At 43.1% G+C, this 83,112-nt stretch carries 61 protein-coding genes and 1 riboswitch; of the genes, 34 read left to right on the top strand and 27 right to left on the bottom strand.

Features of this window, described 5'->3' with window-relative positions; genetic code table 11:
* On the bottom strand, positions 1 to 157 hold a 157-nt coding region (locus K245_RS23385; protein WP_035276638.1), incomplete at its 3' end, for a transposase.
* A gap of 697 nt (positions 158 to 854) precedes the next feature.
* On the opposite strand from K245_RS23385, the gene creD reads away from it, so the two are divergent.
* From creD to K245_RS23380, 7 genes are all read left to right on the top strand, one after another.
* Positions 855 to 2,180 carry a cell envelope integrity protein CreD gene (creD, locus tag K245_RS0106575; protein ID WP_027358654.1) on the top strand — a complete coding sequence of 442 codons (1,326 nt, stop codon included), beginning with the start codon at positions 855 to 857 and terminating at the stop codon, positions 2,178 to 2,180.
* Positions 2,181 to 2,265: 85 nt separating this feature from the next.
* Positions 2,266 to 2,946 carry a two-component system response regulator CreB gene (creB, locus tag K245_RS0106570; RefSeq protein WP_027358653.1) on the top strand — a complete coding sequence of 227 codons (681 nt, stop codon included), beginning with the start codon at positions 2,266 to 2,268 and terminating at the stop codon, positions 2,944 to 2,946.
* Complete coding sequence (creC, locus tag K245_RS0106565; RefSeq protein ID WP_027358652.1) at positions 2,943 to 4,370, top strand: two-component system sensor histidine kinase CreC; 1,428 nt, start codon at positions 2,943 to 2,945, stop codon at positions 4,368 to 4,370. The genes creB and creC overlap by 4 nt, the downstream gene beginning before the upstream one ends.
* A 203-nt stretch (positions 4,371 to 4,573) precedes the next feature.
* Positions 4,574 to 5,503 (top strand): ABC transporter ATP-binding protein, encoded by a 930-nt coding sequence (locus K245_RS0106560; RefSeq protein WP_027358651.1) that lies wholly within the window; start codon positions 4,574 to 4,576, stop codon positions 5,501 to 5,503.
* On the top strand, positions 5,500 to 6,837 hold the full coding sequence (locus K245_RS0106555) for a hypothetical protein (protein WP_027358650.1): 1,338 nt from the start codon (positions 5,500 to 5,502) through the stop codon (positions 6,835 to 6,837). Before K245_RS0106560 ends, K245_RS0106555 begins: the two co-directional genes overlap by 4 nt.
* Before the next feature lie 127 nt (positions 6,838 to 6,964).
* Positions 6,965 to 7,111: a hypothetical protein gene (locus K245_RS27640; RefSeq protein WP_156906717.1), complete on the top strand. Its 147-nt coding sequence runs from the start codon at positions 6,965 to 6,967 to the stop codon at positions 7,109 to 7,111.
* Positions 7,086 to 7,367, top strand: a complete 282-nt coding sequence (locus K245_RS23380; protein WP_051283931.1) for a hemerythrin domain-containing protein — start codon at positions 7,086 to 7,088, stop codon at positions 7,365 to 7,367. Before K245_RS27640 ends, K245_RS23380 begins: the two co-directional genes overlap by 26 nt.
* A 60-nt stretch (positions 7,368 to 7,427) precedes the next feature.
* Here the strand turns inward: K245_RS23380 and K245_RS0106545 are convergent, their stop codons facing one another.
* The 5 genes from K245_RS0106545 to K245_RS23375 form a co-directional block, all read right to left on the bottom strand.
* Positions 7,428 to 11,420, bottom strand: coding sequence for a PAS domain-containing hybrid sensor histidine kinase/response regulator (locus K245_RS0106545; RefSeq protein ID WP_027358649.1), 3,993 nt, complete (start codon positions 11,418 to 11,420; stop codon positions 7,428 to 7,430).
* A gap of 266 nt (positions 11,421 to 11,686) precedes the next feature.
* Positions 11,687 to 11,824 (bottom strand): hypothetical protein, encoded by a 138-nt coding sequence (locus K245_RS27635; protein WP_156906716.1) that lies wholly within the window; start codon positions 11,822 to 11,824, stop codon positions 11,687 to 11,689.
* A 47-nt stretch (positions 11,825 to 11,871) separates the two neighbouring features.
* Complete coding sequence (locus K245_RS0106535; RefSeq protein ID WP_198013840.1) at positions 11,872 to 12,552, bottom strand: TIGR02117 family protein; 681 nt, start codon at positions 12,550 to 12,552, stop codon at positions 11,872 to 11,874.
* Entirely contained in the window at positions 12,552 to 13,301 is a 750-nt protein-coding gene (locus K245_RS0106530; protein ID WP_027358646.1) for a DUF3592 domain-containing protein, read from the bottom strand. The genes K245_RS0106535 and K245_RS0106530 overlap by 1 nt, the downstream gene beginning before the upstream one ends.
* Positions 13,298 to 15,058, bottom strand: a complete 1,761-nt coding sequence (locus K245_RS23375) for a bifunctional metallophosphatase/5'-nucleotidase (RefSeq protein WP_051283930.1) — start codon at positions 15,056 to 15,058, stop codon at positions 13,298 to 13,300. Before K245_RS23375 ends, K245_RS0106530 begins: the two co-directional genes overlap by 4 nt.
* Positions 15,059 to 15,460: 402 nt before the next feature.
* Positions 15,461 to 15,614: riboswitch (FMN riboswitch) on the top strand.
* Between the two features lie 109 nt (positions 15,615 to 15,723).
* On the opposite strand from K245_RS23375, the gene ribB reads away from it, so the two are divergent.
* A complete protein-coding gene (gene ribB, locus K245_RS0106520; RefSeq protein ID WP_027358645.1) occupies positions 15,724 to 16,368 on the top strand; it encodes a 3,4-dihydroxy-2-butanone-4-phosphate synthase in 645 nt (214 codons plus the stop codon).
* A 119-nt stretch (positions 16,369 to 16,487) separates the two neighbouring features.
* On the opposite strand, the gene K245_RS23370 is transcribed toward ribB, so the two are convergent.
* The 11 genes from K245_RS23370 to K245_RS26420 all read right to left on the bottom strand — a co-directional run bounded on the left by K245_RS23370 (position 16,488) and on the right by K245_RS26420 (position 30,643).
* Entirely contained in the window at positions 16,488 to 18,275 is a 1,788-nt protein-coding gene (locus K245_RS23370) for a cation:proton antiporter (RefSeq protein ID WP_035276636.1), read from the bottom strand.
* Complete coding sequence (gene nhaA, locus K245_RS0106510; RefSeq protein ID WP_027358644.1) at positions 18,272 to 19,573, bottom strand: Na+/H+ antiporter NhaA; 1,302 nt, start codon at positions 19,571 to 19,573, stop codon at positions 18,272 to 18,274. Before nhaA ends, K245_RS23370 begins: the two co-directional genes overlap by 4 nt.
* A gap of 295 nt (positions 19,574 to 19,868) precedes the next feature.
* Positions 19,869 to 20,747: a YitT family protein gene (locus K245_RS0106505; protein ID WP_027358643.1), complete on the bottom strand. Its 879-nt coding sequence runs from the start codon at positions 20,745 to 20,747 to the stop codon at positions 19,869 to 19,871.
* A 61-nt stretch (positions 20,748 to 20,808) separates the two neighbouring features.
* Positions 20,809 to 22,134, bottom strand: coding sequence for a glutamine synthetase family protein (locus tag K245_RS0106500; protein ID WP_027358642.1), 1,326 nt, complete (start codon positions 22,132 to 22,134; stop codon positions 20,809 to 20,811).
* Between the two features lie 220 nt (positions 22,135 to 22,354).
* Complete coding sequence (locus K245_RS0106495) at positions 22,355 to 24,142, bottom strand: KamA family radical SAM protein (protein ID WP_027358641.1); 1,788 nt, start codon at positions 24,140 to 24,142, stop codon at positions 22,355 to 22,357.
* 599 nt (positions 24,143 to 24,741) lie between these two features.
* A complete protein-coding gene (locus K245_RS0106490; protein WP_027358640.1) occupies positions 24,742 to 26,484 on the bottom strand; it encodes a chloride channel protein in 1,743 nt (580 codons plus the stop codon).
* Positions 26,481 to 27,182 carry a PTS sugar transporter subunit IIA gene (locus K245_RS0106485; RefSeq protein WP_027358639.1) on the bottom strand — a complete coding sequence of 234 codons (702 nt, stop codon included), beginning with the start codon at positions 27,180 to 27,182 and terminating at the stop codon, positions 26,481 to 26,483. The genes K245_RS0106490 and K245_RS0106485 overlap by 4 nt, the downstream gene beginning before the upstream one ends.
* A 493-nt stretch (positions 27,183 to 27,675) precedes the next feature.
* Entirely contained in the window at positions 27,676 to 28,374 is a 699-nt protein-coding gene (mtgA, locus tag K245_RS0106470; RefSeq protein ID WP_027358638.1) for a monofunctional biosynthetic peptidoglycan transglycosylase, read from the bottom strand.
* Between the two features lie 48 nt (positions 28,375 to 28,422).
* A complete protein-coding gene (locus K245_RS0106465) occupies positions 28,423 to 29,121 on the bottom strand; it encodes a GAF and ANTAR domain-containing protein (protein ID WP_027358637.1) in 699 nt (232 codons plus the stop codon).
* A gap of 346 nt (positions 29,122 to 29,467) precedes the next feature.
* Positions 29,468 to 29,839 carry a hypothetical protein gene (locus K245_RS0106460; protein ID WP_027358636.1) on the bottom strand — a complete coding sequence of 124 codons (372 nt, stop codon included), beginning with the start codon at positions 29,837 to 29,839 and terminating at the stop codon, positions 29,468 to 29,470.
* A 12-nt stretch (positions 29,840 to 29,851) separates the two neighbouring features.
* On the bottom strand, positions 29,852 to 30,643 hold the full coding sequence (locus tag K245_RS26420; protein ID WP_027358635.1) for an SEL1-like repeat protein: 792 nt from the start codon (positions 30,641 to 30,643) through the stop codon (positions 29,852 to 29,854).
* A 172-nt stretch (positions 30,644 to 30,815) separates the two neighbouring features.
* On the opposite strand from K245_RS26420, the gene K245_RS27630 reads away from it, so the two are divergent.
* From K245_RS27630 to K245_RS26415, 11 genes are all read left to right on the top strand, one after another.
* Positions 30,816 to 30,959: a hypothetical protein gene (locus tag K245_RS27630; protein WP_156906715.1), complete on the top strand. Its 144-nt coding sequence runs from the start codon at positions 30,816 to 30,818 to the stop codon at positions 30,957 to 30,959.
* Between the two features lie 9 nt (positions 30,960 to 30,968).
* Entirely contained in the window at positions 30,969 to 33,884 is a 2,916-nt protein-coding gene (gene glnE / locus K245_RS23360) for a bifunctional [glutamate--ammonia ligase]-adenylyl-L-tyrosine phosphorylase/[glutamate--ammonia-ligase] adenylyltransferase (protein WP_156906714.1), read from the top strand.
* A gap of 626 nt (positions 33,885 to 34,510) precedes the next feature.
* Positions 34,511 to 37,138, top strand: coding sequence for a [protein-PII] uridylyltransferase (gene glnD / locus K245_RS23355; protein ID WP_051283928.1), 2,628 nt, complete (start codon positions 34,511 to 34,513; stop codon positions 37,136 to 37,138).
* Between the two features lie 48 nt (positions 37,139 to 37,186).
* On the top strand, positions 37,187 to 38,401 hold the full coding sequence (locus tag K245_RS0106435) for an ammonium transporter (protein WP_232223802.1): 1,215 nt from the start codon (positions 37,187 to 37,189) through the stop codon (positions 38,399 to 38,401).
* A 56-nt stretch (positions 38,402 to 38,457) separates the two neighbouring features.
* On the top strand, positions 38,458 to 38,796 hold the full coding sequence (locus K245_RS0106430) for a P-II family nitrogen regulator (RefSeq protein ID WP_027358633.1): 339 nt from the start codon (positions 38,458 to 38,460) through the stop codon (positions 38,794 to 38,796).
* A 227-nt stretch (positions 38,797 to 39,023) separates the two neighbouring features.
* Positions 39,024 to 40,436 (top strand): type I glutamate--ammonia ligase, encoded by a 1,413-nt coding sequence (gene glnA, locus K245_RS0106425; protein ID WP_027358632.1) that lies wholly within the window; start codon positions 39,024 to 39,026, stop codon positions 40,434 to 40,436.
* A gap of 201 nt (positions 40,437 to 40,637) precedes the next feature.
* On the top strand, positions 40,638 to 41,684 hold the full coding sequence (locus K245_RS0106420; RefSeq protein ID WP_027358631.1) for a hypothetical protein: 1,047 nt from the start codon (positions 40,638 to 40,640) through the stop codon (positions 41,682 to 41,684).
* Between the two features lie 170 nt (positions 41,685 to 41,854).
* Positions 41,855 to 42,526 carry a TetR/AcrR family transcriptional regulator gene (locus tag K245_RS0106415; protein WP_027358630.1) on the top strand — a complete coding sequence of 224 codons (672 nt, stop codon included), beginning with the start codon at positions 41,855 to 41,857 and terminating at the stop codon, positions 42,524 to 42,526.
* 73 nt (positions 42,527 to 42,599) lie between these two features.
* Positions 42,600 to 45,575 (top strand): pyruvate formate lyase family protein, encoded by a 2,976-nt coding sequence (locus tag K245_RS0106410; RefSeq protein ID WP_035276632.1) that lies wholly within the window; start codon positions 42,600 to 42,602, stop codon positions 45,573 to 45,575.
* A gap of 232 nt (positions 45,576 to 45,807) precedes the next feature.
* Positions 45,808 to 46,743 carry a glycyl-radical enzyme activating protein gene (locus K245_RS0106400; protein ID WP_027358628.1) on the top strand — a complete coding sequence of 312 codons (936 nt, stop codon included), beginning with the start codon at positions 45,808 to 45,810 and terminating at the stop codon, positions 46,741 to 46,743.
* Between the two features lie 115 nt (positions 46,744 to 46,858).
* Complete coding sequence (locus K245_RS26415; RefSeq protein ID WP_051283927.1) at positions 46,859 to 48,733, top strand: SDR family NAD(P)-dependent oxidoreductase; 1,875 nt, start codon at positions 46,859 to 46,861, stop codon at positions 48,731 to 48,733.
* A 94-nt stretch (positions 48,734 to 48,827) separates the two neighbouring features.
* On the opposite strand, the gene K245_RS27625 is transcribed toward K245_RS26415, so the two are convergent.
* Positions 48,828 to 48,995: a hypothetical protein gene (locus K245_RS27625; RefSeq protein WP_156906713.1), complete on the bottom strand. Its 168-nt coding sequence runs from the start codon at positions 48,993 to 48,995 to the stop codon at positions 48,828 to 48,830.
* A 167-nt stretch (positions 48,996 to 49,162) separates the two neighbouring features.
* Here K245_RS27625 and K245_RS0106385 point away from each other — a divergent pair, with 167 nt between their 5' ends.
* From K245_RS0106385 to K245_RS0106365, 5 genes are all read left to right on the top strand, one after another.
* On the top strand, positions 49,163 to 50,524 hold the full coding sequence (locus K245_RS0106385; protein WP_027358627.1) for a sigma-54 interaction domain-containing protein: 1,362 nt from the start codon (positions 49,163 to 49,165) through the stop codon (positions 50,522 to 50,524).
* A gap of 247 nt (positions 50,525 to 50,771) precedes the next feature.
* Positions 50,772 to 51,401 carry a nitroreductase family protein gene (locus K245_RS0106380; RefSeq protein WP_027358626.1) on the top strand — a complete coding sequence of 210 codons (630 nt, stop codon included), beginning with the start codon at positions 50,772 to 50,774 and terminating at the stop codon, positions 51,399 to 51,401.
* Positions 51,402 to 51,468: 67 nt separating this feature from the next.
* Positions 51,469 to 51,858, top strand: coding sequence for a glutaredoxin family protein (locus tag K245_RS0106375; RefSeq protein WP_332248656.1), 390 nt, complete (start codon positions 51,469 to 51,471; stop codon positions 51,856 to 51,858).
* Positions 51,858 to 52,190, top strand: a complete 333-nt coding sequence (locus K245_RS0106370) for a ferredoxin-thioredoxin reductase catalytic domain-containing protein (protein WP_027358624.1) — start codon at positions 51,858 to 51,860, stop codon at positions 52,188 to 52,190. The genes K245_RS0106375 and K245_RS0106370 overlap by 1 nt, the downstream gene beginning before the upstream one ends.
* A gap of 389 nt (positions 52,191 to 52,579) precedes the next feature.
* A complete protein-coding gene (locus tag K245_RS0106365) occupies positions 52,580 to 56,692 on the top strand; it encodes an acyl-CoA dehydratase activase (RefSeq protein ID WP_027358623.1) in 4,113 nt (1,370 codons plus the stop codon).
* 236 nt (positions 56,693 to 56,928) lie between these two features.
* Here K245_RS0106365 and K245_RS0106360 read toward each other — a convergent pair whose 3' ends face one another.
* A complete protein-coding gene (locus K245_RS0106360) occupies positions 56,929 to 57,471 on the bottom strand; it encodes a DUF2087 domain-containing protein (protein ID WP_027358622.1) in 543 nt (180 codons plus the stop codon).
* Positions 57,472 to 57,964: 493 nt separating this feature from the next.
* Here K245_RS0106360 and K245_RS0106355 point away from each other — a divergent pair, with 493 nt between their 5' ends.
* The 6 genes from K245_RS0106355 to K245_RS0106330 all read left to right on the top strand — a co-directional run bounded on the left by K245_RS0106355 (position 57,965) and on the right by K245_RS0106330 (position 64,301).
* The gene (locus tag K245_RS0106355) at positions 57,965 to 58,735 is read left to right on the top strand and encodes a hypothetical protein (RefSeq protein WP_027358621.1); all 771 of its coding nucleotides are present in this window, start codon (positions 57,965 to 57,967) and stop codon (positions 58,733 to 58,735) included.
* A 137-nt stretch (positions 58,736 to 58,872) separates the two neighbouring features.
* Positions 58,873 to 59,202 carry a cupin domain-containing protein gene (locus K245_RS0106350; protein ID WP_027358620.1) on the top strand — a complete coding sequence of 110 codons (330 nt, stop codon included), beginning with the start codon at positions 58,873 to 58,875 and terminating at the stop codon, positions 59,200 to 59,202.
* Positions 59,203 to 59,466: 264 nt separating this feature from the next.
* Positions 59,467 to 61,140: a DUF6311 domain-containing protein gene (locus tag K245_RS0106345; protein ID WP_332248655.1), complete on the top strand. Its 1,674-nt coding sequence runs from the start codon at positions 59,467 to 59,469 to the stop codon at positions 61,138 to 61,140.
* A 5-nt stretch (positions 61,141 to 61,145) separates the two neighbouring features.
* Positions 61,146 to 61,955 carry a class I SAM-dependent methyltransferase gene (locus K245_RS0106340; RefSeq protein WP_027358618.1) on the top strand — a complete coding sequence of 270 codons (810 nt, stop codon included), beginning with the start codon at positions 61,146 to 61,148 and terminating at the stop codon, positions 61,953 to 61,955.
* The gene (locus K245_RS0106335; RefSeq protein ID WP_051283926.1) at positions 61,907 to 62,662 is read left to right on the top strand and encodes a glycosyltransferase; all 756 of its coding nucleotides are present in this window, start codon (positions 61,907 to 61,909) and stop codon (positions 62,660 to 62,662) included. Before K245_RS0106340 ends, K245_RS0106335 begins: the two co-directional genes overlap by 49 nt.
* 316 nt (positions 62,663 to 62,978) lie before the next feature.
* On the top strand, positions 62,979 to 64,301 hold the full coding sequence (locus K245_RS0106330; RefSeq protein WP_051283925.1) for an HD-GYP domain-containing protein: 1,323 nt from the start codon (positions 62,979 to 62,981) through the stop codon (positions 64,299 to 64,301).
* 237 nt (positions 64,302 to 64,538) lie between these two features.
* On the opposite strand, the gene K245_RS0106325 is transcribed toward K245_RS0106330, so the two are convergent.
* The 5 genes from K245_RS0106325 to K245_RS0106305 all read right to left on the bottom strand — a co-directional run bounded on the left by K245_RS0106325 (position 64,539) and on the right by K245_RS0106305 (position 71,301).
* The gene (locus K245_RS0106325) at positions 64,539 to 65,144 is read right to left on the bottom strand and encodes a superoxide dismutase (protein WP_027358615.1); all 606 of its coding nucleotides are present in this window, start codon (positions 65,142 to 65,144) and stop codon (positions 64,539 to 64,541) included.
* A 354-nt stretch (positions 65,145 to 65,498) separates the two neighbouring features.
* Positions 65,499 to 66,473, bottom strand: coding sequence for a glycyl-radical enzyme activating protein (locus K245_RS23345; protein ID WP_051283924.1), 975 nt, complete (start codon positions 66,471 to 66,473; stop codon positions 65,499 to 65,501).
* Entirely contained in the window at positions 66,463 to 68,904 is a 2,442-nt protein-coding gene (locus tag K245_RS26410; RefSeq protein WP_051283923.1) for a pyruvate formate lyase family protein, read from the bottom strand. The genes K245_RS23345 and K245_RS26410 overlap by 11 nt, the downstream gene beginning before the upstream one ends.
* 257 nt (positions 68,905 to 69,161) lie before the next feature.
* Positions 69,162 to 70,499 (bottom strand): hemolysin family protein, encoded by a 1,338-nt coding sequence (locus K245_RS0106310; RefSeq protein WP_027358614.1) that lies wholly within the window; start codon positions 70,497 to 70,499, stop codon positions 69,162 to 69,164.
* A 226-nt stretch (positions 70,500 to 70,725) separates the two neighbouring features.
* On the bottom strand, positions 70,726 to 71,301 hold the full coding sequence (locus K245_RS0106305; protein WP_027358613.1) for a hypothetical protein: 576 nt from the start codon (positions 71,299 to 71,301) through the stop codon (positions 70,726 to 70,728).
* A 433-nt stretch (positions 71,302 to 71,734) separates the two neighbouring features.
* On the opposite strand from K245_RS0106305, the gene K245_RS0106300 reads away from it, so the two are divergent.
* Genes K245_RS0106300 through K245_RS0106290 form a run of 3 tightly spaced genes read left to right on the top strand, consistent with a single transcriptional unit; the run spans position 71,735 to position 79,324 of the window.
* Positions 71,735 to 73,057 carry a radical SAM protein gene (locus K245_RS0106300; protein WP_027358612.1) on the top strand — a complete coding sequence of 441 codons (1,323 nt, stop codon included), beginning with the start codon at positions 71,735 to 71,737 and terminating at the stop codon, positions 73,055 to 73,057.
* 52 nt (positions 73,058 to 73,109) lie between these two features.
* On the top strand, positions 73,110 to 73,676 hold the full coding sequence (locus K245_RS0106295; RefSeq protein ID WP_027358611.1) for a plasmid pRiA4b ORF-3 family protein: 567 nt from the start codon (positions 73,110 to 73,112) through the stop codon (positions 73,674 to 73,676).
* Between the two features lie 20 nt (positions 73,677 to 73,696).
* Positions 73,697 to 79,324: a vWA domain-containing protein gene (locus K245_RS0106290; protein ID WP_027358610.1), complete on the top strand. Its 5,628-nt coding sequence runs from the start codon at positions 73,697 to 73,699 to the stop codon at positions 79,322 to 79,324.
* Between the two features lie 187 nt (positions 79,325 to 79,511).
* Here K245_RS0106290 and K245_RS0106285 read toward each other — a convergent pair whose 3' ends face one another.
* From K245_RS0106285 to K245_RS0106275, 3 genes are read right to left on the bottom strand one after another with little or no spacing between them, the layout of a single operon-like run.
* Entirely contained in the window at positions 79,512 to 80,108 is a 597-nt protein-coding gene (locus tag K245_RS0106285) for a DUF2284 domain-containing protein (protein WP_027358609.1), read from the bottom strand.
* A gap of 1 nt (position 80,109) precedes the next feature.
* Positions 80,110 to 81,741 carry a hypothetical protein gene (locus K245_RS0106280; protein WP_027358608.1) on the bottom strand — a complete coding sequence of 544 codons (1,632 nt, stop codon included), beginning with the start codon at positions 81,739 to 81,741 and terminating at the stop codon, positions 80,110 to 80,112.
* Between the two features lie 7 nt (positions 81,742 to 81,748).
* Positions 81,749 to 82,702 carry a radical SAM protein gene (locus tag K245_RS0106275; protein ID WP_027358607.1) on the bottom strand — a complete coding sequence of 318 codons (954 nt, stop codon included), beginning with the start codon at positions 82,700 to 82,702 and terminating at the stop codon, positions 81,749 to 81,751.
* A 219-nt stretch (positions 82,703 to 82,921) separates the two neighbouring features.
* Here K245_RS0106275 and K245_RS0106270 point away from each other — a divergent pair.
* Positions 82,922 to 83,112, top strand: a 191-nt coding sequence (locus K245_RS0106270; RefSeq protein ID WP_027358655.1) for a helix-turn-helix domain-containing protein, incomplete at its 3' end; no start/stop codon positions are given.

Here is an 83,112-nt window from a genome sequence, read left to right as displayed (position 1 = left end):
ATATTGCACTTTCTTTTTGTCTGGCCAAATCTCGAAATACATCTCCCAAATATTTCCTCAATTCTACATAAATAGTCTTTTTTCTATACTTTGGAATCCATACTACATGATACTTGCATTCCCAGGTACTATGGCTTAGGCTTTGTCTCTCGCTCATTGAAGTCTCCTTTAACTTGAACTTTAGGCGGTTCAGTTATTGGAGACTTCTTCTTATTCCAGGATCTGTCAAACTCTGTGAGTCCACCGGCAGAGCCGGGGGTTTACTTATGATTAATTAATGCGAAATATCACAAAGAACATGCATGTCAACAAGAATCACTAAGTAATCAAGGGTGATATACTGTCATACAAAAGGAAACAGAGTTTAAAAAAGAACCGGACAATGCTGCACAGCACTTGATTGATTTCTATTAAAATGGAGATAATGTCTGTTAAAGAAACTTTGGACAAGAGCTATACGATATCACTGCAATATTAAACTCTTCAGATACCGCTTTGTCATAAAACAAGTCTGAGCAAGAATGACCGAAATAGATTTTTTGGAGTCCTTATCTATCATTGATGGTCTAGCAAAAAGTCAGAAAAGGGTTTTAGAGTCACACCGGCATTGATCCGGCATCTTTGTATTATCAGATATTTCTGGATCCCGGCCTGCGCGGGAATGACATAAAGAGGAAAAGGCAGGCAATCGAAGCATTTCTTTCTGGAGACTCGAAGCCGGACTTTAGTCATCCTTATCAATAATTTTTTCACACTTTCTTCATATTCATTTCAAACTGTTTTCATTTCTCCTTTCTATTCTTTGATCATGAATCAAGAACAATTCATTTCAAACCATAGCAAAGGAGAAAATTATGAGTGAAAAAACCGGTTTTATAAATTCTGTGTCACTGAAACTTATTGTCATTGGCTTTCTTGTTCTTGCGCTGCTTGTTCCAAAAAGCATGATTTCATCCCTTATTTCCGAGAGGTCAGCCAGAAAAGCCGAAGTCATAAGGGAGCTGAGCGACAAATGGGGAGGAGACCAGACTGTTTCCGGCCCTGTGCTTACAATTCCTTACAAGAAAGCCTATGAGAATAAGGACGGAGAGCTGAGGTATACGGTTGAAATAATGAATTTTCTTCCTGAAAAACTTGCAATAAAGGGGAAAATCATTCCTGAAGTCAGATACAGAAGCATTTACAAGGCTGTTCTGTACAATGCTGATCTCGAGATAAACGGAGAGTTTTCCAAACCTGACTTCGCAGATTCAGGCATAGCTCCTGAAAACATTATCTGGTCAGGAGCTGCCGTGAGTCTTGGAATATCGGATATGAAAGGAATAAAGGAAAGCATAGAGGCAAAGATCGGAAATGCTGAAACAGTAATGAACCCAGGCGTTTTAAGCACAAAAATCATAAATTCAGGTGTCGGCTCCAGAATAAATCTTGATGGCGGTGAAACCCTGATTCCCTTCAGTTTCAAGCTGAATCTTAACGGAAGTCAGAATCTTGACTTCATGCCTCTTGGTAAAACGACCACCGTGGCGCTTGAATCAAGCTGGGCCAATCCAAGCTTCACAGGCGCATTTCTGCCGGAAAAAAGAACGATTACAGACAATGGCTTTTCAGCTGAATGGAAGGTGTTTCATCTGAACAGAAACTATCCCCAGAAATGGTCAGGAGAGCTTCATAAAATCTGCGGTTCTGCCTTTGGTCTTGATCTTATAATAACTGCTGATGTTTATCAGAAATCTGAAAGAACCATCAAATACGGCCTGATGTTCATAGTGATGACTTTTTCAGTGTTCTTTTTTGCGGAAATCCTCATGTCCAGAAGGGTTCATCCTGTCCAGTATCTCATGATAGGGTTTGCCCTCACAATGTTTTACGTACTTCTTACCGCCCTTGCTGAGCATATCGGGTTTGACATCTCTTATTTCATATCAGCAACTGCAATTGTTGCTCTAATAACAGGATATTCAAAGGCGATAATGGGAGGCAAGGCATTCACTCTATCGGTTTTTTCAGCTCTTTCATTGCTTTATGCCTACCTGTATGTAATTCTTCAGCTTGAGGATTATGCCCTGATCATGGGCAGCTTAGGACTTTTTGCGGTTCTTGGCTTATCAATGTATCTTACAAGAAATATCGACTGGTATTCCCTTAATTTTGGAAGAAATCCTAAGGAACAGGAATAGTTCAATGTCGGGTTACGGGCAAAGAACGCTCTAACCCGACAAATAGCATTATTGGCGGTAAATTAACCATACAAGGCTGAAAAATATGAAACACAGGGTTCTGATTGTTGAAAATGAACCGGCCATAGCTGACACGATTCAATACGCCCTGGAAACCGATGGTTTTGAAACCACATGTCTTTATTCAGGCCTTCCGGTTCTGGGGCTTCTTGCCATAGAAAACATGGATCTGATAATACTTGATATTGGCCTTCCGGACATAAACGGATTTGAGCTTTGCAAGGAAATCAGAAAAAACAGGGAGATTCCCATTATTTTTCTGACAGCCAGGTCTGATGAGATTGACAAGGTTGTGGGGCTTGAAATCGGCGGAGATGATTATGTCACAAAGCCTTTCAGCCCAAGGGAGCTTTCAGCGCGGGTCAAGGCCCTTTTAAGAAGAACCCATCAGCAATCATCTTCAAAGGATACGCTGAAGCAGTTTCAGGTGGACGAGTCCCGCAGGCAGATTCTTTATTTCGGGCAGTCTCTTGATTTGTCCAGATACGAATTCGCCATCCTGAAAACTTTCATAAGAAGGCCTGGTCATGTTTATTCCCGTGACCAGCTCATGGAACTCTGCTGGGATGAGCCTGAATGCAGCATGGACAGAACCATAGATGCGCACATCAAGAATATCAGAAACAAGATGAAAGCCATAAAACCGGATTATGATTCAATAATCACCCACAGGGGCCAGGGATATTCGCTCAAAGAGGATTCATGAGACTCGGAACCCGTATCTTTTTATGCTATGTTACCATTTTTTCCATCTGCTTTGCTTATCCCATCAAATGGACCCTCGATAATCTGAGAACGAGATATCTCGAAGGAGTTGAAGATCCTCTGGCTGATCAGGCCAATATTCTTGCCGAATGGACAGGAGCACAGATAGCAGCGGGAAATTTCAGCCCTGAAAATCTTTCCGAAATTTTCAAATCCGTCAAAGGCCGAGTTCTTTCAGCTCCCATATATGACATAGTAAAAGAGCGGGTTGACATGAATATCTATATTACAGACAAATCAGGCAGGATAATATTTGACTCAGAAGATCCAGGCCGGACAGGTCAGGATTACAGCCAGTGGAGGGATGTTTTTCTGGCCCAGGAAGGTAAATATGGGGCAAGAACAACTCGCAGAAATCCTCGTGATCCGGGAAGCACGGTTCTGCATGTAGCAGCGCCTATAATTGCCAATGGAGAGATTGCAGGTGTCCTGACCGTCGCAAAACCGACAACTACAATCAACAGTCTCATGAAAAACGCGAGGCCGGATGTTCTGGCGGTTTTCGGTGTTTCGGCAGTTGCGACCATTTTTCTTAGCTTCATCGTTTCTATCCTGATGACAAGGCCCATAAAGAGGCTTACTTCCTATGCGAATGATATCAGGGCTGGCAAAAGGGTTTCACTACCCAGGCTTGATAAAAGCGAGATTGGAGAAATGGGCAATGCCTTCGAAAAGATGAAAGAGGCTCTGGAAGGCAAAAAATATGTTGAGGAATATGTCCAGGCCCTGACCCACGAGATCAAGAGTCCTGTTTCTGCCATAAGGGGCGCTGCCGAGCTTCTGGACGAAGAAATGAAACCCGAACAAAAGGCGCGTTTTCTGGCAAATATCAGAAACGAGGCAAACCGCATACAGGACATTGTCGACAGAATGCTTGAGCTTGCAGGTCTTGAAAATCTCAAGATACTTGAAAAACGGGAACGAATTTCCTCTTCCCTGCTTGTTGAAAATGTTCTTGAAAGCAAGAATGCGATTCTTTCAAAAAAAAGCCTGACCATTAACTCAAAAATAAATACGAAAATTGATATTTATGGAGAGCCATTTCTTCTTCAGCAGGCCTTTGCCAATATTCTCCAAAATGCCATTGATTTCAGTCCCGCAGGAGCATGTATAGATATTTGTGCAAGAATTGAAGACGACATGCTGATTTTGACGGTGGAGGATCAGGGGCCGGGAATCCCTGAATATGCTGAAAAAAAGATTTTCGACAAGTTTTTTTCCCTTCAAAGACCAGACTCAGGAAAAAAGAGCACAGGCCTCGGCCTCAATTTTGTCAGGGAAGTGGCATCACTTCACAAGGGCAGCATTGTTCTTGAGAATATGCCTGAAGGCGGGGTAAGAGCTTTGTTGAAAATTCCATGCTGAAATTGGGGGCGGGGCGCTTTTTTGAAAAAAAAGCTCGGCAAAAAACTTTGGATTATTCCAAAAATCATCGAATAGTTTGCATTTTTGATGTGCTGTCATACACTTGAAGAGCGGCAGCCAGATATATTTATCTGGTAAATATTTTGATCAATGCAAACAAATCAGCCTATTGAATAAGCACACATAATGTAACCGGAGACAAGATGATAGAAGCAAGAAACATAATATTTGACTATCCAGGCACAAGGGCTCTGGATGATGTGTCCTTCAGCATACGCGAAGGAAGCATTACCGCTCTTGTCGGGCCTAACGGAGCAGGAAAGACGACATTGCTGCGCTGTCTCGCTGCCCTTGATGAGCCGGTTTCAGGAAACATCTTGATCGGCGGAGTAAGTGTGTTGTCCGACCCAAGGCAAACCCACCGGCTTCTCGGCTATCTTTCGGATTCCTTCGGGCTTTACGAGGAGCTTTCCGTTCGTCAATGCCTTTTGTATTCGGCAATGTCCCACGCCATCCCCAAAAATAGGCATCATGACATGATTGAACTCTGCGCCGAGCGGCTTGGAATCACAGACCGTCTGAACATGAAGGCAGGAAGTCTGTCCCGCGGGCAGAGGCAGAGGCTTGCCATAGCCCAGGCAATAATCCATGATCCAAAGATTCTGCTTCTTGATGAACCTGCTTCAGGGCTCGATCCTGAGGCAAGGCACAGTTTGGCTGATCTTTTCCGCAAGCTCAGGGACAGTGGCATGACCCTGATGGTTTCGTCCCACATCCTTGCCGAACTCGATGAATATTCGACTGACATGCTGGTTCTGAGAAAAGGCAAAATAATAGAGCATTCATCCCTTTCTTCTGCAAAGGACATTGTGATGATGGAGATAAAGATCTCATCACCGCTTCAGGATTTACAAAAAATCATTGAAGATGAAGATGGAACTTCAGATGTGGTGGCATCGGAAAGCAGCGTTTGTTTCAGTTTCAGCCCTGATCCTGACGAACAGCACCGTCTTCTGGAAGGTCTCCTGAAAAAAGGGCTGAAAATCTGTTCGTTCACAGAGCAGCAGCAGAACATGCATGAAGCATATCTGAAAACTGTAAGGAATGATTCGGCCAAGGAGAATCGCATATGATAAGAAGCCCCGAATTTCAAAGAAATATCTGGCTGGAAATGACTCCATCCCGCCTCATCATCATGCCGGTTATTCTTATGGCGTCTTTTTTTCTTTCATATATCTCGGATGATTATCATCTGGGAGCATCCACGGCTGCGATTGCCAAGACCCTGTTCATCGTAATATCCATGATCTGGGGAACAAAACTCGCTTCTGAGTCAGTCATGAACGAAGTCAGGGATCATACATGGGACTGGCAGAGGATGTCTGTTCTCAGCCCCTGGGAGCTGACACTTGGCAAGCTGTTCGGCAGTACTGTTTATTCCTGGTATGGAGCGGCCATCTGTCTTTTTGTTTTTCTGATTTCATCGATGGGCGAAGATACTATTTTGACTGTCAGGACTTCACTTGCACTTTTGGCTGCGGGCATATTCGCTCAATCCACAAGCATGCTTGCAAGCATGACAGCTCTTCAGAAGGATCGTGTATATTACAAAGGGCAGACATCAGCCTTTCTTGTGCTTGGAATAATGGCAGCAGGTCCTTTCCTGAGCTTTGCAATGACAATAAAGGATGAAAAACTGGAATGGTTCGTCCAGAGCTTCAATAGCGCAGATTTCATGCTCTGCACGCTCATCTGTTACACTGCATGGTCAGTTCTTGGAATCAACAGGCTCATGAGAAGCGAGCTTCAGATGAAAAACATGCCGTGGATCTGGTTTGGCTTCGTTTTTTTCAATATGGTATATGCCGCAGGTTTTTTAAATGAACCCATGACTGACATCAAACTGACAGATGCAGTTACGCCCCGGCTGTTTGCCGCCTTTTTTGTTGCGGCCTCAGCAGTATATTTCATGGTTTTCAGTGAAAAAAAGGATTTTCTGACCCTGCGCGGGCTGACTGAAATGGCCAGGGAATCAAAGTGGAAGAGCTTTCTTGAACATTCTCCCCGCTGGCTGCTTACACTTCCGATTGCTGTGGTAACAGGAATTTCTCTTGTTCCCGTTGCCCTTTTATCTGGAAGCTCGGAAAACACGGGAAATATGATGTTGTTTGTAATAACGGCATTATTTTTCATGATGCGGGATATCTGCATTATTCTGTTCTGCAACCTCGATGATTCGAACAAAAAACCGGATATCATGGCTATTGTCTGCCTTGGCATGCTTTACGGATTGTTTCCGGCCATTCTTCTGGCAATGAAATCAGAGACTCTGACCCTTCTTTTCTGGCCGAGACTCGACCTAAATCCTGTTTTGGGCGGGATTTTTGCACTGCTGGAGTTCATTGCAGCTGCCATTCTTGTTGCAAGGCGTTGGCAGAAAAAGAAAACAGGTTCCAGGTCTGCATAAAAAAGATGTGGGGCTTATTAAAAGTCCCACATTCCAAAAAGCTATGGCACATTTATGGCTTTTTTCAGTTTAATTTCCCTTACTCAACCGACCCATGATGAAGAACCTTAAAGAAAGGATTGCTCAAATGGCTTTGCTAGAATGGAATGATAAACTCGTCATCGGCATTAGCAGAATTGACAATCAGCACAAGGAGCTCATAAGAATTGTAAATGAGCTGCATGAGGCTATGAAATCAGGAAAGGGCAATGAAGACAATTCACTTTCTGGTTGAATACACTGTAGATCATTTTGTGGCAGAAGAAGCCATGATGAAACACTATGGGTATCCAGATTATGGCGTCCACAAAATCCAGCACGACAACCTTGTCATGGACGTTGCAGAACTTATAAGACAGATCGAAAGCGGCCAGACCCTGCTCACAGTCAAAATTGCCAATTTCATGGCTGACTGGGTGAAAGAACACATCATTGCAAACGATCTCAAATTAGGCGCTTTCTTGAAGGCCAAGGCCGGAAATATTGGATGACAGAATATGTGGGAACTGTTTATACAGTTGTAAAGAGACCGAATTCCTGAAGCACTAAGATCACAGGCATTCAAGATTCAGGGTGCAGATAATTGCAGACTTTAGAGCCTCAGGATCAACAGGCTTAGCTATATATCCGTTCATACCTGAGGCGAGACAGCGTTCCTTGTCACCTTTCATTGCATGGGCGGTGAGGGCAAGAATTGGAATATGTCGTTTTTTGTCATCCAGAAGCCTGATTCTTCTTGTTGCTTCAAGTCCGTCCATTTCAGGCATCTGAACGTCCATTATAATAAGATCGTAATCGTTTTTCTGAAATATTTCGACTGCTTCAAGCCCGTTTGTGACCACATCAACAATGCATCCGAGTTTTTCAAGAAGCTTGAGACCAAGTTTTCTATTAACAAGATTGTCTTCGGCCATCAGCACTTTCAGACCATGAAGATTGTCAGCATCCATATATCGGCATTCCTTTGCCCGGCATGTCCTATCCATGCCTGGGAGCGTGGAAATAGCCTTGACAAGCCTTGAAAATCTTATAGGCCTTTGTATCAGCTGTTCATTGGATCTTTCTGCCTCGATACCCTTACCGAAAGGAGCGATCCAGACACAAGCTGTTTCAGTTGGAATATGATTTAAAGCAGAGTCTCTTTTTTCAATATCCGAGACAAAAATTGAAATCTCATCCCCGGGCAAGGGATATGAGCTGCACATTACCGGAATTCCTTCAAGATGGGTAATATGAGCCGTAAGATTTTCCGCGTCAATAGGATCATCGACCATAATTCCGATCTTTCTGCATGACAGAAGATGATGGTCTTTTTCATATGAATGGTTTTCAAACACAGCCGTAAAATAGAAACTGCTGCCTTCGCCAACGGTATCTTCATGCCATATCTCGCCTTGCATGAGAAGCGCAAGCTGCCTGCATATGGCAAGTCCCAGGCCTGTGCCTCCATGCCTTCTTGCAAGAGTTGAGTCAATCTGTGAAAATGGCTTGAAAAGGAGATTCCTGTTTTCTGGCTTTACGCCCACGCCAGTATCAGTAACTGAAAATCTCGCCTTGAATATTTTATCAGCCTTGTACTCTGATTCAATTTTTACTGTAATTTTCCCTGAATCAGTAAATTTAATTGCATTATTAACAAGATTTATGAGTATCTGCTTGATCCTGTAGGCGTCGCCTGTAACCCTGCAAGGCACATCAGATGCAACTGATACATATAATAACAGTTTTTTTTCTTCAGCCTGAACCGTCATGATTTCAGCAATTTCATCAAGGGTTTTTCTAAGACTGAAACTGTTTGTCTCAAGACTGAGCTGGCCAGCCTCCATTTTTGAAAAATCGAGAATATCATTGACCACAAAAAGAAGTGTTGATGCCGAAAGATTGATGGTTTCGGCAAAATCCTTCTGCTCCTTTGTAAGCTCTGTGCCAAGCAATAGCCTTGTCATGCCAAGAACGCCATTCATCGGGGTTCTCATCTCATGGCTCATGTTTGCAAGGAATCTGCTTTTTGCCTCGTTGGCAGCGACAGCTTCTTCCTTGGCAAGAAACATCTCTATCTCAGCCATTTTTCTGTCTGTGATATCCCTTACAATCCCCCTGAATCCTTTTTTCTCTCCTTTGGAATCGATAATAAGAGACACAGATGTTTCAACGTGGATTTTTTCACCATCTTTTCTTATTACAGCCCAGTCAAAGCCTTTCTGTGGAATTCCGGTAAGATAGACTTGATTGTAATGTTGCAAAACCCTTTTTGCATCATCCGGAGACATGTAAGTCTTGTAATGCAGACCCATTATTTCTTCTTCAGAATATCCGATAATTCTGGAGTAGCCGGGATTAAATGCCGTTATCCTGCCCCTGGTATCAACCTCGTAGTATCCGTCTTCAATGGTTTCGAGTATTTTCGCAGACCTTTCCTCAGCATCCTTCAATGCCTGGGCAGCTGATTTGTAATGAGTAACATCCCTTGCTATGCTCTGGACAGCCTCAAGTTTCCCATTGTTTTTAATGAATCTGCTGCTTGTTTCCAGCCAGATATCTTCCCCGTTTTTCTTTTTCCACACAAGCTCGTAAAATGAATCCGCAGGAGTCTCGCCAGTCAGTCTCCTGCATATTTCTGATTCCGGAGTTGTCGGACATGAAGGACTTGCAAGATCGGAAATATTCATTCCGACAAGCTCGTCGCTGGAATAACCAAGAAAAAAGGTGGCTGCCTGATTGACGAAAAGAAGATGGCCGTCCTTATCATGTATAAAAATGATGTCGCTGGCATTATCAACAATGAGCCTGTATCTTTCTTCGCTTTTTTTAAGGGCCTTGATGGCGTTGTCCCTTTCGGCGAAAAGACTCTCCACGTCTGCCCTGAGGAGTCTTAGTGCGTCAAACACCTGGGCAAATGGATGGGCAGAGGCCACTGCTTGGCTTTCTTCGGAAAATACGCTGTCTGCTTCCCAGTTTATTTTTGAAATATGCTCAAGCAGTTCGGACGAGAATTTTTCAAGCTCGATATCTCTTCTCCTGAAAAAATCAGGCATTGAAAAAAATGACCTCGCAGGTTCTTTTGTTTTTGAACTGAAGATTGAATTGAGCGCCTCTCCGATATTTCTGACTGAATTAATCTTAAATTTTACCCTCGGCCTCAGCAGATTCACGGCGGCTATCCCCATTCTGCTGCCACCGATAAAATAGCATGCGGGGAATGGATTAATCAGCCAGAATGAATTTAAAGCGTCAAAAAATCTGCGCCTTGCGCCTATCTCGGATTGCTGAAGATCTTCAATATCTATAAGAAAATACAAGGGAGAGTTATCAGATGAGATAGAAGCCAGCATGTTTTCAATAATTTTTATACCGGACGGCAGATGCTCTCTTTTAAAACTCCCGTAATTTTTTATGAAAATCATATGTCCATTAAGTACGGAACATGACGCAGCATATCCCTCATCCGAAATATTCCATTCCGGCTTTGAAAGGATATCTCCGCATATGTCCTTATAATTGGCTCTGCCGGACGTGCATAGGCATTCAACCGCCTTACGGACTCCTGATTCATAAGAGCTTTCTATAAAAAGATCGGACTTGAGCCTGTACAGGTTCCATCCGACCCTGAGATTGCATGAGACCATGAAAGGTACATTGTAGCCGATAAGGGCTGACATTCTGTCTTCTTCATTTTTCAATGATCTGAACATTCTCCTTCGGATTTCCAGGGAATGTTTTGGCAAATATTGATCCGAAAAATTTATCAGCTTGACATATGTACTGCCCGCCGGAACGATTTCTGATATGGCCTCTTTCTGTAGTTCATAATATTTGTATATGGCATCATAGGAACATTCTTTTTCATTTCCTGGCCCAACTTCGGCATGAACGATTCTTTTTCCTATAAATCTGAATTTTGCGATAATTCCGCTTGCGATATGAATATTTTCCCATTCAGGGCGCGAGGTGATCTCAAGGCCAGTTATTTTGCAGACCTGCTTTTTTGTCCCGTCATCTTTAATGGCTGTGTGACCTGACAGATCAAATCCAGGAACGCGGCCAAGAATTTCAAGCGCGGCTGAAACGGCTTCCTCAGGACTGTCAGTGATTTTTACGGCTTTTGAAAGGGCAAAACGTCTGCCGATATTGATACTGAGTCTGTTCAGGGGCGAAACTCCGCAGAATACTATACCTGCGAGGTTGTCCTGCCTGCCTGAGTAGTTGATATAGGTTCGGCGTGCATCAGAGGACATGCGTTTAATATCGCCGATGTCTTCAATTTTGACATAGGAGGTTTTCCCGAAAACCGAATATGCTATTTTATCGATGATCTCAAGGCCATTCATCATGCTTTCGTTAGTAATTGTGCCGGATGTTTTTATATAGACTATTGCAGGTTCAATGGGAACGGCAGAAATTATGTGATCTTCACCAGGGGTCATGAATATCCAGTCGTCTTCAAAATAAACCTTCAGGCCAAGGCGAGCGGCTTTCTTTTCCACAAGAGCTGGAATCGATCGCTTGTCGTTTATGTTTTCCTGAGATGGGCCATTTTTAATCATTCATGTTCTCCAGATATTTATCCCAAACACTCATATTGCCAGCTAAAATCCTTAATTCATCTGATACCTTTCTAAAAAAAACTCAGATGGACTTGAATTTTGGAACTCCGGTCTCTCTTAATCAAGAAAAGACAGGAAAGATTTGAAGGAGCTGATCTCCAATTAAGACAGGATTCCTTTTCAGAATTTATGCTGAATTTCAAAAGGAACGAATTATGGTGCCATAAAGTTGACAACGTCGCACAAAGTCAAAAATGCCCTCGGCGTCATGCCGGACTTGATCCTGCATCCAGCGCTTTCAGATACTTCTGGATTCCGGCCTGCGCCGGAATGACTGGAATCCTATTTTTTGCGGTTACATCTGTTTTGATAATACATACAAAATCATCAAAAGGCAATTTCATGAATCACCCTAATGATTAAAACATATGAAAATCAGGAAAGGTTGCGGTTATTCTGTTTGGGACTGCTTTTCTAAATATCCCATAACACTCGAAGATGTGAGCTTTAAACCAAAATTGATATCAAAACCCGCACTTGCAAGGGCTTTGGCTGTCCAGGTGTTGCATGTGTTGAAAGCATGGTATCTTCCTGAGCCTTGATAAAACTGGCTGTCTCCGTAAATTCCGGTTTTAAGACTTATAGGATTGCCTGATTTGTCTGTTGAAAAACTCGCTTTTATGAAATCAAGCATTCCTTCATAACTCTTTCTGTCCAGACTGATTCTGATTATTTCGCTTTCTGAAAAAAATTCTTCCGGGCTGTTTCTAAATCCAACAACATGAACAACAGCGCCAGTGGATGAGAACAGAGCCTGAAAGGTTAGTTTTGTGGTTATTTCCTCGGCCTGATAAAAACCTGCGTCACCCCAGCCTATTTCATAATAAGTGGCTGCTTTAAATCTCTTGGGCAGACCAGGCATTTTTTTGTTCAGATCTTCGGCAGGAAGAGCAATTCCAGTGTGCCAACCGTGGCTGAGAATATGGACGAAATGAATTTCTTCGGCTTCGTTGGCTTTATTATTCTTGCTATGGTTTATTTTTATTACTTCGGGAGAACTTGAACAGCCTGAAATACAAAAACAAAGAACCATGAGCATTAACAGGTGGATTTTCATTTTTTGACTGCCCATCAGCCTCTTGGCCCAGAAGAATTAAGGTTGCCGCTAATTTTATCCTTCCATTCGGGAAGACCTATAGTGGGATCAATAATCCTTCTTATGAATGACCAGATACTGCATGCAAGAATGAATGAAAAGAAAATCAGAACCACCCAGGGGCCAAGGGTGAAGGTGCCTGGATCAAAAAGAATGGGATAAACAACCGGCAGTCCGTGGATTATTCCGAATATAGGAATCATGAATCTTTCAAAAAATTTAAGCCCGATTTTGTCTGATATGAAGTTTATCATCCCCAGCATGCAGGCTGTGCCTACTCCGCATGGGAAAAACAGAAAAAATATGGCAAACGCTACCTGTGGGCCGGGGAGACTTCTGTCAAAAACACTTTCAGAAGGATTGAGCGGATTCACGTAGACCGAAACTTCTCCGGATTGGAGCAGATTCATCTGTCTGCTTATTCTGGTTTCACTGAAGTTATCTGCGCCTCTCCCGAAATCGGCTCTATCCCCTGAATACTGAACACCGTTAAAGCTGTATTCATATGATACTTTCAGTTTTCTGTGCACCGTTGATTTTGATCCTGAGCCAGATCTTGAAGACTCGACCCCAAAATCAAGGATTTTTGCATCAACAGCAACCCAGTTTCTGGCTCTGTAATGCTTCAGGTATGTATCTGAAATAAACCAGATTATACCGCATGCAACAATGCTGAAAATAGTACCAAATATGATGGCAAAAACCGTAACGGCTTTATCGTTCATCTCATGGTTACTTCTGTGTCAATTGGTCGATGTATTGTATCTGCCTGTTTTGCGTATTCCATGAATGCCTCTGCGTCCGAGAAACCTGTATCATAGCGATATCCCTTTGAATTTTTGAAAACGTCATATCCGTTTCCACCGCCGGAAAGATATGAATTGGTTATAATCCTGTATTTTGCGGAATCATTCAAAAGAATCCATTTGCCGGAATCATTTTTATATTCTGCCTTAACGAGTCTCTGCCAGGCCGGTTTTGAAGAATCCGCCGAATACCTCATTCCTGCCACATATGTAAAACCACCGCCTGAGCCGTCCGCGTCTGCAAGGCCTGTCTCTATGGCTGTTTTGACTTCTTTGCCTGTAAGCTCAAGAAGAATCAGTTTATTCTGGAAAGGAAGAAGTTCATTTACACCTGCTACTGTCAGATCTCCTTCAGGAATGTCCATCCTGATTCCGCCGCCATTCAGAATTGCAATCTGTGCTTTGAGGCTCGATTTATTTGCCTTCCAGAGCATGCTTTCGCATATGACAGGCGCTACCTGGCTGCCTCCTGGCAGATCTGCTCCTGATGAATGTTTCCCCGGCTTTCTTATATGGAGAAGAGGTTCTGCAATTTTTACAACCACAAGTTTCTGCATTGCCTCAACTCCGGCTTTGTACGGAGCAAGTTTTGCGACTGCTTCTGGATCATCGGCAAGAATTTCGATTGAAGGATTTTCTTCGATCTGTTTCAGGATAGAGGCTTTTGTTTCTGGTGAAACATCTACTTTTTTCCCGTCCTTGTCCTTTTGTTTGAAATTGTCTGCCAAAATAATATTGGCGCTTCCGCTGGCTTTTACAGCATGGCCTGAATCGTCAAACTCAACGTCCACGACACCAACAGCCTTTGCCCACTCCCAGGACTGGACTATAAATACTTTTTCACCAGCCTTGTTAGTTATTGCTGTCGGGTATGCGCCTTCAGAATTAAGCCCGACAGCAGAAAAATCTCCAAGAAGGGTATGGGAATGTCCTCCGACTATCACGTCTATTCCGCTTACAGCCTTTGCAAGTTCTATATCTTGATTATATCCGAGGTGGGTAATTGCTACTATCTTGTTAACGCCTGCTTTTTCAAGCTCTTTTACTGTTCTTTCGGCAGCCTGTTTTTCATCCCCGAATTTAAGAATTTTTCCAGGATTAGAATTTACAGCGGTTTCAGGGGTTATAAGTCCGAAAATTCCGATTTTCTGGCCAGCCACTTCCTTGATCACATATGGTTTGATGATTTTTTTTAGTTTTTCATCTCCTGAAGCATCTATATTTGAGGATACGATCGAAAAATCAATGTATTTGGAAACATCCGCAAGAAACCCCGGGCCTCTGTCGAATTCATGATTGCCCGGCTCCATGGCGTCCACTTTAAGCATGCTCAGCATTTCATATTCAGGCTGGCCACTGTATTTAGTAAAATAAAACGACCCCTGAACAGCATCGCCTGCATGCAGAAGAAGGCTGTCTGGCCTTGATTTTCTTACTTCCTTTATTTTTGATGCAACTTTGGCAAAGCCTCCGAGGTCGGCATATGTCTGAACGCCTTCGAATTTAAGGGTCGTATTTGTAGGTTCAAGATGGGAGTGGGTGTCGTTCATGTGCATAATTGTCAGTTTGAAATTCTGGGGCTGGCTTTTTGACTGAAAAAAAGCGCATCCCGAGAAAAAAAGACTCGAGATCGTGAAAACAACAAGCAATATATTGGCTGTTTTTTTTCTTTGCATGAAGATTCCTCTAAAATTACCCAAATAATATTTACAACGTCGCAAAAAATCCGCTTTCAGTCATTCCGGCGAAGGCCGGAATCCAGAAGTATTTGATAATACTGGATGCCGAATCGAGTCAGTATAAAAAAAATCAGAATACCCCGATTCAGATAAGTTTTCCAGTGATCTTTTTGTCATTTTGATGAGTCACTGTTGGCGTCATATTCCCGTCATTCCGGCGCAGGCCTTAATCCAGAAGCATTTGAAAATATTTGATGCAGGGTCAAGTCCGGCAGACGCGGAAGCACTTATAGACAAAAGTCATCAGGTTATCAGTGACTAAAACCTGTAATTGTCTTTCAGAAGCTGAAAAAACTGTTTGACATTAGCATCTGATATGATTTGTAGCCTAACTAGGTTACTTATTCTCAGGGCGGGGCGAAATTCCCCACCGGCGGTATCCCGGATTTCCGGGGAGCCCGCGAGCGCTCCTTGCTGTCACAAGCCAGGAGGTCAAGCAGATCTGGTGAAAAACCAGAGCCGACGGTTACAGTCCGGATGGAAGAGGATATGCGGTCTTTGCGTACAAGCTGTGTAACAGACACTACAGGTACGCAAAGTGACCAAGGTCTATTCCTGCGCCCTGATTCTGGTAAATTATTAATAATTTCAAGGAGATTACCATGAATCAGACTTATCTTGCAAACTTCGGAACACCCCATGAAAGAGTGGAAAAAGCACTGGTGGCACTAAAAAAAGGCTCTGGTGTTCTTGTCACTGATGATGAAAAGAGAGAAAATGAAGGAGATCTGATCTTTGCAGCAGAATCTCTGACAGACGCCCAGATGGCACTCCTGATCAGGGAATGCAGCGGAATCGTATGCCTGTGTCTGCCCGGCGAAAAGGTTGAGAAACTATCTCTTCAGATGATGGTTGATAAAAATTCAAGTCATTTTGAAACTGCATTCACAGTATCAATCGAAGCAGCTGAAGGAGTTACCACCGGGGTCTCCGCGTCTGATCGAGTAAAAACGATAAAAACCGCCATTGCGGATAATGCAAAACCCGAAGACCTTAGAAAACCGGGCCATGTTTTTCCATTAAAAGCCCGTCCCGGGGGTGTTCTTGAGCGCATGGGACATACCGAGGCGACGGTTGATCTCATGAAGCTATCAGGCCTCAAACCTTGCGGCGTTCTATGCGAACTCACAAATCCTGACGGAACCATGGCCAGAATGCCGGAAATCGTTTCTTTTGCCAAAGCACATGATTTTCCTGTTCTGACAGTTGAAGATATTGCTCAATACCGACTATCCAAAGACAGATAGCAACCAGAGCAAGGTCGTATGAAAGGGATTTAAACTCTTTCATACGACTTCCGAAAAGTGATTTTGCAAATCATAAGAGGCGAGAAATCGGATTTGATAGCCTCATTTTATGGTTTCTGCTATCCATTATTCGTTAAAATAGACAAACTTATTATTTTATCTTTAGGCATAGGCTTCAAAACTTCATCAACTGTAAAGACGTCGAGATGTCCATTTTTTCTGGATATAAAGAGAGGCACAACAGCCTTTTGGTTTAATTTAATAAAGTCATCATAATTAAAGTCTTCTGAAAGCCCGGTTACTTTGACCTGGGGCTTGTCTCCACATAATCTTGAAAAGTTTTCCGCAGTCATATCCTTTCTGAAAAGAATGCGCCCTCTGTGCTCGGCTGCAATAGCCTCGAACCTGGTTCCTTCAACGTAAGCAAGCTGATAGGTTTCGCGGCTTCCAAAACTCTGTCTGAATTTCTGGCATGCGAGGGCATTCATCTCGTCATTGGGCGTTAGGCAGATAATTCTTTTGACATTACCAAGCTCGATCAGCTCCATGAAATGATCAGAAAGAATACTGCCTACACTTGCCGAAAGTCCGTCCATTTTTGCAGCCGTCACATTGCTCATATTGGTGTCCACCAGAATAGTGTCAAAACCCTCTTTTGTTAGCGCAGACGCTATTGCTCTTGAAAAAGGCCCTGCACCTGCTATCAGAACGCCCTGGGGATCAGGATTAACAAGCCCAAGCTTTTTTGCTAAAAATGGTGAGAAGAATCCGTAAAAAAGAACTGTGGATATAATGACCATAAATACAATGGCTGTTATATGGGCTGCTCCAGGGTACGAAACGGCCGCAAGTTCCAACCCGAATACAGAAGCAACAGAAGCCGCCACAATTCCCCTTGGGGCGATGAAGGCAAGAAAAATCTTTTCTTTCCTGGACAGACCGGACTTCATGGTTGAAAAATATACAGATAAAGGCCTTATTATAAAAATGACAGATAAGACAAAAACAAAGGCTCCTGGGCCCAATTGGCTAAAATCTTCTAGTTCAAGCCTTGCGGAAAGGAGAATAAATAGCAGTGAGACAAGAATTAGAGTCAGATTTTCTTTGAACTCAATAATATGCTTCATAGATACTTTTTTCTGATTCGCGAGGATAATGCCCATTATGGTTACGCCAAGAAGTCCTGATTCATGCTGGAAATGGTTGGATATCACAAAAACACCAAAAACGATCATAAGCGTAAAAACGCCCTGAAGAAAATCAGGTACCCAATATTTCTTCATTGCATGTATAATGAATCCTCCGGCAAGGGCTCCTGAAATTCCTCCAGCCGCAATTGTCATAAAAATAGCATATATTATTTCCGTATAGGAAAAGCCTGCCCCTCCTGCTCTTATCACCTCAAAAACAAGGACGGAAAGAGACGCGCCAACAGGATCAATGGTGATGCCCTCCCATTTAAGGATAGCCCCTACCTTGCCTGTGAGTCTAATATGTTTTAAGAGAGGAATAATAACGGTCGGCCCTGTAACTGTGAGGATTGCGCCGACAAGAAAGGCAATGGGCCAGTCAATACCAGTAAAAATAGCCGCAGAAACAGCGACAAGTATCCATGTCAATAAAACGCCGGTTGTAAGAAGATTTATCAGAACAGGCCGCTCTGATTTTATATCCCTGTATTTGAGACTCAGGCCACCTTCAAACATTATGAGGCCAACAGAAAGGGATACAAACGGCTGAAAGAGATCTCCCATAATCGCATCAGGATTAATGACTCCTGTGAGCGGCCCAGCAATAAATCCGAAACCAAGAAGGATTATGATGGCCGGGATTTTCAGAATCCACGCCAGCCATAGAGCTGAGATCCCCATTGCAACAACTGCAGCAAGCGTTGTGGCTGTATTCATTTTTTACCGCCCCAAAAATACAGAACCAGCAGCCCTATTATTGCAGAAATAAAAGAGGCTCCAAGTATTCCGATCTTGGATATCATGATCAATTCGCCATCCCCAAATGCAAGGGAAGCAATAAAAAGAGACATGGTGAATCCGATGCCTGCAAGCCATGATGCTCCATAGATATGTTTCCACTTCATATCGTCTGACAAGCCAGCAAGACCAGTTTTGACGGCCAGCCACGCAAAAAGGGTGACCCCAATCTGCTTGCCGAATACAAGTCCGAGTATAATCCCTGTGCTAACTGGTCTCGAAAGCGTCTCAATCGATACTCCCTTGAGGTTTACTCCTGCATTGGCGAGTGCAAAAACAGGCATAATAAAGAAACTGACATAAGGATGAAGAAGATGTTCGAGGCGCTGTAATGGAGAAATGAACTTCTTGCTTGCATATTCAACCTGCCTGAAAACGCCCTGAACCTCCTCGCCAGACTCATCTCCTGCGGATTCACGCATTCCGGACTCAAGCCTCTGCATAATATCCCTGCGCATTTTTTTGAACTGCTCCTGACTGACAGCAGGGGTCGCAGGTATTGTTATTGCTGTCAGAACACCTGCGATGGTTGCATGAACGCCTGATTTTAACATCGCAAACCAGAGCAGAATACCAAGGACAATATAAGGACCGGATAATCTGACATCCCTTACAGACAGAATCAACATGATTATGAAAAACAAAGCAGCCATACCAAGAGCTGGCGTTGCAATTTCTTTGGTATAAAAGGCGGCAATTACAAGAACAGCTCCTAAGTCATCCACTATTGCAAGGGCAGTAAGAAATATTTTTACTGATAAAGGAACCCTGTTTCCGAGAAGGGCAAGTATTCCTATGGCAAAAGCAATATCTGTTGCCATGGGTATTCCCCATCCTGACTGCCCGACTCCGCCCTTATTAAGAGATAAATAGATAACGGCAGGGACAATCATACCTCCAATGGCCGCTGCTATTGGAAGCATGGCTTTTTTGGGCGAAGAAAGCTCTCCTGTGACAATCTCCCTTTTGATTTCAAGCCCGACAACAAAAAAGAAAATTGCCATAAGGCCGTCGTTAACCCAATGCAGAAGAGATTTTGAAAGAGCAAATGATCCTATCTGAAACCCTGCATAGGTGTGCCATAGTTTGTCGTATGTATGGGCAATCGGAGAATTTGCCCAAAGCAGGGCTAAAAAAGTAAAAAAAAGAAGTATTATCCCGCCGGATGTCTCATTATGAAAAAAATCCTGAAAACTTTTACCTGTTTTTTTAACCATATTAACCTCAAATTTTTTTAATTTACAGCCAGGGCTGAATGACCAAAAAGTCCCACGGCTGTTTTTCGACCAACTTTGGCCCCAATATCACAAAATATTATTTTTTACGGTTTCATATTTTTGAAAAGGTCGCAAAAAATTTTATTTCGGTCATTCAGTCGGGGCCTGCCCGGTGAAAAACCGGGGTAGCGAAATCCATAAGTATCTGAAAATACAAATATTAAGAATCAAATTCGGCATAACGCCAAAGCCCTTTTTTGACTATTTGCAAGTGTGCTAAACCCACACGAACAGCTCACCAGTGTGGCTGGTTTCCTATGCGATAATTCATCACTTCAAGGGTATTGCTTATAACAACAAAAGCTTCAGGGTCGATTTTTCTTATCAGTTTTTTAAGTTCCCCGATTTCAGGAAATGTTATTACAGTATAGACGATACTCTCCTGCTTACCTTTATAGCCACCTCTGCCGTCTATGATTGTTACGCCTCTCCTGATATCACTGAGAATTTCTTCTGAAATTTCTTTCCACTTAGGAGATATGATAAAGACGGCCTTCCTCTGACTGAGTCCTGTAACTATTAGATTAACAACTTTGGAGGTAACGTATATAACTATCAAAGTGTAAAGAGATGATTCAATGGAATAAAAATAAGCAACAAGAACCAGCACAATCGAATTTACGAAAAGAATTGTGTTTCCGAGGCTTATGGAAAATCTTTTAAGGAGCATGACAGCAAGAATATCGAGCCCTCCCTGGGAACCAGACGATCTGAGGGTTATACCCACAGCAGAGCCCAGAATAATACCTGCTAGCAGAGCGTTAAGAATCTTGTCATTCAGATCTATATGTACATTAACAAAAGCTATTGAAAGACTCAGACTGATAGCTCCAATAACACTGAAAAAGAAAAACCGTCGCCCAACCGCCATCCATGCAGCAGCGAAAAGAGGTATATTAAGAACAATATATATCCATTCAACCCTCAATGAAGAAAAGCCTGAATGAATGATAAGTGCAAGTCCTGTTATTCCTCCAGCAACAAAACTATGTGGTACAAGAATTCCATTTATTGCAATTGCAGAAACTACAGAACCCGCTGCAATAAGAAATAGATTCTTTAAAAAATGTTCTGAAGAAACAAATATAATCTGAGGATTTTTTTCACTGGACATCAGTCCCTCCATTCCAGTATTTTTTGTCCCGCCGGAAGCTTGCCGCAGACAGAATTCTCATTTAAAGGTCAAGATATTTTTTGTGCTCGCGCGGAGTTATATGGGTTCTGTGCTCTTCCCACTCCTCTGTCTTGAGGCGTATATAATTATCATAGATTGTCTTCCCAAGGAAATCCTTGAGAAAATCACTTTTTTCAGCCTCGACAAGAGCCTCGTAAAGGCTCTTGGGCAAAAATCTTTCATCCCATATTTTTCTCGAGTTTCGGTATTTGTCATATGCACTCCCGCTATCAGGGTTGCCGCAATCTGTTTTTTCCTCTATCCCCTTTAACCCCATCCCTATAAAGGCTGCAAGCTGAAGGTATACATTTCCTGAAGGATCCGGACTTCTAAGTTCTATTCGTGTGTTTTGTGGACTAACTGTGTATGGAATCCTTATCATGGAACTTCTATTCCTGAACCCCCAGCTTCTAAGGACAGGAGCTTCCTTTTCAGCGATATATGCCTTGTAGGAATTATAGGTAGAAGCCATTATCACAGAGGTTTCTCTTGCATATTTGAGTATTCCTCCCATGAAATATTTTGCTTCATCGCTCAGGTTGTATTCAGCACCCTGTCTGTGAAAAAGGTTATTCCCTTCGCTATCCATCATTGACAGATGAATATGGAGTGCGCTTCTGTTTAGACTGTCAAAGGGTTTTGGCATGAATGTGGCGTAGAATCCGTTTTTCATGGCAACTTTTTTGGCAATATATGAAAAAAGGACTGTCCTGTCTCCTGCCTCGAGAGGATCGCAACATTCGAGGTTAATTTCATGCTGGGAAGGAGTCACCTCATGATGTGTTTTTTCGTAGTTTACTCCACAGCCTTGCAGAATTTTGGTTATCCGATGCCTTATTTGTCCCCCCCTGTCATGGGGCTGGGAATGACAGTATCCGGCCATGTCAGAATGGGCCTTTTTATTTACCGGCTCTCCTGTCAGCTCAAATTCATTACCTTTTAGCAAAAAGAATTCATGCTCAGGACCTGCAAGAAAACTAAATCCATAATTATTTCTTGCTTTTTCAAGAATTTTTTCAAGAATTGCTCTCGCATCTATATCTGATCTTTTACCTTGTTCATCGCAGATTTTGCCTATGAAAAATTTAATGGATTCTCCCTTGAATTCGATCTTCTTAAAACTTTCTTTCAAGGGAAAAAGAAGCCGGTCGCTATTTTCGACACTTGCAAAGCCTGCAATTGAACTTCCGTCAAATCCTATTCCATTTTTTTCTATGTTATCTAATCCCATACCATTTACTGAAAGGTTCATTGTCCTTCCGTTGAGATCACAGAAGAAAATTTTGGTGAGTTCCATGTCATGGTCTGTCATTTCAGAATAATTCATGATAGTCCTCTGTCGTCTAATTGTCAGATGGGTTTAATCTTTTATGTCCATGTCAGCGTTGATCATAAGCCAAGCTTGGTGGTCTCGCAAAAAGTCAAAAAAAGGCATCGGCGTCATGCTGGGCTTGGCCCGGCATCCAGTATATTCAGATACTTCTGGATTCCGGCCTGCGCCGAAATGACGAGAAGCGAACTTTTTGCGACCTTGCCAAGCTTAAATCTCAGAAATAATACCAGATACTTGAATAGTCATCTGGGTTTTCGCCAATTGACCTGAGTCTTGAAAGATATGTGAGAATTGGAATATCTGAACCTAAATATGAATCTCTTTTTATGATATTTTTTTCCCATGGATGGAATTCATAAACCCTTGAGCCATCTGGAAGGATAGAAATCAAATCCCTGTGCTGAAGAGCCCTTAAATAATTCTTGCCGAGTCCTGGAACATTATATACAGGCTCATCGGTTCGTCTTGTGCCTGGCATAAGACGAGACTCTTCCTTTTGCTCCTGAAGGATTCTTGCAAGCGGAACCCTGTATTCATCGGTTTCTTCCTTAGCCTTTGGAGCGAATGTATAATAAGGATCTATTCCGCATTTACGCAAAAGCCTACGAAGGGCCGAAGCCTCGAATCGCCTTGAAACATGGAAAGTAAAGACATGCTGGTTATAAACTCCTATTCCTTGTCTTTTAAGGAGTTCAACCGCTGTGACTAGTTCCGGGGTGACTTCATAAACATGCTCTATATGGGTGACGACGCAGATATCTCTTATCCCTGGTTTGCGAAATTTTCCAAGCATCTCAGCAAATTTTGCCGTAATACGCATTGGCAATGTGACAGGAGTCCTTGAGCCGATTCGGATCATTTCCACATGACGGATCAAGGATAGTCTTTCAAGGATGGACTCAATAGCCCGATCAGACATTGCAAGTGGATCTCCGCCAGTAACAAGAACCTCCTTAATTGAAGGATGATCTTCAATCCATTTGCAGGCTTCTTCTATTTTTTTCTTACCTGCCATTGAGCCGGGAGCCATTGCCTGATCTATTTCCCAGTTTCTCTGACAGTAAACACAAATCTGAGGACAGGTATTAAAAGGCTTCAAAATAACAATCGCAGGATATCTTCTTGTGACAAGATCAACCGGAGATGTATCTGCCTCAAGCATAAAATCAAATGCTGCGGCCCTGTTATCTCCGTGCGCCGCCATTTTTTCAACATAGTAAGGAGTCGGGATTACTTGTGCCCTTATTGCCATGTCCCTGCCTTTTTCAGGATCATTGTCCATAAGTGATGCGTAATAGGGAGTGACTCCAAATGGGAGACGGGCTGCAACAGCCTTTTTTACTGCTTCAAACTCAGATTCATTCAGATTCACCATTGATGAAAGCCTGTCAGAGTCTGTTATTATATTTTTGACCTGCCAGTGCCAGTTGTTCCAGTCATTTTCAGAACCTCGGGTTTTTTCAAGGATATGCCCGCGCCTTTCGTTTCTTCTGCTAACTGCATCCTCAGAAAAACCATCGTGATATCTTGACATAACATGCTCAATTTTGCCCCATATTCTGTCGAGTTCGTTGGATCTTGCAACAGCAGCTTCGCGGCCTTTCAGCCCTGTCATGGTAGACTCGTCTGGCTCAGAAGAATTGGCTAGCCCCTTTAGCCCCCTGAAAAGGTGAATGATTTCAGCATAAAAAGCTTCTGATAAATCACTTCGATCTATGCCTCTTGACAGATCCCACAGCACCTGGGTAACACTAAAACCAACCAAGCTGTCTGATCTTCTGGATAGCAGAGCCCTGAAAGCCCTGGAACAATCGCGAATTATAATTTTTTGATGATCGGTGCACCTGTTTCTGTTCTGTCCGAAACTTTCATACTGGATACCTGTTACTGAGGCATAAAGGATTGATCTTACCGACTCAAGGTCAATGCAGTCTTTGATATTACTAAGTATTGTTCTACCTTCTCTAAGGCATTCCTCCATATTGAATATGTTTAAGGTCATTTTTTACTCCTTTTCCCAGGATTTCCAATAAGGCTCATGCTTATAATATAAGGTCACAAGCTAAAAAATACCGGTTGCCACGTAAACGCGCCTGGGTCTGTACGCCACCGGTTTCTAAAATATCCACTGCACGCAAATTATATGTATAAAAAATATACAACTGGTTATAAAAGACCCACAATAATTCACATCTTCTTTATTTACAATATGTTACACTCTAAAAACAGAGATAACAGATTGATAAAATAATAAAGAGTAACTCCTTGGCAGGAATTCTTCATCTTGTTTTCACCGACAGCATTGATGGGATTTATCTATAATTTTTGTTTGAGAACCAGATAATAGGCAAGGTTCAACAATATTTATAATAGAGGGATAATCCGTTAAAAGGATTATTAATATAGCAAATATGATATTTCAGTTATTGAGCAATGCTGATTCTTATATTGATCCTGTCAAAGCATCTCCGCCACCTCCTTTTATATATATGATTTATTTAGTTTGGGCTACAGGCCAATGTCATGCATTTGCAACGCACTAATATTTTTTTAAAAAATATAATTTTATCAGTAAAAGCAATATTAATACCAACAATAGAATCAGAAGGCTGTCTGAACCCTGAGTTCCTTTCTGTATCTGTCAAGAAGAGTAGCTTTTGAGATCATTCCTTCAAAATATCCGTCTACAACGACAGGGATACTGAACAGCCCATGGTAGTCCATTAGTTCAAGTACCTTTGTGAGATCCTCATCTAAGCCGATGGTCTGAACATCTGTATGCATTATCTGATAAACAAAGACATTATCATATATAAGATCATCCATAAGATACGGTCTTATATCATTCAAATGAACCATCCCCACAAATTTTCCCGAAACCTCATCTTTTACAGAAAAATAATTTCTTCTTGTTTCTTTGAGCATTAAGACAAGCTCTCTTAGAATCATATGCTGGCCAATAACCTGACAGTCTTTTTCGATAAGTTCCATGACAGTTAGATCTGATAAGACTCTTTCATCTGTACCTGGCCTTAATAGTTTACCATTTTCCACCAAAGACCTTAGGTAAATTGATGCTGGCTCAAAAAATCGGCAAAAATGGGATGATATTGCTGAAACCAGAATAAGAGGTACTATAATTCCGTAGCCACCCGTTATTTCAACGACAAGAAAAATACCTGTTAATGGGGCCTGCATGATACCTGCAATAAGCCCCGTCATTCCTATCAGCGCATACCAGCCTTCTCCGGCCCAAATATAGCCAGGCAGTAAAAAAGAAAGAACGCGATAATAAAAAACTCCGGTAAAAGCTCCTATGACGAGGCTTGGAGCAAATATTCCTCCGCTGCCTCCCCATTCAATTGTAAGGGACGTAGCAATTGATTTAAGAAGAATATAAAAAGCAGGAAGAAACAAAAACCATATAATATAGTCTGGTCTGTCAAAATTGCCCTCGATCATCATTTGAATGCCTTCATATCCTTCACCCAGAATATAAGGATATAAGAGACCTATAACTCCGACCATCAGGCCGCCTATGGGAGCCTTGCACCATACAGGCAGCTTTATTCGAGAAGTTAATCGGCTCATTCCCCTCATTAGTCTGGTCAACAGAATTGAGGCAAGACCTGTAAAAATTGCGAGGCCAATGCAGGATACAATGTCATGAAGTTCAAAATTGAAGGCATTTTCAATGATAAAAACCGATTTTTTGCCCTTTAAAAACCATCCGGTCTGGGCTCCTGTCACAGCTGCTACGGCTATGGGGATTATATTTCTTGAGTGCCATTCTCCTATTATGATCTCAAGCGTGAAAATCATACCTGAAATAGGGGCATTAAATATGGCTGATATGGCCCCTGCCGTTCCACATCCAACAAGAATGATTCTTTGTCTGCTGTTTAATTTGAAGAGTTTCGCAATATTTGAGCCTATGGACGCGCCGCTCATTACCACGGGCGCTTCAGGCCCTGCCGATCCTCCGCTTCCAATTGTCAATGCACTTGAAATAAGTCTTGAAAGACTGCTGCGGAGCTTTAATGCGCCTCCAAACTTTGATACGCTGTAAATGACATCGGGAACTCCATGAGCGCCTTCATCCTTGAATACTTTGTACAAAACAAGAGCAGAAAGAAATGCTCCGCAAGCTGGAAAAAGAACAGAGTACCAGCCAAATGTTCCCCCATAAAGAAGCTCGGTTATGAAATGAATGGATTTGGCAAGAAAGACCGCGGCAATACCACTGCAAATTCCTGTGAAAGCACCGGCTATTATGAGAATCAGACGGTCATCATATCGCGGAAATAAAAAAAAACGTAAAAATGACTTGAATATTTTATTCATGATGATTTTTTTTGATTGGTTAACTGAAGTTCCAGGGAAGTTAGTACCGAGATGAATTCTTCGACATTTGGGCATTTTGCTATTAAATCCATGAAGTCCTTGTTTTTAAGGCAAAATGACAATCTTGACAAAAGCTGTAAATGCTTCTGGGGTGAGGAAGCAACCAGAAGAAAAATTACAGTTACTAGTTTGCCGTCTGTAGCTAAAAAATCTATGGGATTTTTTAAAAAGCATACAGTTACAAATGACTGAGGGAATATATCAGGCATTGGTTTTTGTATGTGTGGAATAGCAATTCCCATCCCCACACCCGTTGATCGAATCATCTCTCTTTCCATGATCGACTGTGCAAGTATATCTCTGGCCTCGATTCCTGAAACAGGAGCCAGACCAGATATTTTTTTAAGAACTGACTCAAGGCTGTCTGCTTCAACATTATAAAAAATCCCGCCTATCCTTACGGAATCGGAAAGGAAACGGTCTTGTTTATTCTGCAAATCATTGGCAAAAGGTGATTTATAATGATCTAATTTGAAATTTATTTTTCTGCTGGCTGCCCACTTTTGAAGAATTCTTAGATCAAATTCACAGGAGTTGTCCCTTAGAGAAACCGGGATTTTTCCCTGATAAATCCATCGTTCAAGGGTAGCCCTAGAAATTTCAAGATAATCAGCTATTTCAGAAAGATCTTTAATCATAGTGTATGACTTTCAAACTAAAGGGCACTTCTAAACTTAGTGAGTTTTGAATAACAACCTGATAAAGCTCAAAAAGTCCGATTTCAGTTATTCCAGAGAAAGCCGATTCAGCATTAACTGGAAAGAATTGATGCCGGATCAAGTCCTGCATCAAATGACACCATTTTTGCGAGTCCATACTATTTACTGGTCATTCATTTTTTTATTAGCACCTTAAACGCCTAAAAGTACAGATTGATCTGTAAAGATAAATTTGTCTGGCATCGGCTTTGATTTGTTTTCCTTATCATCCTAAGCCTGCAGAATCGTTTTCCCTCATTTCATTTTTGAAAACGTCTCAAATGCTGGACCACAAAAAAAGACGGTGGTATCTGGATCTTCTGATGGCTGAAGAAGGTCAATGTTTGGCCGAAGATAAGCCAAGGTGCATTCTGCGACTCCATCAAATATTGGGATACAGAAATAAACAGAGCTAAATGATTTCCCATGTTCATTATTCAGGCGGTCTGGCAGATTTCATCCTGAACAAGAGAATGCCTGTTTTTCTCTTGATCCTTGTGGAGTTGATCCTGCTCTGAAAATATACTGGGTTGGGTATGATTGCCGCAAGGGTCGCAGCCTGGAACGCATCTATATTTGATGACGACTGTCTGAAATAATACTGGGATGCTGCCTCAATCCCGAAAATCCCTTCTCCCCATTCTATAATATTAAGGTAAATTTCGAGGATCCTTCTTTTAGCCATCATTTTTTCTATCATGAATGTGATGATTGCTTCCTCAATTTTGCGAAGCGGATTTCTGCTTTTTGAAAGGAAAAGATTCTTTGCAAGCTGCTGGGAGATTGTGGAGCCCCCAGCGACTATTCTGCCTTTTTTCAGGTTTTTTTCGAAAGCCGTCTGAATTGCATCCCAGTCAAACCCTTCATGGGAAAGGAATTTGGCGTCTTCGGCGGCAATCACGGCCTTTTTGATGTTCTGAGATATTTTTTCGTAGGAAATCCAGGTGTGTTTCAATTCAGCCCGGGTATTTTTCTCCTGCATTTCATCAAGACTGTTTTCCATAAATGCGCTTGATTTGGGATTAAATTTGATGAACCACAGAACCTTGGAAAAAATCCAGAAATGATATGAGAAAACGAGGAAAACCAGTAATAGAAAAAAACGAAACTTTTTGTTTTTTGTCAGGCGCACTTATTAAACCCCGGGCCTTTGATAGCAATTACAAAAACCTGCAAACGATTAATAAAGCTTTTCCGAAAGAACTATGGCTTCAGCCACTTCCCTTATGGGCTTTCTCGTGTTCATGCTGTGTTTCTGAATGGATCTGTAAGCATCCTGGCCTGAAATGTTTTTTCTCATCATGATGATTTCCTTGGCCTTTTCCACTAGCTTTCTCGTCTCAAGCTCTTCCTGTATGACCCTTGTCTTGACGATCAGTTCCTGGTTGTATATTGCCACAGCCGCCTGGTTGGCGACCGCAGTGATCATGTATATCTCATTTTCCGAAAAGTCATGCGGTTGTTCCGTGAAACAGTTGAGTACGCCAACCACATGATCATTTTTTACTGTTAGCGGAATGCCCAGCATAGAAATGAGATTCAGCTTTCTGGCCATTTCCTTTTCTTTGAATAAAGGCTCGTTCAGGACATCTTTTATGACCATGGGCTTTTTTGTGGAGGCGACATGGCCCACAACACCTTCATTCATGAATATCGCCCTGTCTTTGACGTATTCCTGATCAATGGCCTGGGTCGCCTTGAGCCTTATTACGGGATAATTTTCCGACTCATCCACTATCCACAGGGAGCAGATTTTAAGACCTGCAACCTGGGCGGTAACCATAACAATAAGCTTCAACAGATCCTCAAGGTAGAGATCAGAGTTTATGGCTCTGCTTATATCCATCAATGCCTTAATGTATTTGTCTCTGGTTTCCATGGCATACCTTTATGATGAGCTGTTTTTTAAGTATCTGAGTAATGACAAGACCGCAAAAAGCCGGAGAATATAAACAGAATCATGCCGGACTTGAACCAGCACCCGGTATTTGAGTGTATCCTGATTCCGGCAATATTGCTGAAATAAGGCAATCGTAGGGAGCGTGGCGCTTTTCCACGCACCGTCTGCGTCAAGCAAATGGTGCGTGCAAGGACGGCACACACCCTACAGAAAATCGCTAATTCATTAACATTGCCGTCATTCAGGCTTTCTGCCTTGCCTTTTTCGCTGAGCCATCATGCTTGAGGGGCTTTGCAAAAATGAACTCCATTTTTATCAGAAACTACTATTTCGTTTTTTTTCTTGGGAGCATTCCTTCATTCATATTGACCTGATCAGCATAATAACCTGTTTTATCGATGGAAATAAAGAATTCTTCAGCACCGGTCGAAGGTTTAAGAGCCTCAAGCTTCACGCCGGAAGGGCTTGTCTGGTCAATTATGTCGCTTGACATGCCCATTAGCATCTTTCCTGCCGCCACATTCCTCTGCTTGTAAAATGTTAGCTGCTTTTTGTTTTCTTCCAGGGATCTGTTAAAATCGGCCTGATTCTTTTTTTTATCAGACTGGCTGCCTTTTTCTTCAAGACATATGCCAGATGTCGAAACAAGCAGAACCGACAACATGGAAATAACGATTATCCTGTGTGATATCTTCATAAATACAGCCTCTTATCTTTTCTTTCTCAATTCATATTGAATTTTTTCGAGCAGCGAGTGTGTAATTCTTCCATTCACCGGCATATTGGCCTTGGCCTGGAATTTTTTTACTGCCTGTATCGTTTTTTTACTGATCTTTCCATCCGCCTTTCCAGGATCGTATCCAAGCTGAAGCAGACCTGATTGAACGCTTCTAACAAGGGTGCTGTTACCTGTGGGTATCTTGAAAGATTTTGAAGATGTTGACTTCGGATACATTATATTTACTTCATAAAGCATATCATCCGGAACTGCATATCCGGCAGTCTTTGCATCATTAAACCATTTTGTCGCAAGATTGGCGTCCTTTTCAACACCCAGCCCCTTTGCGTAAAGGCATCCGAGGGAAAACATGGCAGCCGGATTTTTCTGTTCGGCCTCTTTTGAAAGATATTCAAAAGCCTTTTTTTCGTCCTTTGGAATACCTCTTTTTCCTGAAAGATACCATGCAGCGGCAGTCATTCTGGCCGGGCCGAAATCATGATCCGCAGACTGAAGAATGTACTTGGCGGCTTCCTTGTCATTTTTGGCTATGCCCTGGCCTTCGGCAAGCATCTGGCCCAGCCTGTATTGGGCGGCGGCATCTCCGCCATCGGCAGCGGATCTATATTTTTCGGCCGCATCCTTGTAATTTTTAGCCGCAAAGGCCCTGTCTCCTGCCTCCCTGTCCGCGCTTGTATTCAGACCATGCACAGATGCGCAGCCTGACATGCAGATGATTAATAAAATGAACAGTGCATGTTCCCACGTAAAACCAGTTTTCATCTTTTTCTCCTTGCTGTTTATGCCTTGCAGATTCCGGAGAGGTTTTATCTTTTTTCCTGTTCAATATCAATGCCGGACTCGCAAAAAAATCAGAAAAGGGCTTCAGCGTCATACCGTACTTGATCCTGCACCGAGTATTTTCAAATATTTATGAATTCCGGCCTGCACCGAAATGACAGAAAACGGACTTTTTTACGATCTTGTTATCAATGAAATTCCTGAAAATTTTGTCACAACCATTAAACACTGCCAGTTTCAGCAAAAATCTGATATTTCTGAGCTTTGTTTCGGATGGGCAGGCTTCATGAAAAAATAGGATCCTGCCGTGAAAAATACAATCATCAGGAGATTAGTACCCGTGCCTGTTCCTAAATATTTTTTTAAAGATGACTGTGCAATAATGGATTTTTTCGAGGGCGAGCTTTCAATAAGAATCCATAATTTTGAGGACTCCGCAAAAACATCAGATGCACTTTATCCTGATTCTCCTGATTTCAGAAAAAGAATGGCTGCGGCTTTTACATCAAGCGGATTCATAGCAAGAACCCTGGCAAGACATCCTTCCATAATCTCTGACCTTGTCGAAAGCAGAGATCTTGATCAAAGCTACGAAACTGACAGACTTTTTGAGACGGTCAAAAAGATCAGACTCTGCTCAAAAAACCAGGATGATCTTGGTTCAAATCTCAGAAAACTAAGGGCAAGGGAATATGTTCGGATAGCATGGCGGGACATAAACGGTCTTGCGGATCTTGACGAGACCCTAAGGGACCTGTCTCTTCTTGCCGAAGCCTGCGTGGATCAAGTCTGCGAATTCATATTCGGTGAGCTTGCCCTAAGATATGGATATCCCAAAAGATCAGACGGAAGAATTCAGAAACTGCTTGTTCTTGGAATGGGCAAACTTGGTGCAAGGGAGCTTAATTTTTCTTCGGATATTGACCTGATTTTTGCTTATCCTGAAAATACATGGGTGAATGAAGACATCACCTCTGACGAATTTTTCACAAAGCTGGCCAGATCATTCCTCAAGGTTTTTGCTGAAAACAGCCCGGAAGGTCTTCTTTTCAGGGTTGACATGAGACTCCGGCCATATGGCGACGCAGGCCCCATAGTAATGAGCTTTTCATCCATGGAAGATTATTATCAAACCCAGGGACGGGAATGGGAAAGATACGCACTCATAAAGGCAAGGGTAGTTGCTGGCCAGCCCGATGATGGTGAAGAGCTGACGGACATGCTCAGGCCTTTTGTCTACAGACGATATTTTGACTACAGTACCTTCGAGGCCATCCGTGATTTAAAGAAAAGCATTGCTTCAGAGGTTCAGAGAAAGCAATTGAGCAGAAATATCAAATTAGGCGCTGGCGGAATCAGGGAGATCGAATTTTTCGGACAGGTATTCCAGCTTTTAAGGGGTGGTGTGGAATCCGAGCTTCAGGAAAGAAGCATATTAAAAATCCTGAAAATTCTTTCTTTAAGAAACTATATTCCTGATTCAGTACGACAGGAACTTGAGTCAGCGTATTATTTTTTCAGAAACCTTGAACACAGGATCCAGCAGGTGGAAGACCGTCAGACCCATGATCTTCCTGAAAACGAGCTTGAAAAGCTGAGAATATGCATTGGCATGGGCTTTTCAGATTACGGGGATTTTTCCGAAGTTCTCGAAATTCATCAGGCAAAGGTACACAATCATTTCAGATGCCTTCTCGGCGGAGAAAACGGGGAAGAATCAGACATCTGCGCTAAAACAGAAATATTCGAAGGCATATGGCAGCATCCCGAAAACAGGGACGCAACCATGGAAATCCTCGGAAATACAGGCTTTAAAGACCCTGAAAATTCATTCTCCAACATCATATATATAAGGGAACTTTCATTAAAGCAGGCCGGGGAAAAGGGGAAGCTCAAACTTGACAGGCTCATGCCGACTCTTTTGAAAAAAATATCAGAATCAGATTTCCCTGATACGGCTCTTTCACGAATAGCGGATCTGCTAAAGGCCATCATGCAGAGAACCTGTTATATTGCCCTTCTTCAGGAAAACCTGGTCTCTGTGGACAACCTCATCAAGCTGGCCAGTGCAAGCCCCTGGATTGTAAATTTCCTGAGCAGGCATCCAGTTCTTCTTGATGAACTGCTTGATCCGAGAACTCTTTATTCTCCGCCGTCAAAAGAAGAGCTCAGGGAAGATCTTGGCTACAGACTCGGTCAGATAGATGACGAGAATATGGAACTTCAAATGGAGACATTATGTGTTTTCAAGCAGTCCAGAATACTCAGAGTGGCAGCGGCAGATATAACAGCGTCCTATCCCCTGATGAGGGTCAGTGACCATCTGACTGAAATTGCTGAAACCCTTCTTGAAACGGTTTTAGAACTGTCTTTCAGGCAGATTGCAAAAAGGCTCGCTGCTCCTGAATCTCTTGCCATTGTCGAACCTGCCATAAATTCCTTTGCCATAATTGGATACGGAAAGCTCGGAGGATTAGAGCTCGGATATGGTTCGGATCTTGATATCGTTTTTCTGCATCAAGGCGAAGGAGAGTACTCCAAGGGATTCGACGGAATAGACACCTCTTATTTTTTCACCCGCGTTGCCCAGATAATGATTCATTTTCTTACGACTCACTCCAATGCAGGCACCCTGTACGAAGTTGACACAAGGCTCAGGCCAAGCGGAAGTGCGGGCGTGCTCGTAAGTCATATCAACGGCTTTGAGGACTATCTTCTGAACCAGGCATGGACGTGGGAACATCAGGCCATTGTCAGGGCGAGGGTTATTGTCGGAGGAAAAGACATTTCCGAAAGATTCAATGACATAAGAAAACGAATTCTCTGCATAAAAAGAGATGTTCCAAGCCTTAAAAAAGAAATTACGGAAATGAGTGAAAAAATCAGAACCCATAACAGAAAAAAGCCGGTCTCTGGTTTTCATCTTAAATATGATAAAGGAGGGATAGTGGACATAGAATTCTTTGTTCAGTATCTCGTTCTCGCATATTCAAACGCCTATCCTGAAATGTCTATCTGGACGGACAATGTAAGAATTCTCGAAACAGCTGCAAAAACAGGCATCATATCAGAAGAAACTTCCCTCTGTCTCAAGAAGGCTTACCTTTCTTACAGAATTGAAGTGCATAAAAGAGACCTGCTCGGTCTTGATCACGAAGTCGAGGAAGACATTTTCTCGGAACATAGAGCATTTGTCATTAAAACCTGGAATGAATATTTGTAGCTTCACAATAAGAAAAGTAGCGGCTGTGCTTTTTCCGGCCTTTTTATAATGATGGTCTCGCAAAAAAAGGTTTCAGAGTCATGCCGGACTTGATCCTGCATCCAGTACTTTCATTTGCTTCCTGTTCCCTGGATTTCGGCACAAGCCGAAATCCAGGTTTCACGTTGGCAATCTCTCATGGTAAAGCCCCCTGACTTACACAAGAGGATAAAAACAGGTCTAAAAACAACAAAAATGTAACTGTATTTTTCAAGACTCTTACCCCCCACAAAACATAACAGTCAAAATCATTTAAATTCAGTATATTATAAAAAAGATTAAAGACTGGCACATTGCATGGTTGTTTATTGGATTTATGAATAATAGCTTCTGAAAATTTTTTTTATGTTTTTGAGAACGCTTTTATGCCCAGGACTCCCATATTTGTATTTTTTTAAATTAATTTATTACAAATTTGTTGATGACACACTCGAAGCACCGGCATAATTCATATTTATCACAGATAATAAAGTCGACTTTAAAAATTTTATTTTTTATTAATTAAGCATGTTACATATTAAATATCATAATACCAAAGCAAAGGGCACGCTAATTGCTTTTAAGATATACAGAAAAAGGACGGGGCTATGGACGTAAAAGTAAACATACATGCAAAAGCAGCGGGCAGACTCAAGGAAGACCGGGAAAAGCTGATTTCCCGTTTCAGCAGAATTCCTTCCTCAGAGTTTCTCATGAAGCACACAGAGCTGATAGACAGCTACTTCATGGAATGCTTCGAAAAAAGCCTGGCTGGCATGAACATGGGCATAAGCAAAAGGCCCTACGCCATAATAGCCCTTGGTGGTTACGGCCGCGCAGAGCAATGCGTCCGTTCGGATGTTGATGTCCTTTTTCTTTTCAGAAATGAAGTGCCAAAGGAAGCTGTAGAGCTGATCAGGGAAATGATTTATCCGCTCTGGGACATGGGAATGGAAGTCGGCCATTCCACAAGATCCATAAAAGAAAGCATCAATATGGCCCAGCAGGATCTTGAATTTCTTACATCAATATTGGACGCCAGATTCATATGCGGCATGTCCCCTCTCTTTACGGAGGTGATGGAAAAAATTCATGAGAAATGCGTGAGGCCTCAGCAGAAGACGTATCTCACAAGACTAATAGACTCTGCTGCTGCAAGACATCTTCAGGCGGGGGATTCGGAAGGAGTGCTTGAGCCAAATCTCAAGAACGGTGTAGGCGGACTCAGGGATTATCACTCCATAATGTGGCTTGGGAAAATCAGATTCGGACTCAAGCTTCAGAGAGATCTCGAATATTACGGACATCTTTCGAATGAAGAATTTGAAAGACTCGGTGCAGTCCTGGAATTCATATGGAAGGTCAGAAACAATCTTCACATAATTACAGGCCGGAAATGTGACCAGCTTTATTTTGAGCACCAGGAAAGACTGGCCGAAGCCATGGGCTTTAAGCCAAAAGCGGGAGAAAAGGCGGTGGAGAGATTTCTTGGTGAGCTCCACTCTGCGATGGACACAGTAAAGCAACTTTACCTGATGATTGTTTCGGAATCTGTTCCTTCAAAACGCTTAAGCCTTAGAAGGACTTTTCCAAAGAAATGCAAATGCCCTGATCTTGTTATAAACAGGGAAACCTTAGGATTTGCGTCTTCTGAGGATGTACTCAGAAACAAGGAGCTTCTGATCCAGATTTTTCATGAAAGCGCTGTTTCAAAGATCCAGATAGGAACAGAAGCCAAAAGAATCATCAGGGAGTTCGGATATCTGGCTGATCAGTTTTACCTTGCCGATCCTGTAAGAATGAAGATGTTCGAGAAAATATTATCTGTTCCGGCAAAAGGATTCAGCGTGCTGAATGATATGCTCAGCACAGGTTTTCTTGAAAGGATAGTACCAGAGCTGAAAACCATAAGACACAGGATTCAATACAATCAGTATCACATACATCCTGTGGACAGACATTCGGTAAATACGGTTAATATCCTGGCATCCTTTGGTGAAGACAAGGAAAGCAACCTGAAATCAGATATTTTCAAGACCCTCAAAAGTAGGCCTGCTCTTTTCTGGGCAGCTTTCCTGCACGACATAGGAAAAGGAGTGGCGTCTCCGACCCATTGTGTGGAGGGGGCTGAAATTGCAAAAAAGATTCTGACAAGAATCGGATACAGAACATCCTTTATAGAAACAGTTACCTTTCTCATTGAAATGCATCTGTTTCTTATACAGGCCGCCACCAGAAGAGACATAAACGATGAGGAAACGGCTGTGTTCTGCGCCATGAAGATAAGAGACCCGGAGAGACTCAAGATGCTCTACCTTCTGTCTGTAGCAGATTCCATGGCGACCGGGCCGAAGGCATGGAACACCTGGACGGCAAGCCTTCTCAGGGAGCTTTTCTTCAAGGTCATGAACACAATAAAAACGGGCGAAGTGATCTCTGCAAGGGCGATCAAGAACCTGGATGCAAAAAAGCTGACAATACTCGAGGCGTGGCAAAATCTCGGAGGACCGGACATAAATCCGGAATCTTTCATAAATCAGATATCCACAAGATACCTGATCAGCACGCCTGTCGAAAATATAATGAAACACCTGAATCTTTATTCCGAAAGGCCCCAGGGGGATTTTCTCTGGGATGTTGATATTAAGGAAGGATCTGAAGTCAGAACGGTTACAATAATGGCAGAAGACCGTCCGGGCCATCTTTCAAGTGTTTCAGGTGTTTTCACTCTTAACGGAATAGACATTCTCGATGCCCAGGCCTATCCCTGGCCTAAAAACACAGGTCTGAGCATCTTTACGGTAAAGGCCCCGCCGGACATAATTTTTGAGTCCGAAAGATGGGACAAGGCCAGGGAAAATCTAAGAGCCGTTCTTGCCGGAGAAAAAAATATTGAGGAGGAGCTTGCAAAGCGTAAAAAGCCCGCCCTCAAAATCAACGGCTCTTCAGGAAAAAACTGGAGCGTAAGAATTGACAGCGAGTGGTCCAGTTTTTTCACAATTATTGAAGTAACTGCCCATGATGCTCCTGGGCTTCTATTCTGCATCACGCGTGCGCTTCATATTTGCGGACTCGATGTTGCGGTAGCCAAAATTGCCACCAGGGTCGACCAGGTAATGGACATTTTTTATGTTCGTGAACCTTCCGGAGGAAAAGTGGCTGATTCAGAAACCCAGGAGAAGATACGCAGTGAAATAGGCCTTGCGCTTGATAATTTTTTTGAAATCGGGAGTTAGGGCTACAATGTGTTTCATTTTTAAAACCTATTATTTGGGGGTGCAATCATGATCAATTCCGGAGATACCGCGTTCATGCTTATTTCGGCTGCCCTTGTCATGTTCATGACACCGGGTCTGGCTTTATTTTACGGTGGACTTGTAAGATCAAAAAATGTTCTTTCAACCATTCTCCAGAGCTTCATATGCCTTGGACTGGTTTCAATTATCTGGCTCGTTTATGGATATACACTTGCATTCGGGCCGGATGTGTCGGGTTTCATAGGAAAGCTTGACTACCTGTTTCTTAAAGGAGTGAGTATGACGGCTCCCATGGTTGATACACAGACTATCCCACATATTCTGTTTTGCGCGTTTCAGCTCATGTTCGCCATCATAACTCCAGCTCTTATCACAGGAGCATTTGCAGAGCGAATAAAATTTTCTGGATATCTGCTTTTTACAGGACTTTGGGTGACATTCGTTTACCTGCCCGTATGCCACTGGGTATGGGGCGGAGGCTGGATCGGAGCAATGGGCGCTCTTGACTTTGCGGGTGGCACAGTAATCCATATCAACTCTGCATGCGCGGCGCTTGTGTCGGCGATTGTAATTGGAAAGCGCAAGGGCTGGGGAACAGAACCTATTATTCCACATAATATAGGAATGAGTGTTCTTGGTGCGGGAATTCTCTGGGTTGGCTGGTTCGGATTCAACGCAGGAAGCGCCTTAGCTGCCAACGGAGCGGCTTCCATGGCTCTCATGACAACACATCTTGCGGCAGGATGCGCGGCCTTCTCGTGGATAGTCATTGAATGGTTAAAGCATGGCAAGCCAACCACCCTCGGCGCAGCTTCAGGCGCGGTTGCAGGCCTTGTTGCCATAACTCCCGGAGCCGGCTTTGTCGACCCCATGGGTGCAGCCATAATAGGCATAGTGGCAGGTGTAATTTGCTGCCTTGCAATAGGACTTAAGACCAAGTTCGGATACGACGATGCTCTGGATGTAGTTGCGGTTCATGGAGTAGGTGGATTCTGGGGATCTCTTGCGACAGGTATCTTTGCGGTCGAGGCTGTTGGCGGCAAAAATGGCCTTTTATACGGAAATCCAGAGCAGCTGTGGATCCAGTTTATATCAAATGTTGCGGTTATTGCCTTTTCTCTGATAGTGTCCTGGATACTGCTTAAAATTGTAAGCGTCACAACAGGACTCCGTGTAAGCGAAGAAGACGAGGTTCAAGGTCTGGACTTATCCCAGCACAGCGAAGTCGGGTATATCATTTAATATGACTTGGCAGAGTCTGTAGGTTGATAACGGATTTCCACGAAAGGAGAATACAAATGAAAAAAATTGAAGCGATTATCAAGCCATTCAAGCTTGATGACGTAAAGGAAGCGCTCAACAAGATAGGCGTTCAGGGAATGACCATTACCGAAGTAAAAGGTTATGGACGCCAGAAAGGACACAAGGAAATCTACCGTGGTGCTGAGTATGTAGTAGATTTTATCCCTAAGGTCAAAATAGAGCTTGTTGTTGATGATGAACAGTCTGAAAAAGTTGCGGACGCAATTATCAATGCGGCACGAACAGGCCAGATTGGGGATGGAAAAATTTTCATACTTAATGTAGAAGAGGCGGTTCGTATCCGTACCGGAGAAAAAGGCACAAGCGCAGTTTAATTTTAACTGACTGTAAAATTTCTAAAGTCAGGACTATAGAACAGTTTATCTGAAGTGGTCATGAAGAGGTATCCGCTCATACTTATGAATGATCGAAAGAAGTCTGAATAAATCCTGGCCCAGAAACAGCTATCGAAGACAGATCTGTTTGTAACGCCCTTCTGCCCGGACCCGGGCTCCGGGCAGAAGGGTTTTTGAAATAAAACCAGTAAAAAGGAGTTAGTCACGTGACACCACAAGAAGTAATCAAATTTGCTAAGGACAATGACGTTAAGGTAGTTGATGTCCGCTTTACAGACTTCATGGGTACCTGGCAGCATTTCACTGTTCCTGCCAGCGATCTTACAGAAGATTTCTTTGAAGCAGGTCGTGGTTTTGACGGATCCAGTATTCGTGGATGGCAGAATATCGAAGCCAGTGACATGATAATCATTCCGGATGCAAAGACCGCGAAGATCGACCCATTCTTCAAAGACAAAACCCTTGTAGTTCTTGCTGACGTTGCAGATCCTATCACCGGCGGAAAGTACAACAAGGATCCACGCTACATTGCAATGAAGGCTGAAGCTTATCTCAAGAGCACCGGCATCGGCGACACCTCTTTCTTTGGCCCAGAACCGGAATTCTTCATTTTTGATGACGTTCGCTTCAACTCAGGCCCTAACTTTGCATTCTATCAGCTTGATTCTTGTGAAGCGGCTTGGAACAGCGGAAGAGAAGAAAATCCGAACCTCGGATACAAGATCCGTCATAAAGAAGGCTACTTCCCGCTTCCTCCTGCGGACAAGTTCCAGGATATCCGTAACGAAATGATGATGACCCTCGAAAGTCTCGGCATAGTTATGGAATGCCAGCATCATGAAGTTGCTACTGCGGGTCAGTGCGAAATCGACATGCAGTTCAACACCCTTCTCGAAATGGCTGATCAGCTCTGCTGGTACAAATATGTTCTCAAAAATGTTGCATACAAGCACGGTTACAGCGTAACCTTCATGCCTAAGCCGCTTTTCGGCGATAACGGCAGCGGTATGCACGTTCATGCAAGTATTTGGAAAGACGGCAAGCCTCTCTTTGCCGGCGACAAATACGCAGGCATGTCAGAAATGGGTCTTTACGCAATCGGTGGTATTCTTAAGCACGCCAGAGCGATCTGTGCTTTCACCAACCCTATCACCAACTCTTACAAGCGCCTTGTACCTGGCTATGAAGCACCAATCAACCTTGCTTATTCAAGCCGTAACCGCAGTGCTTCAATTCGTATTCCAATGTATAACTCTTCTCCAAAGGCAAAACGTCTTGAGTTCAGAACTCCTGACCCTTCTTGCAACGGATATCTCGCATTCTCTGCGATCCTTATGGCCATGCTTGACGGTATCCAGAACAAGATTGATCCTGGTCAGCCAATGGACAAGAACATCTATGATCTTCCACCAGAAGAGCTTGCGCTTATTCCTTCGGCTCCGGGCGATCTTGAGGAAGCTCTTAATGCTCTTAAGGCAGATCATGAATTCCTTCTCAAGGGTGATGTTTTCACAAAAGAAGTTATTGACACCTGGATTTCCTACAAGATGGAAAAAGAAGTTTCGGCTGTCAGAAGCCGTCCTCATCCGCACGAATTCTTCCTGTACTATGACATCTAATCTGTCATACGCAGAATAAACTGGAAAACCGGCTCCGAAAGGGGCCGGTTTTTTTGTTTTACGCCCAGTTAATCACCCAGCAGTTCGCATCGCCTATAGATAAAACTATAAAAGGCTACAGAAGTTCTCAAACATCTCGAGAATTAAAGATTTTATGTTAATTAATGTTTTTCTGCGGTAATCAAACTTGAGGGCAAGACAATGACAGATATCATTAAATCGATCAGGGCTATTATGATAAGGACCTTATTCTTTTTATTGTGCGGATGTGCAACAACAAATATCCGACCGATAGGAGAGAAAAGTATCACCAGAGTTGATCTGCCCGAAAAAAACCGTTTCGCAGGCATAACATTCATGCTCAAGAAAGTACCAAACCAGGAAATTGTCTTCCTGCTTTCTCAATCATACCCCGAAGCTTATATAGTTATTTCTGCATATGATGCCGATGCAGCCACAGTGTTTTATGACTCAGACACAGCATTCATGAGCAAGCCTAAATCATGTTATATTGCAAAAAAACATACGCTTGCCCCTTATCTGATCTTTCACAAAAAGAAGATGATTGCCTACCACAGACTTCCTGAGGAATTTATAGATGAATCTGTTGTTAACCTTGAATGGGAAAAAATTTCTGGGTCTGAAGAAAAAAACATTGATACAGAAGTTTCAAGCTCCTACGGACTTGTTTATAATATCTTTTCCAGACTTACTTTAATTGATTTTACTGGTCTAATCGGTCCCATACCACCTTTGCCAAGAATGGATTATTGGGCTAAAGATGCGGTTAAGATTGATTCTCAGAGCTTTTCCCAAAGATATATTCCATCTGTAAATGCGTCCCATTTTTTGTTTTCCGGAGCATTTGTTGGTCTTTGCGCCTTACCTATTACTGATGTTGGACAAGGAGCTATTATAAACAGCCCGACTTTAGGAAGTTCAGCATATGCTAATACAATTTCGAGGGCATTTAATGATCTGCAAAATCTTTCTCCTTGTCCCGAAAGCGCCAAAACAATCAGACAGAAGAGCTTTGATTCGATGTATGCACGGGAAGGATTTAATGTTTCCAGATACAATCCCAAAGTTAAAACAGCGTGTTTAATATCCGGTGCTAACGAACTGACTCTTTATTTTTGGGAAAGCACATCACACACCGAAGATTGTAAAGACACAATATATGAGAACACATTCAGAGAAATATTCATTAAAGGAGAAAGGGTGGAAACCCCAAAAGTACCCGATTGATTTCTAACTATTTTATGTTCACTATGAGAATGCATTCATAATTAAAATAGAACCGCCCTGCCTGAAAATCAAAAAATATTATCAATCAAACAAAATACACGCTCATAAAAAACCTTGATTTTAAATATAACGCTGTTATTTTAACATCGTTATTTTAACCGGAGATCAAAATGCCAAAAGCGCCGATGGCCCAGGAAGAGGTCGAACAGATAAGGGCCAGGATCCTGGATACTGCCCTGGAAATTATTATAGAAGAAGGATTCAAGAGCCTGAGCGTAAGGAAAATAGCCTCAAGACTCGGAATCACGGCCACAACAATATATAATTATTACAAGAACAAAGATGAGCTTAACCTGATGATCAGGATGAGGGGATTTGAAAAACTTCATGATCTTCTTACCTCAAGGGCAGGTCAGTTTGAAGATCACTTGGATCGTCTCAAGGCCATGGTAAAGGCTTATGTCGAGTTTGGGCGCAATTTCCCGAGCTATTACGACATAATGTTCAATCTCCATACGCCCAAATATCTTGATTATGTGGGAACAGACATAGAGCCAGTGGCTTTTCGGGAAAAAGAAAACGCCCTCAAATGTCTGGCTCTTTTCATAGAGCCTGTTAACGCATGGCTGCCAGGTGACGGGGAATCGAAAGACCGCTTTGTTCTTCATCAGATTGTGAGAATTTGGCCGGAACTTCATGGGATAGTCACTCTTTACAACAGCAGGCTTTTCCATGAAGTCATGGATGATGTTGATGCTTTTGTTGAAACAAGGACAGACGAGCTGATCGAACGTGTGATGGTCATGAAGAAGCGTATTGATATGGGTGAGTTGAGTTATTGAGGCTCAACGTCGGATTACGAGCAAAGGGCGCTCTAATCTGACCTACGAATCAAAAATTTCCCCGAGGTGAATCATGCCTGTAGTAAGCCAGCCAGGAAAAAAGAGTTTTACGGACAAAATGGCTCATCTGTTTTTCAGATTCATAGCCATGAACTTCAATGCCAGAAAGTCTTTGAAGAGATATCTGAAATCTGAAGACGGATGGCTGAACTTCACATTTGCTATAAAAACAGAAAATGGCAGCGTGGAGCAGAGCATCTTTTTTAAGAACGGGCGAGTGCATGTGATCGCCGGAATTTCTGAAAAGCCGGACGCCATGCTGGTATTCGTTGATGAAGAGGCTGTCAAGGAGGCTGCTGTAAATCCTCCGAACAAGCTGATGATGGCCCTCATGGAAAACAGGATGCACACCGTCGGAAACATTGGCTATCTCCAGCTTATGAATTTTTATCTTTCTCTTGTTTTAAAGCCTGTTCAGATCTCAAAGCTTAAAAAAGAAGCTTCTATCGGAAAAAGAAATTTTGATCAGCAAAAGGCTTCGGAATTGAGTCTTGAAAGACGAAAAACTCCGCAGCTCAAGGCTGGGTCACAAGATATAGGAGTCCTTTTTCTCAAGGATTCATATCTTTCTGAATACAGTCTCGATGATTTTCCAAGACTTAAGGAATTTCTTGCAATCCATCTTAAGACAAGACCCTCCATCTGCCATGAACGTCCTGAGATTCTGACAAGATGGTACAGGGAGAACGGATTCGAAAAAGACCGAAGCGGAGCAGCCATTGTTCCTGAACTCCGTCAGGCCATGGGGTTACGTTATCTCATGGAAAACAGAAAACCCATTATCAGAAAAAATGACCTCATCGCAGGCACGACCACAACAAAGGAAATTGGTGTCGTGCTTTATCCAGATGCCCACGGAACCATGATCTGGGGGGAGCTTCTGACAACTCCTCACCGTCCTTTAAATCCCTATGATGTCGATCCTGAAACCATAAATATTCTTCACGACAAGGTTTTTCCTTTCTGGGTGAAACGTAATTTCAGGGAATGGGTGAGGGAGAAAAAGGGATATCCTGTGTGCCAGAAGCTGGACGAGAGGTTCGCTGCCTGCTTCCTCTGGAAGACAGTGGCACTTTCCCACACGATAATAGATTTTCCAAAAATACTGAAACTTGGCACAAGGGGCATAATCTCAGAGATCGAAAAGGAGATGGTTGAAACCAATGAATCCAATAAACAGAAAAGAGACAGCCTGCTCGCCATGGAAATCTGCCTTGAAGGGCTTGTAAGCTACGCAAGAAATCTTTCGAAAGAAGCAAAAAAGCTTGCTGATTCCGAAGGCAACAAAGAACGCAGACAAGAGCTTACGCTTATTTCGGATATCTGCTCAAAGGTTCCTGAAAATCCATGCACAACTCTTGATGAAGCAGTTAATGCCATGTGGATAATATGGGTTGGTATTCACATGGAAAACACAAACGCCGGTTTTTCCCTCGGACGTCTGGATCAGTGGCTTCAACCCTATTTTGTATCTGACTTGGAGAAAATCACGAATCAAACTGAACGCGAAGCATACGTGAAGCACGCCATAGAGCTGATCGGATGCTTTTATATGCGCTGTACCGACCATCTTCCGCTCATACCTGACATTGGCAATTACCTGTTCGGAGGAAGCTCGTCAGATCAGGCCATAACCCTTGGAGGCTTAACACCTGAAGGAAAGGATGCGGTCAATGACATGACCTATGTCTTTCTAAAAGTTACAGAGATGCTCAGTATCCGAGATCCAAATGTAAATGCCAGATACAGCAGGGAAAAGAACAGCATGACCTACCTGAAACGGCTGTGCGAGGTGAATGTCAATACAGCTGCCACTCCTTCGATTCATACGGACGAGGTTGTCATGTCCTCTCTTGAATCAAAAGGATACAAGCTTGAGCATATGCGGGACTGGGCCGCCACAGGATGCGTCGAGGCAACTATTTGCGGAAAACACATGGGACACACCAACTGCATGATGTTCAATATGGTGGCAGCATTTGAAATGGCTCTCAATAACGGGCTTCATCCCCTGATGCGCTGGAATCTTGGCCCAAAAACCGGAGATATAAGCAAAGGCGATTTCAAAGACTATGAATCATTCTTTGACGCATTTGCAACCCAGCTCCGTTTTCTCGCAAGCCTCACATGCCAGTATAATAATTATCTCGGAGAGGCTCATCAGGCTTTAAGGCCTACTCCTTATATATCATCCATGATCGGAGGCTCCATCAAGAGCGGCATGGATGTCACAAAAGGCGGAGCTCTATACAATTCTTCGGGAACGGCATGCATAGGCCTTGCAGACATTACAGATTCTCTCATGGCCATCAAAAAGCTGGTTTTTGATGAAAAAAAGGTGACTTTTCCTGAAATGCTCGAAGCTGTAAACACCAATTTTCAAAATCACTCAGCCCTTCTTGCTATGATAAAAACAAAGGTTCCTCTTTTCGGTTCCGGAGACGCAGAAGCCCTTGCCACCGCAAACAGGGTAACAAAGCTCGCCCACGACTGTTTTGAAAGCCACACCAATTACAGGGGCGGGAAATATGCTGCCGGATTCTGGTCAATGTCCAATCATGTGGCCTTCGGAACCCTCACAGGTGCGCTTCCCTCTGGCAGGCTAGCGGGAAAGGCCTTTACTCCCGGACTCACACCTGAAGCCCATGCATCGAGGAGCATGCTCGCAAACATACGCGACGTTGCAGGGCTTGATCCGAAAAACATGAGCAACAACATAGCCTTTAATTTAAAGGTCGTGCCATCTTCAAACGACAGCCACCAGAAGACCGTGGACAATGTAGCTGCTTACGTAAAGGCATACAGCGATCTCGGAGGCATGCAGATGCAGCTCAATGTGGTTTCCTCGGAAACTTTGCGGGACGCGATGGAGAATCCCGAAAATTACCAGAATCTGCTTGTTAGAATTTCAGGATACAATGCCTATTTCGTGACCCTGAACAGGGATATGCAGATGGAGCTTATTGAGAGGGCTGAATTTGGCCTGTAGCTCTATTCATCGAATAATATTAAAAATGATAAATGATCCGCTTTTTTGAAAAAGCTTGGCAAAAAACTTATGGTTTTGAAGCTCGTTTATTGAAAGTTCATCAACATCAAGACCTGAAAGTTTTTGGGAAAGGTTTGGAAAACACTTTTTACAAAAAGGGTTTTCCAAGAAAAAATCCATGTTTCATTTGCAGAGCGCTCTTAAGAAATATGCTCTGCCGAGACCGAAATTAATGAGTGAAAATAATGATAAATTGCCACTGATCCTCGACATTAAGGCCAACTCTCTCGACGACGGCCCAGGAATCCGCTCTGTTGTTTTCTTTAAAGGCTGCCCGCTTTCCTGCGTCTGGTGCCACAATCCCGAGAGCAGAAAAGCCTCTCCTGAAATCGCTTTTGATACTGAGAAGTGCATTGACTGCGGATCATGCAGGGATCTTTGCACTGAAAAGGCTCTTTCCCAAAAGAATGCTTTTTACGTTGACCGGAAAGCATGCAAGCTCTGCTTCAAATGTGCGGATTCCTGCCCTTCGGCAGCCCTTGAGATGGTCGGAAAGCCCATGAATATTGATGAAATCCTCGCAAAAATCCTTCCTGACAAGCCGTTTTTTGATGTTTCGAGTGGCGGGGTGACTCTCTCAGGAGGTGAGGCGACCCTTCACATGGAATTTCTTTCCGAACTCCTGAAATCTTTGAAGAAAAATGGAATCCACAGCCTGCTCGAAACCTGCGGATTCTTTGATCATGAAAGGTTCATGGAACTTGTTTATCCATATACAGACTCGATCTTTTTTGATGTGAAAATTATGGACAGCATGGATCACAAAAAATTCTGCGGACTGCCCAATGAAAGGATTCTGGATAATTTCAGACAGATTGCAAGAACTGCCAGACTCGATGGAAAGGCTTTTTTGCCAAGAACTCCCCTTGTCCCGGATATCACGGACACGGAAGCAAATATCAAAGCTGTGGCCGCATTTTATAATGAAACAGGAATAACCGAGGCTGCCCTTCTTTCCTATAATCCTCTCTGGCACGACAAAAGCCGGAAGATGGGTGCGGAAAATCCTTACGTGAACAACACTGCCATGACTTCATTTTCGGATAAGACGGTCATGGAGAGATGCAGACGAATTTTTGAAAACAAGGGGATAAAAGTATTTGAGTAGAATTTTTGTTTTTGTAGGGTGCTCAGGCTCTAAGGCCTGCGCACCATTTTGCTGGTGCGCAAACCTTCCGGTTTGAGCACCCTACGAATAAAAAACAGGTGGCAAGGAGAAAAAAATGAATGGAATGACACAAATCGCACAACCTGTTCTTGTCACAGGTGCCAATGGATTCATAGGAAGGCGCGTCGTGGAAAAGCTTATTAATGAAGGAGTAAAGGTTCGGGCGCTGGTGCTTCAGGGCGAGCAAATTCCTTCATCATGGACAGATTCCGTCGAAGTGGTTTGCGGCAATCTTTCTGATACCGCTTCTGTGGAAAAGGCTACTGAAGGCGCTGCCACAATTATTCATCTTGCAGCGGTTGTGTCTGACTGGGGCGATGAAAAGCTTTTCTGGGAATTCACTGTGGAAGGCAGCCGCAGGGTTTTTGATCAGGCCGTGAAAACAGGAGCGCGGGTAGTGCTGGTGTCGAGCATTGTTTATTACGGGGACAAAATTTACAGTCAGTCCTGCCCTGAAGAAACAGAACGAGGAAAAAGCCTCGGGCCATACAGCAGAACCAAACAGGCCCAGGAAGATCTGGCGTGGGAATATCACAGAAACCAAGGTATGAAGCTTAGCGTGGTGAGACCTGCCAATGTATTTGGGCCAGGATCAGGCCCCTGGCTTCATGATGTAGTTGGCGTACTTCAAAGCGGTTCGCCTGGTCTTGTATCAGGAGGCAAAATGAACGCGGGGCTCGTTTATGTGGATAATGTCGCTGATATCATAATTCTTGCGGCATCGAAAGACGAAGCCCTCGGACGGGCCTTTAACGCCTGCGACGGTCTTTCTGTCACATGGAAGGAATATTTTTCTGACATAGCATTTATGATAGGCGCAAAAAATCCGGGATCTGTTCCAAGACCTCTGGCCCTTGGAAGTGCTTATGTCTGCGAATGGATCTGGAAGAAACTAGGAATAAAGAAAAGACCTCCGGCAACGATAGAAGCGCTCAATCTTGTGGCGTCTGAAAACAGGATACCGAATGACAGGGTAAAAATCGAGCTTGGATATGAGCCTCAGATTTCATATTCAGAAGGCCTGAAACGGACGAGGGAATATATTGAAAACGAATTTACCGGTTTAAAGAAAAAATCAGATCCTTTTTTTAACGGAAAACTGGCCTTTATCACAGGAGGCTCCAGCGGAATAGGTCTTGCCACCGCTTTCCGTCTTGCTTCAAAAGGATGCGGAGTTGTTCTTTTTGCAAGGGGTCATGAAAAGCTTAATAGGGCCTGCCATGATATCATGGTTCGCACGGGAGCTTCGATTCCTGTTCATTCGATATCAATGGATGCCTCTGATAATGATGACGTGCAAAAGAAGATAGATTTGGCCGTAAGTCAGTACGGAGTGCCTGATTTCCTGATAAACGCCGCAGGAATAGGCTGCGGGGATCTTTTCGAGAACATTTCCTTTGAGCAGTTTGACCGTGTAATGAAAACCAATGTTTATGGAGTCAGGAACACCACAAGCGCAATCCTTCCGTATATGAAGGAAAAAAAGGGCGGACACATTGTAAATCTCTCGTCAGTGGCCGGACTGATCGGAATGTACGGTTACAGCATTTACAGCAGCTCGAAATATGCGCTGATTGGCATGAGCGAAGGCTTAAGAAGCGAACTGAAGCGCTTCGATATTGGCGTTACCCTTATCTGTCCGCCTGAGGTAAATACGCCTTTTCTCGAAGAGGAGGCCGGCTCTCTTCCGGCTGAAAGCCGCATGGTCAAGAATCTGGCCGGACTTCTTGAACCTGAGACAGTTGCAGATGCAATCGTCAATGGAATCAAAAAGAAGAAATTCATGGTCATTCCAGGCATTGAGGCAAATTTTCTGTATTTCTGGCACAGAATCAGCAACGGACTTCTCACGAGACTTCCTTCGGACTGGATCGTATCCTTTGCGGCCTGGGAAAATGGTAAAACTGAAGAAATGGAAGCAAAATCTTAAAAGAATCGTTCGGTCATTCAAGTATTCAGCAAAATCAAAAGAAAATTTTAACCGTCGGCCACTCGGCCAGTCAATGATCATGGCCGGCGGTTAATCATATTGATGATATTTCCTTGAAGGAAATCATGCGGGTTGCGGTCTTGTCATCCCTCACAAGATCTGCGTGGGCTTCGTCGGTCTCGCTTCTCATAACTGTCTTGCCTTGTTTTACAAAACATGTGATGCTTTCAACCTTCCAGTGAATTTTTCCGTATGTTTTCATGGCAAGTCCTCCTTTTTTTTAAGAATCAATGCGCTATTTGTTTTATTATCGGCCCCATTGTCATTCCCTTTAGAAAAATCTCACGGTTTGACATTAACCTCTTATCAATTTATACAAACCATCTGTAAAGACTTGTTCATTAACCTGAATTCACCGGACACCAGAAAATGGAAAAGCTGAGCCTCGAAAATCTGATAGCTGTTAAAGGTAATCTTGAAAGGGTTCTGGATAATCTTAGCGAAGGCATAATGGCGCATGATCTGGACAGAAGAATTTTCGCATTCAACCGTGAAGCAGAGAGAATCACAGGTTTTTCAAGATCAGAAGTGATCGGAAAAGACTGCCATGAGATAATGGGCGGACCATTCTGCGGGGAAAACTGTTCTTTCTGCAATGACAGGGACGCTTTTGGCATTTTCCCAAAAAAATACTATGTCAATCTATCTGCAAGAAACGGTGATGTGATACGCCTTGAAATGACGGTTACACCCATGACAAACGAAAACGGGGAGGTCGTGGGCGTTCTTGGGTCTTTCAGGGACATAACCGAAATACTCAGACTACAGATAAAGGTGGGCGAGCTTTTCAGCTTCAGCAACATAATCGGCTCAGATTCGAGGATGCTCCAGGTTTTTCAGCAGATAAGGGATGTCGCAGCATTTGATTACCCTGTTCATGTATTCGGAGAAACCGGGACAGGAAAAGAACTCGTTGCCGCAGCCATCCATAACGAAAGCAACAGAAAGCCGGCGCCTTTTGTTCCCATAAACTGCGGGGCTCTGCCAGAAGGTCTTATTGAAAGTGAGCTCTTCGGACATGTAAAGGGTTCTTTTTCAGGAGCCATAAAAGACAAAAAGGGAAGATTCGAACTTGCGGACGGAGGCACTATTTTTCTGGACGAGGTCGCTGAACTTTCAAAGTACATGCAGGTGAAACTTCTCCGTTTTCTTCAGGAAAGCACATTTGAAAGGGTTGGCGGAGAAAAAACCTTAAAAGTCAATGTAAGGATAATAAGCGCCACCAACAAAGACCTTAAGCAGGAGGTGGCCAGCGGAAATTTCAGGGAAGATCTTTACTACCGCCTTAATGTTGTACCGGTTGTACTTCCGCCTCTAAGACAGAGAAAAACAGATATCCCGCTTCTTGTTCAGCATTTTCTCAGACAGGCTTCCGAGAGATACGGATCGCCCGTCAAAAAAATTTCTGACCAGACAATATCCCTAATGATGGACTATGCCTGGCCCGGAAATGTAAGGGAACTCCAGAACGCTGTACAGTATTCCATAGTAAAATGCGGCGGACATATCATAAGGCCAGAGCACCTTCCAATGGAGCTGAAAAAGGACATGGATCTCAGGCTTTCAAAATCTACCCAGGGATTAAAGCTTGATCTTAAACTCGTAAAAGAAGCCCTTGCAAGAAGCGGAGGCAATAAGTCAAAGGCTGCAAAGGCCATGGGCGTTGGAAGGGCGACTCTTTACAGGTTCATGGAGTCAAATCCGGAGGTCATGGATCAGGAAAACACCTGAAAAACTAATAATCAAAATCTCCTCCAAAGGAGCTGGCTGCAAAGCCAGGGATGTCCACAATATATCAGAAATTAAAATCACAATCGCACCGGCTACGCACCGCATCATAAAATCTATTTTCAGGTTGATTATAAAACCACAAATGCTTATTTATTAACTCAACAAGCATTTGATTTATTTTTTTGCATTAACACAAAAAAAAGCGGCCGATTATATATTCCCCAATATCATATCCAGGAGGCTTACCATGGAATTCAGTGAATTAGTCAAACAAAGAAGATCAGTCAATTTTTTTGACCCTGACAAGGATGTTTCTCCCGAACTTCTCAAGCAGGCAGTCGAGCTTGCTGCGAATTCTCCTTCAAGTTTCAATCTCCAGCCCTGGAGTATTATTGAAATCAGGGATGCTTCTAAAAAGGAAAAGCTCAGAAAACTCGCCTGGGATCAGCCCAAAATTACAGACGCTCCTGTTGTTCTTATTTTTCTTGCTGACATGGAAGGATGGAATGCAAGCAGCCATGTCTTTGAAAAGAATTTCGAGGAATTCAAAAAAGCAGGGATAATGAAGGAAGAGCAGAGGGAATGGCTGGCTGGTTCATGCAGAAATCTGTATGGAATTTCTGATGCGAGATCTCTTGCGTTTGCCTGCAAAAACACAGGTTTTTTTACAGGAATATTCATGCTCGCGGCAAAAAGTCTCGGCCTTGATACACATCCAATGGACGGTTTTGATCTGGACGGAGTCATAAAGGAATTCAAAATACCTGAAAACTACTGGGTTCCCCTGATAATGTCTGTGGGATATTTCAAGGAAGGTTCACCAATGCCTCCTTACAAATGGAGAAAAAAGTACGAAGATATAATGGTTCGTTTCTGATAAAAGAGCGGCATCTCAAAAATACATCAAAAACCGGCCTGTTTTGACATTTATGGGAGTATGGGTTATGAGAATATCAAATATTAAAAATATGATTCACGGCTTCTTTTCCAGCAAAACAGGCGGGGGAAAACCAGATCCTAAAAATCATGGAATCGCGGCCAGCCCCTTGAAAAAGGAAGAAAATATTATGGGCGAAGAAAACAAAAATTCAGATGTAACCATATACTCCCTCAGCACTTGCAGCCATTGCAAGGCAGCCAAAAAATTCATCGGAGATTGTGCCGTAAAATATGAATTCATAGATGTTGACATGCTTGACCGTGAAGAGCGCATGGCAATTCTTGAGGACGTAAGAAAAGTCAATCCTCGCTGCTCCTTCCCCACCATTGTAATTGGCGACAAGGTGGTGGTTGGTTTCAGGGAAGATCAGATAAAGGAGGCACTGGGACTCTGATGGACATAAATCAGCTTTATGAAAACCTGAAAAAAATTCAGGAACCCAAAGGTTATTTTTTTAACTCTGACAGGGAAAAGGTCAATGATCTTCTTGAGTCCCTTCTTCTGAACAAGGAAAGATACGGTTACATGGCCTGTCCTTGTCGGCTGGCATCAGGAGACCGGGAACACGACAAAGACATTTTCTGTCCGTGTGTATACCGCGAACCTGATGTCGCAGAATTTGGAAGCTGCTATTGCGCCCTTTATGTTTCTGAAGACTGGAACACCGGAAAAGTTGAAAACGCTTATGTCCCGGAGAGAAGACCACCTGAAAAATTATTCTTTTAGATTTTTGGCTCTCCCCGATTAAACAGGGGAGAGTCTGTTTATCAGCCAACGAAAATAACAAAGTTCAATAATAAGATTGCTTTTCACACATATTGAACAAATCCCTTCTTTTCTGACAAAGATCTATCCATAAAACTTTATTTATTTGATTTGATTGAAAAAAAACACCTCCAAAGCTTGACATCAAGAAACAAAATTCAGATATTCAAAACCTGCTTCCGGGAAAGCGCGGAAATTGCAGATCAAATTATTCAATAATGATTAATCTGAACAACAACCATAAGGTTTGTTGTCAAGCTTTTTTGTAAAAAACCGACCTGCCGGAGGCATTGGAAAAACAACAAGTTTCCGGTTTTTCAAATAATAGAATCTTCGGACGGATTTAATATATGATTTACAATATCGGCGTGGACATAGGCTCCCAGAACATTTATTCCGTAATTCTCAGAAACGGAAAATTTTCAGGTTATTTTTCAATGCAGCATCAGGGGAATATTCCCGAAACTGTAAAACAGCTCATCCATCATATTTCCGGAAAAATTCCAAACCCAGAGTTTGTCAAAACCGGCATCACAGGCAGCATTGGGCGGGATGACATTCCCCTTATCGACTCCGTGCTCGCAAATATAGAAGCTGCAAGAATCACAGGAAACATCCACAGACACATTCTCTCTGTGGGCTGCGAACGAAGCTTTCTTATAAATATGGATGAAAAAGGCAATTATACCGGACATTCTGCCCAGAGCGACTGCGCCGCCGGAACCGGAGGTTTCATTGACCAGCAGGCTTACAGACTCGGAGTCGATCCGGAAGGCTTGGCTGAAATGGCTGAAAAATATGACGGCCCTGTTCCGACCATTGCCACAAGATGCGCGGTATTTGCAAAATCAGACATTATTCATGCCCAGGCAGCAGGATATTCTCCTTCAGGAATCGCTGCCGGGCTCTGCAAAGGCATGGCCAGAAGCATTGTAGCAAGCACAACCCAGGGCAGAGAGCTGGACGGAAGCCTTGTCTTTGTCGGAGGAGTCGCTAAAAACAGGGCGATTGTTCAGGCTTTGTCAGATCTTTTTGAACAGGAAATAGATGTTCCTGAAAACGGTGTGTTCTGGAATGCCATGGGTGCTGCGATCATGGCGGATCGGCCTTTCAGCGATCTTTCGTCCCTTACTGATAATTCAGCCACAAAAAGAAATACGCGCGCGCCGCTTTCCGCCGCAGACATTGACTATCCTGATTTTTCCGCAGACAGGACTGAAATAATTAATGATGTTGAAGTTACAACATACGCTCCATCTGAATCATTCAACGGAGAAGATATCTATCTTGGCATAGATGTTGGCTCCACAAGCACAAAGGCCGTCGTGACAGATAAAACCGGCATGGTCTTGCTCGGGGTTTATACCAGAACTCGTGGAAATCCTGTAAAAGCCGTGTCAGAAATCCTTGCAAGAATTCACGCCATATTTTCGAAAACCGGCTCCGCCATAGCAGGGGTTGCGACAACTGGCTCGGGCAGAGAACTCATAAAATCAGTTTTTGGCGCAGACATGGCCATAAACGAGATAACGGCCCACGCAAAAGGCGCCACATTCATAGATTCAGACGTTGACACCATTATTGAAATAGGCGGCCAGGATTCCAAATTTACAAGACTCAAGAACGGAGCCGTAACCCTTGCCACCATGAATTATGTATGTGCTGCCGGAACAGGTTCCTTCATAGAAGAACAGGCCATGCGCCTTGACATCACACTTGATGAGATTCCGGCTTTGACTCTTGGGAAAACCGCGCCATTCACGTCTGACAGATGCACAGTCTACATGGAAAGAGACCTGAATACCCTTCTATCGGAGGGCTGGGACAAGGCAGGAACAATGGCAGCAGTTCTTTTCAGCGTGAGAGACAATTATCTCTCCAAGGTTGTGGGAAAGACTCCTTTTGGCAAATGCATTTATTTTCAGGGCGCCACAGCCAGAAACAAGGCTCTTGTGGCGGCATTCGCTGCGGAACTCGGCACAAACGTGAAGGTCTCCAGATTCTGCCATTTAACTGGAGCGCTTGGTTGTGCTGTTGCTCTGCGGGAGGCAGGCCTGAGCGCTTCCGATTTTGCCGGAACAGACATTACATACACCGTAAATATGGAGGTCTGCGAGCTATGTGCCAATAAATGCGATCTTTCGGTTTACGATATAAACGGAAGAAAGACAGCATGGGGAATGAAATGCGGAAGAGATTTTAGCGATACCGGAAGAGGCAAGCAAAAGACATTCTCTGATCTTGAAGCCGCTTTCAGACAAATCATGAGGCCTGATGCTGAAAAAGAAGCGGGAGGCCCTGCTGTCGCCCTTCCTCAAGTGGTTTACATGTCCGAGTACGGCCCATTGTTTGAGTCTTTTCTGATGAATATTGGATTCAGGGTCAAAATGATTTCAGGATCAGACAAGGCTCTTAAAGATGGAAGCAGACGCATCCAGGCCGATTTCTGCGCGCCCATGGCAATGGTTCATGGTGTGATTCTGAATGCTCTCCAGAGTGATTGTGAATACGTTTTCTTCCCGACAGTCATAAACGCACCGCACGAGTCTGAAAATCTGATTCATCCTAAACCCTTGTCTGAAAAAACCGAAGACCGCTATTTCTGCTATTATTCTGCTTATGCTCCGACAATTCTTGCATCAGCTGCTCCTTCGGAACAAAGAGACAGGCTGATATCTCCGAAGATCAGTTTTTTCAGAATGTCCATAAATGAAGTGGCGGAACGTCTTGCTAAAGATCTGAGAGACTCCATGAAACTTGATCCTGATCATGTGAAAGAAGCTTTCGTGGATGCATGGAAGGGTTTTGAGACAAGAAAACATATCTGGCAGCATCTTGGAAAAGAAAAGCTTAATGCTTCTCCTGATAAAATTTCCATAATGTTAATGGCAAGACCTTATGTTCTTTTCGACCGCAGGCTTAATCAGGGAATTCCTGCAAAGCTCGAATCCATGGGTTTTGATCTCATGATTCAAAGCATGACCCATGCGCCGGAAGACCAGGATAATCTTATGCACTGGCATTACGGCCAGCAGATGATGTCGGCTCTTGAGGCAGTTCGGACAAATCCGCATATTTATCCTGTTTTTATTTCATGTTTCAGATGCAGCCCTGACGCCTATCTTATGACAGAATTCAAGGCTCAGATGGATAAAATGGGCAAGCCCTATCTCATACTCCAGCTCGACGAGCATGGAAGCGATGTCGGCTACCAGACAAGAATTGAAGCTGCGATCGAAACCTTTGCCACCCATTTTGGAACAGGCGGAAAAATAGTTTCAGAAAAATCTCTTCCAAGATCCGTGAAAGGCGAATTGAAAGAAGGAGACACCCTTCTCATTCCATATACAGATGGCAGAATAAACAGGCTGCAACAGGCGATTTTCAGAAATGCAGGATATGACGCGAGGGTTATGCCCCTTACCTCTGACCAGATTCATCTTGGTTACAGATATGCGTCCGGAGGCGAATGCCTGCCCAATGTGGCTATTCTCGGTTCAATGATAGACTTCATAAAAAAGGAAAATCTTGATCCTTCAAAAACCATGCTTTATCTGCCGTCAATCTGCTTTGCCTGCAATTTTCCCCAGTATGGAGCAATGATCATGAACGGACTGGAGCATGCGGGTCTTGGCGGAGCAGGAATTATTTCTCCAAGCGGACTCGAATCAGTCCCTGGGCTTTCCATGAGGGCAAACGCCAATCTTCTGGCTGCTACAAATATCGGCTCAATTCTCCATAAGCTGACATTCAGATACAGGCCTTACGAAACAGAGCCTGGAGCCACAGATAAGGCCCTTGCCGAAGCTGAAGAAGCTGTCATAGATCACATCATGAATGGCAAATCCATGCTGAACGCGGCAAAAGCGGTTCGTGAAATTGTGGAAAAACTTCCGCTTCCAACCGAACGAAAACCCCGCATTGCTGTTCTTGGGGATCTTTATGCCAAATATAATGATGTGCTCAACGAAAGAGTATGGGATCTTGCTGAAAGTCTGGGAGGTGAAATTTTTGTGCCTTCCTACAATGAAATGCTGATCCACGGAATTTATGCAGACGCCCTTGAAAAAGGAGCAGACACAAAATCCGTGTCCACAATGGTAAAATTCGAGCAAAGATTCGAGGCTGTTTTCAAAGGCCTGCTCGATGACCAGTTCGAACCCACACCTGAAGAATGCCACGAACTGTTACAAAAATATGGAATGGATCAGCCCATACCAGGCGAGACAGCCATAAGCGTCGGCAGAACCCTGTATTATGCTGAAAAAGGCCTGGTCAGCGCAATCATCCATGTCAATCCTGTTTTCTGCTGCCCAGGAGTCGTATCTTCCGCGATATTCAAGCGCCTTCAGGAGGAGACAAGAATTCCTGTCATAGATCTGTTTTATGACGGAACAAACAAACCGAATACGAGAATCATTCCCCATCTTTATTATCTGACGAAACAGGCCAGGGGCATCTAAATATATTTGCGAGATCATTAATCCTGATGGACTCGCAAAAAGTCAAAAAAAGGCATCTACGTCATGCCGGACTTGATCCGGCATTTTTGTATTTTCAGATACTTCTGGATTCCGGCCTACGCCTGAATGACGAAAATCAGACTTTTTGCGGCGTTGACAATAATGAATTTAAAAACGCATATAAGTCGGGAGACGGGGAATTACTTCCACGCCCCCCTCTTTTTGTATGGGGCTTGTCAGAATCTGGCAGACTCAATACGGCGAATCAACTCAAGCGCCTCGGTAGGCGGCCGTTTTTCAACCCGCCTGTATTCCCGGCAGTCCGCTGTCCTGTTCATCATGCCGTAGTCGCAAAGCCATCTGCGAAGAAGCGTATGATCTCCGAAAAGATGATTGTCTTTCAGAAGCTGGTCAACCTCTTTCTCAGTGAGAACCTGTCTGGCTGGCAGCCTGGACCAAATGACCCACAGACAGATTTCCTGCTGGCTGCGCTTTGATGGCCAGCGCATAAGCCGTCCTCCGGAGTCGAAAAACCGCAACAAACGCTTTATTCTATCAAAAGAGTCAGGCTCTGGTGTGATCGGTAGTTTTTCCAACTGATTCTGTGCTGTGATTTGAGCCCTGTAATGCTGAAAATTGCGGTAACCGTTGGCGCGCACCAGCATGTTTAAAAGTTCGAGATGACTCGGCTTGGGTTCGCAGTTGGTGAGCTGGCCTTTTAACGAACGGGCCAGGGCGGAAATATCTTCCGAATGGAAATGTAATAACATTCTGGACATCACTTATCCTCTCAAAGTGTGCCTATCCTGACTGGATGAGTCGGTGGTCGCCGTCTTCCGACGCGGCACAAAATAAGTTGTCCGGTCGAATTGAGAATTTAGGCAGGTTTAGCTCCCCTAACGGGGCGGCGACGCCTGGGTGAACTGCCGACCGGAAGGGAATATACTGTACGCCCGGCATTATTGTCAATGTCTTAAAATGAAATGTAACGAGCAAGTTAATATCCGCACCTGTAAGTATACATGCAAAAAAAATTCACTTATTCTTGAAAACATATTGCTTGCGATAAAAAACAATTTGATCAAACATACGATTTTTATTAGGCATTGTTTAATAATCAATTATTTTGTGCGATCAATTTATCTTTATTGGCAGAGAGGGGTGCTCAGGATGAGAAAGTCTTTATTTTGTTTGTTTCTGTTTATTTTGCTTGGATCATTTTCATATGCATTGGCAGCGACCAAAACAGTCTGGAGTACGAACTGGAACGTAATGACATTATGGCAGGATGGCAACTCTGTTTCTGGCGAGTATATTTATGACGACGGAGTAATTTCAGGAACCATGGATGGCAAAAATTTCAGGGGATACTGGAGAGAAGCCAATAACGCTAAACAATGCGGCCCTAGCAATGAATGGAGCGGCCCTGTGGTTCTCCGCTTTTCTGACGATGGTAAATCCTTTACAGGATCATGGGGATATTGCTCGACTGACATAAATTCTCTTGACCCCAATGGAAGCGGATGGACAGGAACCTTAAAGGAAGGTGCGACAGGATATACCCAGACAGAATGCGAAGCAGCAGGAAGATACTGGTGCAACGGTGACTGCCAGATAAATCCCTGTGGTACTGATATAACCCAGACGCAGTGCGAAGCAGCAGGTAAATTCTGGTGCAATGGTGCGTGCCAGATAACAAGCTGCACCCAGACACCGGCAAACTGCAACATAAAAATTGATGGGCTTACAGTTACCGGAACACGCGCCGTCAACCAGGATGTTACTTTCTCTGTAAGCGCCTCTACAGCATGTAATGACACCCTCTATTACAGGTTTTCTGTTCATCCTGATTACGGCTCTGCCGGTTATGACGGAACCCACTGGTCGAGCATGACTTCAACGGAATACGTTTCATCAAACTCCCTTGCCTACAAATTCTCCCAGGCAGGTGATTATATTGTAGTAGTATGGGTCGTGAAAGATACTGCAAACAGCAATCCAACCGGGGTTCCTATAATTGGATGGTCGGTTCAAATCGACTGATGATTTAAACCAAGGCACCCTGCTATTACGCCTATCTTTATGATTAAAGCGCTCAAACTCTGCGCGCTTTAATCATACAAACCGTTTCCCTTTGCAAAAATTGTTTTATTAGTCTCTTTTTAATCAAGGAAATTCGTATGTTCGGCAAAAAAGATGAAAAAAACTATAAAAACGTCCTCGATAAAATCCGTCAGAAAACCCTGATTTATGGTGAAAAGACACTTATGGCGGAATTCAGGCTTGAAAAAGGCGCAAAACTTCCAGCACACAGCCATCCCCATGAACAGACCGGCTATATGGTTTCGGGATGCATGGATTTGACCATAGGTGGCAACACCTGTAGAATTGAACCAGGAGACAGCTGGTGCATCTCTGGCGATGTCGAACACTATGCAGAGGCTCTCGAAGACTCGGTTGCAATAGAGGTTTTTTCTCCTGTCAGGAAGGATTATATAGAAAACAAATAAAGTCGCGCATGAAGATAATAGAGACATATGACATCAATGCCGACACGCCCACCCTTAATTTAAAAGACTGGAGATGAGCTCCATGGCAACCTATCACAAACCGCCGCAATAGCTTTATCCGTTGCTAAAATACAGAAGCTTATATATTGATGGAGTCGCAAAAAATCAAAAAAGGCGGTGGTATTATGCAGGACGTGATCCGGCATCCTTGCATTTTCAGACACCTCTGGATTCCGGCGGGGTCTGTCCGGTGAAAAGCAGATTTTGAATCATCCATTTTCAGGAGTTTTTTTGAAGATCATCTTTAATATTATATCAAGATCCTACCTGTTATTTCTGGCCGGTTTTATCAGCGTTTTATTTTTTGCATCGGTCAACGGCGTTCAAATGCTTTTTCCTACAAATATTAGCTGGCTGATGCACGGAGATATTGGCACCCATTTCATGGGGTGGCATTTTTTCCGTGACGAACCGTGGCGCTTTCCCATCGGAAAGTTTCTGAATTATGGCTGGCCTGCTGGCTCATCCATTGCTTTCACAGATTCGATTCCTGTTTTTGCCATATTGTTCAAGCTTTTTTCGGGGCTTCTGCCAGAAACATTTCAATACATCGGGATCTGGCTTTATGTATGCTTCTTTCTCCAGGGCGTTTTCAGCATTCTCCTTGTGAGAACAGTTACCGATGATTTTTTTACCAGACTGATTTCTGCGGCCTTTTTCATTACGAGCCCTATTCTTCTCATAAGAACCGGACATCCTGCATTGTGCTCGCACTGGATTATAATAGCCGCCTTGTGGCTCTATTTTCGAAAAGAGCCCTACAGCCTAAAGTCCTTGCGAAACTGGACTATTTTGGCTGCCATAAGCGCGGCCATCCACCCTTACATAACAGCCATGTCAATGGGCATTGCCGCCGCATTCTATCTGAGGGTGTGGTTGGTTGACAAAAAAATATCCCTGAAAATGATGATAATGAATTTTTCATTAATTTTGTGCGCTGTTTTTGTAATGTGGTGGATTATCGGATATTTTGAATTCGGCCAGATTCATAATTACGGAGCAGAAGGATACGGAGACTGGTCAATGAACCTTGCTGCGCCCATAAACCCTGAAGTCGGAATTGATCTCTGGCCGGTTTCATGGTCTGGTATCATCAAGGGAATGGGAATGGTTTCATGGACCCAGTGCGACGGGTTCGCCTATCTTGGAATAGGCGTGATAATCCTATCTGTTTTAGCTTTTTGCCTTCTTGCAGTTTCACCTCCGGAGCTGAAATCCATCGCCTTTTTTCTGCCGCTCGGAGTTATATGTCTGTTTTTAATAATTTTTGCGGCAAGCAATAAAATCACCTTCGGCAGACATATTTTATTTGAAATCCCTCTGCCACAAAAGCTATACAATATTTTTTCAATATTTCACTCGTCAGGAAGATTTTTCTGGCCGGTTTATTACACGATATTCTTTATTGTGCTTAAGTCTGTCATTAAAAATTTTAATAGAAACACGGCCATTGCCATACTTTCAGTATGTCTTTTTTTTCAAATAGCTGATTCTATGGCACAATACCGTTACATTCATCAGTCAATAAAATCGATTAACTGGGAAAATCCGCTGAAAAATGAATTCTGGGGGACGTTGCACGGCAAATATAAACATCTTGTGCTTGTGCCTCCTGATCATAACAAATGGCAATATTTAGCTTTCTCCTATATTGCCGCATCCCAGGGAATGACAGTAAACACAAGCTACACGGCAAGGCACGATGTTGTCATGGACAATTTATATACGAAAAAACTTCTTGGTGAAATTTCAAGCGGTAGACTATCCTCTGATTCGGTTTATGTGATCGATGACGAGCATATTAATCTTTTAAACGGATTTGACTCGGTTTTAATCAGAAAGATTGACGGATTCTCTGTGGCAACCCTGAAAAATTAATTTATATGGACATAATCGAACAAAATGCGGCCGGGCAGATAATAAACCGGCATCCCTGGGAACTTGCCAGGCTGGATATTGTGATGAATCTGATCAATCTGATCAAGCCCGGCTTAAATGGCCGCTTCTCCGAAGAAGGCGTTATTCTTGATATCGGATGCGGCGATGGCTTTGTAGCCAGGGAGGTTGCGCTTAGATTTCCAAGTTACAGGGTGATTGGAATCGATACCAAATACGATAAAAAAAATGGCTGCAAAGACGATCAGAAAATCCCTAACCTTGAATTCCACAAATCGGTCAAACAGATAGATTCAACCATAAAACAGGCTGATCTCGTAATGATGCTTGATGTTCTCGAGCATATTGAAGACGATGAGTCTTTCCTTGGGGATATTATGTCAGGCAATATCTTTAATGCTGACACTTTATTCTTTTTGACAGTCCCTGCACATCAGGCTCTTTTTTCCAGGCACGATACTCAGCTTTGCCATTACCGCAGATACAGTCTCGATGAATTAAAAAATCTTTCAGGAAAAGCCGGGATTTCGATCATAAGCGCGGGCAATTTTTTTTTCCTGCCGATACTTCAGAGGATATTTGAAATCTTCATTGACAAGACAAATTTAGCTTCGAATACAAAAAAAATTGGGGTGGCGGGCTGGGAACACGGGCTTTTTTTTACATCCATTGTGAAAAAAATCCTGATTTCTGATTTCAAATTTTCAGAAAGACTCAAAAAATCAAAAATACTTTTACCAGGATTATCATGCTATCTGATCGGAAAAAAACAGAACGGCCAAAAACAGGAATCGTGATTCCTTGCTTTAATGAAGAACTTCGTCTTTCGGGTGATTCCATACTGTCTTTTCTGGAAAAATCGCCTGATATTCATTTCTGTCTTGTTAATGACGGCAGTTATGATGATACAGCAAATCTTATTGAACAGATAGCAGCAAAACATGATCATATATCAACGGTTCATCTCTCCCGGAATATGGGCAAGGCAGAAGCTGTCAGAAGAGGAATATTGAATCTTTGCGAAGATAAAACATTTGGCTTTGTGGGATACTGGGATGCTGATGAAGCAACTTCCTTTGATGAAATCCATGATTTTCTTGGAGTTTTTTTGAATAATGAGGATTTGAAAATTGTTTTAGGCTCAAGAATAAGACGCCTGGGTGCAGATATTCAAAGAAAATGGTATCGTCATTATCTAGGCAGGGTTTTTGCGACCATCTCAAGCATTATGCTCAAAATGCCTGTTTACGATACCCAGTGCGGAGCCAAGATGTTTAAGGCTGAACTTGCAGAGGAATTATTTCGGAATCCTTTTTTGACAAAATGGATATTTGATGTTGAAATCCTGGCAAGAGCAGCCGGTTTTTTGAAAGAAGGGATATGTAAGTCAGTATATGAGCATCCTCTGAAGAAATGGGAAGACAAGGCTTTTTCCCATTTAAGGCTGAATCATTATATTTTGGCGCCAAAAGAGCTTTATAAAATATACAAGACCTATAAATAATTCCGAACAATAAGGCAGATATTAGACATACACTAAAAAAACCTTGAAATTTATATGCCTTAACGGCAAACATTCATCCACAGACTAAGAATGACAAAGTAGCAAAAAATCCGATTCCCGTCATTCCGGCTAAGACCTGTATAGGTGAAAACCGGGAGCCGGAATCCAGAAGTACATGAAAATACAAAGATGCCGGATCAAGTCCGGCATGACGCTGAAGCCATTTTCTGGCTTTTTGCGAGTCCATAAAGCGTTACTCACTGACACGCCCATAACGTATTCAAAATTTTTTCTAAAACACCCGTTGAGGTAAAAAGTGAAAAAGAAATATCCTCTGCATAATTTTATTCATCGCACCCTTATCTTAAGGCTTGGCTTTTTTGGGGCTATATTGGCCCTTGTAATTGGTATTTCAGCCATTTTTCTGGAAAGGGACAGAATCGCAAAATCAGTTGAATCACAGGCGTATTTTTATCTCGAGCTATTCAACAGACAAAATACCGCTCTTTTTGATGTTCCCGGTCTTAAGAATACTGACGCCATTTCAAACCAGCTTGACGCCTTTGCAGCCCAGAAAAAATATCCTTATAAAACAGGTCAATTCGTTGTTACAAAGCTGTACCGCCCGGACGGATCTGTCATAACAGAGCGATCTGCTCCAGCGTCCGCAAGGATTGAAGAATTTAAAAAAATACTCAATGACAAGATCAGTGAAAACAGGACCGGGGTTTTCTCAGAAATATTCAGGTATGATAACAGGCCGTATATCTATATTACAGGAAGCCTTAATGCTTCTGACGGAAATAAAGTCGGAATGGTAGCAGCTATTTTTGAGATTTCAGACGCTACGGTTTCTGAAATGAGATGGAGGGGAATCAGGACAATGCTGATAGCCGCCGCCATTATTCTTTTCGCAACAGCTCTTCTCTATCCTGTCATACTCAATCTCACCAGAAGGCTTTCAGAATTTTCAGGGAAACTTCTTGAGGCAAATATAGAAACGCTGATGACGCTGGGCAACGCCATCGCTTTAAGGGACAGCGACACCAATGCTCACAATTACAGGGTTACTATCTATGCAGTCAGAACAGCGGAAGCCCTTGCTCTTGGAGCATCCACCATAAGGACTCTAATAAAGGGAGCTTTTCTCCACGATGTCGGCAAAATAGGCATACCTGACAATATTCTTCTCAAGCCGGGAAAACTCGATGAAGATGAATTCTCGGTCATGAAAACCCATGTTAATCAGGGCGCACAGATTGTTCTTCGCTCTGCCTGGCTTAGGGATGCCCTTGAAGTTGTGACCGGCCATCACGAAAAAGTTAATGGCAAGGGCTATCCCAACGAAGCATGGGGGGACAGCATACCCATTACAGCGAGAATATTTGCCATTGCAGACGTATTTGACGCCCTTACATCGGAACGCCCATACAAAAAACCTTTTACCTTTGAAAAGACAATGAGCATTCTTGAAGAAGACTCGGGAACACATTTTGACCCTGATGTTATAAAAGCTTTCAAAAGAATTGCTGCTTCCCTGTATGAAAAATTTGCCGGGCGTGAAGAAGAGGCAGTGAAAGAGGTTGAAGGCATTGTTAATAAATATTTTGTGGAAAATATGGATGATCTTGAATACTGACAAGGTCGCAAAAGTCCGATTTATGGCATTCCGGCTAAGGCCTGCCCCTGTGAAAAAACGGGAGCCGGAATCCGTAAATGTCTGAAAATCAAGGATACCGGATCAATTCAGGCATGACGCCGATGCATTTTTTGACTTTTTGCGAGTCCACCCTTCCTGATTCTATTTAATTTATTCATTATCTACATAAAGGGAGAGGCCGAAAACGCCTCTCCTTTTTATATTTTCAAGTTGATGTCACTTCAATCCAAGCTCATATAGTTCATTAACCCTTTCCCAGTTTATTACCTTGAAAAAGGCATCAATATATTCGGGCCTGCGGTTCTGGTATTTGAGATAATAAGCGTGTTCCCAAACGTCTATGCCGAGAATAGGAATTTTGCCTGATGTCAGGGGATTATCCTGATTCGGGGTCGGAACAATTTCAAGCTTGCCTTCTTTAAGTGTCAGCCATGTCCATCCGCTTCCAAAAACTCCGGCAGCAACGGCCGCGAATTTTTCCCTGAACACTTCGATCCCGCCGAATTCCCTGATTATGGCCTCAACCGCAGGGCCTTTTACAGGCGCTTCTTTTTTCAGAAGCTTCCAGAAAATGCTGTGATTTAAATGTCCTCCGCCATGATTTCTTACTATCCCCCTTATGGCCTCAGGTATTTTGTCAAGGTCACGGACAAGTTCTTCCACAGGCTTTCCATGAAGTTCGGGATATCCGTCAATCCCTGCATTCAGCTTATCCACGTAAGTCTGATGATGTTTAGTGTGATGAATCCTCATTGTTGTTTCGTCAATAAAAGGTTCCAGGCTGTTATATTCATAGGGCAGTTCAGGTAGTATATGTTTCATGATTCTGCTCCTTTTTTGCAAATTCATTGATTATCAGAAGCTTTTCACAAGCCCCTGTTTCAACTGAAATTAAGCATTTAGTGTATCAGCGCAAGAGTTTTCACAACTTTTTTAGGCGCACCAAGAAAACTTAACAACTTTAGAATTACTTTAAAGTTGATAAACTCGCAAAAAGACCTATTTCCGTCATTCCGGCGCAGGCCGGAATCCAGAAGCAGATGAAAAGACAAAGATGCCGGATCAGGTTCGGCATGACGACACCCCCCTTTTTTGATTTTTAGCGAGACCATCAAAGTTAAAGGATGAATTTTTTTGCCAAATTTTTTTTACAAAAAAGCGTCCCGACAATAAATTTTAAGCAGCGAATTCCTCTTCAAAAACCTCGAATCCGGGAAGATATGCTTCGATGCCTGAGGATTCGAAAAGATCCTTTACCCGTTCAATATTCTCTTCAGTTACTTCGGTAAAAACCGGAGCTTCAGTGGAAGCTGAAGACTCAGGATTCATCCATTTTCTCTTGGAATTTCCAAGTTCATGATAGGGCACAATGGAAATTCTGTTTATGCCGCACGCCTCGAGAAATCCTGCCCAGCCCGCAATATTGGCGCAGGAATCTGTAACTCCGGGAATAAGAGGCAACCTGGGCCAGAGCATCGGGCCATCTCCTTTATTTTCGAGATCAGACAAAAGGATAAATCTGTCCTTAATTGAAATGTTTGAAGATCCGCAGTATTTCCTGTGTGCCTCGTCATCAAAAAGCTTGATGTCGAAAAGAATCATATCAAGATTTGAAACCATTCCATTGAAAATATCAGAGCCATTCTTGCATGCCCAAAGTCCGCAGGTTTCCATTGCTGTATGAATTCCTTGAGATTTCAGAAGAGAAGCAGTTTCTGCTATGAATTCGGAATATAGTCCGGCCTCACCTCCTGAAAAAGTAACGCCTCCGCCTGTTCTCCTGAAATATGGAAATTCCGGAGCAAGTTTTGCAACAAGTTCCTTTGGAGACAAATATTCGCCGAATTTCACAATTGCGCCTGAGGGACAGACGTCCGAACAGATACCGCATCCTGAGCATTTTTCATTAGTCTTTTGTCCTGGCTTTGAAATCGATCCTGAAGGGCATAGTTTCACGCATTGTCCGCATCCCAGGCATTTGTCCGCCTTGAAACCGATTTCAGGTTCAGACATCCACGATTCAGGGTTTTGGCACCACTGGCAGCGCAAAGGACATCCTTTTACAAACACGATGGATCTGAGACCTGGCCCGTCCTGGGTGCAACAATGCTGGATATTGAAAATAGCAGGTGTTTTTAAATTATTTTGCATGGGCAGTCCTCTGGATTATCTCGTCCTGGGCAGATGGTTCAAGATCATTGAAATATGCACAATAACCGGCCACACGAACAAGAAGTCCCGGGTAGGCTTCAGGATTCCTTTTCGCAGCCATCAGAGTTTCAACATCAACTACATTGACCTGTACCTGCATGCCTTTCTGATCAACCAGATATGAGGACAAAAGACCTGCCGCCAGCCTTTTCCCCAGCGGCCCGTCCATGAAGGAGGTGTCAAATCTGATATTTAGTGCAACGCAGTTTGCAAAATTCGAATTGTCTATGGAGGCTGCGGATCTGAAAACTGCGGTCGGGCCATTCACATCAGCTCCTGTGGCTGGGGAAAGCCCATTTGAAAGCATTGCGCCTCTTCTTCTGCCACTTGCCATTGCGCCTGTAACTCTGCCAAAAGCGGTGTGACAGGTCATGGAATACACTCCGCTCAGATATTTTCCGTCCCGTGTGTTTCTGCGGCCTTTAACAGCGTCTGTAAAGGCATCCGCAGCAAGCTGGGTCATGGAGTCCACCTCTGAATCGCCGTTTCCAAATTTTGAGAATTTCCGCTTTAGTTCTGTTGAAAGAATCTCATTATCCTTGAAATCATTTTTCAGGATGCAGACCAGCTCAGGAAGGGTCATTCTTTTTTTATCAAAAACAAGCTTCTTTATCGCATAAAGGGCATCACCAGTATCTGCAAGCCCGACTATCTGAATAGAGGTATAATCATATTCTCCGCCACCCCACGTGACGTCATACCCTTGAGCAAGAGTTCCGTTTGTAAGCATGGAATTAACCGGAGTTGTCCTATGAACTGCATAAGCTTTTTCAAGCCAGCCGATTACCCGCACCACATCATCAGTCATTGCTCTGACCTGTTTTCTGTAAGCGGATAGAACATCTTCAAAGCATTTCATATTTTCAGGAGCCGGAGTTTTTGCGCCTTCCCGCTTAATCGAACCGAAAGAACGCCCCTGATTCAATGCCATTTCAAGACAAAGAGGAAGATTGCAAAGAGCTGCGTCAGATGAATGATAGGTTCGACCCTGGCTTCCAAGTTCCACGCAACCGATTACGGCGTAATTCCTGGCGTGCTTTTCAGTCATTCCTGCTTTTTGAAGTGCGTTTATGATTGCAGGATCACCGAAAAATGCTGGAGATCCGCAGCCATCCTGGAGCATTTCCACGCATTTTTCCATGAACCAGGATGGCGTGTTTTCGTGGATTCTGACATGCAGATTCGGCTCCCTTGTTTTTATCTGCCTGAAAGCATCCAGAAACAGACCTGAAAGTTCATTCGTGCAGTCATTGCCGTTTTCATCGACACCGCCGAGGGTTATTCCCTGACCAACAGTGTTTCCGCTAAAATAAGCGTCAAGACGCCTTGAGAAGAGAGGGACGGTCTCGCAAGCCTTGAGCTGGAATGACGCAATAAGTTCTGCTGCGGTTTTATGATCAATCTTTCCGGAATCAATATCAGCCCTGAAAAGAGGATACAGAATCTGGTCAAGCCTGCCGAATGAAATACCCTGTTCAAAATCCTCAAGATTAAGACATACATGTAGAAGCCAGCATGCCTGCAATCCTTCCTGAAAGCTTCTGGCAGGCTCGTAAGGAACACGAGCAAGACCTTCTGCCATTATTTTAAGTTCGTTTTTTCTTTCGGCAGAAGTTGAGGACAGATTTGAAATGTTGAGGGCTTCCATAGCAAGATTCCTCGCCATCTCCCTTATTCCCTGAATCACAATTCTAACGCTTCTGTAAAATGCGGTCTGATTTTCATTCAGAGGACTTCCTGTTGGAGTAATGCCAGATTCAATGGCAATAAGAGCTGTCTGATCAGCCTTTTTCAGGCCATGATTAACCACTGTCTCGTAATCAGGAATCTGGTGGGAAACCCCGGCAGCCTCGGTTACAATGAATCTTTTTGCGTCGAAAACATATTTCCACAGGGAGAGAATTCTGTCAGGGCGTCCAAAAGCATGCCAGCCGATGGATTCAAAATAATGCCTCGCGCCTGTGTAAATCAGGGATGCTTTTTCCAGCAAAGAGAGTTTGATGGGAACGGTTTTTCTGCTGCCAAGACAGAAAATGTCCTCCAGAATCTGGGACGAACCACCTTCAGGATAATAATTTGCGGCTATTCTTTTTGAAGTCATGTTGCCTGCTATTAATTCACCATCATAGATTACAGGCTTTCGGTTTGCCATGACAAAGGCGAGGGTGATGGCCCTTTTAACTGAAAGGTTCGTTTCCCTGATATATTCCATGGCGCATCTGCTTTTTCTCATGAGCCTTGGCCGCTCAAGACAGATACTCACAGCTTCCTTTACAAGAAGAGCCCTGATACCCGAGATTCTAAGAGTTGGAATAATTGTTTCAGACTGATCGTTATTATTTGAGGATTCTTTTAGCGCGGTTTTTTTCACGGACTCCTCCTAAAACTGTGGCCGAAAAAGCAAACTGGTCATATCTCATCTGGTATTACCAGTTATATTTCCACGCATAAATTTAGTCAAGAAAGAAAAATAATCAGGATTGGGTTTAAAAAATATCATGAAAAAGGGATTTGATGTTGATTCGTTTGGATGGGTAGTGGCGGAAGTTTTTTATGCCCGAACTTTAAAATAATCCGTTCGGGCATGGGGCTTATGAAATACCGATTGATGGATGCAATTCCAATTAATTATGCGGTTTTGTCATTGACCTTTGTGTCTTCAGAGGCAGAAGATACGAGGGATACGAGTACCTTGTCAACACGTCGTGAATCCATATCAACCACTTCGATCCTGAGCCCGTTCCATATGAAATGATCACCGCTGGACGGGATGCATCCCATATAAGTGACAATAAACCCGCCAAGAGTCTGATATCCGCCGACGTCTTCTCCGGGCAGCTTGTCGAGCTGGAAAAGATCTTTGAAATCATCGATTATGAGACGTCCGTCAAGCAGCCACGATCCGTCTTCCCTGACGATGATGTCAGCCTCTCCTTCTTCGTCGAGAAGAGGAATGTCACCCACTATGGCCTCAAGAAAATCATTAAGGGTTACAAGGCCATGGAAGCCACCGTATTCGTCAATAACTATGGCAATATGGGATCTCGCTGCCTTTAGTTTTTCCAGCACAATCATTGCCGGCATGCTTTCAGGAACAAAAAGCGGGGGCTGCATCACAGTCGTGATGTCAAACTTCATGCGCCCGAGGCTCTGGGCAAGAAGGTCCTTGGCATAAACAACTCCTGCGACATTATCCAGATTACTTTTTGACACAGGAAAACAAAAATGTCTGCTCTCTGAAAGAGTATTAAAAATCGCCTCTTCGGGCTGATCCAGATCAAGCCACACGACTTCCGGCCTTGGGGTCATCAAAGCAGTTACAATCAGATCATCAAGCCTGAAAACCCTTGCTATCATGTCCTGCTCAGACTGCTGAAAAACGCCGCCCTGGGTTCCCTGCTCTATGAGAAGTTTTATTTCTTCTTCTGTCACCGGAGATTCCGAAGAATGCCTGATTCGAAGCAGACTCAAAAGAATGTCTGTTGAAAAACCAAGAAGCCGGACAGCAGGTCTGCCGATTTTTGCAAGGAGTTTCATCATCGGTGCCACAAAGGCGGCAATCCTTTCAGGATTGCTTAGAGCTACCCTTTTCGGTACCAGCTCTCCGATAACAAGGGTAAGAAATGTTATGGCAATAACCACAGCGGCAATGGCTGCTGCATCGCTGTACGGTGAAACCCACGGAACCATTTTCAGCCACCCTGACAGCCTTTCCTGTATGCCGGCACCGCCGTAAACACCTGTAAGAATTCCAATCAGCGTAATTCCTGTCTGGACTGTTGACAGAAAGGCCGTGGGTTCTGTGGCAAGTTCAAGCGCTATTTTAGAGCCTTCGTCACCGTCATCGGCTTTTTGCTGAAGACGGGCTTTGCGGGAAGAGACAATCGCCATCTCAGACATGGAAAAAAAGCCGTTTGCAAGAATAAGCAAAAAGATTATGGTCAATTCAGAAGTTAAATCGCTCATTTAAAATATTTCCAGGAAAAATCCGTTTGCATTCAAGATTAATGAAGTCGCAAAAAGTCTAAAAATGGTTTAATCGTAATGCCTGATTTGATCCGGCATCTTTGTAATTTCAGCCATTTCTGGATTCCGGGCTGCGCCGGAATGACTGTAACAGGACCTTTTAAGACCTTGTCAAGATTACGGCTAATACCAACACGGCTCAGACGCTTATTGAAAAAGAACCTGATCAGATTATCATGACAATAATATCAATAATACTGAGTCCTATCATTACAGGAATCATAATTATATTAATGATCTGGCCGGTCCATCCGAGGCATTGCATATAAAGTCCTGCGACGATTCCCACAAAATAGCCTAAAGCAAGACCAATTATTCCACAAAAAAGTTTTGCTATATACGAATTCCAGATCAGCATTCCTGTATAAAGCCCAATGCTAAGTCCTGCAAGTATGAAAAACATGAAAGTGGTAATCATGAATCTTCGCCAGAGTATTTCCCTGTCAGATTTTGATCTTATGCTGAAAACAATTAGAGCCGCAAATCCGGCTGAAGCTATCAGTCCGGTAATTCCACCGAAAACCGAGCCTTCTGAAAGATAAGCATATATGCCTGTTATAACTGCGGTCATTGTAATAATAAAAAGAACAACATACTCGAATGGGAAATGATCCGCAAAATGAGTGCTGGTCTCTGTTTTCCGTGTGTTATAGGCATTGATTATAAATGGAAGAAAAAAATCCCTGTGAAAAGCGAGGGTAAAAAAACCTGGGATTTTATTTTCTGATTGATCAGATTGCATGGGATATGTCCGAAATATTCATGTGGATTTATTTGTTCTGAATTAATCTCATATTGCATCCAAAATGGCAATAATGGCCAATCTGTGACGATATTTATTACATTTACGGGCCAGAAATAAAAAAACAGCCGTTGATTGAATGCTTACAGGAATAAAATTTCAGGCTATTCTATTGCAGTTGCCCCAAACATGGAAACAAAAATAATATTTTTTATGGATTTTATCCTGTTTTTTTCGTTTATGAATTAAAGACTTAAAAATGCTGATCCCGCAAAAAGTCAAAAAAGGCGGCGGCATCTTGCCGAACTTGATCCGGGATCCAGTATTTCAAGTTATTTCTGGATCCCGGCCTTCACCGGAATGACGAGAATCAGACTTTTTGCGACCTTGCCCAAATTGCTAAATTATAAAATGAAGAATCTGGTGGAATATAATGAATAAAAAATTTGTGACCGCCCTTGTTGCTGATGCCGATGGCAATGTTTTCGATCTTGAGGGCTACGCCGCTGTCGGATGGCGGGGTGGAATCATGAGCGTGCTCGAAGAAAAGGACATGATAAAAACACCCTTTGGTAGCGAAGTCATGTTCCTGCCTGACAGGAAACCCGTCCTTTATAATGTCTTAGATAACAGAATAGAAACCCTTGATGAAAACCCTTTCGCGCCTGGCGAACCTATTTATCCGGTCGCTGTTTTCAATTCTCCCGGTTTTGTGAATACTTACACATCTGCCTATGAAGAAAAAAAAGACGCTGGATTCCTTCCTCTTTTTCCATATGGAGCGGTTGGATGGGCCGGAGATTTCTATGTTTCGGCAGCGTTTCAGGTGGATGACGAACCTCGCCAGGATCTGCGCCTCATGCCCATAGAAAAGGTTCAGAAAGGCGTCACGAATCTTAAAAAGAAATTCCCGAAAAACCGTCTCTTCAAACATATAACAAACTGCGCCCTTGTATACGGATGCCCTGCGGCAAAGAATTTTTTCCTTGCCAGATACGAGGCTCCGCTACCCACATCAACAACGTGCAATGCAAGGTGTCTCGGATGCATATCTCTCCAGTCAGGAGCGGAAATAAGAAGCTGCCAGAACCGAATCACCTTTGTCCCGACTGCCCAGGAAATATCTGAAATAGCCCTTCACCACATTGCAAAAGTCAAAAAAGCTGTGGTCAGTTTTGGGCAGGGCTGCGAGGGAGATCCTCTTTTTGCCGCCAAAGTAATAATCCCGGCCGTCAAATTCATAAAAAAGGAAACCGACTTAGGCACTGTCAACATGAATACCAACGCCAGTTTGCCCGATGTTATTGAAAAGCTTTCAGAAGCAGGACTCGACAGCATAAGGGTCAGCATGAACAGCGCCAGGGAGAAATGTTATGATGCTTATTTCAGACCTGTTTCATACACCTTCGATGATGTTAAAAAATCCATTGATATATTCGGCGGAAACGGCGGCTTCATATCCCTTAACTATCTTAACTGTCCAGGGGTGACTGATTCTGAAAAAGAGGCTGAAGCTTTAATGAGTTTTCTTTCCAATCATCCGGTCAACTTTATTCAGTGGAGAAATCTCAATTTTGATCCCCAGAGATATTATAAAATGATGAAAAATATCGATGACGGTGGGCTGCCCATAGGCATGGACAAAGTTGTTGCAATGGTGAGGGCAAAATTTCCGCATGTGGGCCACGGGTATTTCAATCCTCCGAAGGAGAGGTTCAAGGCCATAGCTGAACATGGGGAAAAAATAAAAATGTAGGGTGCGCAAGCCGCAAGGCTTGCGCACCATCAGAAAGTTCAGGAGAAAAATCATGGCAAAGCCTAAAGAAAAAATACTCCAGCTCAAGATTCAGCTTAGAGGGTCAAAACCTCCAATATGGAGAAGGATTTTTGTAAAGGAGTCCACAACACTTGGAAGTCTGCATGAAATCATTCAGATAGCAATGGGTTGGACAGATTCACATCTGCATTCTTTCATATATAGAGGCGAGGAATACGGTACTCCTGATCCTGAATTTGATTTTGGAGATGAGATGAAAAATGAAAATCGTTACAAGATCGGCAGCCTTCTGAAAAAACCCAAGGACAAGATGACTTATACCTATGATTTCGGAGACAACTGGGAGCATGTGGTAACCTTTGAAGATATTGAAACCGACTGCAAGGAAACGTTTCTGCCAGTTTGTATCGCAGGGAAAAAAGCCTGTCCTCCTGAAAATTGCGGAGGCGTGGATGGCTATTACGGCATGCTCGATGAGCTTAAGGACGGAGCCAACGAAAATATTGAGGAAATCAGGGAATGGCTCGGAGAAGATTTCAATCCTGATTTTTTTGACATAAATGAGATCAACAAAGCTTTGAAAGCCATGTTCACTTAAAAACTTCAAAGGATAAAACCATGCGCCGCCTGCCCATTTTTGTTTTTTGTCTTTTATTTGCGGTTTCTGTTTTTTCAGGTCTGTCATTTTCAGCAGATTTACCTGCCACCATAGAACCTGGCAAACCTGCAAGCTTCACAGTCGATAAACCTGGGGTCTCATTTTCCATAAATCAGAATATCAGGAATTATACGGCCCTCAAGATTGATCTCCCTGAGACAGGAAATATAAGGCTTGAAGGAATTTACGAGGCAAAATGGGGTGAATACAAAGCCTTTAAAAAATATGAAAAGAATTTGTCCGGATTGATCAGCAGATCATGGCTTCTGGATGACATTCCCCAGATTGAGGGAAACATAAAATGGACTTTAAGGACAAACGGCCAGTCAGCACCGGCTGAGATCACAGTCGAGCTCAAGGAAATGGGAGCTTTGCCTGAAATAAACATGGGCGAGAAAACCGGAGGCATGAAGATAAAAAATGCGGGAGGCGGAAGCATAAGCCTGATTCCCGACGCTAATCTTCAGTTAAAGCATCCTGATTATGACACATCACCCGAGGCAGACATGACACCTGAAGGCGACGGCCTTGCATGGGCACCTCCGGGCCTCTGGACAGTCAGAATTACGGGTAGCGGCCAGAAAGGCGTAAAATTCGTCCAGTCAAATCTCGTTCCTGTGAGCCAGAGTAAAATTACAGAAATAGAATGGCCAGTGATGGAGGTCGCGGCTGCCGATGAAAAGGAAATATCCGCTAACATAAGAATAAGAAAGGCGAGCGCAGATGCTAAAGCCGGGACTTTAAGGGTGGCTGCCAAAAACGGCATAGATGTAAGAAGCATAACAAAGGAAAGCACGGAAATATTCGAATCAGGCAGAAAAGGCGAAGTCACTGCCATAAAAATCCCCGAAGAACCGCTCGATGTGGTTATTCTCCTTGATTCATCCGGTTCCATGAAAAAAGACATGAAGGCCGTTGCAGACGCTGCTTCAAAATTCATAAAAAATCTTCCTGAAAACGCAAATATAAGACTCATAGATTTCGATACAAAATCTGTTCCTGTTGAAGCAAAAAACAGGGCCGAGCTTCTTTCTAAACTTGCCTTGATCAAGCCAAACGGCGCCACAGCCTTGAATGATTCTATCATTATGGGCCTTTCCCTCGAACCAAAAACATCGAGGAGGGCAATTGTTCTTTTCACAGACGGGAAAGACGCCAACAACAACGACACTGGCCCTGGAAGCAAGGCAACTGGCGATGAAATGCTCGCAAAGGCCGCATCTTCCACGGTTCCTGTCTTTTCCATTGGATACGGACAGACGCCGGACGAAGTAACGCTTTCAAGAATATCATCTTCGACAGGAGGCGCATATTATCCTGCTGACGAAAAATCTATTGATGAAGTCTTTGGCAAGATCAGCTCTATTCTATCCCAGGAGCTTGAAATAGATTATGCTCGTCCTGAGGTAAAAGGCATGGGAGACGCGCCTGCGATCTCAATTATAATTGATACAAGCGGATCAATGGAAACAGCGCCAAAGGAATGCAAGGAATGCGGCTACAAGATGCAGAAGGCCAAGGATCTTGTCAGAAATTTCATACTTGGCCTTCCTCCTGAAATCCCTGTCCAGCTTGCGGGTTTTTCGAGCGACGTTTATGTCACACAGATAATGACGACTGACAGACAGGCTCTTTTAAGGGGCGTGTCAGAGCTGTATTCCCAGGGCGGAACCGAAATTCTTGAAGCCTCTGAATACGGATTCTCAAGCCTTGAAAATGTTCCGACATCCAAGAAAATCATGCTTTTCATAACCGATGCAGCTCTTCGTGTTGATGAAAAAAGAAACGAAAAATTTGCCGCCCTTCTCGGAAGAATAAAGGACAAAGGCATTTTTTCTGTCTGGACAGGCATGGTGGACATAAGCCAGGAAAAGCCATTTGCCGAAGCTGCAAGGCTCTCGGATGGAATCCATGTGGTTTCCCCTGATACCGCTGCGATTGAAAAGGCAATGGCTGAAATTACAACCAAGATCAAGTCCATGCCAGCTTCGGACAAGATGCCTGTAAGGGCAGTGATAAGGGCAAGGAACATAAGCGGGGAAGCGGCCGCGGCATCGGACACCATACTTGCCAAGCTTCCGCCAGCTCCTGTTTCTGATAAAAAAGAGGAAATGAAAAAGCTGGAGTATTCTTTCTCTGACATGCCCAACAAGTACACTCCTGAGGCTGCGACATGGATTTACGGAAACGCAGCGCCTTTCAGGGATGTCCAGATAACAAAGCATATTCCGCTTAATGCAGAGGCAGAAAACAAGGCCGCAAAAATAAAGATCCAGGATGTTTTTCTCATGAAGAAGATGGCGGGCATCCAGGCTCCAAGGGGCAGGCAGTTTGCCGTGCTTAGGCTTACACTTGAAAATATTCTTCCTGAGCAGGATGTGGTCGTAAAAGAGGACGGGACAGAACATCCTTCTTCATGGCTTAAAGAACGCAACGCCAATGCAAAAATAGTCAAAAAGATACCTCCTTATCTTGTTCCGAACATCAAAAACCATATTTTCATAAATGCGAATTCAGAAGGCCAAATCGCTCCGTCCGATCTGACGGCTTTAACTGAAAAGGCAATGATCGTTCCGCGCGAGAGCAGCATATTAGTTCAATCAGGAAAAGCTGTGGAAGGAACCCTTCTTTTTGAAATAAGCGACAAGCCGATCAAAACCCTTTCCCTTCATTTTTACGATACAGCATACGGCCATTCAGACATCCCACTAATTGGAAAAATAGAGCCAAGAACCACTGAAATAAAGGATCTGCCGAGGAAAACCCCAGAAAAGCTTTCGGATGCCTTTGATCTTTCTGTTGACGGATTTTCTGATTCTGAAGCTCCTGTAAACGGCTGCACCCAGGATAAAAGCGCAATCTGGAGAATGCTTGACATGAGCGTTGAATCAAAGGTTCAGGCTCTGCTTGATTTCGACGCGTCGAGTCTCATGTATCTTGCCTTCCCGACTCAAAAAGGTCTTCTAATGACAAGGCCTGATCCTGTAACGGATGAGATCCCCTTCGGATTTTACGGATCTACGGCATTTGCACCAGGTTCGTTCAACAGGCTCAGACAGGCCTATCTTGTTCCTGCCGTTTTGAAAGATAAGCCCTGCTATGCTTTAATTGATCTTAGGGATAATGATGTAATCATAAAGGCAGGGGAACCTGAAAAGATAGCGGATGCTCCTCAGGACGCCATAAAAGGCCCTGGAATATCCGTGAAGGTGAACGGGTTTTTCAAGACGACCGATGGTCTTCTTGCCGCAGATATGAATCTTTCGGATGAAAAGGACGGCAAGGCCACAAGGCTGAAACACGCATTTATGCTCGAGCCTGAAGGAAAGGAACAATCACAGGGCGTGAGAAAACTTAAACAGATAGACAATAAGGCAGAATCCAAAGGGCTTTCGAGTTTTTCCGAGTCAGAAACCACCGACTCCATACATATTGATCCAAAAACCGAAAAACTCATTTTTGGCCTTAAAAATGACACTGTAATCCATGACGGAACATCGAGAAGGGTGGCGGTTCTTTTCAAAATGCCGCCAAAGGACAAAAAATACGAGCTTAAGTCCGAGATCATCCCAGAACTTGTTCTGCCTGTTTCGGTGGAGGACAAATATCCTGATTCAGGGCTACTGCTTGCGGTAAATGACGTGAAGCGGCCTTCTGAAAAATCAGGGGACTCAAAAGCTGTAAAAGACGCTATAAAAGATCTGATGCTAAAAAGAAAGGCTTCGGGATGGACAAGGCCAGGATCTGGAAAAATGGCGGTCATCAACCAGAATGAAGGATCAGGAGCAGAAGGATCGGTAAAACAAGCCGCGCCTGAATCAGCAGGTACTTTGCCCCATCCTTCAATAACAGGTTTTGGAGCGTCGGAATGGGAGGCAATGCTTAAACTGGACGCTTCGGCCTTTGACGCAAAGTTATCGGCCATTTCCTGTCAGATAAGCGAGGAAGGCCCCTTTGATACTGCGTTTGCTCCTGAGGCCGTTCTCACCCAGGGCTGGGGAAGACCCGCAGATATTGCGAGGATGTATGAACTTTTCTTGAGCAGAAACGGCCTGAAATCCGCAAGAAAGACCGTAAAATCTGATTGGAGTCCGGATCCATCCGCTGAACTGGCATCAAAGAAAAAACAGAAATTATATCCAGCCATAGAATCAGAAGGAAAAGTGAAGGTATTCCCATCTGTTCCTGAGCTTCAGAATCTTGCAGCAGAGCTTTATAAATCAGGAAAAGCAGGAACAGAGGCAAAAATCAGCGTGATCGCATACACCGACGGAGGAGGAGACGCGGCGGCAAAAACAGGTGACGCAGCCTCTGCCCTCGGTGGAGGAGGTAAAAAGGAAAAGGGCAAAACCATCCTTGAAGAAAAGATTCCGCTTGAGCAGGCAAGCCTTGATGCCTTTGACATCTATTTCCCTGAATCAGGTGACGGAAGAACAGCGGTGATTGACGGCATTTTCGGAAAGACCGCAGGAAAAGATATTGTAAGAAAAGACGAAAAATGCAGCAGACTTGAAATTCGTGTGGAAGCCTTTGACAGGGACAAGGCAAAATCTCATTTTATATTGTTTGATTCAAAGACAGGGCTTTCTGACATATTCATCACAATGGGAATCTATCTTCCTGATCTTGGTGAAAAGGCCTCAGTCTGGCTTGCTGATGCCTGGAAAAAGGCAAAACCTGAAAAAAGCCCTGACGATTTATCTTCTCTCAAGTGGTATTCACGGTCTGTAATCTATAAATTCATCGCGGCCCAGTCTTCATCTGACAAAAAACTTTCAGAAAAATTGGGCGTTAAAATAGAAAGGGCTGACAGGGGCAGAATAATCGCCATGAACATGATAAAAAGGGATGGAAAACTCACATCATCCATAGACCTTGTTAGAACTGCTCCATTCATTGCATCCGGCGATGAAGCAGCCGGAAAATCCTTTGCCATAATGTCCGGCATATCGGCATCATCCTGCGAGCAAGCTGCAATTGGCGGAACAGGCGGAGTCAATCTGTGGAAGAAAGGAACTCCATTTGGAATAATAAGTCCTTCAAAAATCAAAAAAGAAGGCATGAAATCCTTAGAGGATCAGGGAATCCCTGCATCAGTTGTTGCAAGGATGAAGGATACAAGAAACATGATTCTTTTCCCCAAGGCCCTGCCCAAAAAGGGCGACAAGCTTTCAGCCTTCTGGTTCGAGGTCGATCCCAAGACCTATGAAACCATATTCGTGCTCGGAAGCGGATACAGGGGAGCCACAGAGGCTGTATCGCTTGATTCCCTCATGACCTTGAATTCATTTGCGGCAGGCTTTCTCGTGGGAGTCTCCACATCCATCTGGTCTGTGGCGGATTTCACGCTTACAGGGATCTCATCAGACCAGATCCTTGATAAAGCCGAGGAACTCGCAGGCTCGGTTCTCGAATCCATGAACGGCATAGGAGGCGCGCCCGAATACTCCATTGAGGGAACCCACGCAAAGGTAAGTCTCAGCGGCATAGAATTCGACGACGGCAGGGACGCAAGCTTCGGAAAATTTAGCGATGGATACAAGGCAGGAGTCGCCTATTATTTTAGCAAGGCAAAGGCTGGAAGATAGCTAATTTGAAGAAAAGCATGGGGAACTTTTTTAAAAAAAGTTCCCTTTCGCCCCCAAGAAATTCCTGATTTTGATGCTTTGCGTAGGGTGCTCAAGCCGGAAGGCTTGCGCACCATGACAAGCCTATAATTCAATACCCACGATTATGGATTCTAATTTGGTTGGATTTGAGGAAAATCATAAGAGATCAGATTAAAGGGCTTGTTTCAGCATCAGGACTTTTGTTTTCTGATAAAAGAACTCCGCCTACAGTGCAAGTATACGAAGGCTCTTTGTTTTCCTTGGAGTACCATTCAAGGTCAAAACCGAAACAACCTCGTACCAATTGAGATACGTCTACTCCTAAAGATTCAAGACTGTAAATTCTTTCGTCAGGCTTTTTGCACTTTACCCCTTCTTTTGCCCCGCAAGGCTTGCAGAGTCTGCATGATCCTGAACCTACAACTCTGAAGCCTTTATTCTTATAACCCTTAAGAATTCTGTCTATCATGCCCTTGAGTATGGAGTTGCCTGCTTTGATCCTCATATGAGGCTTAAGCTCTTTGTAGTAGGACAGATCAAGTCTTAAACAAATAACCATTAAGTAAGGAAAGTTTTTTTTATATTCATCGAAGGACGGGGAAAATGGAGGGCAGGAAAATTTTTTACCGAAATTGATACATCCCATTTGGCAGAGCGAATCGAAATATTTTTTTCGTATATCGAGGCTATCTGAATTTATTTTTATAGTATATTTCTCTATTGATATCAACTTATTGGACGTTTTGTGTTCAATAAGGAGCATTTTACTTTTTACTTGAGTGTCGATTGTTGAGTTTCTCTCTTAATGCTTTTAAATCTTCAATTGTTTTTCTTTTTTGACAATTGTCGTTTTCACCTTCAGGAATCATTAACTCTACAATTTCAAAAGTTGGATTTGATGAATTAAAAATAAACTCCCAGACGAACTTCGCCTCCTCTCCAAATGATAATGTCCAGTGAAAAGTAAGATTTCGTTCTGCATCATCAAGAGCATATCTTAATCGTTCATACCACCCAGAAAAAATTTTTTCAGCTAAAATCAACTGCGAATCATAAGGTAGGTCTTCATAATCAGCCTTAAACTCTATTTTGCTATTCATTTTATCAATACTCAATTCAGTTAGCTCGACTCTGCGAGCTCTTCCCCTTGCACCAGCTCGGATGTCTGAAAAAGTAGGCCTTGACCATTCTTGCATCTCGTCACATAAAATTAGTAGAAACGGTAGGTTGTTGGTAAGTAAATGATATATTTTGGGGGTTGTATGGGCGGCAATTGAATGAAGTATTTCACTTCTAATTGCAAATTGTCTGGCGTCCTCATTTTTTGTTAGAGGAGAGCTATCTGCATAATCTGCTTCTATAAAAAAGGTAAGACTTTTTAACAAAATTAAGCTGCTGACTATTCCATGATCATATGCTTCCCAAGATTTTGAGAACTTTGACCAATATTTCCAACGTTTATGAATAAACCAGTTATTCTCTTTACTATCCTTTTTGTGTTTAGCTATTTTTGATTTTTTTGTCCAAAATTTCCATTGTTTATGATTCGTCAAACTGTGTGGGTTGTTTGAGTCTGGCTTTGCAACAGAGCTAATAAAGTTAATCAAAAAATTTACTAAATTATCATGACGATTTTCAAAGGCAAAATTTGAACGGTTAAACTTTATTTTGCCAAATTGTCCTAACATTTTTTCTAACTGATCATTGATTTTTTCTACTTTTTCTAATGGATACCCTATGTCATGTGTTAAAGAAATAACTGTCCACATTGCCGATAACTCTGCGATCGATAAATGCATTTTGCTTTGGCCATTATCTCCGCTATCGTTCTTTGCAACTTCTATTTTTTCACATGATAGAATTTTAAAAGAGCTTCCAAACTTTTTGATAATATGTAAGCCAATAATCCAAACATTTATGGGATGAATTATATGGTCTCTATAAAATTTGTCAGTGCCATATAGGATAGATTCAAACTCTGTGAACTGGTTAAAGTATGCATATAAGTCATCTATCCCAAAAGTATTAGCTCTTCTTACAGCCTCTACTACACTTTGTTTCATATCTGATTTTGTATTTTTGTCTTTGTAGAAAAGACGCTCTCTTGAGTCATTTATTCTTAAAAAATATATAGCATCAATTAGTATCTCCTTCCATAAGCCACCTATTTTATTAGCTAAAATACCTTTATGGACAGAGGGCGACTTCTTGTAATCCCTAAGATCGTCTAACCTGAAAACACTTTTAATTTGTCGTTTTGTTGTGTCAGAAAGGAATTTAAAAAAAAGAGTATTGACGTCGGAAGAATCCTCGGAAAAAGTATTAAAAATTTGGTAAAACTCAGGTGCGCTATCACCATCTTCTGCAAAGAGTAAAGAAAGACTTTCTGCTGACATATAACCCCTATTTCATTGAAGAATAATAAAGCTGTGCAGGGCAAGTCTCACTACATTTATTAGAATGTATTAGTGATCTGAATTTGCTTAATTCTATGCATAATTTTTTTTCACCATAGATCTTCGACAATGATGAATTTAATACGTCACCTAAAACATAATTATCTGACAGATCTTCATCCTTGAATGCTTCACATGGAAGAACCTTGCCGTCGTAGCGAACAACCAATTTGCTGTCAGCGGCATTGCATATTTTGGGCTGATTGATAGTCCCTGAAAATGGAATTCCAAACCTTAGATCTGTTTTATTAAATTTTGTGTCAGCTAATTTGATTAGTTCTTTCTCTAACTCCTTAGCCTGGTTTGAGTCTATCCAGATTTTGTCATGATTCTGTTTTGCATATCCTTGAGGGACAAGCCTCAGAAGACTTACTTTTTTTACGCCCATAGAATCGAGATCATGGATGGTCTCTTTAAGGGATGAAAAATTTGTTTTCATCGGGACAATATGAACTTCAACCTCAAAGTCTTGAGACAATGCTGCCTGAAGAGAAGTAAGTGTCATCTGAAGAGAGCCGGGATTGCCGGTTATCTCCTCATGAATATTTTTATCAATAGAATATATGCTGAATATTATTTTGTTTTTTGTCTTGGATGCAAGGTTAGACCAACCAATGAAACCACCTTTTTTATCAATACCGCATGTATAGATATTGGTCGCAAACTCATATTTGTTTGCCTCCGCCATTATTGCAGAAAAATCATCATGCCAAAGAGGCTCGCCACCAGAAATACAGACTTTCTGGCAATTCATGTCAGAACATTCTCTGAGCAGACCGAAAATAAGCTCTTTGCTAAAGGTATTCTTTGACTTCCGAACAGCTTTGGACGAACAGTGAAGGCACTTATTCGGACAGTTCTGAGTTATCTCTATGGTTGCTTCATCTATGAAAGCATTCATTATGATACCTGTCCTTATGATGGTTGTGGTTTTAATGATAAAATATTAAAAAACTAAAGATTATTAGCAACTGAAAACAACACAGAAAGATTCCAATAACAGTCAACTTGTGTCTCTTAGCAATAGACATGTATACATAAAGAGCTGGTCTGGAAAAATTGGACAGCCATTTAAGTGAAAATCTGCTTTATTAGAACATCAAAAAAAAGGAGCAGAAGAATGGCAAAAGGAATCAGAAGAAATCACGGACCAGCATTCAAGGCTAAAGTGGCGTTAGCGGCTTTGAAGGGAGACAAAACCCTCTCGGAATTATCCGATCAGTTTGGTGTGCATTCCAATCAGATATCAGCCTGGAAGAAAGAGCTTGAACAGAATGCCTCAGAACTGTTTGATCGTGGAAAAAGGAATGA

The organism is Desulforegula conservatrix Mb1Pa (assembly GCF_000426225.1).
Lineage (GTDB): Bacteria > Desulfobacterota > Desulfobacteria > Desulfobacterales > Desulforegulaceae > Desulforegula > Desulforegula conservatrix.
Note: the sequence above shows the minus strand (reverse complement) of the source record. Positions and strands in the feature narration are given on the sequence as shown.

What these genes read in the sequence shown, in the direction of transcription:
- K245_RS0106505 (WP_027358643.1), bottom strand. Translation starts at nt 20,747, where the DNA reads ATGTCCAGTGAAAAAAATCCTCAGATTATATTTGTTTCTTCAGAACAT.
- K245_RS0106545 (WP_027358649.1), bottom strand. Translation starts at nt 11,420, where the DNA reads ATGATTAAAAATGGCCCATCTCAGGAAAACATAAACGACAAGCGATCG.
- creD (WP_027358654.1), top strand. Translation starts at nt 855, where the DNA reads ATGAGTGAAAAAACCGGTTTTATAAATTCTGTGTCACTGAAACTTATT.
- K245_RS0106485 (WP_027358639.1), bottom strand. Translation starts at nt 27,182, where the DNA reads ATGATTAAAGATCTTTCTGAAATAGCTGATTATCTTGAAATTTCTAGG.
- K245_RS0106420 (WP_027358631.1), top strand. Translation starts at nt 40,638, where the DNA reads ATGACAGATATCATTAAATCGATCAGGGCTATTATGATAAGGACCTTA.
- K245_RS0106305 (WP_027358613.1), bottom strand. Translation starts at nt 71,301, where the DNA reads ATGCAATCTGATCAATCAGAAAATAAAATCCCAGGTTTTTTTACCCTC.
- creB (WP_027358653.1), top strand. Translation starts at nt 2,266, where the DNA reads ATGAAACACAGGGTTCTGATTGTTGAAAATGAACCGGCCATAGCTGAC.
- K245_RS0106435 (WP_232223802.1), top strand. Translation starts at nt 37,187, where the DNA reads ATGATCAATTCCGGAGATACCGCGTTCATGCTTATTTCGGCTGCCCTT.
- K245_RS26420 (WP_027358635.1), bottom strand. Translation starts at nt 30,643, where the DNA reads ATGAAAACTGGTTTTACGTGGGAACATGCACTGTTCATTTTATTAATC.
- K245_RS0106370 (WP_027358624.1), top strand. Translation starts at nt 51,858, where the DNA reads ATGGACATAAATCAGCTTTATGAAAACCTGAAAAAAATTCAGGAACCC.
- K245_RS27635 (WP_156906716.1), bottom strand. Translation starts at nt 11,824, where the DNA reads ATGAAATTGCCTTTTGATGATTTTGTATGTATTATCAAAACAGATGTA.
- K245_RS0106275 (WP_027358607.1), bottom strand. Translation starts at nt 82,702, where the DNA reads ATGAATGCTTTCATAGATGAAGCAACCATAGAGATAACTCAGAACTGT.
- K245_RS0106280 (WP_027358608.1), bottom strand. Translation starts at nt 81,741, where the DNA reads ATGTCAGCAGAAAGTCTTTCTTTACTCTTTGCAGAAGATGGTGATAGC.
- K245_RS0106290 (WP_027358610.1), top strand. Translation starts at nt 73,697, where the DNA reads ATGCGCCGCCTGCCCATTTTTGTTTTTTGTCTTTTATTTGCGGTTTCT.
- K245_RS0106495 (WP_027358641.1), bottom strand. Translation starts at nt 24,142, where the DNA reads ATGACCTTAAACATATTCAATATGGAGGAATGCCTTAGAGAAGGTAGA.
- K245_RS0106555 (WP_027358650.1), top strand. Translation starts at nt 5,500, where the DNA reads ATGATAAGAAGCCCCGAATTTCAAAGAAATATCTGGCTGGAAATGACT.
- nhaA (WP_027358644.1), bottom strand. Translation starts at nt 19,573, where the DNA reads ATGGTTAAAAAAACAGGTAAAAGTTTTCAGGATTTTTTTCATAATGAG.
- K245_RS23380 (WP_051283931.1), top strand. Translation starts at nt 7,086, where the DNA reads ATGAAGACAATTCACTTTCTGGTTGAATACACTGTAGATCATTTTGTG.
- K245_RS26415 (WP_051283927.1), top strand. Translation starts at nt 46,859, where the DNA reads ATGAATGGAATGACACAAATCGCACAACCTGTTCTTGTCACAGGTGCC.
- K245_RS0106560 (WP_027358651.1), top strand. Translation starts at nt 4,574, where the DNA reads ATGATAGAAGCAAGAAACATAATATTTGACTATCCAGGCACAAGGGCT.
- K245_RS27625 (WP_156906713.1), bottom strand. Translation starts at nt 48,995, where the DNA reads ATGAAAACATACGGAAAAATTCACTGGAAGGTTGAAAGCATCACATGT.
- K245_RS0106340 (WP_027358618.1), top strand. Translation starts at nt 61,146, where the DNA reads ATGGACATAATCGAACAAAATGCGGCCGGGCAGATAATAAACCGGCAT.
- K245_RS0106325 (WP_027358615.1), bottom strand. Translation starts at nt 65,144, where the DNA reads ATGAAACATATACTACCTGAACTGCCCTATGAATATAACAGCCTGGAA.
- K245_RS0106535 (WP_198013840.1), bottom strand. Translation starts at nt 12,552, where the DNA reads ATGGGCAGTCAAAAAATGAAAATCCACCTGTTAATGCTCATGGTTCTT.
- K245_RS0106365 (WP_027358623.1), top strand. Translation starts at nt 52,580, where the DNA reads ATGATTTACAATATCGGCGTGGACATAGGCTCCCAGAACATTTATTCC.
- glnD (WP_051283928.1), top strand. Translation starts at nt 34,511, where the DNA reads ATGGACGTAAAAGTAAACATACATGCAAAAGCAGCGGGCAGACTCAAG.
- K245_RS0106375 (WP_332248656.1), top strand. Translation starts at nt 51,469, where the DNA reads ATGAGAATATCAAATATTAAAAATATGATTCACGGCTTCTTTTCCAGC.
- K245_RS0106460 (WP_027358636.1), bottom strand. Translation starts at nt 29,839, where the DNA reads ATGAAGATATCACACAGGATAATCGTTATTTCCATGTTGTCGGTTCTG.
- K245_RS0106430 (WP_027358633.1), top strand. Translation starts at nt 38,458, where the DNA reads ATGAAAAAAATTGAAGCGATTATCAAGCCATTCAAGCTTGATGACGTA.
- K245_RS23345 (WP_051283924.1), bottom strand. Translation starts at nt 66,473, where the DNA reads ATGCAAAATAATTTAAAAACACCTGCTATTTTCAATATCCAGCATTGT.
- K245_RS0106355 (WP_027358621.1), top strand. Translation starts at nt 57,965, where the DNA reads ATGACATTATGGCAGGATGGCAACTCTGTTTCTGGCGAGTATATTTAT.
- K245_RS27630 (WP_156906715.1), top strand. Translation starts at nt 30,816, where the DNA reads ATGACAGAAAACGGACTTTTTTACGATCTTGTTATCAATGAAATTCCT.
- K245_RS0106310 (WP_027358614.1), bottom strand. Translation starts at nt 70,499, where the DNA reads ATGAGCGATTTAACTTCTGAATTGACCATAATCTTTTTGCTTATTCTT.
- K245_RS0106400 (WP_027358628.1), top strand. Translation starts at nt 45,808, where the DNA reads ATGAGTGAAAATAATGATAAATTGCCACTGATCCTCGACATTAAGGCC.
- K245_RS0106295 (WP_027358611.1), top strand. Translation starts at nt 73,110, where the DNA reads ATGGCAAAGCCTAAAGAAAAAATACTCCAGCTCAAGATTCAGCTTAGA.
- K245_RS0106380 (WP_027358626.1), top strand. Translation starts at nt 50,772, where the DNA reads ATGGAATTCAGTGAATTAGTCAAACAAAGAAGATCAGTCAATTTTTTT.
- K245_RS0106335 (WP_051283926.1), top strand. Translation starts at nt 61,907, where the DNA reads ATGCTATCTGATCGGAAAAAAACAGAACGGCCAAAAACAGGAATCGTG.
- ribB (WP_027358645.1), top strand. Translation starts at nt 15,724, where the DNA reads ATGAATCAGACTTATCTTGCAAACTTCGGAACACCCCATGAAAGAGTG.
- K245_RS27640 (WP_156906717.1), top strand. Translation starts at nt 6,965, where the DNA reads ATGGCTTTGCTAGAATGGAATGATAAACTCGTCATCGGCATTAGCAGA.
- K245_RS0106530 (WP_027358646.1), bottom strand. Translation starts at nt 13,301, where the DNA reads ATGAACGATAAAGCCGTTACGGTTTTTGCCATCATATTTGGTACTATT.
- K245_RS0106300 (WP_027358612.1), top strand. Translation starts at nt 71,735, where the DNA reads ATGAATAAAAAATTTGTGACCGCCCTTGTTGCTGATGCCGATGGCAAT.
- K245_RS0106465 (WP_027358637.1), bottom strand. Translation starts at nt 29,121, where the DNA reads ATGGAAACCAGAGACAAATACATTAAGGCATTGATGGATATAAGCAGA.
- K245_RS0106350 (WP_027358620.1), top strand. Translation starts at nt 58,873, where the DNA reads ATGTTCGGCAAAAAAGATGAAAAAAACTATAAAAACGTCCTCGATAAA.
- K245_RS23375 (WP_051283930.1), bottom strand. Translation starts at nt 15,058, where the DNA reads ATGCAAAGAAAAAAAACAGCCAATATATTGCTTGTTGTTTTCACGATC.
- K245_RS0106490 (WP_027358640.1), bottom strand. Translation starts at nt 26,484, where the DNA reads ATGAATAAAATATTCAAGTCATTTTTACGTTTTTTTTTATTTCCGCGA.
- K245_RS0106500 (WP_027358642.1), bottom strand. Translation starts at nt 22,134, where the DNA reads ATGAATTATTCTGAAATGACAGACCATGACATGGAACTCACCAAAATT.
- K245_RS0106415 (WP_027358630.1), top strand. Translation starts at nt 41,855, where the DNA reads ATGCCAAAAGCGCCGATGGCCCAGGAAGAGGTCGAACAGATAAGGGCC.
- creC (WP_027358652.1), top strand. Translation starts at nt 2,943, where the DNA reads ATGAGACTCGGAACCCGTATCTTTTTATGCTATGTTACCATTTTTTCC.
- K245_RS23370 (WP_035276636.1), bottom strand. Translation starts at nt 18,275, where the DNA reads ATGAATACAGCCACAACGCTTGCTGCAGTTGTTGCAATGGGGATCTCA.
- K245_RS0106360 (WP_027358622.1), bottom strand. Translation starts at nt 57,471, where the DNA reads ATGTCCAGAATGTTATTACATTTCCATTCGGAAGATATTTCCGCCCTG.
- K245_RS0106285 (WP_027358609.1), bottom strand. Translation starts at nt 80,108, where the DNA reads ATGCTCCTTATTGAACACAAAACGTCCAATAAGTTGATATCAATAGAG.
- K245_RS0106385 (WP_027358627.1), top strand. Translation starts at nt 49,163, where the DNA reads ATGGAAAAGCTGAGCCTCGAAAATCTGATAGCTGTTAAAGGTAATCTT.
- K245_RS0106410 (WP_035276632.1), top strand. Translation starts at nt 42,600, where the DNA reads ATGCCTGTAGTAAGCCAGCCAGGAAAAAAGAGTTTTACGGACAAAATG.